133 protein-coding genes and 3 tRNA genes (1 of these 136 running past the window's edge) are annotated in these 115,343 nt (G+C 42.6%); 63 read left to right on the top strand and 73 right to left on the bottom strand.

What is annotated here, in order from left to right; all coding sequences use genetic code 11:
* The 3 genes from E5358_RS05905 to trpS form a co-directional block, all read left to right on the top strand.
* Window positions 1-767: the 3' portion of an efflux RND transporter permease subunit gene (locus E5358_RS05905; protein ID WP_135939313.1), read on the top strand. It extends 2,413 nt beyond the left edge of the window; 767 of the gene's 3,180 nt are visible here — the last part of the coding sequence; its start codon lies off the left edge, out of view; its stop codon occupies window positions 765-767.
* Window positions 768-823: 56 nt separating this feature from the next.
* Complete coding sequence (locus E5358_RS05900) at window positions 824-1,117, top strand: PG0541 family transporter-associated protein (protein WP_135939312.1); 294 nt, start codon at window positions 824-826, stop codon at window positions 1,115-1,117.
* Between the two features lie 105 nt (window positions 1,118-1,222).
* Window positions 1,223-2,320 carry a tryptophan--tRNA ligase gene (gene trpS / locus E5358_RS05895; protein ID WP_135939311.1) on the top strand — a complete coding sequence of 366 codons (1,098 nt, stop codon included), beginning with the start codon at window positions 1,223-1,225 and terminating at the stop codon, window positions 2,318-2,320.
* 96 nt (window positions 2,321-2,416) lie between these two features.
* On the opposite strand, the gene E5358_RS05890 is transcribed toward trpS, so the two are convergent.
* Together E5358_RS05890 and E5358_RS05885 are read right to left on the bottom strand one after the other, a co-directional pair.
* Entirely contained in the window at window positions 2,417-2,755 is a 339-nt protein-coding gene (locus E5358_RS05890; protein ID WP_135939310.1) for a hypothetical protein, read from the bottom strand.
* 235 nt (window positions 2,756-2,990) lie between these two features.
* A tRNA-Pro gene (locus E5358_RS05885) sits at window positions 2,991-3,063 on the bottom strand.
* Window positions 3,064-3,226: 163 nt separating this feature from the next.
* Between E5358_RS05885 and E5358_RS05880 the strand changes: the two genes are divergently transcribed.
* Both E5358_RS05880 and E5358_RS05875 read left to right on the top strand, forming a co-directional pair.
* Window positions 3,227-3,299: transfer RNA gene (locus E5358_RS05880), tRNA-Phe, on the top strand.
* Between the two features lie 254 nt (window positions 3,300-3,553).
* Window positions 3,554-4,831: a site-specific integrase gene (locus E5358_RS05875; protein ID WP_135939309.1), complete on the top strand. Its 1,278-nt coding sequence runs from the start codon at window positions 3,554-3,556 to the stop codon at window positions 4,829-4,831.
* Between the two features lie 57 nt (window positions 4,832-4,888).
* On the opposite strand, the gene E5358_RS05870 is transcribed toward E5358_RS05875, so the two are convergent.
* The 35 genes from E5358_RS05870 to E5358_RS05705 all read right to left on the bottom strand — a co-directional run bounded on the left by E5358_RS05870 (window position 4,889) and on the right by E5358_RS05705 (window position 22,228).
* Window positions 4,889-5,161 carry a hypothetical protein gene (locus E5358_RS05870; protein ID WP_135939308.1) on the bottom strand — a complete coding sequence of 91 codons (273 nt, stop codon included), beginning with the start codon at window positions 5,159-5,161 and terminating at the stop codon, window positions 4,889-4,891.
* A gap of 274 nt (window positions 5,162-5,435) precedes the next feature.
* Window positions 5,436-5,509, bottom strand: a tRNA-Met gene (locus tag E5358_RS05865).
* A 73-nt stretch (window positions 5,510-5,582) separates the two neighbouring features.
* Window positions 5,583-5,894 carry a hypothetical protein gene (locus tag E5358_RS05860; RefSeq protein ID WP_135939307.1) on the bottom strand — a complete coding sequence of 104 codons (312 nt, stop codon included), beginning with the start codon at window positions 5,892-5,894 and terminating at the stop codon, window positions 5,583-5,585.
* Window positions 5,895-5,896: 2 nt separating this feature from the next.
* The gene (locus E5358_RS05855; RefSeq protein WP_277821178.1) at window positions 5,897-6,193 is read right to left on the bottom strand and encodes a hypothetical protein; all 297 of its coding nucleotides are present in this window, start codon (window positions 6,191-6,193) and stop codon (window positions 5,897-5,899) included.
* 97 nt (window positions 6,194-6,290) lie between these two features.
* Window positions 6,291-6,785 carry a class I SAM-dependent methyltransferase gene (locus E5358_RS05850; RefSeq protein ID WP_223301211.1) on the bottom strand — a complete coding sequence of 165 codons (495 nt, stop codon included), beginning with the start codon at window positions 6,783-6,785 and terminating at the stop codon, window positions 6,291-6,293.
* Window positions 6,782-6,991: a hypothetical protein gene (locus E5358_RS05845; RefSeq protein ID WP_277821177.1), complete on the bottom strand. Its 210-nt coding sequence runs from the start codon at window positions 6,989-6,991 to the stop codon at window positions 6,782-6,784. Before E5358_RS05845 ends, E5358_RS05850 begins: the two co-directional genes overlap by 4 nt.
* 1 nt (window position 6,992) lies before the next feature.
* Window positions 6,993-7,184, bottom strand: a complete 192-nt coding sequence (locus E5358_RS15310) for a hypothetical protein (protein WP_277821176.1) — start codon at window positions 7,182-7,184, stop codon at window positions 6,993-6,995.
* 86 nt (window positions 7,185-7,270) lie between these two features.
* Complete coding sequence (locus E5358_RS05840) at window positions 7,271-8,095, bottom strand: SPFH domain-containing protein (protein ID WP_135939305.1); 825 nt, start codon at window positions 8,093-8,095, stop codon at window positions 7,271-7,273.
* A 135-nt stretch (window positions 8,096-8,230) separates the two neighbouring features.
* Entirely contained in the window at window positions 8,231-8,440 is a 210-nt protein-coding gene (locus E5358_RS05835; RefSeq protein ID WP_135939304.1) for a hypothetical protein, read from the bottom strand.
* A gap of 180 nt (window positions 8,441-8,620) precedes the next feature.
* Window positions 8,621-9,016, bottom strand: coding sequence for an RNase H family protein (locus E5358_RS05830; RefSeq protein ID WP_104405231.1), 396 nt, complete (start codon window positions 9,014-9,016; stop codon window positions 8,621-8,623).
* A complete protein-coding gene (locus E5358_RS05825) occupies window positions 8,985-9,605 on the bottom strand; it encodes a hypothetical protein (RefSeq protein ID WP_104405230.1) in 621 nt (206 codons plus the stop codon). Before E5358_RS05825 ends, E5358_RS05830 begins: the two co-directional genes overlap by 32 nt.
* A 244-nt stretch (window positions 9,606-9,849) precedes the next feature.
* Window positions 9,850-10,155, bottom strand: a complete 306-nt coding sequence (locus tag E5358_RS05820; protein WP_135939303.1) for a hypothetical protein — start codon at window positions 10,153-10,155, stop codon at window positions 9,850-9,852.
* 11 nt (window positions 10,156-10,166) lie between these two features.
* Window positions 10,167-10,529: a hypothetical protein gene (locus E5358_RS05815; protein WP_135939302.1), complete on the bottom strand. Its 363-nt coding sequence runs from the start codon at window positions 10,527-10,529 to the stop codon at window positions 10,167-10,169.
* Entirely contained in the window at window positions 10,526-10,786 is a 261-nt protein-coding gene (locus E5358_RS05810; protein WP_104405227.1) for a hypothetical protein, read from the bottom strand. Before E5358_RS05810 ends, E5358_RS05815 begins: the two co-directional genes overlap by 4 nt.
* Window positions 10,787-10,789: 3 nt before the next feature.
* Window positions 10,790-11,200, bottom strand: coding sequence for a helix-turn-helix domain-containing protein (locus tag E5358_RS05805; RefSeq protein ID WP_135939301.1), 411 nt, complete (start codon window positions 11,198-11,200; stop codon window positions 10,790-10,792).
* A 1-nt stretch (window position 11,201) separates the two neighbouring features.
* The gene (locus E5358_RS05800; RefSeq protein WP_135939300.1) at window positions 11,202-11,636 is read right to left on the bottom strand and encodes a hypothetical protein; all 435 of its coding nucleotides are present in this window, start codon (window positions 11,634-11,636) and stop codon (window positions 11,202-11,204) included.
* Window positions 11,637-11,649: 13 nt separating this feature from the next.
* Window positions 11,650-11,991, bottom strand: coding sequence for a hypothetical protein (locus tag E5358_RS05795; protein ID WP_135939299.1), 342 nt, complete (start codon window positions 11,989-11,991; stop codon window positions 11,650-11,652).
* Window positions 11,992-12,506: 515 nt separating this feature from the next.
* Window positions 12,507-12,695 carry a hypothetical protein gene (locus E5358_RS05790; RefSeq protein ID WP_104405223.1) on the bottom strand — a complete coding sequence of 63 codons (189 nt, stop codon included), beginning with the start codon at window positions 12,693-12,695 and terminating at the stop codon, window positions 12,507-12,509.
* Between the two features lie 113 nt (window positions 12,696-12,808).
* The gene (locus E5358_RS05785; protein ID WP_277821175.1) at window positions 12,809-12,979 is read right to left on the bottom strand and encodes a hypothetical protein; all 171 of its coding nucleotides are present in this window, start codon (window positions 12,977-12,979) and stop codon (window positions 12,809-12,811) included.
* 47 nt (window positions 12,980-13,026) lie between these two features.
* Complete coding sequence (locus tag E5358_RS05780; protein WP_135939298.1) at window positions 13,027-13,287, bottom strand: hypothetical protein; 261 nt, start codon at window positions 13,285-13,287, stop codon at window positions 13,027-13,029.
* Between the two features lie 75 nt (window positions 13,288-13,362).
* A complete protein-coding gene (locus E5358_RS05775; protein ID WP_135939297.1) occupies window positions 13,363-13,566 on the bottom strand; it encodes an ATP-dependent Clp protease adaptor ClpS in 204 nt (67 codons plus the stop codon).
* A 3-nt stretch (window positions 13,567-13,569) separates the two neighbouring features.
* Complete coding sequence (locus tag E5358_RS05770; RefSeq protein ID WP_135939296.1) at window positions 13,570-13,938, bottom strand: hypothetical protein; 369 nt, start codon at window positions 13,936-13,938, stop codon at window positions 13,570-13,572.
* 219 nt (window positions 13,939-14,157) lie between these two features.
* Window positions 14,158-14,415, bottom strand: a complete 258-nt coding sequence (locus E5358_RS05765) for a hypothetical protein (RefSeq protein ID WP_135939295.1) — start codon at window positions 14,413-14,415, stop codon at window positions 14,158-14,160.
* Window positions 14,382-14,702, bottom strand: coding sequence for a hypothetical protein (locus E5358_RS05760; protein WP_135939294.1), 321 nt, complete (start codon window positions 14,700-14,702; stop codon window positions 14,382-14,384). Before E5358_RS05760 ends, E5358_RS05765 begins: the two co-directional genes overlap by 34 nt.
* A 1-nt stretch (window position 14,703) precedes the next feature.
* Window positions 14,704-15,099 carry a hypothetical protein gene (locus E5358_RS05755; protein WP_135939293.1) on the bottom strand — a complete coding sequence of 132 codons (396 nt, stop codon included), beginning with the start codon at window positions 15,097-15,099 and terminating at the stop codon, window positions 14,704-14,706.
* A gap of 9 nt (window positions 15,100-15,108) precedes the next feature.
* A complete protein-coding gene (locus tag E5358_RS05750) occupies window positions 15,109-15,828 on the bottom strand; it encodes a TIGR02757 family protein (protein WP_135939292.1) in 720 nt (239 codons plus the stop codon).
* On the bottom strand, window positions 15,812-16,045 hold the full coding sequence (locus tag E5358_RS05745; RefSeq protein ID WP_104405213.1) for a hypothetical protein: 234 nt from the start codon (window positions 16,043-16,045) through the stop codon (window positions 15,812-15,814). The genes E5358_RS05750 and E5358_RS05745 overlap by 17 nt, the downstream gene beginning before the upstream one ends.
* Window positions 16,042-16,881 carry a radical SAM protein gene (locus E5358_RS05740; RefSeq protein WP_135939291.1) on the bottom strand — a complete coding sequence of 280 codons (840 nt, stop codon included), beginning with the start codon at window positions 16,879-16,881 and terminating at the stop codon, window positions 16,042-16,044. The genes E5358_RS05745 and E5358_RS05740 overlap by 4 nt, the downstream gene beginning before the upstream one ends.
* Before the next feature lie 47 nt (window positions 16,882-16,928).
* Window positions 16,929-17,600 (bottom strand): RtcB family protein, encoded by a 672-nt coding sequence (locus tag E5358_RS15305; protein ID WP_277821174.1) that lies wholly within the window; start codon window positions 17,598-17,600, stop codon window positions 16,929-16,931.
* Entirely contained in the window at window positions 17,581-17,970 is a 390-nt protein-coding gene (locus tag E5358_RS15300) for an RtcB family protein (protein WP_277821173.1), read from the bottom strand. The genes E5358_RS15305 and E5358_RS15300 overlap by 20 nt, the downstream gene beginning before the upstream one ends.
* Window positions 17,967-18,608: a hypothetical protein gene (locus E5358_RS05730; RefSeq protein WP_135939290.1), complete on the bottom strand. Its 642-nt coding sequence runs from the start codon at window positions 18,606-18,608 to the stop codon at window positions 17,967-17,969. The genes E5358_RS15300 and E5358_RS05730 overlap by 4 nt, the downstream gene beginning before the upstream one ends.
* 52 nt (window positions 18,609-18,660) lie before the next feature.
* A complete protein-coding gene (locus E5358_RS15295; protein WP_277821172.1) occupies window positions 18,661-19,710 on the bottom strand; it encodes a DUF2829 domain-containing protein in 1,050 nt (349 codons plus the stop codon).
* A gap of 16 nt (window positions 19,711-19,726) precedes the next feature.
* The gene (locus E5358_RS05720) at window positions 19,727-19,999 is read right to left on the bottom strand and encodes a hypothetical protein (RefSeq protein ID WP_135939328.1); all 273 of its coding nucleotides are present in this window, start codon (window positions 19,997-19,999) and stop codon (window positions 19,727-19,729) included.
* Between the two features lie 655 nt (window positions 20,000-20,654).
* Window positions 20,655-21,752, bottom strand: coding sequence for a ubiquitin carboxyl-hydrolase (locus E5358_RS05710; protein WP_135939289.1), 1,098 nt, complete (start codon window positions 21,750-21,752; stop codon window positions 20,655-20,657).
* Between the two features lie 14 nt (window positions 21,753-21,766).
* A complete protein-coding gene (locus E5358_RS05705) occupies window positions 21,767-22,228 on the bottom strand; it encodes a hypothetical protein (RefSeq protein ID WP_135939288.1) in 462 nt (153 codons plus the stop codon).
* Window positions 22,229-22,732: 504 nt separating this feature from the next.
* Between E5358_RS05705 and E5358_RS15290 the strand changes: the two genes are divergently transcribed.
* Window positions 22,733-22,867, top strand: coding sequence for a hypothetical protein (locus E5358_RS15290; protein ID WP_277821171.1), 135 nt, complete (start codon window positions 22,733-22,735; stop codon window positions 22,865-22,867).
* Between the two features lie 718 nt (window positions 22,868-23,585).
* On the opposite strand, the gene E5358_RS05700 is transcribed toward E5358_RS15290, so the two are convergent.
* The 27 genes from E5358_RS05700 to E5358_RS05580 form a co-directional block, all read right to left on the bottom strand.
* Window positions 23,586-24,848 carry an RNA-directed DNA polymerase gene (locus E5358_RS05700; RefSeq protein ID WP_135939287.1) on the bottom strand — a complete coding sequence of 421 codons (1,263 nt, stop codon included), beginning with the start codon at window positions 24,846-24,848 and terminating at the stop codon, window positions 23,586-23,588.
* Between the two features lie 250 nt (window positions 24,849-25,098).
* Window positions 25,099-25,443: a hypothetical protein gene (locus tag E5358_RS05695; RefSeq protein WP_135939286.1), complete on the bottom strand. Its 345-nt coding sequence runs from the start codon at window positions 25,441-25,443 to the stop codon at window positions 25,099-25,101.
* A 12-nt stretch (window positions 25,444-25,455) separates the two neighbouring features.
* Window positions 25,456-25,632 carry a hypothetical protein gene (locus E5358_RS15070; protein ID WP_168354592.1) on the bottom strand — a complete coding sequence of 59 codons (177 nt, stop codon included), beginning with the start codon at window positions 25,630-25,632 and terminating at the stop codon, window positions 25,456-25,458.
* A 55-nt stretch (window positions 25,633-25,687) separates the two neighbouring features.
* Window positions 25,688-26,353, bottom strand: coding sequence for a DUF1566 domain-containing protein (locus tag E5358_RS05690; protein WP_135939285.1), 666 nt, complete (start codon window positions 26,351-26,353; stop codon window positions 25,688-25,690).
* A 30-nt stretch (window positions 26,354-26,383) separates the two neighbouring features.
* Window positions 26,384-26,953, bottom strand: a complete 570-nt coding sequence (locus tag E5358_RS05685; RefSeq protein WP_135939284.1) for a hypothetical protein — start codon at window positions 26,951-26,953, stop codon at window positions 26,384-26,386.
* Window positions 26,950-27,315, bottom strand: a complete 366-nt coding sequence (locus E5358_RS05680; protein ID WP_135939283.1) for a hypothetical protein — start codon at window positions 27,313-27,315, stop codon at window positions 26,950-26,952. Before E5358_RS05680 ends, E5358_RS05685 begins: the two co-directional genes overlap by 4 nt.
* Before the next feature lie 4 nt (window positions 27,316-27,319).
* A complete protein-coding gene (locus E5358_RS05675) occupies window positions 27,320-27,793 on the bottom strand; it encodes a hypothetical protein (protein ID WP_135939282.1) in 474 nt (157 codons plus the stop codon).
* 1 nt (window position 27,794) lies between these two features.
* Window positions 27,795-28,361 (bottom strand): hypothetical protein, encoded by a 567-nt coding sequence (locus E5358_RS05670; RefSeq protein ID WP_135939281.1) that lies wholly within the window; start codon window positions 28,359-28,361, stop codon window positions 27,795-27,797.
* Window positions 28,358-28,663, bottom strand: a complete 306-nt coding sequence (locus tag E5358_RS05665) for a hypothetical protein (RefSeq protein ID WP_135939280.1) — start codon at window positions 28,661-28,663, stop codon at window positions 28,358-28,360. Before E5358_RS05665 ends, E5358_RS05670 begins: the two co-directional genes overlap by 4 nt.
* Entirely contained in the window at window positions 28,663-29,517 is an 855-nt protein-coding gene (locus tag E5358_RS05660; protein WP_135939279.1) for a hypothetical protein, read from the bottom strand. Before E5358_RS05660 ends, E5358_RS05665 begins: the two co-directional genes overlap by 1 nt.
* 3 nt (window positions 29,518-29,520) lie before the next feature.
* Window positions 29,521-30,138: a DUF7222 domain-containing protein gene (locus E5358_RS05655; RefSeq protein WP_135939278.1), complete on the bottom strand. Its 618-nt coding sequence runs from the start codon at window positions 30,136-30,138 to the stop codon at window positions 29,521-29,523.
* 4 nt (window positions 30,139-30,142) lie between these two features.
* Window positions 30,143-30,532, bottom strand: a complete 390-nt coding sequence (locus E5358_RS05650; RefSeq protein ID WP_135939277.1) for a hypothetical protein — start codon at window positions 30,530-30,532, stop codon at window positions 30,143-30,145.
* A gap of 2 nt (window positions 30,533-30,534) precedes the next feature.
* The gene (locus E5358_RS05645; protein WP_135939276.1) at window positions 30,535-30,990 is read right to left on the bottom strand and encodes a hypothetical protein; all 456 of its coding nucleotides are present in this window, start codon (window positions 30,988-30,990) and stop codon (window positions 30,535-30,537) included.
* A complete protein-coding gene (locus E5358_RS05640) occupies window positions 30,987-31,295 on the bottom strand; it encodes a DUF4406 domain-containing protein (RefSeq protein WP_135939275.1) in 309 nt (102 codons plus the stop codon). The genes E5358_RS05645 and E5358_RS05640 overlap by 4 nt, the downstream gene beginning before the upstream one ends.
* 180 nt (window positions 31,296-31,475) lie before the next feature.
* Complete coding sequence (locus tag E5358_RS05635; protein ID WP_135939274.1) at window positions 31,476-32,327, bottom strand: hypothetical protein; 852 nt, start codon at window positions 32,325-32,327, stop codon at window positions 31,476-31,478.
* A 93-nt stretch (window positions 32,328-32,420) separates the two neighbouring features.
* Window positions 32,421-32,666 (bottom strand): hypothetical protein, encoded by a 246-nt coding sequence (locus E5358_RS05630; protein WP_135939273.1) that lies wholly within the window; start codon window positions 32,664-32,666, stop codon window positions 32,421-32,423.
* Window positions 32,656-33,147, bottom strand: a complete 492-nt coding sequence (locus E5358_RS05625) for a hypothetical protein (RefSeq protein WP_135939272.1) — start codon at window positions 33,145-33,147, stop codon at window positions 32,656-32,658. The genes E5358_RS05630 and E5358_RS05625 overlap by 11 nt, the downstream gene beginning before the upstream one ends.
* The gene (locus E5358_RS05620) at window positions 33,144-33,413 is read right to left on the bottom strand and encodes a hypothetical protein (RefSeq protein WP_135939271.1); all 270 of its coding nucleotides are present in this window, start codon (window positions 33,411-33,413) and stop codon (window positions 33,144-33,146) included. The genes E5358_RS05625 and E5358_RS05620 overlap by 4 nt, the downstream gene beginning before the upstream one ends.
* 12 nt (window positions 33,414-33,425) lie before the next feature.
* Window positions 33,426-34,124, bottom strand: coding sequence for a DUF4120 family protein (locus E5358_RS05615; RefSeq protein WP_277821170.1), 699 nt, complete (start codon window positions 34,122-34,124; stop codon window positions 33,426-33,428).
* Window positions 34,125-34,149: 25 nt separating this feature from the next.
* Entirely contained in the window at window positions 34,150-34,542 is a 393-nt protein-coding gene (locus E5358_RS05610) for a hypothetical protein (protein ID WP_135939269.1), read from the bottom strand.
* Window positions 34,526-34,708 (bottom strand): hypothetical protein, encoded by a 183-nt coding sequence (locus tag E5358_RS05605; protein WP_135939268.1) that lies wholly within the window; start codon window positions 34,706-34,708, stop codon window positions 34,526-34,528. The genes E5358_RS05610 and E5358_RS05605 overlap by 17 nt, the downstream gene beginning before the upstream one ends.
* A 17-nt stretch (window positions 34,709-34,725) precedes the next feature.
* Complete coding sequence (locus E5358_RS05600; protein WP_135939267.1) at window positions 34,726-34,932, bottom strand: hypothetical protein; 207 nt, start codon at window positions 34,930-34,932, stop codon at window positions 34,726-34,728.
* Window positions 34,933-35,166: 234 nt separating this feature from the next.
* Window positions 35,167-35,562 carry a hypothetical protein gene (locus tag E5358_RS05595; protein WP_135939266.1) on the bottom strand — a complete coding sequence of 132 codons (396 nt, stop codon included), beginning with the start codon at window positions 35,560-35,562 and terminating at the stop codon, window positions 35,167-35,169.
* A 179-nt stretch (window positions 35,563-35,741) separates the two neighbouring features.
* Window positions 35,742-36,362, bottom strand: coding sequence for a hypothetical protein (locus E5358_RS05590; RefSeq protein WP_135939265.1), 621 nt, complete (start codon window positions 36,360-36,362; stop codon window positions 35,742-35,744).
* Between the two features lie 259 nt (window positions 36,363-36,621).
* On the bottom strand, window positions 36,622-37,263 hold the full coding sequence (locus E5358_RS05585; protein WP_135939264.1) for a hypothetical protein: 642 nt from the start codon (window positions 37,261-37,263) through the stop codon (window positions 36,622-36,624).
* Window positions 37,264-37,554: 291 nt separating this feature from the next.
* The gene (locus E5358_RS15285; protein WP_277821169.1) at window positions 37,555-37,677 is read right to left on the bottom strand and encodes a hypothetical protein; all 123 of its coding nucleotides are present in this window, start codon (window positions 37,675-37,677) and stop codon (window positions 37,555-37,557) included.
* 1,220 nt (window positions 37,678-38,897) lie between these two features.
* A complete protein-coding gene (locus tag E5358_RS05580; RefSeq protein ID WP_104405184.1) occupies window positions 38,898-39,386 on the bottom strand; it encodes a hypothetical protein in 489 nt (162 codons plus the stop codon).
* A gap of 224 nt (window positions 39,387-39,610) precedes the next feature.
* Here E5358_RS05580 and E5358_RS05575 point away from each other — a divergent pair, with 224 nt between their 5' ends.
* A complete protein-coding gene (locus E5358_RS05575; protein WP_135939263.1) occupies window positions 39,611-39,880 on the top strand; it encodes a hypothetical protein in 270 nt (89 codons plus the stop codon).
* A gap of 706 nt (window positions 39,881-40,586) precedes the next feature.
* On the top strand, window positions 40,587-41,573 hold the full coding sequence (locus E5358_RS05570; RefSeq protein WP_135939262.1) for a hypothetical protein: 987 nt from the start codon (window positions 40,587-40,589) through the stop codon (window positions 41,571-41,573).
* A 63-nt stretch (window positions 41,574-41,636) separates the two neighbouring features.
* Here the strand turns inward: E5358_RS05570 and E5358_RS05565 are convergent, their stop codons facing one another.
* The 9 genes from E5358_RS05565 to E5358_RS05525 all read right to left on the bottom strand — a co-directional run bounded on the left by E5358_RS05565 (window position 41,637) and on the right by E5358_RS05525 (window position 49,428).
* Entirely contained in the window at window positions 41,637-43,607 is a 1,971-nt protein-coding gene (locus E5358_RS05565) for a hypothetical protein (RefSeq protein ID WP_135939261.1), read from the bottom strand.
* Window positions 43,594-43,773 (bottom strand): hypothetical protein, encoded by a 180-nt coding sequence (locus E5358_RS05560; RefSeq protein WP_104405181.1) that lies wholly within the window; start codon window positions 43,771-43,773, stop codon window positions 43,594-43,596. The genes E5358_RS05565 and E5358_RS05560 overlap by 14 nt, the downstream gene beginning before the upstream one ends.
* 108 nt (window positions 43,774-43,881) lie before the next feature.
* Window positions 43,882-44,211, bottom strand: a complete 330-nt coding sequence (locus E5358_RS05555) for a hypothetical protein (RefSeq protein ID WP_135939260.1) — start codon at window positions 44,209-44,211, stop codon at window positions 43,882-43,884.
* Entirely contained in the window at window positions 44,183-44,824 is a 642-nt protein-coding gene (locus E5358_RS05550; RefSeq protein WP_135939259.1) for a hypothetical protein, read from the bottom strand. Before E5358_RS05550 ends, E5358_RS05555 begins: the two co-directional genes overlap by 29 nt.
* 86 nt (window positions 44,825-44,910) lie before the next feature.
* Window positions 44,911-45,498 (bottom strand): tyrosine-type recombinase/integrase, encoded by a 588-nt coding sequence (locus E5358_RS05545; protein ID WP_135939258.1) that lies wholly within the window; start codon window positions 45,496-45,498, stop codon window positions 44,911-44,913.
* Window positions 45,499-45,664: 166 nt separating this feature from the next.
* Window positions 45,665-47,611, bottom strand: a complete 1,947-nt coding sequence (locus E5358_RS05540) for a BRCT domain-containing protein (protein WP_135939257.1) — start codon at window positions 47,609-47,611, stop codon at window positions 45,665-45,667.
* A gap of 54 nt (window positions 47,612-47,665) precedes the next feature.
* A complete protein-coding gene (dut, locus tag E5358_RS05535) occupies window positions 47,666-48,100 on the bottom strand; it encodes a dUTP diphosphatase (RefSeq protein ID WP_135939327.1) in 435 nt (144 codons plus the stop codon).
* Between the two features lie 5 nt (window positions 48,101-48,105).
* Window positions 48,106-48,447 carry a hypothetical protein gene (locus E5358_RS05530; protein ID WP_104405176.1) on the bottom strand — a complete coding sequence of 114 codons (342 nt, stop codon included), beginning with the start codon at window positions 48,445-48,447 and terminating at the stop codon, window positions 48,106-48,108.
* Window positions 48,448-48,882: 435 nt separating this feature from the next.
* Window positions 48,883-49,428 (bottom strand): DUF4494 family protein, encoded by a 546-nt coding sequence (locus E5358_RS05525; protein ID WP_168354590.1) that lies wholly within the window; start codon window positions 49,426-49,428, stop codon window positions 48,883-48,885.
* A 248-nt stretch (window positions 49,429-49,676) separates the two neighbouring features.
* On the opposite strand from E5358_RS05525, the gene E5358_RS05520 reads away from it, so the two are divergent.
* The 55 genes from E5358_RS05520 (at window position 49,677) to E5358_RS05245 (ending at window position 114,458) form a co-directional block, all read left to right on the top strand.
* Window positions 49,677-51,008, top strand: coding sequence for a phage portal protein family protein (locus E5358_RS05520; RefSeq protein ID WP_135939255.1), 1,332 nt, complete (start codon window positions 49,677-49,679; stop codon window positions 51,006-51,008).
* Between the two features lie 155 nt (window positions 51,009-51,163).
* Window positions 51,164-51,898, top strand: a complete 735-nt coding sequence (locus tag E5358_RS05515; protein ID WP_135939254.1) for a hypothetical protein — start codon at window positions 51,164-51,166, stop codon at window positions 51,896-51,898.
* Window positions 51,882-52,415 carry a phage virion morphogenesis protein gene (locus E5358_RS05510; protein WP_135939253.1) on the top strand — a complete coding sequence of 178 codons (534 nt, stop codon included), beginning with the start codon at window positions 51,882-51,884 and terminating at the stop codon, window positions 52,413-52,415. Before E5358_RS05515 ends, E5358_RS05510 begins: the two co-directional genes overlap by 17 nt.
* Window positions 52,412-53,140, top strand: coding sequence for a hypothetical protein (locus E5358_RS05505; protein WP_135939252.1), 729 nt, complete (start codon window positions 52,412-52,414; stop codon window positions 53,138-53,140). The genes E5358_RS05510 and E5358_RS05505 overlap by 4 nt, the downstream gene beginning before the upstream one ends.
* A 53-nt stretch (window positions 53,141-53,193) precedes the next feature.
* Window positions 53,194-54,459 carry a Clp protease ClpP gene (locus E5358_RS05500; protein ID WP_135939251.1) on the top strand — a complete coding sequence of 422 codons (1,266 nt, stop codon included), beginning with the start codon at window positions 53,194-53,196 and terminating at the stop codon, window positions 54,457-54,459.
* 18 nt (window positions 54,460-54,477) lie between these two features.
* On the top strand, window positions 54,478-55,575 hold the full coding sequence (locus E5358_RS05495; protein ID WP_135939250.1) for a hypothetical protein: 1,098 nt from the start codon (window positions 54,478-54,480) through the stop codon (window positions 55,573-55,575).
* 100 nt (window positions 55,576-55,675) lie between these two features.
* Window positions 55,676-56,017, top strand: a complete 342-nt coding sequence (locus E5358_RS05490; protein ID WP_135939249.1) for a hypothetical protein — start codon at window positions 55,676-55,678, stop codon at window positions 56,015-56,017.
* Between the two features lie 12 nt (window positions 56,018-56,029).
* On the top strand, window positions 56,030-57,364 hold the full coding sequence (locus E5358_RS05485; protein WP_135939248.1) for a DUF2586 family protein: 1,335 nt from the start codon (window positions 56,030-56,032) through the stop codon (window positions 57,362-57,364).
* 18 nt (window positions 57,365-57,382) lie between these two features.
* Window positions 57,383-57,832 carry a hypothetical protein gene (locus tag E5358_RS05480; protein ID WP_104405166.1) on the top strand — a complete coding sequence of 150 codons (450 nt, stop codon included), beginning with the start codon at window positions 57,383-57,385 and terminating at the stop codon, window positions 57,830-57,832.
* A 144-nt stretch (window positions 57,833-57,976) separates the two neighbouring features.
* Complete coding sequence (locus tag E5358_RS05475) at window positions 57,977-58,372, top strand: hypothetical protein (RefSeq protein WP_104405165.1); 396 nt, start codon at window positions 57,977-57,979, stop codon at window positions 58,370-58,372.
* Window positions 58,373-58,646: 274 nt separating this feature from the next.
* Entirely contained in the window at window positions 58,647-62,801 is a 4,155-nt protein-coding gene (locus E5358_RS05465; RefSeq protein ID WP_135939247.1) for a phage tail tape measure protein, read from the top strand.
* Window positions 62,802-62,804: 3 nt separating this feature from the next.
* Window positions 62,805-63,920, top strand: a complete 1,116-nt coding sequence (locus E5358_RS05460) for a DUF6046 domain-containing protein (RefSeq protein ID WP_135939246.1) — start codon at window positions 62,805-62,807, stop codon at window positions 63,918-63,920.
* Window positions 63,921-63,924: 4 nt separating this feature from the next.
* Window positions 63,925-65,415: a hypothetical protein gene (locus E5358_RS05455; RefSeq protein ID WP_135939245.1), complete on the top strand. Its 1,491-nt coding sequence runs from the start codon at window positions 63,925-63,927 to the stop codon at window positions 65,413-65,415.
* Between the two features lie 5 nt (window positions 65,416-65,420).
* Window positions 65,421-66,413, top strand: coding sequence for a hypothetical protein (locus tag E5358_RS05450; RefSeq protein WP_135939244.1), 993 nt, complete (start codon window positions 65,421-65,423; stop codon window positions 66,411-66,413).
* A gap of 2 nt (window positions 66,414-66,415) precedes the next feature.
* A complete protein-coding gene (locus E5358_RS05445) occupies window positions 66,416-68,251 on the top strand; it encodes a hypothetical protein (RefSeq protein WP_135939243.1) in 1,836 nt (611 codons plus the stop codon).
* Window positions 68,251-70,779 carry a hypothetical protein gene (locus E5358_RS05440; RefSeq protein WP_135939242.1) on the top strand — a complete coding sequence of 843 codons (2,529 nt, stop codon included), beginning with the start codon at window positions 68,251-68,253 and terminating at the stop codon, window positions 70,777-70,779. Before E5358_RS05445 ends, E5358_RS05440 begins: the two co-directional genes overlap by 1 nt.
* A gap of 4 nt (window positions 70,780-70,783) precedes the next feature.
* Complete coding sequence (locus tag E5358_RS05435) at window positions 70,784-71,005, top strand: hypothetical protein (RefSeq protein WP_104405157.1); 222 nt, start codon at window positions 70,784-70,786, stop codon at window positions 71,003-71,005.
* 197 nt (window positions 71,006-71,202) lie between these two features.
* On the top strand, window positions 71,203-77,763 hold the full coding sequence (locus tag E5358_RS05425) for a hypothetical protein (RefSeq protein ID WP_135939241.1): 6,561 nt from the start codon (window positions 71,203-71,205) through the stop codon (window positions 77,761-77,763).
* A 59-nt stretch (window positions 77,764-77,822) separates the two neighbouring features.
* A complete protein-coding gene (locus E5358_RS05420; RefSeq protein ID WP_104405154.1) occupies window positions 77,823-78,338 on the top strand; it encodes a hypothetical protein in 516 nt (171 codons plus the stop codon).
* A gap of 166 nt (window positions 78,339-78,504) precedes the next feature.
* A complete protein-coding gene (locus tag E5358_RS05415; RefSeq protein WP_135939240.1) occupies window positions 78,505-79,806 on the top strand; it encodes an RNA-directed DNA polymerase in 1,302 nt (433 codons plus the stop codon).
* A gap of 11 nt (window positions 79,807-79,817) precedes the next feature.
* Window positions 79,818-80,471, top strand: coding sequence for a DUF4376 domain-containing protein (locus E5358_RS05410; protein WP_135939239.1), 654 nt, complete (start codon window positions 79,818-79,820; stop codon window positions 80,469-80,471).
* 62 nt (window positions 80,472-80,533) lie between these two features.
* Window positions 80,534-83,149, top strand: coding sequence for a hypothetical protein (locus E5358_RS15280; RefSeq protein WP_277821168.1), 2,616 nt, complete (start codon window positions 80,534-80,536; stop codon window positions 83,147-83,149).
* A complete protein-coding gene (locus E5358_RS05400; protein WP_135939238.1) occupies window positions 83,149-83,829 on the top strand; it encodes a hypothetical protein in 681 nt (226 codons plus the stop codon). The genes E5358_RS15280 and E5358_RS05400 overlap by 1 nt, the downstream gene beginning before the upstream one ends.
* Before the next feature lie 3 nt (window positions 83,830-83,832).
* The gene (locus E5358_RS05395) at window positions 83,833-84,735 is read left to right on the top strand and encodes a hypothetical protein (RefSeq protein ID WP_135939237.1); all 903 of its coding nucleotides are present in this window, start codon (window positions 83,833-83,835) and stop codon (window positions 84,733-84,735) included.
* Window positions 84,716-85,624 carry a hypothetical protein gene (locus E5358_RS05390; protein ID WP_135939236.1) on the top strand — a complete coding sequence of 303 codons (909 nt, stop codon included), beginning with the start codon at window positions 84,716-84,718 and terminating at the stop codon, window positions 85,622-85,624. The genes E5358_RS05395 and E5358_RS05390 overlap by 20 nt, the downstream gene beginning before the upstream one ends.
* Entirely contained in the window at window positions 85,621-86,148 is a 528-nt protein-coding gene (locus tag E5358_RS05385) for a hypothetical protein (RefSeq protein ID WP_135939235.1), read from the top strand. The genes E5358_RS05390 and E5358_RS05385 overlap by 4 nt, the downstream gene beginning before the upstream one ends.
* 1 nt (window position 86,149) lies before the next feature.
* Window positions 86,150-87,910 (top strand): hypothetical protein, encoded by a 1,761-nt coding sequence (locus E5358_RS05380; protein ID WP_135939234.1) that lies wholly within the window; start codon window positions 86,150-86,152, stop codon window positions 87,908-87,910.
* Between the two features lie 96 nt (window positions 87,911-88,006).
* Window positions 88,007-88,396 (top strand): hypothetical protein, encoded by a 390-nt coding sequence (locus tag E5358_RS05375; protein WP_135939233.1) that lies wholly within the window; start codon window positions 88,007-88,009, stop codon window positions 88,394-88,396.
* A 147-nt stretch (window positions 88,397-88,543) separates the two neighbouring features.
* Window positions 88,544-89,266: a hypothetical protein gene (locus E5358_RS05370; RefSeq protein ID WP_135939232.1), complete on the top strand. Its 723-nt coding sequence runs from the start codon at window positions 88,544-88,546 to the stop codon at window positions 89,264-89,266.
* Window positions 89,250-91,451, top strand: coding sequence for an anaerobic ribonucleoside triphosphate reductase (locus E5358_RS05365; protein WP_135939231.1), 2,202 nt, complete (start codon window positions 89,250-89,252; stop codon window positions 91,449-91,451). Before E5358_RS05370 ends, E5358_RS05365 begins: the two co-directional genes overlap by 17 nt.
* Window positions 91,444-91,938: an anaerobic ribonucleoside-triphosphate reductase activating protein gene (gene nrdG, locus E5358_RS05360; protein WP_104405143.1), complete on the top strand. Its 495-nt coding sequence runs from the start codon at window positions 91,444-91,446 to the stop codon at window positions 91,936-91,938. Before E5358_RS05365 ends, nrdG begins: the two co-directional genes overlap by 8 nt.
* A 184-nt stretch (window positions 91,939-92,122) precedes the next feature.
* Complete coding sequence (locus E5358_RS05355; RefSeq protein WP_104405255.1) at window positions 92,123-92,596, top strand: hypothetical protein; 474 nt, start codon at window positions 92,123-92,125, stop codon at window positions 92,594-92,596.
* 176 nt (window positions 92,597-92,772) lie between these two features.
* On the top strand, window positions 92,773-94,020 hold the full coding sequence (locus E5358_RS05350; RefSeq protein ID WP_135939230.1) for a hypothetical protein: 1,248 nt from the start codon (window positions 92,773-92,775) through the stop codon (window positions 94,018-94,020).
* A 72-nt stretch (window positions 94,021-94,092) separates the two neighbouring features.
* Window positions 94,093-95,142 (top strand): metallophosphoesterase family protein, encoded by a 1,050-nt coding sequence (locus E5358_RS05345; RefSeq protein ID WP_135939229.1) that lies wholly within the window; start codon window positions 94,093-94,095, stop codon window positions 95,140-95,142.
* A 2-nt stretch (window positions 95,143-95,144) separates the two neighbouring features.
* Window positions 95,145-97,487 (top strand): AAA family ATPase, encoded by a 2,343-nt coding sequence (locus E5358_RS05340; RefSeq protein WP_135939228.1) that lies wholly within the window; start codon window positions 95,145-95,147, stop codon window positions 97,485-97,487.
* On the top strand, window positions 97,459-97,947 hold the full coding sequence (locus tag E5358_RS05335) for a crossover junction endodeoxyribonuclease RuvC (RefSeq protein ID WP_135939227.1): 489 nt from the start codon (window positions 97,459-97,461) through the stop codon (window positions 97,945-97,947). Before E5358_RS05340 ends, E5358_RS05335 begins: the two co-directional genes overlap by 29 nt.
* 229 nt (window positions 97,948-98,176) lie before the next feature.
* Complete coding sequence (locus tag E5358_RS05330) at window positions 98,177-98,827, top strand: RNA polymerase sigma factor (protein WP_135939226.1); 651 nt, start codon at window positions 98,177-98,179, stop codon at window positions 98,825-98,827.
* Window positions 98,781-99,371, top strand: coding sequence for a hypothetical protein (locus E5358_RS05325; RefSeq protein ID WP_135939225.1), 591 nt, complete (start codon window positions 98,781-98,783; stop codon window positions 99,369-99,371). Before E5358_RS05330 ends, E5358_RS05325 begins: the two co-directional genes overlap by 47 nt.
* Window positions 99,355-100,701: a DnaB-like helicase C-terminal domain-containing protein gene (locus tag E5358_RS05320; protein ID WP_135939224.1), complete on the top strand. Its 1,347-nt coding sequence runs from the start codon at window positions 99,355-99,357 to the stop codon at window positions 100,699-100,701. Before E5358_RS05325 ends, E5358_RS05320 begins: the two co-directional genes overlap by 17 nt.
* Before the next feature lie 14 nt (window positions 100,702-100,715).
* Window positions 100,716-101,762 carry a toprim domain-containing protein gene (locus tag E5358_RS05315; protein WP_135939223.1) on the top strand — a complete coding sequence of 349 codons (1,047 nt, stop codon included), beginning with the start codon at window positions 100,716-100,718 and terminating at the stop codon, window positions 101,760-101,762.
* A complete protein-coding gene (locus E5358_RS05310) occupies window positions 101,746-103,479 on the top strand; it encodes a PHP domain-containing protein (protein WP_135939222.1) in 1,734 nt (577 codons plus the stop codon). Before E5358_RS05315 ends, E5358_RS05310 begins: the two co-directional genes overlap by 17 nt.
* A 2-nt stretch (window positions 103,480-103,481) precedes the next feature.
* Window positions 103,482-104,807 carry an ATP-dependent DNA helicase gene (locus tag E5358_RS05305; RefSeq protein ID WP_135939221.1) on the top strand — a complete coding sequence of 442 codons (1,326 nt, stop codon included), beginning with the start codon at window positions 103,482-103,484 and terminating at the stop codon, window positions 104,805-104,807.
* Window positions 104,794-106,971, top strand: a complete 2,178-nt coding sequence (locus E5358_RS05300; protein ID WP_135939220.1) for a helix-hairpin-helix domain-containing protein — start codon at window positions 104,794-104,796, stop codon at window positions 106,969-106,971. Before E5358_RS05305 ends, E5358_RS05300 begins: the two co-directional genes overlap by 14 nt.
* Window positions 106,968-107,489, top strand: a complete 522-nt coding sequence (locus E5358_RS05295) for a guanylate kinase (RefSeq protein ID WP_135939219.1) — start codon at window positions 106,968-106,970, stop codon at window positions 107,487-107,489. The genes E5358_RS05300 and E5358_RS05295 overlap by 4 nt, the downstream gene beginning before the upstream one ends.
* Before the next feature lies 1 nt (window position 107,490).
* A complete protein-coding gene (locus E5358_RS05290) occupies window positions 107,491-108,270 on the top strand; it encodes a 3'-5' exonuclease (protein ID WP_135939218.1) in 780 nt (259 codons plus the stop codon).
* 6 nt (window positions 108,271-108,276) lie between these two features.
* On the top strand, window positions 108,277-108,549 hold the full coding sequence (locus tag E5358_RS05285) for a hypothetical protein (protein ID WP_135939217.1): 273 nt from the start codon (window positions 108,277-108,279) through the stop codon (window positions 108,547-108,549).
* A gap of 70 nt (window positions 108,550-108,619) precedes the next feature.
* Window positions 108,620-109,096: a hypothetical protein gene (locus E5358_RS05280; protein WP_135939216.1), complete on the top strand. Its 477-nt coding sequence runs from the start codon at window positions 108,620-108,622 to the stop codon at window positions 109,094-109,096.
* A 2-nt stretch (window positions 109,097-109,098) separates the two neighbouring features.
* Window positions 109,099-109,704 (top strand): RNA-binding protein, encoded by a 606-nt coding sequence (locus E5358_RS05275; RefSeq protein WP_135939215.1) that lies wholly within the window; start codon window positions 109,099-109,101, stop codon window positions 109,702-109,704.
* Between the two features lie 12 nt (window positions 109,705-109,716).
* The gene (locus E5358_RS05270; RefSeq protein WP_135939214.1) at window positions 109,717-109,917 is read left to right on the top strand and encodes a hypothetical protein; all 201 of its coding nucleotides are present in this window, start codon (window positions 109,717-109,719) and stop codon (window positions 109,915-109,917) included.
* Entirely contained in the window at window positions 109,914-110,435 is a 522-nt protein-coding gene (locus E5358_RS15555) for a DUF6808 domain-containing protein (protein WP_422121063.1), read from the top strand. The genes E5358_RS05270 and E5358_RS15555 overlap by 4 nt, the downstream gene beginning before the upstream one ends.
* Window positions 110,436-110,490: 55 nt before the next feature.
* Window positions 110,491-111,090 (top strand): N-acetylmuramoyl-L-alanine amidase, encoded by a 600-nt coding sequence (locus E5358_RS05265; RefSeq protein WP_135939213.1) that lies wholly within the window; start codon window positions 110,491-110,493, stop codon window positions 111,088-111,090.
* A gap of 12 nt (window positions 111,091-111,102) precedes the next feature.
* Window positions 111,103-111,435 carry an RNA-binding protein gene (locus E5358_RS05260; RefSeq protein ID WP_135939212.1) on the top strand — a complete coding sequence of 111 codons (333 nt, stop codon included), beginning with the start codon at window positions 111,103-111,105 and terminating at the stop codon, window positions 111,433-111,435.
* A 134-nt stretch (window positions 111,436-111,569) separates the two neighbouring features.
* Window positions 111,570-111,881, top strand: coding sequence for a hypothetical protein (locus tag E5358_RS05255; RefSeq protein WP_135939211.1), 312 nt, complete (start codon window positions 111,570-111,572; stop codon window positions 111,879-111,881).
* Window positions 111,841-113,424 (top strand): phage terminase large subunit, encoded by a 1,584-nt coding sequence (locus E5358_RS05250; protein ID WP_135939210.1) that lies wholly within the window; start codon window positions 111,841-111,843, stop codon window positions 113,422-113,424. The genes E5358_RS05255 and E5358_RS05250 overlap by 41 nt, the downstream gene beginning before the upstream one ends.
* Before the next feature lie 11 nt (window positions 113,425-113,435).
* Window positions 113,436-114,458 carry a hypothetical protein gene (locus E5358_RS05245; RefSeq protein ID WP_135939209.1) on the top strand — a complete coding sequence of 341 codons (1,023 nt, stop codon included), beginning with the start codon at window positions 113,436-113,438 and terminating at the stop codon, window positions 114,456-114,458.
* The last annotated feature ends 885 nt before the right edge of the window (window positions 114,459-115,343 follow it).

Below are 115,343 nucleotides of genomic sequence, written 5' to 3'. Positions count from 1 at the left end.
CCATCCCGCCTACAATCGAGCGTAAGGACCGACAGCGTTATGTCACTGTCAGTGCGGTGCTTGCCGACGGCCATGCCTTGTCGGAAGGTGTAGAACTCGGTCAGTCTATCTACAAGAAGATGGACCTCCCGGCAGGCGTTACTGTCCAGGTTGCCGGCTCTTACGAGGACCAGCAGGACTCCAACCGCGACCTTGGCACACTGGGCATCCTCATCATCATCCTTGTGTTCATCGTCATGGCAGCACAGTTTGAGTCAATGACCTATCCGTTCATCATCATGCTCTCAGTGCCTTTCGCCCTCTCGGGTATAATCCTTGCACTTGTGATAACACAGACAACGCTCAGTGTCATGTCAATGCTCGGTGGCATCATGCTTATCGGTATTGTGGTGAAGAACGGTATTGTACTCATCGATTATACCAACCTCATGCGTGAACGTGGCAACGGGCTCATACGTTCCGCTACAATCGCAGCACGAAGCCGTCTGCGTCCTATCCTCATGACCACACTCACCACTATCCTCGGTATGGTTCCTATGGCTGTGGGACAAGGTGTCGGTGCTGAGATGTGGCGTCCGATGGGTGTCAGCATCATTGGTGGCCTCTGTGTCTCCACTGTGCTTACGCTGATTTATGTCCCTGCGATGTTCTGTATCTTTGGCGGTGTCGGCACCAAGAACAAGCGCCGCCGGATGCGTGAGGAGCGCGAACTTGACGCTTACTGGGCAGAACATAAGGAAGAAGAGCAACTCAATAGGGCAAAATAGTCTGTAAAACAACAATGGTGGGGCGTAACTGCCCCACCACAATACACAAGAACATTATGAAAAGTATCTTTATAACATACGACCAGGCTCACCACGAAGGAGTGGCTGAGGCTCTCAAATCATCACTCTGCCGTGGCTATACGCTCTTCCCGACGGTGGGAGGCTGCGGCACAAAGACCGGCGAACCGCACCTCGGTTCACACGCATGGCCGGCAATGAACGAGGCTGTTATCACCATCTGCGATGACGACCGTGTGGAACATCTCTTGGCGCGTCTGCGCAAACTTGATGTGGATAATCCTCTCCTCGGTCTGCGCGCATTCGTCTGGAACATAGAGCAGACACTCTGATTTCCTTTGTATGGAAATACTGAAATATTTGGTTATTCCGGCAAAAAGTGTTACCTTTGCACCGGAATAACCATTTTTCATATATACATTAATAATATAAAGACAATGGAAAAAGTGATACTTACCGGTGACCGTCCTACCGGAAAACTGCATATCGGCCATTATGTAGGCTCTCTCCGCCGCCGTGTGGAACTCCAGAACTCAGGGGAATATGACAAGATTTTCATCATGATTGCTGACGCACAGGCACTCACCGACAATGCCGACAATCCGGAGAAGATACGCCAGAACGTCATAGAGGTGGCTCTTGACTATCTTTCAGCAGGTCTTGACCCGTCAAAGTGCAACATCTTTGTGCAGTCTGCCGTGCCTGAACTGACAGAGCTGGCTTTCTACTACATGAACCTTGTCTCCGTGGCACGTGTGCAGCGCAACCCTACAGTGAAGACGGAAATCGAGATGCGCAACTTCGAAGGCGGCTCTATCCCTACCGGATTCTTCTGCTATCCTATCTCACAGGCAGCGGACATCACGCTCTTCCATGGCACGACAATTCCTGTCGGAGAAGACCAGAAGCCGATGATTGAATTGACAAACGAGATTGTGCGCCGCTTCAACCATATCTATGGCGAGGTGCTGAACGAATGCCAGGTGCTGCTCCCTGAGAACAAGGCGTGCATGCGTCTGCCGGGAACGGACGGCAAGGCAAAGATGTCAAAGTCACTCGGCAACTGCATATATCTTTCCGATACTGCAAAGGAACTGAAGAAAAAGGTCAACTCCATGTTCACCGACCCACAGCACCTGAACATCGAAGACCCGGGACACATCGAGGGAAACACGGTATTTACATATCTTGACGCTTTCTGCAGGGACGAGGATTTCGAGCGTTTCCTCCCTGATTACAAGAACCTTGACGAGATGAAGGCTCATTACACCCGCGGCGGTCTTGGTGACGGCACATGCAAGAAATTCCTCTACAACGTCCTCAATGACCGTCTTGAACCTATCCGCACACGCCGCAAGGAACTGGAAAGCAATATCGCTGAGGTCTACGAAGTGCTGCGTCGCGGAACGGAGGAGGCACGCAAGGTGGGTGCAAAGACTCTTGCAGAGGTGCGCCATGCCATGCGTATCGACTACTTTGATGACAAGGAACTTGTTGCAGAGCAGCAGAAACGCTTTAACGAACAGAACAAATAGATTCTTTCAGGCATACAAATGATTACCGCCGATAGCTCTTTTATGGAGAACTGTCGGCGGTAATTGCGTATAGGGAGGGTAAAAGATTACGAGTCGTTATGAGAGTTTCGGCTTGGATGTGATAACCTCAAAGAGGGTGAATGCTGTTAGCATGGTCCAAAAGATTGTGACCTTTGTCGAACCGATCAGCAAGCCATTGAAGGTTCCAATGCATCTAATCAGGACATCAAACCAATTCAGTCTGTAACCATAGAGGTTTGTAAGGAATCCGGTTCCCGTCTTGCGTGAGTTGATAATGGCAGCTATGAGAAGAATCAGCAATGGGAGAAAAATGAGCACGCATATTACAGCACACCACAAATCATAGTTGTATGCTATGGGTAGCATAGCAAACGAAAGTAAGGAAATTCTTGGTAAAATGAAAAGATGTTTCATGTCAGACATGTGTTTGGTAATAATAATGAAATGGGCTCATAATGCAAGGCGAAATCAAAGGTAACCTTTTGCCATGTGAAGTGTAACCTTTTGCATGGTCAACTGTGACACTTTACCTGATGAAAGGTAACACTTTGTTTGAGCATCTTTCACGCCTTGTTGCGGCAGTGGTGAAGGGTGGGGTGTGAAAAAGAAAGAACCGGCATCGAAAGAAACGATGCCGGCTTCTTGCTTGTCGGGATGACCAGACTCGAACTGGCGACCCCTGCGTCCCGAACGCAGTACGCTACCAACTGCGCTACATCCCGAATTGCATCTGCAAAATTACAACTTATTTTGGAAATATGCAATAAAAATAGGAAAAAATACACTTTTTTGAAAAAAAACACGAAAAAGCTTGCACAGTTCAGAAAAAAGCAGTACCTTTGCACTCGCTTTTAGGAAATAACAATCCTAAGCACTGAAAGACGAGGTGCCATAGCTCAGTTGGTAGAGCATCGGACTGAAAATCCGTGTGTCACTGGTTCGAATCCCGTTGGCACCACTCGAAAAGGAAGTTGAGATAATCAACTTCCTTTTCTGTTATGTTGAATTTGTCGTTTTGTGGATTGTAAGTGATTGATTTCGCGCTGATTAGGCATACATCCAACTAACATCAATCCTGTTAGAACGAAAAATTCAAAAAAGGGAACGACCCGGTTGGTGTACATTGTGGTGTACATTGGAAAAGTTACATCCGGTTACAACTATTGGTTCATCATTCTTCTATTCTTAAATGCAAAACAAGAACAAAGAGTTATGGTGAAGCTAAAATTCATAATAAAGGATAGTTCCCTCGTCCTGAGAATAAGTGAGGGGAAAGAAAGATACTACAAATCGGTCAAACACCTTTTGACCGGCAGTCCCAATTTAGCGAGGCATTGGAACGCGGACAAAGAGCGTTTCTCAGCCAACGCCGTTTCATACTCGGAGAACAACAAGATTCTGGAGGAGTTCAAGAACCCCTATACAAAGTTGCTGCTTGAGCATCCTGAACTCACGGCGAGGCAGGTAGCGTCATACTTCCAGCCTATCAAGCAAGTCAAATGTGAAATCATTGAAAGACCGGTGGGAAATGCAGTACCGGCATCCGATTTCAACTTTGTTGAGAAATATCTGGAAGAGGTCATCTTGCGGGAAAAGGCAAAGTTGGGCTGCAATTTCGAGACCTATTCCAAACTGCTGAGCAAGTGCCGCAAAATCATCAGGGGTTTCTCATCCTTGACTTTCCAGTCGCTCGATTATAAGGCTTGTGTTCAACTGGCCCACACATTCGCAAAATATGATGGGTACAAGGGAACATCAAAATCTTTCAGGAACTTACTGGGCAAGGCCAGCAAGGATAAGGATGTCCCGTTCTCATTGGCCCAAATAGGGGACTTCAAGTTCGCGGAATATAATCCCAAAAGAAACTGCGCTGACAATAAAACTCCCGATATATTAACGCAAGAGCAACTGAGACGATTCATCAATGCGGATTTGTCCAAACTCACTCCGCAATACAAAAACCGTAAAGAAGTTGAACTGTATCGCGATTTCTGCATATTCATGTTCCACTCCTTTTTCGCTCCATGTGATGTCATTAAACTGAAATACTCGGAACTTACTCGCAATAACACAATCAGAACCAGACGCAAGAAAACACACCAACTGGTTGAAGTTCCGGTGTCTCCGGTAATGGGGAATATCATTTCCAAATACAGAGGAACAACTACAGATGGGTATGTCTTTCCAATCATGGACGATGAAAAAGAAAAGACATATCAGACCAAAGACTATACATTCAAAAAGTTTCGGGAAAAGCTCAATATCTGGCTTAAATCAGTCGGAAAAGAGCTGGGTATGGACTACGACCTGTATGCCTATGTGTTTCGCCATACGGCAATCACTGTGGCCTTGGATAGCGGCTTGCCCATTTCCTATATTGCAATGGCGGCAGGCACAAGCATAGAGATGATTCAAGAGCATTATTATAACGGGGATAGCGTCACGAATCAGCAGAGACTCCAGATGGCGTTTATGAAAGCTGCGACATAAATGTAAAAAGTCCCGGTAGCCTTGTTTTGCTACCGGGACTCAATTCTACACTTCACTTCAACAAATGGACGTACCCAAAACAAGATAACGGAACAAGGCTCCTGTAATTCCACCAATAATGGTAGCGATGAAATCGAGCCAATCAAAACCGTTACCTTTGATCCAACCGAAAGTACCGCCACGCTTGCCGTTCCAAAGCCAGTCTTTCATTTCAGCAGAAAAAGCGGCGGTAAAAGCTGCAACAACACCAAGAGTTAAGCCAATAAAGAAGCCGACAAGAATGTGTTTGGGACGGTTGCTTTCAGTAAGCCATTTGAAATACTTTTTCATATAAGATAAATTTATTCATTGTGCGGAAGGCATCCCAATCGAAGAGAATCCTATACAGGACAATCGGTTTTCAAGACCGTTGCAGCACCTTGCTGCTTTACCTTCCAAAATCCTCTGCGATTTTCACAAATGACAGAGGCAAAAGTGTTTCGTATGTAAAAAGAAAAAATAGCAAATTGCTTTGCGCTTTCAATGGGAGGGGCACCGCCGGAAGTGATCCAGCACCTTCAGATGAAACACCTGCTGTTCTTCATTAAACTACGCACCCATATTGTTACGGGGGCAGGACTCGAACCTGCGACCTCCAGCTTATGAGGCTGGCGAGCTACCCACTGCTACCACCCCGCGATATTATCGGTTACATTATAGATTAGTATGTAAACCGATAAAAGGTTTATTTTATCCCTTTTTATTGTGGAATTTACTGCCACATAGCCCATTTGGGACGTGTAGAGAGGTAATTCAAATCTCTTTCATGCTTGTATGCCTCACGCTCAAAAGAAATGTTTCGATAAGCGTTCCCTTTCTTAAAGAGACGCACAATCCACTCCAGCAGATATATTATGTAGAACAAGATATATCCAAGCTCTTTCATCTGGGCTGTATGGATTCTTTCGTGATTGAGCACAATATCGTTGATGTCACGCTCTGTACCTCTGACAAACAAAATACCGAAGAAATTGATTGCCAGGAATCCCTTAAATGGGATGATGTTATTGTAAATAATTTTCATATTTAATCTTTGAAATGTTCAACAACTTCTTCTATTGTGGCTTTACGCCATTTAAGGGAAACTTCCGATATATCATCATAGCCCTTATTATAGCACCAACAGCCTTCAGGTGAGATAAACCATTGGTATTTATCTGTATCATTTCTCAATCCAGCAATAGCAAGAAATTTTTCTTCATTAGTACCACAATCAATAGAGCACCCTATGTCAGGGTTGTTTTGTAAATCCCACTCTGGTGATGCAACATACCGCCATTCTTTTGTTGCCTTAATTCGGAATGTTGCAAGATATTTGCCCATCCATTTGCCATTATTCAGCCGATACCCCAGGCTTCCAATTTCTTGCGAAGCTCTGGGGTGTTTTTATGTATGAAACATGGTGTTGTGAATTTCGGTGTCATACCTTCCCTCCTTTCATAAAGCAAATCCAATGAGTGTTGGCGCGTTTGCCGGATATATGTCCAAAAATAGGTTTTTCTGATGTTAATTTAAGAATTTCAGACACTTTTATGTCTGTCTCATTCCATTTGAAAATTAGAAAACCACCGGGTTTTAGAACTCTGAAACATTCTTTGAAGCCCTTGGACAACATATCTTTCCAATCTCCTTCAAGACAGCCATACTTAATCATTTGGTAGCCTGATTTTTCTTTCTTGCTGCCTGTATATTTCAGATGTGGTGGGTCAAAGACAACCATCGAAAAGCTCTCATCAGAATATGGCATTGAAGTAAAATCAGCTTTTACATCAGGCTTCACCTCAAACTGACGTCCATCACATAGGGTTGTCTCAACATCACGTATATCTTGAAATAACACGCGATCATCCTGCTTGTCAAAATAGAACATCTTGCCGCCACAGCAAGCATCTAAAATGGGTTGTGTGATATTCATAACTTTTCATATTTAAGTCCGAAGCACCAACGAAGCATCAGTGCCTTGAAACGTGATATAGGCTTATAGACAGTTATAGAAGTGTCGGTTGGTTCATGCCTCAAATAACCGACCGGCTTCATAATTTTGATCTTGCAACTGCAACCATTGCGCATCATGTCTTCAAAGCCCTTACCAAGAGCCTGGAATTTTTCCACTGCATCCATATCATTTATGTTCTTTTTCAATATTCAACAATACGTCCTTTATCAATTGAAGAAAATACTCATCATCGTGAGATAACCTCCATCTAAAATATGGGGCGGTTTGCCATTCCGGATCATCTGGCGCATCCTCAAATGTGAAGAGGGCGAATTTATCAGCCCACAGTATTCGCCAAATCGCAAATAGTTTTCTCATTCAATAAATTACTTATAAATAATACCCCCATAAAGCATATCGTAAGTTCTGCTTTATGGGGGTATTTTTAACTTGTTTGGATAAGGCTATCTTTTGATATTCCACATTGTACTGGATGCTCCACCATCAAAAAGAACGTCAATATTCGCGCCCTTTTTCGATGCGATTATGTCCCACGCTTTAAGGTTGATGAATTGTTCGGCTGTTAAACCCATTTCACGCTGATATGCCTTGTCTGATGTCGCTCGCTGGCGTTCTGCGCGTTCTCGTGCAACCTCCATTTCATATCTGCGTTCCTGGGTCTGTCTTGCCTGAATTTGGGCTGCGGTATTGTTCATTTCTGCTAACTGTGCGGTATTGGGTATCGCTCGTCCTGTAATAACATTTATGACGGTAACAGGAAAATCTTTCTTCTCAGACAACTTTGCGATGTATTGTATCATGTCTGCCTTTACACATGAGTCTATATGCGCTATAACCTCTCTGTTACTTGTTAAATCAAATGGCGAATACTGAGAAACATAATGTCTGGTAAGATTGTTGTATATTTCCTTAATGTTATTGTTGTACCAATCAACACCGTAATTTTCAAGGAGCAATGGCGATTTACCTTTCTGAATCTGTAATGTAATCATTGTGTTGAAGTCCAGCGGAGTATTCTCGTTAGAAATTATATCATCCAATTTTTCCGTGTATTTCACAGGAATAATCTTGAATGTCTCCGAACTGGTACTCCACCAACACCAGGTACTTCCGGTTGTGACTGCATCCTTGTCAACACCGCCATGACCGAAAAACCAAGGCTTATGAACAAGAACGGATTCTTCGCCAGCTCCAGGTGCCACCCGGTGACAACTGGAGAATACTGTACATGCGATTAACGCAATCAATAGATACAAAAACTTTTTCATAATTTTTTGAATTAAAATGGTTATTGAATTTGATACTTGCTTACAAAGTGTTTGCACCCCAGATATGACTCGAACATTATCAAGCACCAGATTATAAACCTGGCATGTCTCCTTTCATAGCGGGAAGTGTCCATGTTACCTAAAAAATTTGGCAAATGTCTTGATTGACGATTCATTACTTACCTTCAATGCAGACAACTCCGCATTTTGATTGGTCAATGCGATAATTTGAGCTTGATTTGCCTCAATCTGATTTTGTATATCCCCATTGAGGCATTCCAAATCTTCTTTTGCTTTGTTAAAAACTTCCAAAATAGATTCTCTTCTTTCTTTGAAATTCGTCATAAGTTGTAATTTTTAGAGTGATTGTAAGATATGTGAACGAGTCATTGACTCCCATAACATAAGCCTGGTGAACTGTCATCTGCTCTATTTCACGATATATTCTTTTTAATGAATAGAACCATAATAGACATAATGTTTAGCAAATTACTGGCTTTTTGTCTATTCATGCTTAGTTGGGCATTATTTACGACCAAAATCTGCCGGAGTTTCACCCCAGCGTTTGTTGTCCCAGTGATAAATTTCAATTGTGTCCACGTCCGATGACAGTGCCCGCAGGAACATTTCTGCACGGGTCAGGTCTTTGCACGGTTTTGTAGATGACGTTTTCTTCGCTTTGAACCATGCGATTGCAGTCATGGAGTCGGTATAAATGATTCGAGGCTGGAAGTCATTCTCAATGATGAACTTCACAGCCTCGACAACCGCAAGAAATTCTCCTATATTAGTGGTTTGGTTCCCCAAATCCTTATAAAATATCTGTTCTTTGGTCGCTAAGTTTATACCTTGATACTCTGTCTTTCCATTCTTCATGGAATGGGCCGCATCAGTGGCGATTCCTTCGACCGGTCTTCTCATTTTTGCCTCTCTTGTTATGGATTTCACGCATATCCTGCTTCATCTGCTCTACCAGTTCGATAGCTGCGGTATTGAAGCTCTCTACGATATACATCAGATCCTTGACGTCACATCGCTTTTCCAGAACTGCCAGACAAGCCGGCAGGGATTTCACGCTTTCCTTCTGCCCGTGAAATGGGTCAAACCTTATGATTTTGTTGCCGAAAGCGACTTCTACCTGATACATGGAACCGCGAACATATTTGGTAGTCACAGTAGCCTTAAATTGGACAGCATTTGCTTCGATTGCAATATAGCCTGGAATGTGCTCCTCGCCAGTCTTTTTATTGATGGTCTTTGTCATCGGAATGAGGGTGCAGTCATACAGCACATTAGGCAGTATGTTGTTTGACATTTCCCGGTCGATGATGACAATCTTTTTAGGGTACGGGGAATCCTGACGAACTCCGCATACTACGCCATTTACAGGATTCTGGGAAACGAAACTGATAAATGCTCCGTTCTTCTCAGATTTGATGAATTTGAGCTTCGTGTGAACCTTTTCTACACCAGCTCCGGTTGTCTCGATTTTATTGATGTCTTGTTCCATTGCGGTTGTTATGATTATTCAAAATAAAAAACCACCGAGCCGCAAATGATGCAACCCAGTGGTACAAAGTTAGCTTATAAAAGTTGGATTTAAGCTATTTTTAACGACAAAATGTTTTCGTAAAACACTGATATTCAGTCGTTTTGTGTTATAAATAAGTTGCCGTTTGAATTTGATTTATTTGCTTTAATTCAACTTGTTAGACAGATAACAGCAATCTCAATTCCTGTTATGATGAAAAAATTTAATAATCCATTTCTTTTTCTGCTTTTATGCGTTCTATATCTGGCAAATCAAGTGCCCCGTTCTCGTTTCGGCAATCAATGATACATATCTCAGTACCGTCTCTCCCGAAAAGGGACAGGACAGATAAGCCATCAGGCATAACGCCTACACCAGATTCTAACACGCGGATAGTTGACAATGATTTTAACGCTCGATCAACGTCATTCCCCAGAACCATATATTGCCCCGGAATATGATAAAGAATGAGCGCTTTAGGGTGCAATGCTTTATAATAGTCATGCACTTCAATTTGCTTTACGTTCATATCGATAAGAATTATAGTTTAATACTATCTATTGCGCAGTTCTCGCAGAGACCATCAAATTTTTTATGCTCACTGCGAGAAATCTCTTTACGGCATTTTGAGCAATAATAAACCGGCTGCTTTCTATGAAACAAAAATCCCCTCACTTTTTGAGGGGATAAGCCGTATTTATTTGCTATAGCCTGAAGGACGAGTTTTGGTAACGCTTTCGTCATTTTTCGCTGAGTTTGATATTCATATTCCAGCACCATGCGAACTGCCACATCATTCGCCAGCAGACCCAAGGCGTCGAGTTTCTGAAGGTCAATTGCAGGGAATCCGGTTACAGTAGAAAGCTTATTGTATTCGTCGTCGGTAAATTGAAAACGTCTCATGGCTTTTTGTTTTTCTGCTTTTTCTTAGGACGTGCAAATTCTTCTATTTGGCATTGTATTTTGTCTATTGAATCAGTAAATCCATCGAGAGTGTCCATAGCGTCTTGCATCGCAAATCCTCTGGAAGATTCTTGAAGTCCCTCTGGAAGGGAATACAAGGCATCTTCTTCTTCCTCTCGGATTTCGCCAATCCTATCTTTTGCCTCTTCCAGCAAATCGATTACGTCCAATAGTTCTTCTCTTCTTTCTTTATTCATATATTATTCAAATTGTATTTCTATATCCAAAGCATTGATAATGTCCAAGAAGCTTTCAATTCTCAAACCGCCATTACGATTTTCAAAAGCGTCTATTACTGTCATGGGCACCTTGACATTCTTTGCTAATTGTCTGGACGATATTCCGGCAAACTCACGCTCTCGCTTAATGCACTCACGCAAATCGTCAACGGTGCTGATTATCCAGTATTCCTGACCGGTTAATATAAAAGATGTCTTACACATAAGAATGTAAAGCATCATATCATTAACATTGAAACTGCCAAAGCCACGTTCAATGGCTTCTATTTTCTTGTTGGATAACTGTAAGATATATGGTAAACTGTCTTTTAGACGTACATGCGCTTCATCTTTCTGTTTTACCAATTGTTCGCATAATTCTGTACAATTCATATCAATTTGTTTTATCTTTGCTGTTTTTGTAATAAGGTATAGCCACCTCACATATAAGACCTATAGCAATTCCTGCAAACGTCGTAACCAGCAAAGTGGCTTCAAATTCATGCTTTAGGCAATAAAAGAACAGAACAATAGACGCTGCTATTATGTGAAATGCAACAGCAACAATCAAGATCCATTTTATAGTTTTGAAGTACCATATTATTGGAAAGCGTTTTGGGTGATCATCTTCAGGCTCTCTCTCAGAGAAGTTTTTATTCGCTATGATACATTGAAAACAACCTATCAATATGAGCGCCAAAGCGAACAATACGATACATGGGTTGTTTTCCACCCAGTATGATAATACTGGTAAGCACAATAGCAACAAGCACAATATTCCTCCATTTATCAGGATTTTGGCCATAATTAACAATTTCTTTCGATTCATACCCTTCTTTTGGTTACATGATAAATTGATAAGCCAGCCCTATAGTCAAAGCCATGCCTGGCACCACAGAAGCAAAAGCAAGCAGTAACTTAAATCCGTTTAATCTGGGGAACAATACGCCTGTTTTAGATGCAATAAGTTTCCAATATAGCAAGGTGATTATTCCGATGATGACACTGATACACATGCTCATCAGGCCCGACCATACGGCTTGCAATGACCATGTTTCATTTTCACCAGCCTCGATAAATACGCCTAAGAAAAGAAAGAATACCGTAGATAGCAATGCTCCGGCTCCAAAGCCTATAAGCATCAACATCGTAGTGTCTATATCATCTCGTTTTTCTTGTTTCATAATTGTAACATTATATTTGCATGGACACAAGAAAAGTGGGCTGCCATCCGTACTAATTCGCAGGTATCGCCAAACACCTATATACACGCACGGATAGGCAGCCCACTGTGTATGAGCTGTCTCCGTGCCTCGTGTATATTTGTTTAATTTGGCGATTTAACGAATATGAGGCACTTTTCTAATATGTCTTATTCGGCAATTAAAGCCACTGCAAAATTACAAAATATCATTGGATTTCTTGTAAACTTTGTACAACTATTAACTCAATTCTACCATTATAGCTCAAATTGTTACGGTTATAGCCTTACGAAGTTCACCTGTATAGCCATGAGCACGCAACGCTTTCAGCAAAAGGTCCACTGGAACCAATTGAGCTGTGGTGTCATCTTCCAGCACCAGAGAAGCTTTGAAAGCAGCATAGTCCGGGCACATGTGCTTTTGTTCAAACGGACACCTGTTTCTGCCAACGACTTTCTTGTTATGGCAGTTGCTACAAAATTGTTTAAGCCTGTCATTCATACATTGATCACTTTAACGAGTCTGAGTTCTCCGTTATAACCACGACGACGGAGTTCGCCAAATAGATTGTCGTCACTAAAATCTGCCAAACTGAGGATGGCCTTATTCCCAGGCTGAGGTTGATAATCTGTTGGACGAACCTCACGTACTTCATTTTTAGATGTGTTCTTACTTGTTTTTGCCATTGTTGTAATGTTTTTATTGATTATTTTTGTAAATTTGCGGTGTAAAAAAGATGAGGGTCAGAATATGCCAGTACCCCAACCCTCATCAACCGGTGAGTTGACTTACGCCTATCTTATGCCGGCTGTAAGTCTGAATCGCAAGCAATTCCTTTTAGAACGGTGTTGTCAACTTCAACGCGATAGAAGAACTCGCGTTCCTCCGCATCGTTATCGCTGAAAGAGGCATAGACCTTCTTGATTTTACCAACCTTCCCCTTGTACTGGGGTTGAAGGCTGTTGCTCACGATTGTTACTCGGTCGTTTGTTTTGAATTTTGCTGTTGCCATTGCTGTTATGCGTTAAATTTTGCTCTCCATGCCAAATAGTCTTCACGAGCTTGAGCCAAAACATCGGGCGCTTTGGCTTTAAGATCATCTACTCTTACGATAGGCACCCCATCGTGAGCAATATATAGACAACCGTTAAACTCGGTGACGTTGATACTTTCGCAGCTTATCTTCTCTAACTGCTTGGTATGACGTTCTTGACGTGCGGCCTGAGAGCGTTCTTTAATACGCTTCAGCCAATTGCAAATAGCATTAAAAAATTTCATTTACATAACTGTTAAATGATTTAGATGAATTATTGTGGTCGGAGCCACCATATCAATTTGGTTTATTCGTATGATTTACTGCGTTTGCTTGTTTAGGAAATTAACAAATTGTTCTGCTTCTTTCTCAGATTTACCAAAGCAATTCATAAGAACTTGAATTTTCGCTTCATTTAGGCATTTCCGGCAATAAGGTTCAGCCGGAATGTCAGGGTCAATCATGGGCCAAAAAGCTACGGCCTGTTTGCCGCAGATGCAGCATTTACATTCAGAGGCTTTCATTCCTTACTCTTGTTTTGCCCATTCTTCTACAACCTTACATGCCTCTCCTCGAATAAAGAGCATATCCCCACTTCCATCTCCCCACCAGTCGTTACATTGACTGAGGAAACGTCCAGTGTGATTGTCTGGGCAAAGTTTCTTGTAGATTGACTTAAACATCGAGGCAACTTTACGACCGCTAAAATGACCAGCGTCCTTGGCATCGTTAGTACAATAACCCCATGCGTAGGCGGTTTCCACCTCTCCAACTTCATTGCGAAATTCCATATCGCAATCTCCCCAGGAGCCATAGTTAATAGTATCTTTCAATAACTGTTGCTCATCTGTTGTAAGCTGGGATTCAATAATTTTGATTATTTCTATAGTTTCCATTTTGATTTACTTTAGAGAATCCTAAAATTTTTACATCGTCTGAATATGCTGTGTGCCATATCCAATTTTTCGATTGAAACATTGTACACCCTTTCTTGCGGAATTTTGTATTGGCCGGGAATCTAAAAACTGCCGTAACCAATTCGATGGAGCCATCGGATAACTGTACAAACATTCCACGCTTTAGGCGTTTTGGTGATGACTTATTATTATGAGTTTTCATCGCTGTTCATTTTGCACCCCTGCTGGATGCCTTACTACATATAAACTGGCAATCAGAGTATTATCTTCTTGCTCGAAACCGAGTATTCCCTGGTCAAAAAGATATTGACCTATTTCAATAGCAATATTTCGCTTTACTATGTCAATAGGCATCATATCAATCTCTTCTTGCGAGAGCATATATTTTCGCTGCACCAAACCAAAATCTGAACAACGAATTTTTATATAATCCTCTTGGTTGTTCCTTGTCTCCATTCCTTATATTTTTTAATCCACTCATCATAGCTTTTCAACATGATGTTATTAGGTATATCTGTAATACACAAGCATCTATCACACACTATATTGCCGTTTAGGTTATCAAGCTCATACCACCCATGATGTTTGATATATTGTTTGACAAATGCTGTCCAAGCGAAAATTCCCCATTGTTTTTGTAACTCTTCCGGTGGTATTGGTATGTATATTTCTTTGCCACACCGCTTGCACTTGGGGTGCTCTCCATCGTAACGAAGCTTTTGACGTAATTCTGTTATATTCATATCACGACTTTTTAAGTTCTTCGATGAGAGCATTAGCAATCAGCACGGAATGACGTGCCACACATTCAACGCTTGGATTAGGATCAACGCCTGGAATGATTGGCGAGGCCAAAATACCAACTATTGCATTTTTGGCAATTTCGTACTTACGCTGCTCCCAATCAATACTTTCTTGCGCTATTGCAATAGTGGTAGGGCGTTGTAATGCTTTTATCAATTGTTCCTTTCGATCGGTTTCAATAGCTCGTTCAATTTGTTCCCGAACTTCTTCGTCCGTATAACCTAATATGTCAAATTCATTTCTGTTCAACCAGGCTTTGGGTTCAGTGTCCTTGATCCACCCGTCGTTCCAGTGGACATCAATTATTTCTCCTGTATTTTTGAGTATTGCTTTCATATTTAATTATTATTTATGTTCTATTCCATACCCAAACAAGGCAAAGTCGCCTTTTGCTGGGTCATTCGGAAAAACTTCTTTCATTGCACCGGTAATCTCCAGAGCGGTTTGCATGTCAGCTCGCTTCCGGCTGGTCAAATCCAGTTCCAATGCCATACGATGTACATGAGTGTCCAATGGAATCATCAAGTCGTCGGCCTTCAACTTGTGCCACAATCCCATATCAACTGGACTATCAGACCTCACCATCCAGCGCAAAAACATACAGAGTCGCTTACATGCAGAGCCCTTACTATAATCCGGGATTCCATTGATACCCTTAAAATAGTTACACAGGGCTTCTACAGGCGTTTTATTTGGTTGGGAGATAATCATATCCTCCATACGTTCAAAATCGCTGTAGAGCCTTCGCAAACGGTCTCCAAGCTTGTACAAATCATCATAAGACAAGAAACGATAAAACTTCCTGTGGTCGTTATAATAAAAGTTATACTGCTTCGTCATCACCCAGCAATAAGGGTCGTCACAAAAGTCCTTGTCCAGCCAATCCGCTGCTTTAATGATAGCCTTACGATTACCGAAAGCGAGCCAAGACGTGATAAAGCCACTAATCTCAGCTCGCTTTCCAATATGCTTTCTGGGGAATTGCACCGGGTCGTCAATGATAAAGGCTGGAGATTCATACCGTCCAGCCCAATCAATCAGCCGTTGCTTAATTCTGTTGTCCATTTTTGAGTTTGTTGCTTATGATTTCATAAAGCATGACCGCCAAACAAAATCCATTGCTAACTATGAGTGGGGTGTTCCGGGTCATAATGCCATTGACCATCCAGAAGAGATTGCCGGCACTCACCAAATATTTGATAGTGTTAGCGCTTTTCGCTAACATCCCGGCACCGCGAAACAATGTCGCCACCCAAGCTATAATTTCTGCAATTATTGTCATACTGCCTCCTCTTTGTTTGATTGATTAGTAACACCGTACAATATGTTGCAGACTTGCTTTTCCTGCTCAGTAGAAGGGTTCTGAAGATGCCACTTATACGAATCGCAGCCGCCACACGGACGGAAGCTGAATAATTTCTGGGTAATATGAGATACCGGCTCCGATATGTTAGCGATGACTTTGCACTGTTCAGACTCTCCTAAACGAATATTGCCGTCCCAACTTACAATGGGGAGGCAGAAACGCTGATGATGCTCCATCAGTGCACCTATACCGATTTTGCACAGAACCTTTGTCTGTGCCAATATCAATGATGAGTTGATACAGGAAGGGAATCCGTTTACGCATTTAGCCTCATCGTACCACTTACCACTGCAAGCACGACCCAACGGTTTCATCCGAATGTCGCTGTCTTTATCACACAACGCGACCTTTTCACCAAACAGACGCAAGGCTTTCAAATTGGGTTTATGCAGTTCATCATAGTTGGCATATAATCCTTTGAATGAAGAAATCTGCAAGAAAAACCCTTGCCGCTTTGACACCATTTGAGCAAATTTCTCAGTGAAAGTGTGGTCTCTGATGAACGTGCCATTGGATAGCACCGAAACTGATATGAAATCACTGTTGATGAGGAGTTCCATAAAATCAAAGAACTCTGGATGAGATGTCGGCTCACCTCCAGAAAGCATGACAACCTTTGACCCTATGTTCTTTGCAAATCGCAAAGCCTGGATAAATGTGTCCTTGCTCATCATTTCGTTGCGTTCAGGCCCAGCGTTTTGCATACAATGCGGACAACGCAATGTACAGTGTTGTGTTATGTTGATAATCATAAAGCGTAATTTTTCTTTTATTTGATCTCATAATAGTTTACCACATATTACTCCTTTGCCTTGAAATTATAGATAGGACGAATGATTTTCTTAACCTCAACGGTGTCCTGAATGGCATCAATGATAGCCTTCATAGGCTTGTAAGCCATCGGTGCCTCGTCAAGAGTTGCTTCGCACACCGAAGAAGAGTACACTTGATTCATCTCTTCGGCAAATTGTTCTACCGAGAGCGTTTCCTTTGCCTTCTTGCGAGACATCAACCTCCCGGCTCCATGTGGAGCAGAATAGTTCCAGTCCGGATTCCCCTTACCAACACAAATCAGTGAACCATCTCGCATATTCATTGGAATGATAAGGTGTTCATCTTGATTTGCCCGAACTGCGCCTTTACGGAGGATAATCCCTGAAGTGGAAAAGTCGATGTAATTGTGAACAGTATGAAATGGCTGAATAGCCCTACTTATCTTTAATCCGAGCTTCGCAAGTATGATATATGCCATTGTTTCACGGTTCATTTGCGCGTACATTTGGACAATCTGCATATCATGGAAATAGTGTTCTTGGACTTCTCCTGTTATGTATGCAAGTCCGTCAGGCACCGAAATAGGCTTTAGCTTTGACAATTCAGTTTGAATTTCATTAGCACGGCCTTCAGCCTTCAAATGCTGAATAATTTCGTTTCTATCGGCAAAACCACGACTACATAACGATTCGGTCATCTTTTGATAATACTGACATACACGAACACCGAGGAATCGGAGTATTATGAATGTTATGGCCGGATGGGATATACTGATGTACAACTTCATCAAACTTAGCGAGGTCTATATCAACCTGACCCAGCGGAACGACAAACATACCGCACCCTATGTCAACGCCTACCAGATTAGGGGTCACAGCATCGGTTATATACATTGTGGTACCAATAGTACATCCCTTCCCAGCATGAACATCCGGCATAATTCGGATATGGGAATCCTGATATGGCTTGAAATCGGCCAATCGCTGTATTTGAGCCAAAGCCTCATCTTCCAGAATATCTCCGAAGATCTTCACGTCTTGGCCTATTAAATTTTGAAATATCTTCATTGTGTTATACTTTTCGGTACATAAAGCACCGTTGGATTATTCTTGTGAACGTCAATCTCCGGAAACTTTTCTTTGAACTTCTGAAGATTAAATGGTTTAGTGATAAGATGGCATCCATTCATTGTCGGAATCTCAGCAAAAAGATACACGATGTCACGGCAACACTCATCCAAATACTCTTTCGATTCTGGATGAGTTTCCAGCCAGATGCCATCCAATTCTTCCAGTACTTCGTATTTGGTGTCGAGGTCTCGTGTATCAATGTCAATTATCCAGCTCTTACGACGGCTTGTTAATTCGCCACAAGCACTGTTGTAAATATGCCAGGGGTTGATGACATTGCCTGTATGAACATTATCCGCGAGTTTTTTGAGTATGAGGGTATTTAACTTCTCAAAATCTTTCCCAGCAACATTGATATATGCCCGCGCTTTGTAATGTTCGCACAGGAATACAACCTCATCCTTCAAGTTATCAAGTTGTTCCCGACTTCTAACGAGCCATGACTGAATGAGTTTGTTTGCCGCTGGTAGTTCCGGATGATCCTTACCACGCCTCAGTATCTGAAGATGAAAAAACATATTGTTCACTTCATTGAAGTAGAACAAAGGTTTGATTATGTCGAAATTGTCAATCATTTGTAAATGAATTTAGGGAGGTCAACGAATTGGCCTCCCAGTAAACATTTAGTTACTCCACTACAATCTCCCAATCATCAGCAAACACATCACTGATAGACGGAACCCACGAATCAGCACGACCAGTGTTCTCATTATAGATAAGGCACTGGGAGGTGTAATCTATGGTTCCTTTACCTTTTAGAATAAGGTCTTTTGCGGATTGAGGCAGAGATTGCATCTTGGGAACGATTTCCTCTGTAATATGAGCCGGCACTTGTTTGATGACCCACAAGCCTTTGCCATTCCAGCCGCTTCTACGGATTGGATAACCCGCTTTGAGAGCCATGATAGCCATGCCAAAATTCATCTTCCGCACTTCTGCGCTATGAGAGCCTTGCATACGTTGTATGCGAGCGTCAAGAAGACGTATATAGTCGAACATGGTACAACACTGCATTTCCAGCAAACACTTGTTGTACGTGTCATCCACAACTTCATTCATTTTACCAGAGTCTATGAAAGCAGCCAACTTTATATATCTGTCATTGACTTCGCTGGCTTCTATCTGCATACGGTCAACAGGTGTTTCTGCAATCTTATATGCCTTTTCAAACACATCTTTCGGAGACCAACTTTCATAGCCATCTTCATAAACGACTTTGTAGCCGTCTTCACGATTCATCGAGCGAGGCACCTCTCCATCTTTAGGATATACCTTACCATCTACTCGCCACGCAGGGGTGGCGCTAATTGTTTTTGTTCCAATATACTTTTTCATATCATTATTTGATTTTTTAATTTCTATAGCATTAGCTAATATGTTTTGCGCAAAGCTTTGGCCGTCAGTTAAAAAATCCAAACTCTCATTGTGAAACATCTTTCGATATTCTTTTTCTGATGTTGGATAACACATGCGACCAGCTAAATGTGATGTAGGGCCAGCGCCAATCAATCTAACACAGCCGCTATCTAATAAGAAAGCACCAATCCCCCAACAACCATGTTGCTTAGGATAAAAATAATAGGCTTCTTTTCGGCTATTATCAACGCTTTGAAGATATAACCCATTATTCAAGAAAATGGGGAACCCTTGATAAAACAAAATGCGTTCATCTATCATTATTATTCAATATGTTTTAGTCAAACCACTCTCCATTATCTTCTTTCAATACTTCCACCAGTTGTTCGTCAGAAAGCTGAAGGTTAGTATCATCAGTGAAATAAAATATCTCATCATAGATATTTCCCGCTTCTTTACTCGCAAATCCGTCATTTTCATCTTCAAAACTTCCGGGTTGTAGCGCATCTAAAAACTTGGTGCTGGCAATAACGAGGTCACCCCCGTCTTTGTCTGTTACGATACGGCATCTATATGTCGTACCGTTAAATTCATAATCTTGAAATCTCATACTGCTTGGTGTAATCAAATCAGGATAGACTGGAGTCAACTCGCGAACATAGACTTCGGCCTCGCTGTCAGAAGATGCAATACATACAATTGCGTCCAAGAAGAAATCATCACGGTCGCCGGTTAGCTCGCCTTGCTCGTTAAAGCTAAAAGGAACCTTGAAAACCTCATATTCACCAGACGTTTCTCCAACAGGATCATTCCACCAAACTTTGGCACCGGGTTTAATAAAGCGATAAAAATAAGATGTGTCTGTATCATCCTCTTCTTCAATCCTTGTTTCAGGATAGCACCAATCAATATCATTGAACAGGGCATCGCACCACTCTCGATTACCACAGCAAAGCTCAAGAAGGTCATTGTGGGTGTAATAATCACAGTTTTCGCCGCCACATTCATACTCTATGCCATCAACCACTACCGCTGCATCTTCCGCTGCATACTCCGGTACATAGCAAGGAGCATCCCAGTCATCCTTATAGGCTTCCTCATCTTTGAATATGAAGCCATTGTCACTTTGCCCGAATAGAAAATATGGCAGACCGTCATACCAATGCACTTCTCCTATGTCGGCTATTCTTTTATTGTCCATATTTTGAGAGTTTAATAATGGGACCCACCAGCTATTAAAGCACTTGGTGAGCCCCTGTTTCATTTTATTTGCTTCGCCATTCGTTCATTTTGGCTTCGATGTCAATGCCATTGTTGACAATCAGCTCTTTCATGGCGCCAAACATACGCCAACCTTCTCCATTTTTATAGACTTCAGCAAGTTTATCAAGCTCACGGAGAGATGACGACTCTACCAGCGGATTCCCCTTACTGCTAAGCATTTTGCATCCGTGGAACATGATAAGGTTACGCATAGTGAAGTAGCCACCAGCACCCTTGTACGCATCCTTAAACGCCGGGCTCATCACGAGACTGTAAGGTGAATACATCTCTTTCACAATCTGGTAGAATCCGACGGCAGCACGGTAGAGGTCTGTCATGTTTTTTGCATCTTTAATCAGTCGGGCGCATCTTTCCAGCGGATTGAACACTTTCTTGCGCAAATCATCAACAAAGATGTTGTTGCCGTTGAGCGTAATATAAGGAGTGCCCTTACAACGCTTACATTTTTTCTTTCTCTGCTCAACATGCTCGTTAAGCTGCTTGAGATAGTCTGCTGCCATTGCACCGGCTACATTCTTATTGAACCAACGATTGCGCTGGATAAAATTTTCCTGGTCGAGCATTTCCAACTTAGCCTGTATGCGGATTTCCTCAATTAGCATTTCCCAGCTATAACAGAAGCCCTTTGCCTGAAGCGCATTAAGAAATCCTACAGGCTTACCGGTTTTCCAATCCTTCTGAGTCAGCATGTGGAATACCTGCGCCATAACCCATCTGCGGAACAGACGGCGGTTAGGCACAGTGCCACCCTTGAAGATGGCGATAATGATAGGGTCGTTGTCTGCCAAAATAGTCAGACCTCCGTTTTCAAGACGTGCGATAGATTCTACGCCCTCTGCATTTGTTACTGCGAAAAGGTTTGTTACGTCAATACCGGCGGCTTTCATCGCCTCAATTTTCTTTGATGCTTTCATTGCTGTTCTGTTTTTAGAAATTGAATTGTTTTCTGATTCAAGTGGGAGCGTAACAGTTCCCAGACCGCTATCCTTACCGATAGCGATACCTGCTGTGAATGACTCATGTTCAGGAATTGCGATACTTGCGCCGCATTTAGGGCATACTACTTTTGTTTCTTTCATTGTTGTATATTTTATTAGTTATTGATTTCTATCCATTGTTTAAGCAACACAAGAGACGGGTGCTTCTTTGATTGCCAAAACCATTTACCTTTGGCAAACTCATCCCAAATCAATGTGTTCTGTATAATTGCTATCAGGATAAACAGTTCCAAACGTAACTGGGTTATATCCCGGTGCTGACCGTATAGCATATCTTCTTCAGAAAGTTCATGCTCCGGCAGGGCACGGAAATAACGCCTATACTTTGCTTCACTACGGGCAGACGGAACACTATGAAGATATTCCCAGTAGTATTCCTCTACCATAGCGAGTAAGGCATTAACTGGGAATTTAGTATCATATCCCAGTTTTCCTTCATATTTACCATCCTTGATGATGTATTTGCCATCAATTACAAGGTCACGCTTCTCCAAATTGATTCTGAAGGTGGAACCATTATGGACTTTTTCTTGCGCTTCATTCCAAATATTTTCCATTGAATGTCAATTAAAAAGGACGTATTCAAAATTTGTGACGTAGTTCTTTAATCGAATCGATACATAACAGGTATTGAATCCGGGTGAGGTCAGGATATAATCCTGAGAGAACCCGGATGATTGTGACCTGTTACTTAAAGCCAAATCCCTTATACATCCGATGTTACGTTACATTGTTTTAATTATGCTCAGGCTAATTGACACATTGCTATATTAGAGCCGATGCGAAGAGCGGGTTTGGCACGCGTAGGTCATCTCATATTTGAGATGAACCACGCGTGTGTGTACCCGCCGCGCTGAATTAAAGCCGCTTGCATAATTGATACTGTGCTGTATTGATAGCCAGTCTCATCAGTCTGGCACATTTCTATATTTGCTTCGATGAGAGAGCTGGATGCTGAAGGCGAGTAATCCAGGTTTCAAACCTGGATGGATAGCCTTCATTCAAATCCAGTCTCTTATAAAGGTGCTGCCTTGACTGGCCGAAGTTGTGCTGAAAGAATTTTGGTTCTCAAAACTGCGATACATTACTTCAATCGTTTCGATGTGTGCGGCCAGATGAACGGAGTGCGCCGGCGGCGAAACAGTGGAAACACTGTTGGCGCCGGCTCACGCGGTGGATTCTGGCCGCAAAGCTGAACATTAGTTTCTTAAACCGGACCAGCTGTATTGCCGAGATTACCAAGATATAATTGCACATAACTATATTGGCGTCAATATGAAGAAGATTCGCCAGAATCGACGGGCTGGCTGGAGATGGCAGTCGCTGCTCCAAAAGCCCGTCGATTCTGGTTTGAGTCTTCAGAATTAAATTTTATATCTCATAATCTATCTTGTGCAGATGCCCAAATGTTTTATGATTGTCAAGCGTTTTTGTATGGTTCTGTAATCTTTTCAATGTACGTGATCTGCTTCATCGATAACGGTCCAGGATGTATAACAGACTCGGACCTTATCGAGTGTTAAGGAGATCACGCTGAAGTATTCGCTATTCAATCATATTCTGCATACTCAGAAGAGAAGTCAGGTTTTACTGTGTAATACTTTAATGGTGTCGATATTAGGATCATCTTGTCTTGATTCTGACAGTCTTGGTGGTACACTCAAGACGAAACGAATCAAGAGTTAAAGATGATCTTAATTGAATTTTGAAGCCATTCCTCTCAAACCGTACACTCGGTTGCTGAAAGTCAGCACTTATGGTGCATTTCTGTAATCATTTCGATATTGGGACGCCATTCTGTCCGCTGGAAGCTCCGGCGCAGGAGTCGGGTACGACTACAAGTCTGAGCTGGAACTGGACAACATTATGGCGTCTAAATTGAAAGAAGTGCTCTTCTTCCAGCGTATTGCACTATCAAAGATTCTCAACCAATGTCGCATAAGCTTCACGGCTCGTCAGAAGAGCGTTTCTCATGCAGCCAATGGTTAAATAGCCGGGAATTTCTTGCTCCGTCTTGTTTCGGTTGCTTTTGACATTTCTGCCCTGTCCGCGTTGTATGCAACCTTCAGACTTTGTTTTGACATAGCCAAGACCACCGACCTTCTTCTTGCCAGTTTGCACAGCCCTCAGACAATCCATAACAAACTTATTCAGTTCGTTAATGTCTTTGATGACATTGCAAATAGGGAGAACTTGTGTGGCCCAACTGAACTCGCCATTACCCTTGTAAAGATAACGATTGACAGAATTGACAGCCTTTGTCAATGTAATTCCTCGTTGTTTGATTGTACGGTGCTCAATTTCCTTCTGGAAAGTTTTGATTCGAGACCCGCTTAATGAAATGTCGGCACCTTTAATAGAGAAGCCAAGGAACTTGAACCAATTCGTATGAGTCAAGTATTCTACTTTCTTCGGATTGAGCTTCATATCCATTAACGCAAGGTCGTCTGTCAAAATAGCCATTGCCTTTTCATATTCGGGACCGACAAAAAGCATATCATCGGAGTAGCGAGCATAATAGCCATCCAGCTGACTCAACTTAAAATCGATGTGATACAAAAGAACATCTGCCAGCCATGAAGCAACAGCGCAACCCTGCTTTAATGATTGATATTGCTGCAACAAATTGCCATCTGGGTCGAAGTAATAATCACTGTGATAATACTTCCTCAGTACATCAATAAGAGCGGAATGGCCATATTTGGCTTCAACCATATCAAACGCCTTATCGATAAATCCGATAAGCACACTATCGAAATATTTACTGAGGTCGGACTTCCAGCCAGTCACATCACCTTTAGTCTCGCATATCATCCTTGAAACTTCTTGAACGACCTTACCACAGCCGATTCCTTTCTGATAAGACTTACAGCTCTTATGAACCATGTCTGGGGTCAATTCAAAAAGGAGATCGTTGGCAATGCTGAGAAGTATGCGGTCCATCGGCTCGTTAATGTAAACTGTCCTGAACTCACCGTTGTCCTTGGGTATCTGGGCTGTATGAGGAGGTGCGATCTCATATTTGCCATCCTTGATAGCCTGATACATTCGAGCTCTCGTTTCGGGCTTAGTCAATTTACAAAGGTCTCGCCGGCTTATGTCCTTGCCAACGCCTTTGTCAATGGCATATTCCCACCGAGGCATCTCGAAAAATTTTTCTAATATAATATCTGCCATGTTGTTTGAAATTTTGATTAAAACCACCGTAACAGATGAGGCGTTTCCCAGTAGTAATGTTTCTCCGGGCAAACTCTCCTAAGAGCAGCGATTACTGTATTTTTCTTTGCGGCGTCTTTCAGGTATATTTGACCATTACTAACTGTATAATCACGGCCTTTCTTTAATCCATGAAGGGAAAGAATTGACGGAGCGCACTGTTCGATTGTTGGGATAAGATTATCTTTTGCTTTCAACATTGGTCGTAATGTTATTCTGCGTTTTCTCCCATCAAGTCCACCGCAAGACCATTGGGACAACGCTCATCAAACCAATGCCAGACATCAAAACGGTATGTTCCGGCGGGAAAACACATAAAATCCCGTTCAATCTCGTCATCGTTGTTGATTGGAATTTCAGAAAATCTCTCCCACAATTCAGAAAGAGTCGCAAGTCCGGTGTGGTCTTCGCAATCTTCGCACCATGTATCTTCCGTCTCAGCCGGAGTGTTTACATCAGAACAGTATTTGTTCGTATTTGCATCCACCCATGCCATTATTTGAACATTAGTACCGCCACATTCAGGACAATACAAAGTATCTAATGTATGTTTCATATAATCTGATTGTTAATAATTTCTACCACAGACTTCCACATTATCCACAAAGTATGGACAATCTTGCGAAAGTTGCATTTCTACTTGTGCGCCTTCAAGTTCTTCTGCGATTTCTCCGTCTGATAACTCATAGTTGTCAGGCACAGACAAATCTACACGCACTGTTAGATAAATAGCTCTACTTTCCATATTGAATTTTATTATAGCCGGGCCAGAAAAACTGGCCCGGAAGAAAGAATAAAGATTAAACTGATAGGGCTACAGCAGGGCGAACCACGCCAGTGTTGCACTTGTTGCCGTAGCCGCCACCACTGTAGAAGCCCACGTACCACGAGTAGCCGGCACTGTGCTCAGTGGATGACCAGTACCACTCTTTTCTCATCGGAGAACCACCAACAGCCTCCAGCGCCTTGTTGACTTCCTTTATATTCAGCAGAATTAGATGCAACTGGGCGAGAGATGGGATATACTGTCCTTCTTTCAGGTCAATCTTCGGATTCAATGCCTCACCATAGTCTTTGGTATTGGCTTCACCATCCCAGTCTGTGATTGCATCGAAGAAGTCTGAGTGATAAAACTCCGAAGTGCCACTTCTTTCATCTGCGGTAAGAGCAACCTCTTCACCATCAGCTGCGTCGTGAAGCGCAACAGTCGCGATTTTATCACCCATTTTGACAGCCACGCCAATTACCTTGTCGGCGATTGACTTCGGGTCGTCAGTAGATGTGAGGTGTCCACCCTCCAAGACGTAATACACGCTGTCTGACCAGAACTGTTGCTGGGATGAAACCGAAGCCTGTTCATCACCAGTTACGAAATTGTACACTTTCTTTGCTTTCTCAACATCGAAGTTGAGGTTGGCTACGATAGCCATTCTAAGCTTTTGAATCTCTGTAAGATTTGCTGCCATTGTAATTTGAATTTAATTGTAAATAATAAATTATTCGTTCTCTTCTTTCAGAGTAGGAATTTCTAAATAAGCACAAGCCTCTCTAACATTCTCAAGGAACTGAGGAAAGAAGTCTTGCCATTCCAGGTATTTTTCAATTCTACTTGCAACCTGTTGGAAATCGTCATCAGGAATTTCCGGATCATAGCCGGCATCGGAAATGTCTTCTCGACACAGGCTTACTACTGGCACCTCACAAACGGGCGGTTCCGTAGTAACATCTTTCACATCGTTGGTCTCTGGAATCTCATCTATGATATAGCTAAGATGTCCAAACTCTACATCATCAAGACGCATTTCTTCATTGCCATATTCTTTATCATATCCGTAAATCTCAAGGGTGCCATCTACTACCGCTACACGAGTGATGTAGCAATCACAGTTAGACTCCCAATGACTATCTCCGGCCATCACGATTGGCATTTGAACTCCTTTTACGTTTTCTCCGTCTTCTGTCTGAAAGCGAAATTCGTCACCGTGAGCAAGAACAGCCTTTTTAAGTTCCTCTCGTTCTAAGGCTTCAAGCTTTCTGTACTGTTGATAAAAATTTGAATGTCTCATTTTATATTTGGGTCTGGTAAATTTTCAAGTATATCAAGAATACCTCCCAACGAAACATGGTCAAGCTGGATGGCATCTTTGAGGTCTATGCAATCATATTCATCTATGCCGTAAAACTCGATGCCATGATTGCCAAGGATAACTGATGTCACATAGAAAGAACCCTGCCGGCCTTTGTAGTAAGTATAAGCATCAACAAGAGGAAGTTCCAACTCACTCAGGTCATCAATCTCTGCAAGGCTTTCATCGTTTTCATCGACAAAATAATATGCACCGCCGTGAGCCCTGATAGCATCCAGCAATGCTTTGTTGGCATCGTCTTTTAATGAGAGCCAACGCTTGTTCAAATGGTCTATGTTCATAATCTCAATCGTTTATAGGATAATGCCATTGGGACCAATAAACTTCGTCCCACATAGAATTTTGAGGGTCGTCACCATCTTTCAGGTCTTGCTCAAATTGCTTTTTATCTCCATCGTAGCCGCCTTTAATTGTACATTGTTCACAGCAAAAGAAGCTTCCAGCGATGTAGTAACCATCAAAAACTGGAAAACCACAATGCTCACAGATGCGTAGATCGTCCAAAGCATCGTCTTGTTCGTAAGAATAAAGAGTTTCAACAACGGTCTGGCTATACAACTCACCCCATTTACTAAGGGAATCATAATTGACCTTCGGGCCTTTTGGCGCAAATGGATAGTACCGGAGTTTCAAAGTTTCTTCCCACGCTTTATCAAATGCAACGGCAACAGAACACCCTTCACGTTTCCAGTACATAAAACAGTCGTGGCAGAACTTCGTAAAGATGTCCTGCCACTGCTCATCAGTAAGTTGACTCATTTCACAATATTGATTCGGGTTGCCAATTTGTATCAAGTTCATAGTCACCGGTCGGTTCAAATGTGCTTCGAGGAATTTCTTCTTTTCGCATCATCTCATCTACGATGTCGTATGCTTCATCCTCAGAAGCCGCTATAACTCGAATTGACCGAGCAAAATCCCAATGAATATCTACATTTACATAGGTCGGAGGCAATGGACATTCGCCATCAAAACAACCGTACCATTGTAGAAGGGTGTCTTCATTGTCGTATTTCTTACATTGCAATTCAAGGTAGGCATCCTGCTGATAGTTACTAACTTTAGATTCAGAAGCGTCCGGTTCGTTGATAAGACGTTCTTTAGCCAATACTACAGCCTGTTCCCATAGACCATCTTCTTTAGCGAGTTCTTGACAATAACTATCCCAAAAGGAAGTGAAGAAATCACAAACCTTTTTAGATTGGATGCCAAAGCTGTTCTCATAATCAGAAACATAAATGCTTCCGAGTGTTATTTGTTGACGGAGGGGCCACAGGTATTCGTCCTTCAACCATCCGTTTTCATCGAAACAATCATTCGTTCTCATACTTTTGCAAATGTTATAAGAGCCTGATACATTTGTTCCCCGAGGTCATCCCAGCTAATCATTTGCTGAAGGTCTTCGTCATAGTTAGCCGTTTCACCAGCAAAATAATATGCTTGGTCACGAATCTCATCGGCTATAGCCTGACGTCGGAGATTGTTGGGCTCAAATTTATAATCTTCAAGGAGCTCAGATATGGGAGTTTCAAACTCGCCACACACCAGACACACATATTCCATGTCGTCCGGCCCATCACCCAACAAGTCGAGCTCTTCTCCGTTGGGCAAGGGAAATAAAAGTTTCATTAGTCAAATAATCCTGGAATTACAGGCATCGCAGCAAGCGCAGCCTTACGTTTTTGTTCTTTTTCATGCTTCTCGACATAATCGAGGAACTGTTCTTTGTAATCATCCCAATCAATTACAATCCAGTAAGGCCATTTGCCTTTATCGGGATTTTCATATCGCATAGGATGTGCTGTAGCATAATCGGTGTAGAGCGAACCATATTTCAGATAAATCTCCCATTCCTCTTTTGCCTCGTCCGTTTCTGGTTCTACACAATGATAGTCAGTGTTTTCTTCAACATACATATAGATAGACTCATTCAAGCCTTCAATTTCTTCTGGAGCCATCAGGCTGAGCAAATAACCAAGAAAATAACTGGTGTAATGATCGTTTGACGGGTCTTGCATCAGTTCAAACCATTCTTCAATATCATTGCTCATAAAGGAGATGAAACCACTGCAACTCGTATGATACTTCTTAATTAGAGCAGCAAGTTCAGTGCGATACTCCGGCAAACTTCCTAATTCTTTCAGGCGTTTAACGAGTGCATCGTAATCAGGAACCTCGAAGGTTGCGAAAATTCGGTCAGTAGTGAAATTGTACTCTTTTGGAGAACTGACATAGCAACCAACATATTCCATCGGAACACCAAGACAATTTTTAATTATCTCAGCATAATCATCAGCAAATAGTTTTGCAACTTTATCTCTATAATCGGGACCAAAGCCCCAATCATCAATGAGATTCAGACTTTCAAAATCTTCATACTCACCATACTTCATTTCATGGATTTCCGTCCATTCATTTTCGCCCTGCTCCCAGATACCTTGATAAAAACCGGTAAAGTTGGGTACTTCTAAATCCAGTCTCATAATTCAAAAACTTTCAGGATAAAGGGTTCTGGCGACGTTATATGCAAGTTCCTCATAACAGAACCAGCATATAAATACATAGTGAGGCAGATGCTTATCGTTGCGAACAGGTTCACCAATCTCTTCTTCAAAGTCTTCTACAAACGCTTCTAAATCATCAATATGCTGGATATAGAATCGCTTGCAATCAGAATTATAAACAAACATTCCAATCATGCCGGAGGAGCAGCCGCCATAAGAAAAGTCATGGAAAAATCCATACGGTGTATCATATCCTTCAGCATGGCCGGCCATATCTTCGATAAGCTCATCCACAAAATCATACTTTTCTGTGTATGCTTGCTTGAACATCTCAGTCAGGAATGTTTCAGTGTCTGGAAGGTCGTCTGCAAGAATGGAGCGGTCTGCGCAATAGCCAAAGAAATGCTCATAAATCTCCTCCGCATCCTCCTCACCCTTAGTCATCAGCCAATCGTAAGGTGTTTCTCCTTCATCGAGATAATCCTCAATGGTTTCTTCCTCGCCGATAAATAACTCCATCAGGCGTTTTGAGTCGTCTTGGTGGTTTTCAATATATTCTGTCCACCAGCTAAGTACATATTGTTCAAATGTCTGTTCCATGTTTTTAAGAATTTGGTTGTTCCCAAAGTATTTCTTTATTATTCGCTTCAGACAAGGCATCGGACAAATTCTTTATCATTTGTTCGCACTGCTCCATATCTTTCACGACATCAGTAAGGCGATACGGTGCTCCGTTTTTGCCATGTCCATCAGGGCCGACCCAAAGCATAGCTTCCTCGTCCGGGTCATACCCTTCATAGTAGTTATCAACTTCCTCAATCAGGGTATAGATGTCATAATTTTGCATCGTAGCCCAGAAACAAAAGTCTTGTCCGAAATCGGTGTACTGGGAGAATGTAAACTCAACATCATCACCATTGATTTCAGTGCTCACGGAAAATCCTTGACTTTCCGCGATTTCTATAATGCGGTCAATAAACTCTTGCCGATTCATAGTTACTGGTATTTACGATATTCTTCAACTTGGTCAATGTCGTCCATGCCGTTCCACCAATCCATGAAATCTTCAGTGGCCTGATCCCAATCACAGTCTTCTTCACCATCCTCGTTGGTACAAGCATAGTCATTGATATTCAAGTGAGCGATGGCGAACAACGCATTATAGTCTGTGGAAGTATCTTCTGCCCATTCTTGAGCTTCTTCCATTTCGTTCTGAGTAATGTCCTTTTCCAAATGCTCTTCATCAGCATAGCCGAGCCATTGAGCAATGGTATCAAACTCGAACCAGAACAAATCATTGATGGCAGTATCAGACCAACCATCAGCCGGTTCTATCTCTTCCAGCATTTGTTCTACCGTGTCCAGTTGCTCAGCAGAGAGCAATTCAGCGCGGTCTTTGCCTCCACTCCAAAACTGGAAGTTAGAGAGGCTTTCTTCTACATAGTATTTCATATTGAGTAGATAAATTCGTTGATAAACACAGGTTTATGATACAGGCTGGCAGCGTACTTTTCAAGCCGACAGCCCTTGCTGTTCTCCCAGCCATCCAAAAGTATGATTGCATCACATTCCAGTAATGCTTTGATGTCATTACCCATCAGCTCTGAATAAGGAGCGTTAAGGTCAGTTTGTACTTCAAGAGGCGAAACAGGAATATATCCTTTCGCCTTCAGCAATTCCGAAGTCTCTTGGATGCGCTTTCGCACATCATCAAGATTTTGACCAGAAATTGGAAGGCTTATATATACTTTCTTCATAATTCCAACTATTTAATTTGATTAGCATAATCAATGGCTAATTGGCATGCTTTCCGTGTTTTATACTTGCCATGACACAAATATGTACTCCAGCAATGACGCTGGGTGTCATAAACGCACCACCATTGCTTTCCATCAATAGCAGTGCGTTTTTCAGGGGTAAAACGAGGAGTGTCCATTTTATGCTACTTCTTTTAATCCGTGCTCAGAAATCACTTCGTTAATGAGCTCTTCTGTTTCCATAAAGAACCCCCAACATGAATGAACCTCTTCCCAGTCAAAATCATCTTCGTCTTCACGGTTGGGGTCTTGGAAATGCTTCGTGTATGACACTTTCTCTTCCAGAACATAGCCTTTGACATCTCCCCACATCCACATGCCAATACATTCGACTTCACCATCAATCAATGCGTCAATTTTGGTTTTCCAATCGGTAGTGTCAGTGCTGACCATTTTTGAGTATCGTTCCTTTGTACAAAAAGCGATACCTTCAACATAATCCCCTTGACCGTACCCTGTTGTGGACCATTCTTTGACAAATATATCTTTACCTAAGTCAGAAAGAATCTGAACCAGTTCGTCACACTCCAAATCTTCTATAAACTGGTCCGTATAATCATACGTGTAAAGGTCTGAAGGAGAAACGCTGAAAATTTCTTGATAGCCTTTATGTTCAGCGTATCGTGAATCGTTGTACCATTCCAAATACCATGTTTTATCATGCTTATCATATCTCATTCGATAGCCGTCCACCTTGCCTTTCTTAAAATAATTCAGCAAATCTTTCCATTCAACATGCTCGCCAATAAGTTGATGTAGCGCATCTGCAAGTGAATATCGGCTATCTCCGTATTTACCAAACACTTCTCTCCAATTGCACGCATCAGACAGTCGGGCTGAACGGTCATATTCCCACAGGAAACATGCAGCCATATCCCAGTCTGTACAAGGGCACATTGCATCTGTATCATAATAAATCTTGATACGATGGTTGCCAATTTCTTTTGTTTCTATCAATAAATTGTTGCTCATAATCATGTCTGTTTTATTGTATTGAGGGAATAAAAAACACCGCAGCCCAAATAATCAGACTGCGGTGCCAATCAAAACTCTCAAAACACATTCTTAATCTTCGTCAAGTTCCTCTGGGAAAGTAAACCTGAATTGGGCGCTTTCCTGCTGTGCCTTATCAAAGGTAGCCATCATAGCAGTTCGACCGTCCATATATCTTATCTCTATAAATTTTGCTCCTCGCTCCGCAAGGATTACCATTGCCACCGCCCTCATTTGTAAAGGGTTGGCCGTGAAAGTGAACTCGTCATTTTCTGTCCGGCCAAAGAACTTCTGCTTGAACATATTCTTACTCTTCAAAAGGTTCACCGGTAATCATGGACATCACTAATTTGTGAGCCCGTATCATTCCTTCACGATAGCCACGAGCGTAGCCTTCACGATAGCTCAGGTAATACGGGATATGCTCAGCCCACTCACGAATTTTAGCCAAGATTTGCGCTTCAGAACATTCCTCAGAATCATCTTCGCAAATTGTACGCTCATCGTTGTAGTTGTCTATAACCCACTTCAAAAGTAACCGGCGGTTTTCGTTTCCAAGCTCAGCATAAAACTCTACCAGATAAGCATTAGAGTTCTTGGTTCGAGTTGCAATATGCCATTTAGAAAGAATGTGATCAAAATTGCATGTCCATTTAATTTCTGTGAGAAACACAGGAACAACCTCAAACTTCTTTTCTCCATGAATGTTAGTCCACTCGTGTTCAATACTGGGATAGTTCCAACCAAAGAATATCCACTTATTTATGGCTTTTATAGCCGTTTTTATTGATTCTGTCATAAATCCACCTCCTTAATAAAATACTTTACGCCATGACCACGCTCTGAATCGCAGTTGTAATACCGAAAGGCGTTTACCGGTTTGTCAAAATCTTTTTCGCTGGATTCTTCTATGTTAATTGGACAGGGGCTTTGCCAAGCGTTGTTCAATCGCATCATGTCCTGAATCAAGTAAATGGTGTTTCCTGTGTTGAACTTGATTCGTGCTTTCTTCTTGTCAATGCGAACATAGTTCACCCCACCATTATTATACTCTTCGTGCATCATATCTGTTATATTTTAAGTGTGTGATGCCCACCCATATTTAGGATCGAGCTGAACGGAATTGCTTTCCTGATACCCGCTTTCAGGCCAGCCATGAAAAACAATGGCACCATTCAACTGGCATTTTCCATTCACCATTTCTGCAAAGGAGAACTCATTGCAACGCTCATTATACCAAATAGAAACCTTGTGGTCTTTAGCTTGCTGGCGATGATTGTGAAAACGCTTCAGGCATTTCAACAAACTATCATCATTATGACTACGGCAATCCAGGATAAGCTCCTTTAATTTACAGAGAGAGATGTCTCCTATTTCCACCCGTACTTTGAATTTAGTAGGCATTTTTTCATTTTCTTGCTCCCATGTCGCAATTGCCAATTCAATAGCGTCTCTGGCGATATTGCGAGCTTGTTCTAAACTGATTTTTGTCACATGGTCTTTGGTGACAAAATAAATATCCTCAGTTACTTTCATGCCTGTGGGCCACAAATAAGCATGAATCCAGCTGCAACTCTGTGCAATATCGTACCGAAATGCTTCATTATCAAAGTAATCCTTTCTGATTTCCGACAAGCGAATAAGATAAGTATGTGACCGATGTATCATCCACAAAAAAGGGAAAGCGTTCACGCCTTCCTTGATGATATATTCTTTGTCGTACTTCTCAAAATCAGACTGGAATGAGGTCATAGTGTTTGCTACAATCTCAGCCATTTTGTTTAATATATCTACTATCATATTACTTTTGCTTTACTATTTTGGTTATATTCAACATATTGATTATATCGCCTAAGATGTACAAATCAGTGATGTCAACCTCATCACTCTCTTCTAATTGCTGATAGATGTTTTGAAGAGAATCGGTTGCGTTCTTTAGCCAAGCATTGTATTTTGCTGACGTGAACCCTGTTTCGGTCTGCCATACAGCTTTGTCAAATTGCTGAGGTTTGATTGATAAAGATGCAATAGTTGAGCTGCCTTTCTTACTAAATACACCTTTCACATACCCTCGAACAAACGCTTCATGGCAAATCTCTACATAAGCACACGCTTTCTCGCCAAACTTACATTTACAGCAATGCCTTTCACGTCCAGATGCTTCTCTGGCACGTTGTTCAATCGTTGTCCTCATATTCAAACTCTTCATCTATAAGTTCAACGGCATGTTGTATGTTTTCCTCTAAAGACAACGTGCCGTCATACATTACTTTATCCAAGAAAGAGTCTTTGGTCACTCCGACATATATCCAGCCGTTCTCAATTTCGACACGACCGTATTTACAAGTTGCTACTATCATAACCTACCGATTTTATATTACATGTTTACCGTTTTGAATTGTTTCTCAAGCCGCAAAGCTGTTTCATTGATTTCAATACTGATTTTAAGATTGTCACGCAATTCTTGAAATTTTCTCAGCAAATACTGCGCTTTCGGGCGTTTGTCAGCCAATAATGACGCAATCGCCTCATTGACCTGCTTTAATTTGGCACGGTTTTGAATTATAATGTCTTCAGTGAACATGCGCTTAATAATTTTGGTGAATTGAATCTAATTTCTTTTGCATTATTCTGGCGTGTGATGACCACCATAGCTTGTACACCGGGGTTTCAATGTTGAAGTAACGCTTCCAGAAATGTTTTGCAATCCATAACAACGACCTAACAATCACACGGCAAATAACCATGAGAATGTCGCCAGTGAGGGGTAATATGCGAGACTTGAGTGTTTCTGAGTTTTGATTGTTGTTCGCCATAATTAGAAATTTTCTGAGTTTTGAACGAATGTGAATACTTGTTGCCAGTGGCCAGAAAGACTGTCGTTTAATACAAGCGCCCCGACCATTTCCTTGCCGGATTTTATTGAGTCAATCACGCTTTGGTATGTCGCAGAGTCCACTACAATTTCAACGTCAAACAGATTGGCGTCAGCGTCGTCATAGCGGATGCAATATGCGTCATCGCGCTCATACTCCTCCAGAACATACTCGGAGCTGAAGAACATACCCGACACAGGCTCATTTTCCTCCAGATATGTTTCTTCCGTTTCGGGCTTATTAAGCGTTACCTTGTTCTCAATGTGGGCAAAAATAAGTTGTGCTCCCACGACTATCGCCAAGAGAGCGCAGAAAATTGTTGAGGCTTTCATCTTCATTTGTGCCGGGTGTTTGCATAGTTTGTGTACACGCCATTGCTTGTGCAAGTGGCAACCAATATCGCTTTGTGAGGCTTACCCCACAGGGAATATCTTACTTTTTTCATTGTTTTTGGGGTATAAAAATAGCCGCAACCAGATTGCTCCGATTGCGGCTATTGACATGATTATGAACTATTTTATAACGCTTCTAAAATTTTTCTCGCTCTTGCTTCCACACGACACTCAAACATAAGTTTCTCAGATTTAATGCGCTGGGCATTGGCTTCCTCAAAACTGATACGACACCGACCAGCTTTCTTGCTTCGGATAGGGCGGGCAAGGTCGTAAAATTCCTGCTCTTTCCGTCTTGCGGTTTTGATACGGCGATATTCGGCATCAGACATGGGCGTGTCGTATGCTTGTGAGCAAAGTGGGGCTGTGAGTGTGCTATATATGCGCTTCCAGTTGTCCCAAGTTACCATAGTCGCTCCTTTGCCAACCCAAGCAATAGAATATCCGCTTTTGAGCATCTGACCGAGGTGCTTTGCGTAACAAACCTGACGCATCACAGGCTCTATGCGCACTTCCTTTTTGCCCTTCATGCACACCATGACTTCTTGGCTTGTCTGTATGTTTGCATCCAGCGTTTGCCAGAATTTTTGTGACAATTTTTGTCCAAGTCCTGCCGCCATATCATAGAGCATTTCCCACGCTTTTTCGCTTACATGGGACGTGTATTTTTCCGCATCTGTCGGGGCGGTTGCAATGCTTTTGAGCGCAGATATTTGCGCATCTGAAAATATATTTCCGAGTTTCATGTTGCTTTTGAATTGACCGGCTCCTTGGACCGGGGGAAAATCTGAAAAGTTACGCGTTTAGGGCTTTGTCACCACGTTGCGACACACAACAAGTGGACGCGAATGTAACGCACGATGAACATATATGTGCGAGTGGGCACGTTGCCTATGTGGACGCAATTTGCAAGTGGGCGCACAACGCATTGTGGGCGTGCGTGCTTGCATAAGAAAGCCACCCAACCCCGAAGGGCTGGGTGGCAGTCGTATTGCGGTCGGTAAGTTATGCGGCTTGTTCGTCGGTTGCACTTTCAGGGACTTGTACGGGTGCCGGCTCGGTTGTAGTGCCCACAGCGGCGTTGTACATGCTCTCAGCCTTGGCGAGGATAGCACTGCGGAGGTTGGTTTGCTTTGCAATAGCCTTTGCCGTTGTCTTGAGCAGTTCGGAGAGTGCTTCACCCTCAGCCGTGAGCAGGGGCGAGGTTTTCTTGACGTTGAGGTTGGTGTGTCGGAGCAAAAGCCCGTCGTCGAGTGTGAGTGCGTTCTTGAGTTTGCCGTCACTGTCGGTCTTGTACACCACGTTACCTGCAAGCCAACGTGTGAACGCGCTCTTGGCGGTCAGCTTGGTTTCGATTTGCTCACCGTTCACAACCACGATTTTGAAAGCCGTGGCGAAGCCGTTACGCTCTTGTGCGTCTGCCACCATGAGAGCGAGCAGGGGGAGCAGGATGCCGTCACCAGATGCACGGCGTACACCTTCAACTGCCATGAACTCGGTCACTTCTTGCATCTCGCCATCGATGCGCTTCTTTGCGTTACGCAGGAGCACCGCTGCATTTGCGGGCATTGTGTTCACGTTGAGTTCGCCGAAAGTTACGTTGAACTTGATGTTGTTTGCGCTGTTTGACTTGTTCGTTTTAGCCATAATCATGTCGCTTGGTCCTTGTACCTGTGTGTAGCCCACACACCGCTTCCGTGTGTCGGGTGATTGAAAAATTACGCTTGACTCTGCCTGTCGCATTGCTACAAAATGCAATTTTCGCCTTGTCACGAGCGTACACAATTAGGACAGAAGTCCGTATGTACGGGGGCATTAAGCGTGTCAGCATGACTATGCAGTTTAGACCCTGTTACCCTATGCGTACTCAATGCGTCAGACGTAAATTTCCGCTACTCTCCGAGGGCTATCTTGTGCTCACGTTATGCGCCATAAGGCTCACACAACGCTTGTCGCATAATCAATCATGTCAAAGAACTTGTTGCCGTACTTTCGGACACCTGCCGATGTCGATTTCGGACGTTGCAAATATAGGGTCGTAAGTTGTTGATTTCCAAACATTTTTGCGAGAAATTTTTGAAAAACTTGGCGCGTGAGGCAAAGCCGGCGCGTGAAAAGTTTCGTGGGCAGAGGGCGCGTCAAAATGGGCTCGTCCACGTGACCTGGGCATGGACGCCTCATAGTGGGCGCACCCATTTTGCGCATCCACCTCCACGTATCATGGACACCCACAAAACACTCACGAAAATGTGGCCACATAAGCACGTGCGCAACCATAAATTCACGCAATTTTGGTCGTCCATTTGCACCCATATTTGGACGCACGTGGTAGCCCACAAATTGCGTCCACACGTAACCACTCGTCCACACGATTTTTGGCATCCAGACATATCCACTCACTCCCACATTTGTCCACTCTCGCCCATAAAGTTTTGGGCACCCAAACAACGGATGAACTCCCACGTTTCAGGCAATATTGGGGCGACCACGAATTGTTATGGACGGTCATCCGAAATTTTGGGCATCCATAATCGTCCACGAAATTGGATAGCCACATGCGTTATTGGGCGTCCAAGAATTGTCGGCTATTGGTAGCCCACGTTATGTTAATGGGCTCCCACGAGTAATTTATTGGTAGCCACACTATATATCTGGGCATCCAACACGTATGAGGTGAGTGTCCACATATTGTTTGTGGGCTCACACATATTATTCCTGGGTGTCCATGTGTCGTATGTGGTTGCACACGTGTTATATATGGGCGGTCACACGTTATTTGTGGATGTGCATTACACGTCGTATGGTCGCCCAAACATGGGGCAAACTTCACGCACTTTTGGGCTACCAAGCATTTCAGATGGGCGACCACTAAACTTTGTGGACTCCCACGAATATGGCTGGAAGGTCACACATTTAAGTGGTCGTCCATGATATTGTCGTTGGTATCCACGTTGTCTGTCGTGGGCGCCCACGAAAAAATTGGAGCCTCATGCGTTTTGTTGGGCTACCACGTGAACTCTCTTGGGCTCCCACGTGTTGCGTCGTGGATGCGTATGTCACGCACGTTGGCACCCATGCACATACACGATACGCATTGTGGGCGTGCATGACTGCGTATGGGCACGAGTGAGCGCACACTTGCACGGATGGGCGCGTATATGCACACGCACACACGAATGTGGGCACGCATATACGCTATATGGGCGCACACGCGTGAGGAACGGCAACAACCCCCTACCCAAAGGGTAGAGGGCGATGCAGCAACCGGCTTTGCGATGGTTTTATAGCTTTGCTATGACGGCTTCGATGAGGGTCTTTGCCTGTTTGGGTTCGGCTTTACCCACGAGTTTGTCGAAGTCACCCGAAGGGTGAAGGTTGAGGAACACTGTCTTTGCGACCTCTTCGAGGTCGAGGTTTGCGAGGTCGGTGCCTTTGGCGTGTTTGTAGCCCTTGCGACTGGCAAAGCCAGCAAGCAGCGAGTACGAGTAGGGACGGATGTTCGGTTGCAACTTTGTTGCAAGTTTCTGGGGTTTGCCGTTCTTGTCGGTCGTTTTGCCAAAGGCAAAGCCTTCGTTTTCATCCTTCCCAAAGGCTTCGCCTTTGACTGCCATTGCAAGCAGGGTTGCCGTGTGGTCAAAGACCACAGCCCACATTTCGCGAGTTTCCACTACACGAAGTGTAGTGCCCTTTTGGGCATTAGCGGTTTCGGACTTGGTAACAACTACGTTGTTAGCGACTACGTTTGCGGTGTTTTTTGCAGAATTTGCCATGATTTGAAAATTTTGATTTTTGCCGAAACCCGTCGGCGGCGGTTTGTCGAGATTGACGGTGCAAAGTTACGGCATCCAACATGCGCGGTGGAGGCAAGAATTTTACTCCCTAAAGGGAGTAACGAAAAAATTTTTATCCCCTTTGGGGATAAACCTGCCGAAGTTCCACTCCGTGCGTTGGCCCTGTGTATGCACACCCAGGTCATGCACAAGTGGGCAGGCACATGCACTTGCGTGTACGCCCACACACTCGTCATGTGCGTTGCGTATGGGTGTGCATGGGCGCATTATGGGCATACACATACCAGCGTGATGTGGGTGCAATGGGCACGCATACACAAGCATGTGGGCATACTTGGGCGCATCTGGGTGTGCATGGGCGTGCATTATGGGCGCACATGTCTGCACTTGGGCACGCACACGTAATGTGCCTGGACGCACAGATGCACCTCCACACACGCCTTGCAACTGGGCGTGCATACGCAACACGTTGACGCTCAGGCACTACCACGCACACATAATGGGCGCACAGTAGCCGTGACCGCACACACTTAGGCACAACGGGTGGGCGCAGGAGGGAGTCCGTGTGTGAGTGGCAATTTCTTTCAGAAATTGGGGTGCTGGGAGGGGTCGCACAACCGCCCATGCGCTTGCCTGAGTGCCCACGTGAGCGTGCATGGGCGTAAACCCGAAGGGTTTCACTTTTGCACAAAGTGAAAGTCATAAAGTGTTGGTTTTCAAGTGTTTGCGGTCTATCATGTGGGCGCACCCACGCAGGATTGCTACCACGTGCCCACTCGCGGTTGTTAATCGCGCATGCACGCAAAAATACGCGGGTGGGTGTGCCCGATGGTGGGGATTCCATACATATACTCCGGCCCAATTTTTCAAATTCGTTTTTCATAACAGAATTACTGGGTGTCTAAGCAATGTCCCACTACCACTCATTCCTGTTAGAACGAAATCCTTCCAGTAACACATTATTATATATAGGCTTTTCATCTCTAAACCTGTTGTTTCCAATTTTTCACCTTTGTCATATACAATCTCCTAATATGTTAATCTCAAAATTTTCCCCAAAACCCATTTTTCAAATCGTTTTTTGGGAATATAACGCTTATTTTCCGATTGCTATTTGCACACTTTCCAAAATTATGAGTACCTTTGCACAAAAATTGATATATTCATAATCCCACAACAATGAAATCACAGTTTCAGACCCTATCTTTTCTCTCTAATTATGCCCCGAAAACATCATTAGACGCTGAATTTATAAATTCGTTCTTAGTACAACGCTTCCAGATTACCCCTAAAACCCCCGTATTCGCCCCAAATTCCGACACAAACCTTATAGACGTGCAATCTTTCGTCTCATGGTTTGAAAGTGGCTTAAACGCGCTTAAAATCGCTCGTTTCAAAAATGAGACCGTTTTACTGGGTGTGTGCACTCTCGAAACGTGTGAAATCATTGGCACTCTTCTCGAAGACGGTACTCTTAACACCGAAGTCCATACCGTTTCCAAAGAGGAAATAACCGATGCCACTGAAGAAGACATCCAGAAATTCTATGATGCCCTCTTTGAAAACAATCTTCAGCCTGACCCTAACAAGCTACGACTTGTTCCCAAGTATATTCCTAACCCCGGTGACCGTGTAATTTTCTATAACTATTCGCTGGAAGTTCAAGGCGTTGGAGTGGTTCGTCACATTGACTCTGAGCATGACGTGATGTTCTACTGCTACTTTACCTACCCAACCCCTGACCACCCCAAACAAATCGGCTACTCTCTTGCTGAGACTCCAGGGTATGATGTCAGAACAATGGTATTCGAGAACATTGACCAAGACAACATATCAACTACACTTGGAAACTCTACCAGTTGTTTTCGACGTCTTGGAAAAGAGTTGGAGAAAGTTGGAAAGGTCTGGAAAAATAAAACGCTAAGAATCGAACCGCTGGAAGTAAAAGTACCAATTGGAGAAACGTATTTTTATATCACGGATAAAATGGAAGTGAGACAAGAAAAAGAAAAGGGAACCCCAACGTCACACTTCCGTTATCTGTCCGGCAACTATTTCACCACTCACAAAGCCGCCATGACAATGCTGAACAGATTTAACGAAATGCTGAGGGATTATCTCGCTTCTGATAAATGGCCTGAACTGGACGATAAAGACAACGACTGAAAAACAACAATGCCCGACAAGACTGGAAACAATCATGCCGGGCATTGTTATATGCTTCATGTATTATTGGAGTGCCTGATGTGCAATAGTGTCTGTATAACCGTTTCGCTCATTCCATTCCACCACATTCTCTGCTGAAAAGATGTATGCTTTCTTGTGTACTCCATCACAAGGTTTGTATTTGCTGCATAGAACGCCTGTGAACTCATTATACCCCACGGATGATAAATTATAGCACCAAGGCTTCAAAAGATGGTCTGGAAGCCCGCCACCGCTTTCTAAGGCCGTTCCTCTGCCGTCAGTAAACTCATCAATCACATTTTCTTCACCTGAGATAACGAAGTCACGATAGAAAGTCTTGATTGCAATTTCCATTGGAGAAAGGCTGGAATCATTGGCAGACAAGATAAGGCTTATGAGTTTTTTATTCTGGGAGTTCTTTGTTTTCTTATCTCCTCTGCTGGCAGTGAACACATAGTTTGCCTCAATATCATAGAAGCGGTCAATTGCAACCCTCAATGCCGGTACCGACTTATCTTGCATGGTACATGGAGTCCACTGGAAGATTTCGTATGGATTAAAGTCCTGGAAGGATTTGAACCCAAACTTGACCTCCCATTCGTTGTTGTCTCCATAAACATACTTGCCTTGTTCGACGGCCCCAACCATATCTTCATAGATATTTTGAGCAAGAGAATATATTTCATCTTGTGGAAGTGCAGCCCCGATCATCTCTTTCCAATCTGTTGACTGAGGTTCTTCTTCCACTTCACCTTCCTCATCGATTCTGCTGGAAGGATGATAGTGGTCACAATATAAATCAAAGATACCCCACCAGAATTGATACAAAAAGAAATCTACTGGGGATTTGACAACCTCATCAAGACAGTCAACAATCTCTTTAACCCTTTCAACCTTTATGAAGGGTTTGTTACGATAAGGGTTCCTTGTCCTCATTGACTTTTCTGCCCTTTTTAAGTTTTGCTGGGAAAGTTCTTCTATCTCCTCCGAATCTTCTTTTATATCTTCTGAAGGTTTATCAAAGTCTATAACCTCAACCTTTCCAAAACCTTCAAAACCTTTTTGAATATCTCTGGAATAATCTTCATCGGAATCTTCTATGACCTCGTTTTTTTGTTGCTCGTCCCGTTTATTATATATTTTATTATTATATATTATTACTGTGCTGCAAAAGTGCAACATTTTTGAGGCTAAAAGTTGCAAAAGTGCAACACTCAATGTTGCAGAAGTGCAACACTTTTCTGGACCAAAAATAGAGTCTTTGGGGAAGAAACCAGTTTCAAAAGCAATTTTTATAGCGTCAATTGCCTCATGTTGCAAAAGTGCAGCAGGAAAGTCCTTTATAAGTTCTGCAAAAGTGCAGTAAGTATTGCACAAGTGCAGCGTTTCTGCTATCGCTTCTGCAAAATGTTGCACTTCTGCAACATTGAAGGCTTCCATAGGGATGTTGCACTTCTGCAACATTTTATGGTCTTCATTCTGAAAATGCTGCACTTCTGCAACATTTTTCGCTTCTGATTCTGAAAATGCTGCACTTCTGCAACATTGAGAAACAAGGATAGAACTTCCAGAAACGCCTAATAATTCAGAACGGCATTGCACTTTTGCAACAATACCATTTTTCTCTAATACTCGAATACCAATTTTGGTGAAATCTTCAGCGAATTTTTCCCTTTCTGCATTATTGAGCGATTCGTAATATTGCAGAAGTGCAACATATTGGTCGCACATTATTGATATGCCGTTTTTATGCTTCTTGATTAGTCCAAGAGCTTCCAATCTTTCAAGTGAAGATGGAATTGTACGGTATATGTTCAAGCCGGCCATGCGTCCGAGTTGCCGTTGAGACAAAATGATTGTTTGGTTATCAAGTGAACTCGCCAACTGTTTTCTGACAATATCAAGAAGACATTGAAACAGCATCCGGTCTGATACATTCGGGAATAGTTGGTTGTTCGCATGGTAGTGCAAGCCATACCCAGCATACATAGCTTTTTGATTAGGCTTTGACATATTTCATTACGATTACTTTGTTGATCATTTGTTTGATTTTCATGTACCCATGTTTCTTTGCATATCGGCCAACATTGGCGTTGTTGGGAATGAACCACGGATTATCTTCAGCAAAAGCTGCGGCCATTTCATCGAATGTCATTTGAGGTTTGAACTTATTTTCCATATTATTTGAATTTACTGTTTGTTTACGAATAGGGTTTTATTGATTTGAATAGGTGAATTATCCCAATTTTTCAGATAATTGTTTTAGAACGATTTGTCTGGTTTTATCTTATTTTCGTTTTACAATCTCTGTCAGATTCTTGATTATATTGGCACATTCCTGCGCTTTTTCATATTCTTCATTTGCTACAGCTCGTTGCTTGATGTCATCAATGAAAGGAATCATACAGACGACAATGTTATGAAGGGCGTATGAAGTATGATTCATAAATGCGCCGGTCGTGCTGAACGATTGATTGAGGGCATTACACATTTCATTGAGTGCCCGGATTGTGTTTGCTTCTTTTTCGTTACTGTGGTCAACGTATTGCGCAACCTCTTTTAGAGTTTCTGTTACGATATTGAGGGCATTATTCGTTGCTCGCTGTTCGCGTTTCATGTCCAATACATTCCAAAGTATTGCCACGATAAGGGTATAAATGATGATGTTGGCCATTGTTATTGAATCCATATTTGTTTATGAAACTTGGGCAGTTTTCACCGCCAATTTGATAATCTTTTGGTATTATATTCCACGGTTCATCTGGTTCTGCGATGTCGGCCCGGTACCACAAGCAATGATATCGGTCGAAGCATCCCTTTGATAGGCACATTTCAGCATTAAATCCGATAACCCTGCGGTATTCATCTCGTGTGATGAATTTGTATTGATCTGGAACCAACTGTGAGAGTCTTGAAGGAATTGCACCGCGAAGAACCATGCCGGTTGTTGCATATACCTCTTTGGTTCCGGTTTTCACGACGAATTGCAATGTCTTCGCTCTGGTTTTGCTGAGTGGCAGCAGATTTAATGAAGAGGTCAGTTTATACAGTTTACCACTGACAACAATTGTGTCTGGCTCCGGGGCGTTGAGCCAATTTATCCAGTAGGCACAATCAAAGCACATCTGCTCGTTTCTCATTTTAGAAACCAGCGGATTTTTGATTGAGCGGAAGGCTTCAAGGTCTTCTCGCTTGCCGCAATATGAACAAGTGATAAATGTATGCGCCATGCCCTTGTGGATAATGACCGGTATGTGTGGAGTATAAAATTATGCAAGGGCACAACTGGGTGTGTGCTTCAATTTTGGCGCCTTGATTAAAGGCTGATAGAGGCGAAGATTCCGGCCACCTCTTCTTGTGTGATTCCAATATAAGTCTTTGTAACCTGAATAGAACTGTGATTGAGAATCTTGTTGAGAAGAATCAAACTTTCGGCACTATGTTCGCTTTTGTCATAAACATATCTACCGAAGGTCTTACGGAAAGTGTGAGTGGAAAAATTGTCAATGCGCAGTTTGTACTTATACTTGAACTCTTTGAGTTTCATATTTACATACTGAATGGTCATTGGTTTATCGCCTTGCGGAGATGCCATGATGTAGTCTTTCTTGTCTGGGCGTCCCAATAGTTCCCATAATTCATGGAAGTTTTTTTGAACCGAGGGGTTAAATGGAATCTGGCGCGTCTTTTTTGTCTTTTGCTCAACAATAGTTACTGATGAAACACCCAGAATATCTTTCCATCGAAAGCGAAGTGTATCTGATGCTCGACAGGCTGTACAAAACGACAGTCGGGCATACATTTCCCAGCGATAGTCTCCATCTTTATGAAGGCAATCCAGGAATCTTGTGAACTCATCATAAGGAAGATGGTCACTGGTTGTAATTTGATTTTTCTGTCCCATATTATTTGTACTTTCATTTTTGTGCTGCAAAGTTACATAATGAAAATGAAACCACAAAAAGATTTATTGAAAATCTATCTTTTTACAGCAAATTATTTTTAAGATAAGAAAAAACCACTGACTAAAATGTGATATAATAGTCAGTGGCCCGATGAACAACAGCTCTTTATAACTGTTTGAATGTTTCGATTGTGAAAATTGGGATGTCGAGTGATTTTGCTTTTACAGCCTTGCTCGAAGACGAATTGATGTCTGCCATAATTAAATGGGTGGTATTTTTGGACACACTATTAACTATCTCTCCTCCCTGTGCCGCAATTTCTGCTTCCAGCTCTTTGTCACGGACACCGGTAAAACAAATTTTCATTCCTGCGTATTTATTGCCTGTTGCTTTCTTCGGCTCTTCCATAGGGAGAATCTTTAGTTTGTTGCGGGCCACAAAATCATAGAATGGTACAATGCCTTTAAGGAAGGATTGCATGGTTTTGTTTAGGGCAAGAAACTGAGGTGTCTGATCAAACCCTTCTTCAGTGAAGACATAGCCATGTGTAAATGCAAATCTGTCATTTTCTGATAGATTTGAAACGATACTTTTTGCTTTGACTTGTCCTATGCCCAAGAAACAATCACTGGCGTGCATGAGCTTGATGATGTCAACGCCGTCACGTATTTTCTTGTTTGCTGCCAATATAACATTAGCTATAGACTCTCCGAAGCCGTCAATAAGCATGAGTTCATCGAATGTAATGTCAAGGATTCGCTGGAGAGTGTTATATCCCACCTTGAACATTTTCAATATTGTCTCTTCGCCTATTTGCTCAGCTTCTAATGTTGTATAGAAGTGAACGATTTTGGCAAGACGTATGCCGGGACATTCTGGGTTGGTGCAGATAAGTTCAACCTTTGAATCATTCCATTTAGTTGGCTGTCCGCAATCAGGGCAATACAGAAGGCTGTCGCGTTGCTTTATCATCGTTTCAGCTGTCGCTTCTTCCATAACATTGAGAATCTTGGGAATGACGCCACCGGAACGAGTTACTGCAATGCGTGCGCCTGACCCAATGCTGTTCTCAAAGATGTATTTAGCGTTGTAGCCAGTTGGGTTTTCCATTGTACAGTCGCCAGTATCAACTGCATCTATACTGACCACTGGTTTTAATGCGCCAGCCTTGCTAATTTTCCAGTCAATACCCTTCACGGTTGTCTCAAATACGTCAGTAAAATCTGGGTGTTTGTAGGCAATTGCGTACAGGGGGTTGCCGGTGGTTTGCTGTCGTCCGATCGTTTTCCAAAGCAGGATGTCATCCAAATAAATAACAAGTCCATCGATGTAAAAATCCTTGCGCCATTCTTTGAATAATTCAGCAAGTTTCGCTTCGTCAAGTTCTGCAACAGTTACTACTGTACCATAGATGTGCTGATGATATTTCTCGCAAAGAGTTTGGAATAGTTGAGTGTAGGTTTGGAAATTGTCAAGATCTTGTTCGCTTACACCGTATCGGTAGAATGTAGTATGCCGCAAGAGTTCTGACGGCTCGTCACGATTGATGAAGCCGGCTACGGTATTACGAGGCGATTTGAATTTTTCTCCTGTAGAATCTGAAGTCCTTCCGGCTAATTCTTGCTCCCATGTTTTACAATCAAAGACCAATTCTCCGAAAGTGTAGTGAAGGTCGCTGGCCCCATCCTCTTTGTGTAGTGCCAACAAATCATAGTGCGGAGAACAGTCTTGACCTTCGTTGTCGGCGCCACCTCTTGAATACACCTTTTTGGATATTTCATCTCGGAGCCAAGACACTCCATCAAATTTGGGAGTGATTACCAATTTGGCTGTTTTCGGAATAGCCATTGAGCTAAGCCATTGTTTGATGTCGGCTGCTGATTTTACTTTGTTCAGCGATTTCATAGGAATTGGCAGCTTCACTTTACGGTCTTTATTAACTATGGCCGGCTCTATGTGCTGAAACCATTTGTTGCCTGGGTCAAACTCCTTCAGTTCATCAATCAATTTGTCGTATTCGGCATCCGATATTTGCGGTGTACCTTTGCGATATTCCTCATTGTATTTGGCTATTTTTTTAACGAGGTCGGCAATATATTTTTGAGTATTCATCTTGTATATAGTTAAGGGAGGATCAACAGACCCTCCCTGATTTACTGTAAGTGTTTATTTAATACCGGTAGAGTTAAAACCGCCTTCACCACGTTCTGTTGAATCAAGGGAGTCAGTTTCCTCCCATTCAATTTTCACGTATTCTTTAGCAACGATTTGACAAATGCGGTCGCCATTATTGACAACGAAAGGTTCTGTACCGAGATTGTGGACTATAGCCCCCACATCGCCACGATAATCTGCGTCCACCGTACCAGGTGCATTTGTCAGGGTGATTCCATGTTTGAGCGCAAGTCCTGAACGAGGTCTGACCTGAAGTTCGTAGCCTTCAGGAAGCTGGATGTTGATACAGGAGTGAATCAGTTTGCGCTCACCAGGCATGATGGTTATCGGCTCATCAGTGAACGCACGAAGATCCATGCCAGCTGACATCGGGGTTGCATACTGAGGTAACTCATTATTTGAGTGATTGATGACTTTTACCTTGATAGTTTTCATTTCTTATTACTTTTAGAATATTGTTTATATTTCATTCCTTTACGTGACATACTGGCCGTAGGATAGTATGTTCGAGTGACCCCGCACATTTTGTCATATTCTTCCAATTTCAAAGTACCGTAATCGCTTGCCTCTATTTCAATGTCTTGAGCCAGAAATCGAAAATAAAGTCCGCAACTGGATATGCTGCGACCAGTGCAAGCCGAATAGATAACAGAGTTGGCTGTCTTAAAGGCTATGCCCGCAGCGGTCAATGAATGAAAGTAGCCAATAAATCTTTTAAGAGGGCTAAAGACCAGAACTGGATTGCTGGTTTTATTGCTTAGATTTTTCTTCATAGCTACTTATCTCAGTAAGGACCTTACTGGATAAGCGGGAGCGTGCTGCCGATACAAGGTATGTATCTGAAACAGCGACCCCGTGCGCAAATAGCTCAAAAACTCTATCGCACATATATGCCAGAAAGTCAGGTTCGATAAATGCTATGAACAGAAACAGAAATGTTCCATCAATTAGAAAATGCCCTTCTTCGTTGATGAGACATATTTGATCGTCTCCAATTTCGTATGTATCGCAAAGTGATTTGATTTGATAGCGATACTGATTAAAGAATGGCTGTATGGGCTTGGGCTCTGTCATTTGAGACAGATAGTGTGTGGCATCAAAATACGAGCGCCCTGATTCGCTTTGACCAAAGAGCAAGTTAGGAAATTCAGGAAAGGACTGCTCTTTACACTGGAGGTTGATTTCGCCTTTCCCAGTCTGACCCAACATCAGCTAAGGGAGAAATTCTCAACCTTACTTTTATGTACGTCAAGCGGCCAATAAATAGCTTCCGTCTTGTCAAATTTGGTGTCTCGGATTACGAAGTCTGACATAGTTTTACCCAGATGTTTGTTGATTTTCTCGTTTGCGTCTGCATTGGAAAGTGCCGGCACATAAAAATCTTCGATTGTTTTCTTTTCCTTGCCACTTTTTTCGTCAAGAGTTAGGAACATTACCTTGACCATATAAAGGCCAACTCCAGATGTTTCGTCCTCTTCAAAGAAGTTGCAACAAAAATCTTTTACTGTTTGCTCTTGGGCAAGAGTGTCGTTGAATAGAACATCGGAAATCTTGGTTTTGATGATTTCATAGTGAACGCTTCCGAATTGGGTGCGGTTCAGAGAAGATATGATTTCGTGTACCAGCATTTCAGCTTCGGTATAGCTCGTTGCCAGTATCAGTTCCTCAATCTTCTTTTTACCCAAAGCACCGTTTGGAAGCTCGACTGTACATTCCGTTTTTACGCGGAAATAGCTACGCTCTTTTTCTTCCATAATGTTTTGAATTTGAAGTGAAACTTGATTTGTCGCTGCAAAGGTACATAAAAAATTCAATATAACAATAACAAAATTAGTCTTTTTGGTATAATATATTTCTATTATCATTGATTTATAGGGATTTATAGTAAAGACAACAAATAAGATTTTTATATTCGACTATTTTCATTGGATAATTGTGTGTTTGGTCTTAAAACAAAATCATCTTGAATTTTCTATTCTTCAGAAAGTAAACATTGTAACAAATGGCTAACGCAGAATTATCAGATAAAGAGCTCGTCACGCAAAAGCTGGAAAGCATATTTATGACCAGCAAAAAAAGCGTGCAGGAGTATGTTAGGGAAATCGAGCGCAGATGTCGATTCCAATCTTCATATCGTCACCTACAGAACGGTACGGTGTTGGATGACCGTGGCCGTTTGATAGACATTTATGATGCTTGTGTTCAGCAAGACGCTCATCTGCGGGGTGTTATGGAAACTTTGTTCTCTCAGATTGTTGGAGAGCGGTTTATGATGGCAAGTCAAAATGAGAAAGGGAAATATACCAAAGACATAGCCGCTACCAGAAAGATCCAGAATACTGAATTTTTGAAGATTATACGTGGTATAGCAGAATCAAAACTGTATGGCTATACAGGATTAGAGTTTTTGGTTAATCCAGAAGCAGAACGTGGTGGTCTTCAGGTCAACTATGTGGAGCGTCGTAATATCTTGGCAGACCAAAGAAAAATTGTGCAGCGTCAAGGTATTTGGATGCCACAGTGGAGTTTTGATGACCCTAAATATTCTGACCACTATGTACTTATTAACAGTGGTGAATTGGGGCTGTTCTCGGCTGTCGCTCCTTTGATTTTGGCTAAAAAATTCACTTTTGCCAATTATGTCAATTTTTCTCACACATACGGTCAGCCTATTATTCATGGCAAAACTGAGTCTGAAAACACTGTTGACCGCAAACGAATGGCGAATGATATTGCGAGTGCGGCTCAAAATAAGGTAATTGTCACCGGTCTTAATGATGAGGTTGACATAAAAACATTCACCATGTCGAACTCTGAGCATGTGTTCACTGGGCTTATTTCAATTGTGGATAAAGATGTCTCCAACCTTATTCTTGGATCAGAGTCTATGGCGGGAGCAACCCAATCGTATGTAGGCGCAACCAGAGCGCATGAGAATATCTTCAGAGACCGCATAGAGGTGTATCGCGATTACATAGAACTTGTAATGAACGAGACCGTAATACCTCGTTTGGTTCGTTTGGGCTATTTACCGGATGGACTGGAGTTCAAGTATTCTAAGCGCATTGAGATGTCCGATGAAGACCGCATACGCCTCTTCCAGAACCTCACTACATCATGGGAAATGGATCCAGAAACAATTGAGCAAGAGTTTGGTGTGAAGGTTAAACGACAACTCAACGTGATGGACGGCATGACTGGTAGTCCGACTGGAGGTGGGGGTGGCGCGGGGTATAGCCATACAGCTACCAGACATTTAACCGATGAAGAATATTTCCGCAGATACGGTCATGCCCGTGAAACGCAAAATTTTCTTCGGGAGAGGGGGAAATAGGTCCGGTCCCTCTCTCCAATGTAGTAGCCTTACGACACCCTGATGACAATAAGGACCGGCATGAAGAAGAGGTTGCGACACTTCTTCCTCTATTCCATGATTTTGTCATTAGTGTTGTTCAGCATGAGGGTGAATGGGGGTCTTTAGAGGCGTTAATGGAAGCTCGTGCTGATATTGCCATCAGAAGAGCTTGTGCCGGTTTTGGAGTTGACTTTGAGGAAGCGTTACGTCTCATACGCAATGCTGACGGGCTTGACAATGAACAAATAGCTCAGCGGAATATCATTTTGTCCGCAGTTGATAATCTGGTTGACTTTGCGGTTGTGGAAGAATATCACATGGCTGATGATATGGCAGAGTTAGAAGAAGCACTAACGGAAGAGGAAGCAGAAGATATGGAAGATGAAGATTGGTTCAATTTCTATCTGCCAGTCTTTTCTAAATTCCATAACCAATACATGCGTACAGAAAACATGGACATAGAATATGCCATGATTGTCGCTGCCTATTTATCGACGATTAAAAACGACACGACTCTGATGTACATGACACAAGGTGATGAGCGAGTACGTCCGTGGCATCTTCAGTATGAAGGATTTACTGCTCCTAAGTCAATGTTTCCAGCATGGCTTATTCCTCCTATTGAGCATAATTGTCGCTGTTATTTGGTAGAAGATACGTCAACAGTTATAGCTTCTATTCATGCATCTGCGATACCAGAGATGCCTGATTGGTTTAATCGTACATTCAAAGAAAGCGTGGCTCTCGGTGGTCGCATTTTCTCTGATGAACACCCATATTTTCAAGTTGATGAGCGGCATGTTGGCCGTCTCAATGCCATAGCAAATCGTATCAAAGCAAAGTATTTGAAAGATGGCGAAGGTAAATAAAGGCATACCATTGATGCCACAGCAATTTCGTGAGCAATGGGAACCGCTGCCTCACTTGTTTGACTTGAACCTTTGGAACTTTCAAGTGTCGGTAGGACAATCTGCCGTTGATATTTTCCAAAAGTCCTTTGATATGAAACGGTTCAATACAAGAGGCAGCGTGGTTTGGAGGCATAGCCCTAAACGTAACAAAGGTGGCTTCACTGTTGGTGGACTGGTGGAATCTCGGTCATTGCGAAATTCTATCACCTATGAAACAGAATCCTACAATCGCTCCAGAGGAAAAGTTAAAGTTTTCACTGACCCGAAGGCGTTTAACGGGACTTACAATCATAAAGGGTTTTGTTTTGCAGCAGTGCACAACTCTGACGACCCATCTGTACGCACTGGTCGGGTAGCCAATATGCCTCAACGACAATTCATGCCAACAGAGAAGCGTGACTCGTCTGTGATGAACGACAAATTGAGAGAGTTAGAAAGAATCATTTTTAGAACATTCCCAGGTGTAAGACGATGATAATTGATAAGCATAAACCAACACACCCTACAGAGCCAGAAGAGGTACCTGTGGTGCCGGAGCCTGAAATTGACGAAGTTCAGGAAGTCGTGGAGACCAACCCGATGATTGAAGCGTACAAGGCTGTAAGAAAAATTTTAGAGTCTATTCCAAAGGATCCTAAAAACCCTAAAAGTCCTCGATTGTTCAAAACTATCAAATTGGGCAATGGCCAGTTGAATCGAATTAAATATAATACGCATAATAAGGAATACGGGCTCGTGTTCCCGGCGGTGTTTATACATTTTATCAATATTTATTACAATGTTGGTACCTCCAGCATTGCTGAGGGTAAAGGCACTATGCGTATTCATTATGTGTTGAATCGTCTCAACAACAGTGATGATGAAGTGGAGTGTGAAGGCATGGAAGTTTATAAGCGTATAGTGTCTGCTATAGAAGCGCAGAAAGCCAATTTCCCGGCACTTGTGTCAAGGTTTCAGTTGGAGTATTGGGATCAGCCATTGACTTTCGATGATGCTTTACAGCCCTATTGGATTGATTATCAAATCTGGTTTCAAGACTTTACTTCATACGCTTATAAGAATTACCAGGATGTGTATGTCACGGTGCCGCCGTTCACTCAGCCAAGCGACCAAAATGAGATTGCCAACCCCGATCATCTTCCAAATCACGAATATCCGAAGTTTGAAGACATTGCAGGATTCAAAGATAAAAAAGAGTGATTTCACCCTACTCAAATTGCAATCCTCTATTCTTGGAAAAAGAGTAATCAATTATGGATGCAGAAAATTTGAAATATGTAGTTGGAAAGGCTGAGGAAGGCCAACCGGCTATCATTCGCTTTTTTTCAGCCGTAGATGAGTACAGTGTTCGCTGCTTCAATGATGAGTTCTTGTGGTTGCAAGACTATGTGAAACCTTCAAAGATTATTGTGATGATCAATTCTGAAGGAGGCTCAGTGTTGTACGGAATGAGCACGTTCTCGGTTATTCGCTCTTGTCCTATTGAAGTCGATTGTGTAATAGAAGGCATTGCAGCTTCGATGGCCAGCGTTATCTGGGCTGCTGGTGATAACCTTTATATGCACGATTATTCATTGTTGATGATTCACAATCCTTTCAATTCAAAGGTTGAGGATGATGACCCATCGGTAAAGCAAACCGTTGAAGCTTTCCGCTCACAATTGGAAACTATTTATACTAAACGGTTTGGACTTTCCAAAGACAAGGTTGCGGAAATTATGAACGGCGAGGGAGATGCGGACGGTACTTTCTTCAGTGCTAAAGATGCTGTGAAAGCTGGATTCCTGCCGTCAGAGAATGTCATCAAGACCTCTAAAAAGGTGCGTGACAAAGTGAAAAACGAGATGATAGGCATTGATAGCGCAGCTGAAATGCGCAATATCATGTCTGCCGTATCTGCTGAAGTGGACGAAAATAAACTTATCGAGGCAATTACTGCTATTCGTAATCAGAAAGATAATTATTCACCAATCCAAGAAAACAAAATGGAAAACAACGAAAAAAACAATTTCGACGCCATTTCAGCACAACTTGGACTCGCTAAGGACACTCAGGCCGCAGCGATTGAAGCTCGCATTGCTGAGTTGATCAATGCAGAAGCAACACTCAAGGAAACTCAGGGTGAGCTTACTGCCACGAATATCAAACTCGAAGGCAAGGAAGCCGACCTCGCTAACGTCAAAAGCGAACTGGCCGAGACTAAGGCAGCGCTTCAGGCGTACAAGGATGCAGAACAAGCTGCTCTCAAAGCCGAGATTGCAACGGTTATCGATGATGCAATCAAGGCAGGTAAAATTGAGGCTTCTGCAAAAGATGCTTGGACAAAGATGGCTGAGTCTGACTTTGCCACTGTCAAGAGCACTCTTGCATCAATCCAGGCTCGTGAAGTAATCACAGAGGTAATCGCTAAAGACCCTGCGAATGAAGGCAAAATCGAGGAGACGTTGAAAGACGTTGACGCTCAGATGCAAGCTAAAATCAAGGAGAAGCTTGGCGAGGTAAAATTTGAAACATTTTAATCTCCTTACGTTATAACAATGGCTACAATCAATTTTGCCGGTAACACTTATGCGGGCGAGGTACTTGAAGACCTCCTTGTTTACACCGCGAAGGGGAATGAGACCTATGAGGCCGGTCTTATTCATGTGAAGCCCGGTATTCAGAAACGCTACGTTTTGCCTCACATTCAGTTGGGCTCCATCATTCAGGACAACAAGCCTACGCCTACTTCTACAGAAGGTGCTGCGAATGATACAACCGGCTTCAATCAGTATAAACTGTCTGAGCGTTACCTTGATCCGCAGGACTTCATGGTTTACCTTGAGTTCAATCCTCGCGATTTTGAAGAGTATTGGCGCTTTGCTCAGCCTGAAGGACCTCTCGTTTTCCGCGAACTTGACCCTGCTGTCCAGAAGACGATGCTTCGTCTGTTGCTTGACAAGAAAGACCAGTACATCAATGATTGTATTTGGTGTGGCAAAAAAGGTGGCATAGACGCGAATATCACAGCTCCTGCTGGGGCTACCACCCTCGGTGGTGCTTCTGCTGCTGGACCGATGAAGTACTTTGACGGCGCACTTGCTCGCATACTCGCCAACCTCAAAGCTCAGGCTGCAACCGCTCCTACTGATGCAGACAAGAACGAACTGGCTTCCGGTAAGGTCGTATTGGCTGGTTCTACTGCCTTCAGCACTGGTAAAGACGTAGAAGATGCTCTTTATGCGATTTGGAAGAAGACTCCTTCCAATATTCGTAAGTCCAAGAAGCTCAAGTTCGTCATGGGCTGGGACACTTGGGATCTGTACGACCAGTACCTTACCACTCAGAAGGATTACAAGTATGTAGAGAACCCCGACGTCAACAAGCGTACCTTCAAGGGTAAGGAAATCGTTGTCATTGACGGTATTCCGGAATCAACCATCTTCTTCGGTAAGTTCTCTACCGACCAGGATTCTTGTCTTTGGATGGCCATCGACTACAGTACTGATGAAGAGTCCGTGAAGGTTGAACGCCTTCAGGCTAACTCTGAGATGTACTTCTTCCAGATGCGTCTCAAGATGGACGTCAACCTTGTTCGTCCGGGCGAGATTATCGTTTGGACTCCGTACAAGAACGGGACAACTACAGGCGGTTAAAGAGATGCTGAATCACGAAGTGTAATTGTATCATCAAAAGAGGAGTGGAGATACCGAAACTCCATTCCTCTTTTTAATTGTAATTCAATAAAATAATCTTATGGCTAAAATAAAGAAGGCCGAAGACAATGCACCTGTTGCTGAACAGGCAATTGCACAAGAAGTCGAGGCCACCAAAGAAAATACAGAGGTCGAAAAGACTGAAGTTGTTGAGCCTGAAACAGAGGCTACAAAAGTTGAAGATTCTGCTAAGGAAGAGAAAGATGAAGCCAGTGCTAAATCACAGGACGATATTCCCGAATACGTGCTCGCCTATCTGAAGAATCATACAGAAGAGAAGGCGGTGTATTTTGACAAACTGGGCGGTGTATTTTCAGCAGATACTCCGAAAGTTTTCCTGAAGGATGCAGTCCTCTACCAAAATCCATTTTGCAAACAATAAAACTATCATACAATGGCATTAGGAAATGTTTTTATGAGAGACACGGACGGCAATATTCCGGTATTGCGCTCCAACACCATTGAAAATGTGTGTGGTCTCATTTTTGACATCTCTGGTCAGACTAACTTTTGGACTACCGGCGGTGGGGCAAACATCGCAGATACTTGGAAGGACAAGGTGATAGAGTTGAACAGCCTTAATGATGCAATAGAGGCTGGTATTACCGCTTATACTGGAGAAGTTGATAGCGAAACCAATGCCAGCACCGATGTATTGGCAGGTATTCCTTACTATCATATTCGCCAGTTCTTCAACATGGCCGGTGGAAGCGGTCGTCTGTTCGTGATGTTTGCAGATTGTTCTAATGACTGGAACGCCATCATTGAGATGCAGCGTGCAGCCAGTGGTGCAATCTTCCAGATTGGCGTATGGACAGAGCAACAGCTTTGGACTAAGCCTGATGAGAGTGCAAACGCTTACTCTATCGGTCTTGTGGCCGACATCAACCGTGTAGCTGTTGAGCTTGCTGATGAGTATTTCGCCCCTGCTTCAATTTTGCTTTGCGCAAACACATCAAAGGTCAAGATTGGCACTACCACTTCCAATAAGATTGCTGTCAGTCAGATTCCTTCTTGTGTAGTTGACGCTCGTTACGTGACTGTGCTTTTATCTCAGTCAATGGAAGAAGATGTTCGCCGTATGCAAGCATCGCTTGAATCTACGACTCCTGTCGGCGTTATAGGACTTGCGTTGGGTACTCTGACTCAGGCTGGCGTTGGTGAGTCTATCGGCTGGGTTCGTCAGTTTGACCTTGTAAACTATGTTCCGGCAATCGAAATGGGATTTGGCGACTCCACTGTTGTTGATGGACTCATCACCAATGGCTTGAGTTATTCGGCACTGAGCAAGTCTCAGCTCAATGCACTGGAAGAGGCTGGTTATGTGTTTGTACGCTCTTTCGAGGGGCTGGAAGGACACACATACTTTGCTAACGACCACACTTGTTCTGCTGGTGATTTCTGTACCATTTCACGTAACAGAACTATCAACAAATCTCGTCGCCTTATTCGTATCGCCTTGCTGCCTTACGTGAACTCACCTATCAAAGTTGACCCCTCTAATGGCAATCTGTCTTCCGCTCAGGTTACTGTTTTCGAGAACCTTCTCAAAGACATTCTGAATGAGATGGAGAGTGCAGAGGAAATCAGTGGAACTGCTTTCGTAACCGTTCCTGCTGAACAGAATATTCTTGTCACCAAAAAGCTGACCCTCTCGTATGGTATCGTGCCGATGGGCTGTGCAGAGTCTATCGAGGTTACGGAAGGTCTTTACGTTAGTCAGCAGTAATAAAAATTACATACGACAATGATTATCAATAACGTAGCCTATTCGTGGGCAATGGTTCAGCTGACATCCTTGGCACTTACGGGGTCAGCAAACCCTAATCCAATCATCCTTCAGGGTGTGACCGCTATCAAGTGGAACAAAAAGAAGAAGGTTGAGACCAATTATGGTCTTGGAGGTGAGCCGGTAAATCGTGGTTTTGGTAACACTGAGTACACCGCTCAGATTACGATGGACTACAATACTCAGGTTCAGCTGCGAGCACTCAAAGGCTCTTTGATGGCTCTGGGCGAATTTGATCTTGTGTTGTCTTTCGCAAACGAGTTCAATTCTCAGGATTTCTCTACGGAGACTGTGACTCTGAAGGGCTGTCTTTTCAACGAGGATGGCATGGAGGTATCACAGGATGACACCAACATCACTAAAGAGTTCGAGCTTAACCCCTTCAAGATTGAACTGAGCACTAAATAATTTTCTTCCATAGGATTTATTAGAGTGAACGGATGCGGCACCAGTAATGATTCTGGTGCCGCATTTTTCTTGAAGATTTTCACTCCTTTGAATAAGTGACGCCCTATTCTATATTGAGTATCAACTTTAATTTATAAACGAATCATGGAAGAAAAAGAAACTCTTGAGCTTCAGACCATCGAAGAACTCGATCCCAAGCTCCGTGCAGCCGTTGAAAAGAAGGTTGCAGACCTGAAAGCAAACAACCCCAAAGCAAAGATTTTTCCGCTTATGGTGGACGGTGATCCGGACGATGAAAAGGACGTCTATATCGGCTACTTCTGCCAGCCTTCGTTCATCACGTTCTCCAAGTACATGACTTTCGCACAGAAAGATCAGGCTTCGGCTATGCGTCAGCTTGCGCGTGACTGCTTCTTGGATGGCGACAAGGAACTCATTGATGACGACTCTCTGTTCCTCTTCGGTCTTATGGGACAGCTGAACAACATCATTCAGATGCGCGGCGGTCGTGTCATAAATTTATCGAAACCTGGGAAGTAAGAGAGGATGACTATTTCCGTCAAAAGATAATTCTTTTGCGACATTATTTTCCAGGTGTTAATATCGATGACCTTGATGAAGAAGATTTTGCCAGGCTGGTGTGCGATGCGGAGTGGATGCACAGTCAAATGGTCATCACCAGACACGCAAATGCTTTAGGATTGTAATTCGATAACTCGTTGAAAGGCCCCGTTACAAATATCGTGTAACGGGGCTAATCTTTTCCCCATGCCTCATCTCCTATCTCTATTCTTTGTAAAAGACTGATTCGATTATGACCGGACAAACATATCAAGTCAATTATATTGTAAATGTTGATGCAGCCAACGCTCAATCCGCAATCAATTCGTTTAAGCGGGCCGTTGCATCAATGGATAAGGCTACGAAACCAATAACGGATTTACAGCGTAAAGTCCGTGGTCTCGTGGAGACTATGAGTGCGCTTAATCGGGGTAAATACTCGGTTAAGATTGATACTCGTCCAGCTACTCAGAAGATTGGCAAGCTGATTCGCGCTTTGCAAATGGCTAAAGTCGAAGTGCAACAGCTTAATGCAATGGGTGTGACTTTAGGAGGTGTTGGCAATAAGAAAAAAACAGCATCTCGTACTGCCGCTACCGCCGCACCTATTGGCGGTTCCAGTTCGCGTACAAGGACAGCGCCTTCACGCTCATCCAGTACGACCACAGCAGCTACAAGGCGTTATGCAACCTCAGTAATGCGACACCCAACTAATCTTGGATATAAGCTTTGGGGTCCTACTCCGCTTCCTAATAATGGCGGTATGGCTATTGATATGCTCAAGGGTATGGGCATTGCTTATGGTATTGCTGGAGCCGGTATGCTGGTTTCCGAAGTCGTTAATCAGGCCGCAGAGTATGACAATGCGATGAAAACCGTTGAGAACATTTTGAAATCTCACGACACCGCTGAAAATTTTGCCGGCAGATTTGCACAAATGACTCAGGTAGTCCGCAATGTCGGTATGAAGACTAAGTTCAAGGTAACGGAAGTTGCCGATGCAGCTAAGTTCCTGGCAATGGCCGGCTTTAATGTAAATGCCATCCAGCAAGCAATTAGTCCTATTGCAGACATTGCGCTGGTTGGCGACACCGAGCTTGGTAAAACTGCTGATTTGGTCACAAACATTATGACCGCTTACAACATTGAGCCAAATAAGATGCGTAATGCTGCGGATATTATGACCAATACATTCACCATGTCAAACACGACATTGACAGAAATTGCAGAAGCTTATAAATATGCTGCTTCACTGCTGTCTGCTGGTGAGGTTTCATTTGAAGAAGCCACAGCTGCTATTGGCGTATTGGGCGATGCCGGCATTAAGGGCTCTCAGGCTGGTACTACAATGCGTACTATTATGGCCAACCTTGCGAATCCAACTAAAAAACAACGAGCCGGTTGGGAGGATATAGGAATAAGCCTTACAGACAAGAACGGACAAAGAAAAGATATACTTCAGATATTCCAAGAACTTCACGATAAGAATCTGGATGTTGATGCCTATTATCGTATATTCCATAAGACAGCGGCTTCTGGAGCAGTAGCTCTCGCAACCCATGCAGATAAATGGGAAAAAGTCTATCTGGAAAACTTCTTAGCCGGAGGTATGACCCGCCGTTTGGCAGAAGAAAAACAAAATACATTCCAAGGTCTATGGGCACAGCTTGTTTCAGTGTTCACAGATCAGGGTGTAACTGCATTTAATGGAGTGCAGGGGGCTTTGCGTGGTTGGATGAAGATGGCAATCAATTGGATGGATCCGAACAAGAACCCTGATGCACAGAAGGTGTTTAAGGAAGTGGCTAATAGTCTGATGGAGTTTATTCAGATTTTGATAGATGCTTCTAAATGGTTTGTTTGGTTCTTTGATAAATTTGGTGGTCTCGTCAAGACATGGGCTAAGTTTCAGTTGATGATTTGGCCCGTCGTCAAAGCTGTAACGGCTCTTAGAAGTGTATTTCTTGGGCTTTTAGGGTTGAGGAAGGTTGGAGCTGTAATGGTTGGCTTAGCAGGTTCCTTTACCAAACTTGGCAGGGCAGCAACCGTTGCAACTGCTGTGATGCCTTATGGAGCTGGTGCTGCGGCAGGTTCTGCTCCAATGTCTCCATTTGGATTTGCTGCGGGTATGGCAGGGTTTGCGCCATTGTCTTATAAGCAATATATAAAAGCGTCTAAGGGATTGAATTTATCCAGACCTCATGCTTCAACCAGTGGTTATTATCTTAATAGAATAGATAATCTTGGCAGAGAGGCAGAAGTAGCTGCATGGAACTCTGGAGTGTATCAGGCTCGCCAAGCAGAAGATGCAGCCGCGCTAAAGCGATATAAGCAGAATCAAAAGACATTCAATAAGCGTGTTCGGAACATGCAAATAAGGAATGGTCTTAAAGGGTTTGGCAAAATGGGCGTAGGTGCCGCCGGTATGATGCTGGGTATGCACCAGATGACCAAAGAAAATGCAAATGGCTGGGATGTTGCTTCTGGAGGACTCTTTGCTGCGGCAGGAATGGCTGCAATGGTTGGAGGCCCTATTGGGTGGATAGCCGCCGCAGGTTTGGCTCTTGGTGGATTAGGTGCATCTTTAGCCAGTTTCAATCAGAACCTTAATGCTCTTTCTGGATTTGTTAATGATTTCTCTAATAGCCATCAACTTCTTGACGGCGCTTTATTGAATGGCAATACTCGTACTGAGCGTTATCTTGAATTTGTGTGGCGTAAGAATTACGATATAAACGACCTAATTCAGCGTCGTATTGAATTGATGAAAGAGTTGCTGGGCATTGAGACACCAAATGCGACTACTACAAAAGATGTTGGCAATGAAACGTATAAAACTATGTATGAGAAGTTTTATGCAGCTGACTCTATGTGGGGTAGCCGTGGCGCTGCTTCTCGTGCAGCCGATCTCTTTAATAAGTACGGTCAGGAATTTGGGTTATCAGTTCGTAATTACGGTGGCGATTGGTATTATCAAGATGCTAATGGAAAGTATATTAGGTTTGCTAACCCTAAAGGTTCATCCGACACCAATGATGCTGTTATGTATGATGTGGCTGCGGCAATGGAACTGCTACATGGACAGTACCGTTCAAAAATTATGGACGAGAATCAGCATCGTTTGGCTCAGATTCTTTATGGAAAAGCTACTGTTGAAGACGCGAAGAATTGGCGTGATACGTTTGCCGCCACATACGGTCCCGCTTCATGGGCAACTCTGATTCGCCCGGATCAGTGGAATGAAGATACTGATGTCGCTAAATATTGGTCTGGAGAAGACATTGCTAAGTCATATATGGGTGCTCAGCTTCTTTGGAAATCAATGTACCAAATGGTTGAGGCTCAAAATGCTATTGCCGATTTCAAAGAGAAATTAGCCGCTGGTAATTTGACAGAAAATGATGTAGTTCGGGCATTGCGATGGGGTGACTATGATGTTCTCGGTCAGACATTGGCTGACTATAATCCAAATGATGTTACCAGTTGGTTCCGTAATATGGGCTATGCTGGCGATGGTATATGGCGTGACCCTTCAGGCCGTGAAACGCCAGAAGTTATGGCTCAAACCGCTGCCGGTCAGATGCAACGTCTTTTGGAATCTATCCAGAAGCTTGGGCTTGAAGCAGATCCATCCACTCAGGCACTCCAGACATACGCCAATACATTGCTTACATTAGCTCAATCGTTTATGGGCTCTAATGAGGCACTGTCTGGTTCACATGATGGAGAAATAAAAGAACTGAATGGTCAGAAATGGCGTTGGAACGCGACTACTAAACAATGGGAACTTATCGATGACAATAATCAACCAGCTCAGATTTCACAGGGATTGGTGGATATGTCTAACAATATGAATACGTTGTTGACAACCGTTCAAAACGTCAACTCACAATGGCCTACTTTATTCCCTACTGTATATCCAATTAACTTCGGCTGGGGTTATAATAGCGCCAGCCCGTACAATTGGGGGACGGATAATAATAATTTGACCACTAATGGCTTGTTATGGAATCCATTGACAAATACGAACAATGGACAACCATTTAGCTGGTGGCCATCGTGGAATAACGGTAACAATTTATTTACGCCTCAGCAGATGGGTAATGCTGTTGCTAAGCCTAATGCACCTGGTGTGCATACTCCTACTGGAAATAACCATAATGAAGGTACAAACAACGGTGGACGTACCGGCACCCGGACATCTGACTATAAATCTCATCAGAAGGAGCGTGCCATTCCGAAACAGATCAACATCAATATCCAGAATTTGATGAAGGTGGATTCAATTGATATGACCAACGAAAACAATGTTGCAATAATTGAGAAATTAAAAGAAAAAGTTGCCTACGCACTCTATGAAGCCGCCGCTGACGGAACAATGATGCTAAATGGCCTTTCAAACACATAATGTATGGGGTACTTTAATAGTGTATGGTCTAACCTTGTGTTTAACGCAGGAAATGCGACCTCTGAATTAGTAAGCAGCCTTAACTGGCGCTATCAAAAAACTCAGGGCGGTATTCAATATGTTTCCAGATCCGCGTATAAAAGTGCTTTGGTTCATATAGCCAAGCAACTTGCCATGTCAACCTTGGAAGGAGAATTAAATAGCCTCCTTCCAAGGTATGAAAGATATGCTCGTGATAAGATGAGAGACGCAATGCGTGTTCAACAAGAGGCTAATCGTAAAGTGCTTATCAATAATGGCAAGAAGTCCACTGAGGACTTTGGCTTTATTGTATGCGAGGGCGGGCATAAACTTATTGCCAAGACTAAGTATGGTACTCCAGTCCCCGAAGCTCTGATATTGTCTTTTGATGACCAAGAAAAGGTACATTATGATGATGTGCTTTGGGATGAAAATACCGTGGAGTCTTATACAATCAAGAAGAAGAGTACGCTGGAAAAACTTTGGAATCCTGGAAATGAGATTGAACACAATCTCCAGTCTTCTAAGGCCGATCCTTTTGACACAAAGACGGTCTTTCATATCGATCTGGCTCCCAAAGTGTCGATGAATAGCAGTAAAAACGTAATCTTGACTCAAGTACAAGGCCGAGATTTCACTCGTAAAGAGTTGGTTTCTGGTGGTGATTTGACATATAACATAAGTGGCTCTATTGTATCAAATGATGAAGGTGTGTACCCGACCGAAGCAGTGAAACGCTTTGTGAAAATTATGCAATACAATGGAATTGTGAACGTGAATTTTATCACATTCGGATTGCTTGGCGTTACTCGTATCATCATCAAGGATTTTTCACTGGATGCAATCGAATACAAAAACATCCAGCCTTACAGTTTTACGTGTGTTGCGGTTGAGCCTGACGATGCAATTACTATCCAGGCTGACACAATTGCTGCAATCAACAAAGACCTTGCAGAATCTCAATGGGACACTTGGTACAAGGCTATTCTTGATAACAAATTAGCTCAAATGGCTGTTAAGACAACTTTGAATGTAGCTACAAGTGCAGCGACTTCTTCTGCTGGAGCCGGACTTGATGAATTACTTCCTAATATATAGTGACATGGCAGATTTTGATACAAACAAACAGCCTGGTTATCATATCCTCATTTCTTTAATTGAAGTGTGGACACCAACAGATAAGAAAAAGCCCAATGGAGAGATTAGTGGGGACGTGATGCGTATCTGTGAAGTTGAAGAAGTGCAAATTGAAGAATCATTTAAGAAACTGATTGGCACTGCTTCAGTACGTTTTCCTCGTGGCACTATTATTCGCAAGACCATTACAGCCAGAACTGCCGAAGAAGAAAAAGATTTTCAGAAAATTAGTGTTAATCTATCAAATAGCGGCGTGGTTGAAGAAACTCGTACTGAAACCTCCGTGGTATCTGTTGATACATTCAAAATAGGCCAGCGTATTAAAATTTATCTGGGTTACACTACAGACCCACTGGTTGCAGAAATGGCCAAAACGGGGAATACTGGCAAAACAATTTATAATGATAATGACACGTATCAAGAGTATCTGTCGAATTTCAAAAATACTGGCCCGGACTCAAAAAAATATATGAGTTTGATGTTTGATGGGTACATCACCAAGGTTAGTTTGGACACCCCTATTGAACTGGAGTGCGAGAACCTTGCCAGTTATCTAAAGACAATTACTTGCCCGAAGGTTAAACTGAAGAAATGTGAGGTGAAAGATTTTCTTGGCGACAAGGGGCGATACAAGATGCTTCAGGACACAGGATTGATTTTACACCCAGACACCGCAGGAATGGATTTTGACTTGGGGGCAGTAGAACTGAGCACCGAGCTAACTGTTGCGGATGTATTGACAGAATGGGCTAAGTATGGTATGTTCTGTTATGTTAGTGATTACAATGGTCAGCCAGCTATTCAAATAGGACGGGCGTATTTTTCAAATCCAGGGAGAGATTCATTATTGAACGCAACAACGGTTCCCGGTATTGTACCTATCCATTTCGACTATCATGTTGCGGACAATGGACTGACCTTGACTTCCTCTGATAAGGATTTCTTAGCTGTTAAGGCAAAGGGCATATCATCCGATGATAAGTTTATTAACATTACAATATTGAGAAATACCAAGCACGACCCAGGAAAACCAGAGTCTAAGAGTAATTCTCGTTATCGCTATGTTAATGAAACAAAATTGAGCAAGAAGGCTTTGAAGGCAGGAAAACGGTATTTGACAGATGCCCCTAACGATAAGGTTGATATGAAGCTCTATACTCAGATTGCTTTCGTGTCAAAAAAAATTCCGACAACCGTTGAGAAATTGGCAGAAGAGGCAATTAAGTATTTTGAAGGTTACAATATGACTGGAATAGAGGGGGCGCTCACGTTATTTGGTGACTTGCATATTCGGACCGCCCAACAAGTTCAGTTAATTGACAACAGATACCCTGGAAAGAATGGTGTCTATTTAGTTGAGGAAGTTACTACAACTTTCGGTACAAAGGATGGATTCCGTCAAAAAATCACATTGCCGTATTGCATTAAGAGAGAAGGCAACAACGACAAGAAATAATAATTATGAGTAACAATACCAAAAAACATTTGACAGACCATTCATCTAATGAGATGATACGCGAGGCTATACGCGCTATAGCTTTGAAAGGTGTTGTCAATAGTCAAACAGGCGCTGTCCGAGGCACATCTAAAGTTACTGGTTATGTTGCTAAGATACATTCCGATGAAAGTGATGAGTTATTTGGAACAATAGACGTACAGGAATATGCAGACTGGTCAATTGCAGAGTCTGATGACGCTAAAATAGGCTACCATGAAGGTGTTTTACTGACCGCCATTCAGAAGGATAGTCAAGGCTATATCATTATTCCTAAACTGTATTCAGATGTCCTTGTCAGCAAAGACCCTGAAACCAATAATGAGTATGTCACGATGTTCTCTCACGTGGACCTCATCCAGCTCGATTCCCATGAAAAAATCATGGTGGGTGTGCGTGAGCGTGAGGAATATAAACCGGATGACGAAGATGCCCCAGATATACATGAGCTGGAGCTTACAGGCATACAGACAACCACCGAATACACCAAAGATTTAGCTAAGACTATTGCTGTTACCGATGAAAATGCAGAACATGTGGCAACGCAAGTCATAGGAAATGACCCTGATGATGGCTTGGAAATCAAGCATGATGTTTCAGGAAAATCGACATCTACTATGACCGAAGATGACATAGTGTTGGAGCACGATAAAGCTAATGTCACTCTGGACGGCTCTCAGGCAAAAATGGAGATGGGTAAGTCTGCTGTGATAGCTGAAGACGGTACTGTGTATGTCGGCAGCAAAAGTGGTACTGATGATGCCGTTTTGGGTCAACAGCTTGCTACAATCCTATCAGATTTGGTCGGCTATCTTGGCCAAATGATGACTCCGACAATGATGGGGCCGCAACCGCCGGCCAACGTCCTTGCGAGTTTTATTGCATTGAAGGCAAAAATTCAATCATTTGCTTCCAGTCATAGTGGATTCTTAACAAAGAAAGTTCAAATTCAGAAATAGTTATGGCAGACGCACAACTTAATTTTAACGAGGAAGAACTTGATAAAAAAAGTGACCTGTATCATTTATATGATAGGCTTTATCAGGGGATGGTGAAAGCAAATGAGATTGATCCTCCGGCTTTCCCATCTTCTGAAGATTTGCTCGTATTAGACGGAGAAGGCAATCCTGTTTTTGATTCCAATGGAGAGCCGGTGCTTGACCAAGAGAAAAAGGCAGAAGTAGATAAAGTCGCATCCGGCTATTCTACAATTCTGATGAAAAATTCGGCATACCTCTTTGCCAATTCTATTTTGTCCGTTTTGAGCGGAGGTGGAAGTGGTGGCGAAGGCGGCGATACCACAGGTTTTGTATCTCGTGGAGGCGACTCTATGAAGGGCGCATTGTCTGCATGGTACGGGTTCGATGCTGGTGTCAATGGCCAGAAAATCTTTGAGGTATCTATTGATGCGGATGAGAAGAAATGGGCTATTGTACATGGTGGGTTGCAAGTTAAGGGCGATGTCAGCATTACAGGAACATTAGACTTTGGCGATGGGATTTCATTTGGTGGTAATAAGTCCATTTATTTGGATAACAATGCTCTTGTCATAGAACGGCAAAGTATATCAATGAAAGGCGACATCGAAATTGACGGCACCTTCAAATTGGGCGATGTCCTTATCAATAAGGATGGCATTTTCTGGGACAAGTATGAGTTCTATCATTCGGGAAACTCGAATAAATCCGATGTGGACTGGACTATGAAAGATGCCAATGTGTATGGCAATCTGTCAGTCAAAGGTAATGCTTCAGTAGAGGGCGCTCTTGCCGTAAATGATGGCTTTTCTTTGGGGGCATTAAAGAAACAACTCCTTTATTCTGAAAAGATAGACCAAATAGCAGAGGATGGCAGCGTTACTTCGATAGCCCGTACCGTACTTGATTCCGATTTGCGTATCATCAACGGGCATGGAATTAAATTCGACGAAGATTATATTATCAATGTACGCAATAACCAAGTGGTATCGTTTTCAGCTCCCGGAATGATAATGAACTTGGGTGATAGTGATAATGGTAAACAAACCAGTAAAATATCCCTACAGGCTGATATTTGGGATTATTCCAACAATTTTAAGCTTGTTTCAAAAGAAGGTGCTGGAAACTTTGTGAATGGGTTGAGGGCGCAGTGCGCTGTGAATGGGTCTTCTGTACTGGAAACATTTCGCACAGACGCAGATAATTTAGGCGTTTTGTTTCCCAAGCAGATTCGCTTTGGCACTACCGAGGGTCCGGCGATTTATCAAGACCCCGTTACTGGCAAACTGAACATCCAGATACCCTATGTTAATGGTGAAGTAGAAGGACATCCGACTGAACAATTAAAGTTTGATACATTCTTTGCTCAGACCACTTCTCCTTTTAGAAACAAGGCATTAGACTGGTCTGCTACACTCCATTTTAATACTGATGGGGAATTTTTCGCCTTCGACAAACCGGTGGAAGCGGATTATTTTGCAATAAAAAGCGAGCAATATCACACCAGACTGATTGAAGATGCTCTATTCTTTGATGACGGAAAGTTCATAGAAGGTGTAGTTGACGGTCTTCGATATTCTGGCAACGGCTACTTTGACGGCAGTGTTTCATCACCCAGTTTTGCGAGTGGCTTTGCGGGTTATGGATGGGCAGTCAAAGATGAAGTAACAAATGGAGGCTTTCACGCCACCTTCGATTCTCTCACGGTTCGTAAGAAAATGAGAGTTTATGAGCTTGAAGTCCAAAAAACATCATGTACCAACGGGTCTTTTTGGGTCAGTGATTCTTGCTCAGGAGACGAAGTAATAGCGTTAGAGTAATGGCAGCACCGGTCAAACTGGGAAAATACCAAATACTGATAGCCCCGGATTCAAAGAAGGTTCAGGGTTTACGAACAGGTGATATTGTACGTCGTCAATATTTTGATGGTGCCAATATCATCTATTCGCTTATGTGCGTATTGTCGTATGGCACGACAAAGCGGTTCTCCACTGAGGCGCAATACGATTCTAATGGAGAGCCCATATTCAATGCAGATGGCACTATACTCACTCAAAATGTTGAACGCGACGTGCCTTATTTTATTGGGGCCCTGTTGGAAGGAGATGCGCCTAAAACCAACGAGCTGCTTGATTTTGCCAGAATTACTAATCTTTTCGACTCAGACCGGTCCGGTGCCTTGTATCTTACAGCATCGGATGATAAAGCCCCGTTCATGGATGTCATTGATGGTCTTGGCCGAAACAAGAGTATATGCTGGCCGGAAAATATTGCCAGTGAAGCGTTTGAAGACCCACGCTCGCAATACATTGTAAAAGGAAGTGGTCTAACTGCACTTTTCAAAGGGAACGATAGCGACCAAAATCGTATCGTGCGTTTAACTCGTAGTGCAGCAACGACAGGATTCTGTGGGTTAAGCCAAGAATTTTATGAACTGGTTGCAGCCCAGAAGCGAGTGCTTGTTTCCTATAAGGCCAGAGCCAATAAAGCAGTAACTGTTAATGCTGAGATTGGGTATTCGGTTGCTAATGTAAAGGATGCAGAATGGACTGAAGATTTTGCCGAAGATTGGCATTATCACTTTCAGGCTATCAATGTTCTTAATTCAGGACGACACCTTCGTACATTCAGGCTGGATTTTCAGAGTTTGGGGGTAAATGATTGGGTAGAGATTGCTGATTTCAACATTATATTATTGGATAGCATCTCTAATTTTGGCAGCGCCACTGCTATGCGTATCGGTAAACTTGAAGGAGTGAACGATCCGGTGTTTGGCACTCTTACTGGGTATGGTGCGTATATCCAAAAATTGTATGCTTCTCAGACCGCTCATATTTCAGGTACATTGACTGCCGGAGATGAAAATGGCTTTGCTTCCACATTCTATGCGGGCAAAATACACCGTAACTGTTTCAGAAATTCATGTGATGTCAATTTTCTGAGCAGTATTACTATTGACAACGACACGCTTTTGAACCCAACTGGTATGGGTAACGTGTACAAAACGATGAACTCCAGTGAACTGATAATGTTTGCTCAAAGCAGAGAGTGGCTGAATACCCATGCTAAGGAGCGATATTGTTTTTCATTCTGGGGATATGCTGGAAAACCGTGTCAGGTTGGCATCAAACAAAACGGGAAAGTCATTGGCACACTTCAAATAGCATCAGACCAATGCCATGAGTGGCGTAGGCTTCATGTGTTCTTTGATTTACTGATTCCTGAAAAAGATACGGACGACTTGTTGCTTAGTCTGATTCCTACATTCACCAGCTCAATATATCAGTCTGTTGCCGGTAGTCTCAATCCTGATGAGCAAGTGTTGTACGTTACTGCACCTCAATTAGAAACTGGAGAGTATTGCACGCAATACCAGCCGACTGATGATATTTTGGATGAAACCAATGACTATGGCGCATGGTTTTCGCGTGGTGGTATTGGAGGTACTATCCAAAATCCATTACTTCGATTGAATTATGATGGAACCGGTGCTATTGACACTCGTACCAATTCATTCAGACTGAATCAGGATGGCTCTGGTCATTTGGCTAATGAGAATATCAAATGGGACCATAATGGAAAAGTCACGTTTGGTAAAGATGTAACACTTAATTGGGATAATTTATCTGATGATGCGCAGGATGAGATGGCGAATCGTTATATGCGTATTCTCGGACAAGACACCTTTACTATCATCGGACAAGAGGATTCTACAAACGGTAAAACGTGTAGCCCATCATCCATTGTGATGTCATTGGAGGAGGTTGGCTTTGCTTCATCGTCCAGCCAGCGTCAATGGTATCTGTTGATCGGAGACGAATGGATTGCAATACCTGGTGCAAACGGCAATACACTGGAGGTATTTCCTGATTCTTGCTATTGGTATGGTTATGTTACTACACCGCCGGCCACTGATGAGAATGGTGCCCCTATCACATATCATGGTGAGAGTCGTGTGTCATTCAAATGCGAAATTAAATTGAATGATTCCAGAACATACACTGATACATTCAATATCATTAAGCAGTATGTTCAAGGATATACGGTTCAAATTACTTCATCTAAGGGTAACGCCTTTCAGAATGGGGTATGCGCAACCGTATTAACTGCTACTGTATATTATCAAGGTCAGCCGGTCAATTTGGAATATGCGTTGGAGCATTTTACGTTTACTTGGCACCGTTATAATGTCAATGACTTAAATACAGACCTTGGCTTTGAAGATTTGGATGTTACGGATGGCAACAATGTACTAACATTAAATTACGAAATGGACGGTTCTGATCTTTTTGTATGCGAGATTGGACTGGCAGATCATTTCGATTATTCATTCCCTATAATTTTCTGATAATATGGCTATAGAGAAACTGACAATAGGAACTAAGACTGCCAATCAAGGAGTTAATGCCAGTGGAAAACTTACAGCTGCTGAGTTTAATAAATTGGTTGAGAAAGTAAACGAAATGATTGCATCGGTAAATTCCACTGTGTACATCACGCAAGAAGAATATGATGCTCTGTTGGAAAACAACCAGATTATTGATACTGTCGAATATAACATTTTTGAAGAATGATTATCAGAAACAAGTTAGAATTATCAGCCCGGTATTATGGTCGTCGTGCTATATCTGCAACTTATAAAGGCACTCGCCTGATATGGGAAGCCGTTAGCAACTGCTTAGCCGGTGGATGGTGGCAACATGGGCATGGCTGGGATTATGGAACCGGCTGGGGTGCAAATCGCAAATAGTATATTTTAATAATAATTTCTATGGCAAAGAATACTGTAATTCGCAAAACTTTGACCTCGCTAAAGGAACCTTGGTGCAATAAAGAACTGAGAGAAAGCGTGGACATTGAAGACATTGAAACCTTTCTGAAGAGCCAGCTCGGTTCTAAGATAGGCTATCCAGTCATTCCACAAACTAAAGATACCGATGGCTATTACCATCTTTGGGGGTTTGCGGACAAGGCAGCTTATGATGATTATATGACCGATCCTGATTCTAATGCGGATTTGAGATTGGCTAATATAGCGATTCCGCTACTTGAAGAACAAGGTGGAATCAGCAATATCGTTAAGCTAACCAGAATCTCTTCAGGCTCGATTGTGACCAGTAAGCCAATTGCAAGTGTAGAAGTATCTTATCTGTGGCAGCAGTACAATCCTATTACTCAGGAAACAACGGACCAGGATGAAGATGCAACCATTGTTGTGTCTTGCCGTACACAAAATTCAAATGGAGCATGGGGTTCATGGGATTCCAGCAAGGAGTTTACTGTGAATATTCAATCCGGTCAAGCCAAAGTGATTGACCTGAGTAAACTCTTGACATCTGATGCTACATATCAGGTGCGCTTGGTTGCGACTGGCGAAACCAGTGGCATTTCTGCCAGTCCTGTTACAATGACAATCGTATATTCTAATGTAGTCGCAAACTACGAAGGTTCTATTGCAACTGCTTATCAAGGCGCGAGTGTACAGTTACCCTTCCGTATTTCCGGTAGTGTACAGAAGCAGCTTCGTATCAAAATTAACGGTTACACGAAAAACTATACACTGGGCACCGCCACTTATATCGATAACACTTATGGTGCGGTGCTTAGTCAGGCTGAGTTTACGTTAGTGCGTGGGGCGGTAAAGGCAGAGGCATGGATTGCTTTTGGTGAGGGCTACACCGCAGAGACAGAACATCAAGAGTTCCAATTTATCTATATTCCAGAAGGAGATACTTCGACAACACCTATTCTGGCAGTTACGGATATTATGGAAGAGTTCCAGAACTGGACTCGTGCTACCATATTCCGCTATGCTATTTACAATCCGGTTCAAAGTGAAACCCAACTGAATATAACTCTACAAGATAGAGATACAGGTCAAGCATATATCCAAAAGAGCCAGGTGTGTGTTAATGGTGAGGAATACGCCTTTGATGAGAACTTCTCTATGGAGTATGAAGGCGAGGAACAACCGAATATAATTCATGCTCAGGCTGTGTTTACCAATGCAGCAGGCGTAACATTTGGTAACAATATCAATTTTACTGTTGACAATTCAGAAAACTTTGCACCTACCAAGGGGGCAAATGTCGTAATTTCAGCAGAAAAGCAAAGCATTGTTATTGATGAGGTCGAGTATGAGTTGAGTGACTTGTTGTCTAATCCGAAAGACACTAATACAGGTTGGCTTAGTAATCTGGAATCAGATTCTACCGGAGCGCAAGTTAATGCCCCGGTTCTTAGTATTGGCGCCGGCAATCGTTTGACTGTACCGTATGAATTGTTTAATGAGAATACTGGTCAGAATATTAACGGTGTAGAGGGATCCATTACTATTGAGTTTGACCTTAAAGCCAAGAATATTGTGGGTGACGCGCCTATTATTGACGCCTCAGCCCCTTTCAGTCAGGCTTATACAGGATTGAAATTTTATCCTACGCGTGTAGTTTGCTTGAGTCGTAATAATTTTACGGAAGATATTTGCGATGCTCACTACCAAGAGGAAGTCCGTGAACATATTGCAATTAACATTATTCGTAATTTGCGTGGTGAGGGCATGAACCTTGTTCGTATCTATGTCAACGGTAAGTCCAATCGTTCATTCATCTATACTGATGAGGACAGATTCACGCCAATTGGCGTGGCTGGCGCACAGAACATTGTGATTGGCTCAGATGAAGCTGACGTTGATATTTATGGTGTTCGCATTTACAAAGGACAGCAGCTTGGTTCTACTCAGATTCAGAATGACTACATGGCTGGGATGCCAACCATTGAAGATAAAAAGTTGTTCAAGCGTTTCAACTCAATTTTTAATGGTACGGAGATTGGTTATGACTTGTGTAATGCTATGGGGCTTAACACAATTCTTCGCCGTATTCCAGAGGGCGGTCATTACCCTTCTCGCGAAAATCAAAGCAAGCAGAAAAATGTGGCTGTTGATGTTCGCATTTACACCGAGCGTGGCAATGCCGAAAGTCTTGATACTAAGCACTCTGGCACGTTTACTGGCATGACTGATAAGGGACAGGGAACTTCTGCTAAAGGTTATTATTGGTGGAACATTTCTGATGGTTTTGAAGACGATGAAGAAATCTCTGCTGATGAATATAATGCTAATGATCCAACTCACTATACAGAAGATGGGAAATACTATAAGAAAATATCGTATTTCAACTCACTGGATGGGGTAAGCCAGGTGTATGCTTCCAAGTATGAGTTGGAAGAGGGTCGTGGCGGTATCACGAAATTGGTTGGTAAGTGCAACTATGCTTCTCCGATGCAGAGCCATAAGCTTGGTGCGATTTGGGCTTATGATGAGCTTTGGCAGTCGCTCGTCAATAATGGAAGCGATGGTCGTCCGGTGCTTCAGGACACCCATGCTTGTTGTTACGAAAAGCCGTTCCTTGCTTTTTATCAAATAGGCAATGGCAATCCTGTGTTTTGTGGTTTCCAGACTTGGGGTAGCGGTAAAGGCGATAAGAAAACATTTGGTTACGATAAAAAGAAAAGCCCGGACTATCTCTGTGTTTCTGGAGCCGATAATGGTGCTATTGCAGCACTTTTCCAAATGCCTTGGATTGTCAATAAAAACACACAGGGCGCATGGGAAGGGAATATCTATGCTAAGAGCGTAACTATCAATACTGGCGATATTAAAAACGGCTACTGTTATAAGAGTGGTAATAGTGATACACTTGCTTTTGAAGTTGAAATTGGTTCCAAGTATGATGGTGGAGAAACAGATAAGGGCGTACTACGCATTGAGGATGAGGCAAAGGGTGGTACAGAAAACACCCTCTATACTCATTTTGCAGACTTTGCTAATTTTGTTTTTGCATGTTCGCCTTTGTTGAAGCCTTATGCCGGCACTGAAGCTCAATTGATTGCGGATAGTGACAATTTGGTCCGTGACCATCAGTATTGGATTTTCAATTCTGGTTCAGACCGCTTTAATGTGTATTACTTTAACCCCGCAACCGCTAAGTTCGAGAAAATTGTCAAGGTCCCTACTGCGTGGGGAAGCGATGGCCGTGCTTATACTTATGGTAGTCCTAAACTTACTGAACAACTTGCCGGAATTGTTATCAGTGTTGATACGGTTGATGGCAAGCAAAATATGACACTTGAAGAGGCAATGAATACTTTGGGGACATCAAATATGGATGTGCTTAATGACATTTTCTCTAAGGCTCGTGTTGCATATTTTGCTGCTCACGCTTCTGCGTACCTCGACATTACTGATATTGTATTTCATCAGTCATTTGTCAAACTGGAGGCTTGCACGGATAACCGTACCAAGAACGTATATCCGTGGATTGATCCGGCGATTGACAAATTGGTTCGTTGGAAGCAGGACGACCTTGACACTATCAAGAAGACCGATAACCAAGGTCGTCAAACTAAGCCGTATTATGCGTTGGAACATACTAAAGATGCTAATGGCAGCAACTATTGGAATGGTGAGAACAATATTCTCTTTACTCTTATTGAGCGTGCCTATCCTGATCGTATGCGTAATATGATGCGTGACATCTTCACCCTGATGGCTCAAATTGCTGGAAGTGTAGAAGAATATATGCAGAAGCGTTATTATTGGGTTCAAGAGTATTTCCCGGCTGTGGCATATAATGAAACGAGCCGAGTGCTTTATGAAGTTGCTCAGGTGAAGTTGATGAGTGGGCTTATCGATGTGAGTCAAGACCCTATCACACAGGCTGTAGGAGACCAGTTGGAGTGTGAGAAGCAGTTTATGAATCAGCGTTTGCCGATGCTAATGTCATGGTGTGAGTATGAGACCGGTGGTGATGGCACCCTCAGTTTCCGTTCCGTGAATAACCAACAGGGACAGTCACCCACATACGACATAGAATACACCGCTTACCAATATATTTATCCGAAGTTGGCGATTGGTGGTAGCATGGCAGCATTGTATGCCAAAAAAGATGGAGAGTGGGTTAATCAAGGTAGCGAGCCTTACCTCTGTGCCCCTGGAGAGACTGTACGCTTCATTGTCAATACTGACTCCAATACTCAGTTTACACTGCGTTGGATGCACTATGCTAAGAGTATTGGCAATCTTGGTGCGCTTCCATGCGGAGAAGATGGTAATGTAAATATAACCGGAAGACGACTGAGAAAATTAGAGTGTTGGTCAGCAAACGGGGCTCCAATAGAATTTCATCCACGAGGAATCGTCATATCAAATTGTCGTAATCTTGAAGAAATAGACTTCACTAATGCGTCAGCGTTCTCTGGTACGTTCTCTGCGGATTTGCCACGCCTACAATCGTTGTTACTGAGCGGTTCGTCATACACCAGTGTAACACTCCCCAAAACATCAACACTGACCGAAGTGGAGTTGCCGGGTACTGTTAATGCTATCACTGTTGATGGTCAGCCGAATCTTGTAAGTATGCTGGTTGAGGGAATGGAAAACCTGCGGACTCTGCGTATTATCGGGGAGCATCAGATTCAGCAACAGACACAATCACTTATACAACTTGCTTATACACAAGCTAAAAATCTCAATCTTGTTGAGATTGATAATGTATTATGGACAGGGTTTGCCGTAGATGCTATGATGTGGTTGCAGCAATTAGAAGCCAATTTGACTGGTAGTATTAGCTTGAGTGGTAATTTGTCATTCGACAATAAATTGGCATTGGCTAACACTTATGGGAACATTGATGATGCTGCTAATAAGTTGTTTATCAATTATACAAAGCGTGCAATTAACAGTATTTCTGTTAATGGTCCAACATACATAGCTGAAACTGGAATATACCAGTATAAACTGGTTTGCTCTCCTTCTACCGGTAATGATGTCGCTCTCAAAGATGGGAAATTGGCTATCAAATGGGGTATTGATGATAGTGCCAAAACTTATGGCACTTTTATTGATTCTGCAAATGGTATTTTACAAGTTACCAAATTGGATGAAAGTGGCACTGATATGCGTTATTTGGCTCAGTGTGAGCTTACGAAAACCACAGGTACTATTTTAACCGCAGAGTTTCAGGTAGGATTTTATCGGCGAGTGCCTAAAATTGGAGACTTTGCTTATGCAGACGGTACATTCGATGATCAATACATGAAAGATAAGACATTGGTTGGTATTGTTTATAAACTTGACGAAATGTGGCAAGGTGACAATGAAGCAGAGCCTACTATTTTTACTGGTTATAATAAGCCGACAGAATCTTTTAAGGAAACAAGGAAACTTGTGGGTTATCAAATTAGTGTTGACGCTAAAGAGAATATCCCATTCAAAAGCGAAAGTGGCTTTATCAATGCTGGAAGTTCCGTTTGGGGGCTTTATCCAAGTAGTGATACAAATGGACATGGTAGCATACAAAGTGAAATTAGTGCGGCAACTGGTATCTCCAGTATTTTCGACTTGCCCGGTATTGTCAATATTACAACCCGTGGCTTGACAGGTGGACCTAATAATGACTATCAGACAATCGGCAATTATCTTGACATTAACGAAGATGATGGATTCAAAGATTATTCTGAAGCATCAGGCTGTGTAGTTGATTGGCAAGGAAAGCAAAAAACACAAGCGATTGTACGCCATGCGAATCAAATCATTAACGCATATTTGCTTTCAGATGATAATGAGTCGGTGGGCATTTATTTTACCGATGATGATGGTAATGAGCATCAGTTATCTGGTATTCCAACTACAGTGAAGGAGTTAGCAAACGCAATGGAAATACTTCATAAAGCCAATAATAACTTAACGAAATACCAGCAGTTTCTCTATCCAGCAGGATATGGATGTTATCTCTATCAGCCTACAGTAAAGGAAGGTGAGCAACTTGACCCTCAGTATGCTTCTGGGAACTGGTATTTACCGGCTTGTGGCGAATTGTATCGCCAGTATAGTTTTTTTGCTAAATCCAGAACTGGGGGCATGAATGAGACCTATCAAGAAGGCCAAGGTACCAGCCCGGCTAAGAGTGTAATTGACGATATGATTTTAGCGGCAATCAATTCTTCGGAGCCCAATGAAATAAAATCTAATGTCAATCCATCACACGTGGAATATGGCAATTATACTGGGCTTGAGATAGCTGCTATCAATCGATATTTCCATTCATTAGTGGAAGCCGAGAAGCCAATCTACTCAATGATTCTATGGAGAGCTTTGATTGCTAACGGTGCATCTCCGTTCACCCAGCACAGCGCAGGCTACCACTGGTCATCCACTGAGCGCAGTGCCAACGGCTCGTGGTACGTGAGCTTCGGCAGTGGTGGCAGCGGCTACTACGGCAAGTGCTACACTTACGTGGTTCGCCCTGCTGTAGCCTATCAGTTTTTTCTTTAATCTTCCTGGCGAGCTGCTTTAAGCAGCTCGCCTATAACCGTTAAATAAAACTAAAAAACATGGATATAAATGGAAAATCTATGACTTATGAGGAAGTGTGTGACTTGTTTGATAGTTCGCCTTTTAGCGAGCCTGATGACTCTGTTGTGCTTTCCAATGATGAAATAAATCGTGCCCGTCGCAATAAAAGAGAAGCCCGTAAGAAGGCTACTGGATTTCAGAATACGCCTATTTACAGGTCATTGCACGCTTCTATGAGGCTTATCATTGAGATTGTGCAATTGATGCCCAAGAAAACTGTAAAAGTATCTGACATCTTACTCCAAAATTTTACGGATATGATTCGCTGGACTGCGGCAGCATATAATCATCAAGATGATTTTCTTAAACAAAATGCACTTGAAGAAGCTATTTCTTTAATGAGTGTGATTAAAATTACGCTCAATTGTATGTCCGGTCTCGTTAGCGCTACGAAGCACAAGCAGCTTATTGCGTCCTTTGACGCAGTGATACGTCAACTTGTAGCATGGCGTGGCTCACTAATACAAAGCCAGGGTTCCGATGACGAAGCCTAATAGCTGTAACATCGGAAGAGAGCTTAGAGCTTTGCTCGGATATGGGCGGCTGACTCCGTTTCATGGTATAAACTATGTTCGGAGTTACGAAGCTGCACAGCCGCATATAAACAGCACAGGCAACCACTGGTCATCCACTGAGAACAGTGCCAACAACTCGTGGAACGTGAACTTCAACAGTGGTAACAGCAACAACAACAACAAGTACAACACTAACGTGGTTCGCCCTGCTGTAGCTCATCCGACAAAGGCTTGGCTTCGATTAAGGGAATCTTTACAGGAAGCGTATGAAGACTGTTGCCGAGGCAAGACTTCCAGTCAACAATTCCAGGATTACATTCCCATCGCTAACGAAGACTTGGACTTACTTACAACGGAACTGATAGAGAGAACCTACAAACCAGGGACCTCTACCTGTTTCCTTGTAAGATTTCCTAAACTTCGAGAAGTATTTGCAGCAGCCTTCAGAGACCGTATCATTCATCATTGGATTTGTGTGCAGTTGGTGCCTCATTTTGAAGAACTCAATGAAAATATCGGTAATGTAACTCATAACTGTCGAGTTGGGTTTGGGACTAAATCGGCAGTTGATGGGGTGTTTGAAGCCATCAAAGAAGTCACCTTCGATTATGGCATGGAAGCCTACTTATTCAGAGGAGACCTGGTAGGCTTCTTCATGTCATTGCCCCAGCGCCGTATGTGCGATAATCTGATTGATTTTGCACAAGCCGAATATCATGGTGATTTCAAGAATCTGCTGATATGGCTACTGGATGTGGTTGTGATGCACCGTCCTGAATCGAACTGTGTGTTTAATTCAGACCCAAAAGATTGGGCAGGATTGGCTCACAACAAATCACTGTTCAGGACTGGAGAAGGACGTGGCGCCCCAATCGGGAACCTTACCACCCAGTTATTTGCCAATTTCTATATGGCCGATTTCGATGTCTTTATGGTGGATTGCGTGAAAAAACTGAGAGCAAGAGGCATCAGGGCTGCTTATCATCGTTTTGTGGATGACTTTATATTGGCGTGCAATGATAAAGAAGCATTGAAGTGGTTGATACATGCTGCTGAAATTAAGATAAAATCTATGGACTTGGTAATCCATAAGGACAAACGATACTTCCAACCGGCCAGTCATGGAGTGCTATTCGTTGGCACATACATTAAGAATGGTCGATTGTATTTGAGCAATAGAACTATCGGACGATTCACTGATAAAGCTAAGGAAATCGCAGAATTTATGAAACAGCCAGCAAAAGAAATTACTTCAGCCGACCTTGATCGTATTCTTGCGACTCTCAACTCATATCTGGGTTTCTGTAAATATCGGCAAACTTATCGAATCCGTCGCAAAGCCATGCAACCGCTTATTTACTCCCAGGAGTTTAAGAGGTATTTCAAAATCAACAGAAATGTCTCTAAAGTTACCTTGAGGAAACAATGGAAGACTATTATTAGATAGAAGAATATATTATGAAACAGATTTGCAAATTCAATACACGACCGGCCACTATCAATAATGGCGGGCATAAAAAGGGACACTGGATAGTGTGGCTTAATCTTCAGGTATCAGAAATTGAGCAACTGTCAGAAAATCAGGATGAGCACTTTCAGGCTACCACGGAACGATTGGTGTTGGCCGACCGTTCTATATCTGCATTTCTTGATGCCGTAGATTCAGCTCATATCGCAGAGGCGACCACTGAAGAACTGGAATCGATTTTGCGATTCTTCCAGTCCGAAAATGACGTTGAGGCATGGAAAGCGATTCGGAAAATGCAGATACAAGGTTATGACAATAGCGAAAAGGTCAATCTCTTTTATTTTGACGGCCTTGCCCTTTGGCTTGATAAGGCAACCAGAGTGGGATTGGTTAATTCTATAACCATTGAGCAGAAGGCTAAGCGTAACACAACTTGTTTATGGTTTGGAAGCCATAGCGTCAATGTCAATGTTGATGTCGCTCTGGAAATCTTGTCGCAGCTTGAATTGTATGCACATGAATGTTATAATGTTACCGCACAGCATTTGGCTCAAATAGATAAATGCAGCACAGTTGAAACTCTTAGGACATTTGATATTTGTGCCGACTACCCTGAAATACTTCAGCTTAAAAATGCAGAATAAAGCTTGGTTTTGACACCATGCCATGAGAGTTTTGACTATTCTTCATAAAGACTTAAAGTACAATGGGCACAATAGCAAAAGGAGAAATCACACTTAGTCCGGTGAACGATGCTTATACAGTATTGCTCACCCCGTCTTCGTGTTCGATTTCTGCTGATTTTGATGGCTCAAATCCCAATTTGACTAATGCAAAAGGCACAATCACAGTTAAGCGTGGAACCAAAATAGTGCCATTCAAAGTACGTCAAGTTGTATATTCTTCTGCTGGAATTTCCGTAAGTTGGCCATTTCAAGAGGTTACAACGCTGTCCTTTGCGATGACTAAACTTGCTAATACTATTTTAGACGGTTATGTGAAATTCCAAATTACCACACAAGACGGTTTCAATTATACAACCGAAGTTCAATTCTCTTTCAATGTAGTACGTGAATCGACCATGCTTGATTGGATTCAGGATTGGGATGGCAGTAAAACCAAAGTTGGTGGCACCTATATAATGACCCCCAAGCTGTTCGTTGGTAAGAAAGAGGCCGTCCTTGACACTTCTGGCACTCAGCCAACATGGAAAGAAGGAGCATTGACAGGCGTGTACATCGGCCCTGATTTGCTTGCTTCAGGTGAGAGCAGCAATGGTATTTACGGTTATCTAAAAAGCCAAGAAATTTTTCATCTAAATGGAGATGGGGGAATGATTGGTGGATGGAGTATTGACTCTTATGGTATCTCCAGCAAAGAAGGTAGGCTTCAAATTCTCAGCAATGGTGTAATTCGCGCTGTCAATGCAGAAGGAGACGCTATATGGAGTATCGGAGAAAACGGTGAAGCCAGTTTTGCGATGGAGAATGTGAGGTTTTATGCAAACGGTGACGCCGAGTTCAAAGGGAAAATCACATCTCAGGAAGGCTCTATCGGTGGATGGACCATTGAGGAAGGGCGTATGTATAATATACCTATTGGAATATCTGCTGCCCGAAAATATATTGCCATCGCAAACGTAAGTAAACTTGAGCCCGACAGTGAATGGGGAGATGACCATTGGGGGTGGATGCGTGGATATGGCGGTGCCGCATTATATTATAGCGCCAGCAATAATTTTGGCTTTGTAGCGTATGGAACAGGTGGGGATAATTTAGTTTTTTCCGCTGGTTCTACCAATTGTATTGCCGGCTGGAACTTCGATACAGAAGCAATTTGGTCTGGTGATAAGAATAATACAGTTAAGGGATATGCTACAAATGGCATAACAATTGGCTCTAATGGTTTGCGTGGTATCAAATGGTATATTGACGCAAATGGAGACGTGTCGTTTATGGGAGGCAAAATCACATTCTCTGCTGCTGACAATGGCGGTGAGATTGTGGGGTGGAAACTTAATGCAAGCCGTTTCTCTACGGATAAGATAACTCTTGTGTCAGATGACGCAAACACTGGGCTATATATGTCTGCTGCGGCAAATTCCCAGTTCAATTCCAGGTCTGCTGCATCATTGGAAAACTTTATAGATTCCTATGGTGGCATTTACTTGAAGGTTAAAGCTGATAGTGCGGACCTTGCTGCATACGATTTGAATGGCAAACGCATTTTCAAGATTAAAAGCAATGGTGTCAGTCGTATTGCCGGCTGGAACTTTGATAACGCGACCCTCTACACTGGCACTCCTGTAACTTCTGGATATACAAACACTGGAGAAATCACTCTTGGTCCTACAGGATTGCGTGGCTATAAATGGAAATTTGAAAACGATGGCTCCGGCGCATTGGCTGGTGGTAAGATCAATTGGGATGCGGACGGCAATCTCAATGTTGATGCTAAGATTAGCGCAAACAATATTACTGCTGGCACTATATCTACTGCATCTATTCAATGTGAAGGAAAATGGGCTTTACTTACAGATGGCTCAGGATATTTAGCATCCAACCATCTATTTTGGGATGATAATGGTAATCTAACCGTAGAAGGAAAGATTGTTGCTACATCTGGTAGTATTGCGGGGTTCAAAATTTCATCAGGGTGCATCGGGGTTGAAAGTTCAAGTAATTCCGAACCAGGGTCAAATTCGCAAGCGAATTGGGCTGCTTTAACAATTTATAAAGATTTCTTTAAGGTTGGAGGAGCTAAAGGATATGTCATGTTTGGCAATGATGTCATTCCGAGCTCCGCAGGTGGCGCTTTCACGGCAGTTGGTCGTATTGTCAATAATGCTCCTAATACTTTTGGGTATTATGGATTTGATCAAGCAAATTACGGTTTGCTAATCAATGTTACCGGTGGTACGAAAAACTATGGTATAGAATCAAACGCTGCTTTGAAGGCTCCTGCATTTATTAACACAAAAGCTAAAATGCTTACTTTTGGGAGTGGATCCTATACTGTTGATTTCTCGCAATATAATATTATTTTAATGTATTACAATCAGCCGGATTATAGCGGTACAGAAGTAACTCTCCCAACGGAATCATCCGTGGCTAAACAATTTGGCCTAAGCACTCTTCCAGATGACTTTGCTACTATAGTGACTTTTAGAGTAAGACCTGGTTCAAAGAAGATCATATTGAAAGGAATTTATAATCACAATGAAGGAGTGCAAGATTACGAAATGGCTTCTGGAGATTCTATAACAGTGTTAATTAGCAAAATTGACGGTTTTAGATACCAAATACTAAATCATTCAAGTTAATGCGTAGAGATATAGAAATACATATTATAACTGGTGATGTTGCCATCAGCCCCCGGAATAAAATCAAATTGAGAGAGTTTCGGTGGGTTGATGAGCCGACATTATTATCTCGTTATATTTATGGTGAGATAGATGTGCCATATACACTTAGCGAGCGCACCATACTTAATCAAGGGGTGTGCTTCGTAATTCCTTATACACCGAAATACAAAGAGTTCATGCTCCGAATCCGGCGTGTAAATGAAGATGGAACATTTGTCTATGTCAACAACGATGTAGATGGTTCCCAGTGGTTTCTTGTTAAGTCACAAGTGTATGGCGCCACATTAAGAAATGTATTTGCATCAGAGTTGCCTTCTATATCGGAGAATGGATTCTTCGTCATACTCAAAAATGGTATTGCTCAATTATATGCCAGCAGTCAATCCGATTTTAATATCATCAAGGCTGGACGACAGAACGCAAACTGCCTTCTTGCTTGTTTCCCTGGTGGCAACTATCGTTACCCATTGACGGGCGTTGGTCTTGCTCGATGGATTAACTCAAACAATGTAACATCAACCAGTCTGACCAAAGTACTTCAGGATGAATTTGGTGCAGACGGCGTAACGATTCGTAATGCCGCCTACAATTATGAGACCAAGCAAATGGAGTTGGACGCAAAAGATTTGGAGGGCTAAACTATGGGCGTATATACAGTAAAACCGAATCAGAATTTGTTTGATGTAGCCCTGCATTTGTATGGCAGCATCGAAGGACTATTTGACCTTCTCATTAGTAACCCGGAACTCAATATGACTTCAGACCTTGTGTATGGTCAAGAACTCATATACCATGAAGATTTTGTATTGAATGAATCAGTTGTGAGCGAGTTCAAAAAACAAAATATCACCCCCTCATCTGGAGCACGTAAAGTCTATTTCAAACGTCCTGGTGAAGATTTGATATTCCTTGTAGGAGTCAATGCGGATATGGCCTTCACTTCCTTCAAGGTTGCGGGAGAAGGCATAATGATTATTGATTGGGGAGACAATACGGAATTGGAACGTGTACAATTAACCGTAGCTGTACAATCTATTGAACATTATTTTGATAATGAGACAGAAAAGAGACGCATCCGCATTTATGGAGACACCCAAGCGCTAAAATTCACTCAGCTCGATACAACAGGGTTAGCTGGAGCTTTAATTCTTTGCAGGCCTGTTGTTGTCGATGAATATGCTTGCACTAATCATGGGTATTCATTGGTAGGGTTATCTATGTTTGAGGGCACATATAAGATAGACCTTCATTCGACTACTATTGACAGTCTGCTACCGATAGGCGATATGAGCCTTCAAGAACTTGACTTGACAGATGTTCGTTTCCTGCATGATAACACTGTGGACGATTATCTTGAATATATTGTGGCTCATCATGCCGATCGTCGGCCTTGCACTATATGGCTGACAACAGAGCCTTCAGAAAGAGGATATGCAGCTATCAATATAATTCTAAATGAGCCGGAGTGGAACATTTCAGATACATGGAAATTTTATATTAACCATCAATTATATCAACCTGACAATGGCACGAACATTAAGTGAAATATATGCTGAGGCAAAAGATAGTCGCAACCAGTATCTTGAGCTCACAGAGTTCGAGAACAGCTCTAAGATGTCTATAATTGACGCATTTACATGGGTTACATCGGCGTGCATCTGGACGTTTGAAAATGTCTTGGATGTATTTAAGATTGATCTGGCGAAAGACCTTCAGAATCGAATCAATGGCACTCCGGCATACTTTGCCAATGCTCTATTGAAATATCAATCTGGCGATGAACTGGTGATGAATGAAGATGGAACAGCTTTTTCTTACCCTAATATTGACGCCTCTAAGCGTGTTATTACGAAAGTGGCGTATTTTGAGGAGGAAGAGGTTGGGTTCCATGATAAACTGGTTCGTTTCAAGATAGCGACAGGAAAGCCCGGTGCCTATGCTCGTATTGAGGAGGACGAGTTGATTTCAATCCGGGCCTATCTCAATCAAATATTGTTTGCCGGCCAACATGCTAAAGTGGTTAGTCGCATTGGTGATGTATTGATACCACGGGTAGTTGTGTATTACGATGGTGCTGTGACCGAAGATGAGATATATCAAGCAATTGAAGATGCCCTCAATGAATATATCGCTAATATCGAGTTTAATGGTTTAGTGTATGCTCAGAAAGTAATTGACAGCATCCAGAGTGTTGAACACGTTACTGATGTGTCTGTTTCTTCAGACGATACTGACCATCAAGGCATATTTGTTGCCAAGTATGACGATGATAATCATCTTATCAAAGATGAAAATGGCAATGTCCAGACTAAAATTGGACGCTACTACATCCCTAATTCTGGCTATATCAAGCAGAGCTCTTGCGCCGATGAGGAAGTGGATATTCCTTTGTGGCGTGATACAATAATTCTTAAACTGGAAGATAACGTATGAGGTACTTTATCAACTTCGACAAAACGATAAATCAGCTTGTGCCTTACTATATAGGAGGACGCAAACTGATTCTGTATCTGCAAGCATTGATGTCCCCGTTACGGCGTGTCAATGATGGCTTTGTAGAATATGCCAAAGAAACGAGAATCGAAGCTGCTATGACCTCTCAGATTTTTAAGTTTGAATGGTACCTCAATCGTAAATTCAAAAAGTATTTTGCGAATGGTGGGCGAATTGCGATTAAAAACTCTGAAGCATTAGGCACTCCGATTTATCACGAATCAGCCAACATTGATGTGGAGCAAAATATATTAGTGTACCACGACAAAGAGGCTGGTGTTACTCGCCAATTGATTCTATATCGTAGTGATGAGCAGACAGAAGAAAGCTCTGTTAGTTTTATCGTTACGACACCCCAAATTGATACGAAGCTTATTACAGAGCAAAAATATGTCGCAATGCTGAAATATGTCATAGACAGGTATCGGCTTGCAAATAAAACTTATATCATCAAATACGATTGAAATGAAAGAATTTAGCGCACAAACCGGTGGACGTTACACCTATGCCGACGACCTGGAAAACCTTCAGGATTTGGCGTTAGCTTTTGCTCAGATTTTTGATGACTGTGACAATTTCATTGTAAGCGGTTGTGAAATTACAGGCAGTGCTATCAGTGCTGGCTATGTGTTCTTGAATGGAAAATTCCGCTATTTCTCAGGTGCTACAGGTATCACGTCATGGCCCCAGTACATTTATGAAGCCAATTTTACCGAAAATATGCCTTATGAAAGCGGTGGCTCAAAGGTTGGCCGTAATATTTATGGATGTGCCATAGGTAAGTCTGTCCCCGTAAAGCAAGACGAGCTCACTGGTAAAGCCCTTCAGTCTATTGCAATGCCTTCAACAGGCGGGCTACGCATGAAGGACGCCTTTATCGGTAAATACGCTCTTTTGCTCAATCCTGCAAGCAGTTCGCAAACTGTCAACAGTGTTGTAAATTTTGCCAAGACAATCAATGCTAATGGCGATGTTACGGTCAACAAGAGTGTCACTATTAAATCTGGTGCGATCAAGACAGAAATAAACTATAGCGGCAGTACGCTTAATGTCAAATACACCGGCAATGCGAATAATTATCAATTGTCGTTAGAAGACGGCGTGGGTCTTCGCTTTTATGCAAATGGTACTTTGATTGCCACCATTGGAGCATCTGCTATAACTTTCAGCAAACCAGTATCAGCAAATGAGGGCATGTTTGGTGGGCTCGTACTGACTGCTAATAACTTGTATCAAGGAACGGCCAATGCTACCAGTGAGTTGGCTATCAATGTATGCGGTTATAACGGCGGTATCACCCAGTTCAGAACCACCCATATCGGAAATGGTAAGGGAAAAATTCTGTTTAGCATTGTCGGTTCTGAAGGAAGCGCCAATATATATGGCGTGACAAAAATAGAAGCTGGCGTTACTGATGGGTTAATCCTGAAAGCAAATGCTCAGAAAGAAAACAATAGTCTGACTAATGCTATTTCTTGGCGTGACTCACTCAATAATGTTATGGCCCGCATTGGCTTTTTGAGCACCACAGATCAAGTATTCTCTATTTCGGTACCATCATACAATCTCAGTATCATGGGCCACGCCAGCGTAAACATTGGTCCGGCTATTATGGAAGATGGTATATTGCTTTCTGAGAAATATGTGCTGGCTACCAATTTCACTAAGGAATTGAATAAGAAAGCTAACACAGCAGATGTTTACACAACCACTCAGGCAAATGAGAAATTTGCGATAAAAGCCAGTGGGTTATCGCAGTTTGTATCAACAACCGTTACTGCGGCCGATTGCCGTTCTCATATAGGCGCTATTGGCAAAAGCGACTTGAGCTCGTATGCAAAATTGTCCAATTGCCTTTCTGATATGGCAACAAGTGATGCACAGAAACAGAAGATCCGCAACAACATCGGAGCTGCTGGCGTAGGCGATTTCCAGCCTAAATTAACAGATTCTGGTTGGAAATGGATTAAAGATTCACTGTATGTACGTCAAATTGGCAATATCGTTTGCATACAGGGTTCTACTAAAACAGTACATTCAGGTACAGTGTTTACTATACCAAACACTATAGCAGCCCCAAGTCATGCAGTTAAACATAGCATTGCTCTCTCCAATAAAAAATCCTGGGTATGCAAAATTGCAGCCGGCCAAAGGGCTTGCACAGTTGTCTATTGTGATGGCAGTTGTGGAAAATCAACAGAATTTTCAATCACTTATATGGTATAACAATGAAAACGTACAATTCACCCGCACAGGCTCGCAACTTGCGAGAAATTGAGGCCGCAGCCGCCTCTTCAGTAATTAACATTATTCCTACAATCAATGGCGACATTCAACCCGTACAAGCCGCAGAAGAAGGGGAAGAAAAGAGGACGGAAACCGAAACCGAAGCCCCAGGCAAAAAAACGCGGTCGAAAAAGAATACTAAGGAGGTTTGATGAAGTCCCTCTTGGCTATAATTTGCGATTGAACGCTCCATTAGAGTTCGACCTTATTATGCAAGTAGTCGGCTCTAATGGAGTCCCAGATGCAGATTTGGTGGAAGCCATTAGCTATTCATCCAAAAATCCATATTTCAGGACTGTGGATTTCAGACGAGTTCTGATTTTATATAGAAATGAAGGCTGTTATGCAGAACACCCCAAGAGACCGCCAAAGCCTCAAACGATTGTGGCTGCGATAAATAAGCGAAAAAATATGATGAAAGGATAATTTCAAGAATAGTCTGAAAATTGGTGCGAATGAGAAAATTGTTCGCACTTTTTTTCACGCTCTTGAAAATTTTTGATTAACTTTGCACCGCATTTCAAATTGACTTCGTACAGAATTTATTTATTAAAACTATGCAAACTCCTATAAATGAAGGATTTTACTGTGTCTGTACGAAAGCTTACAGACTTAGAACTTTTACAAGAGGCGTGTGCTACGACGTTTTTGGGAACCAGTCATGCGACACTAAGTTCTCTTTACAAGTCTGAGCACTCTCCAGTACGCACTCAGCTATTTTGGATTAGTCTCAAGAACATTCCTCTTTACATTAGTACACACTTAATCCGTCACCATGTTGGTTCTGTTCCTTTTCAACTAACTTGTCGAGATGACAGAAACGGGGGCAACCCTGGTCTGCCCGGTAAAGTGGATTTAATTATTGAACGTATCAGGGAACTGATTGATTCTTGGCATAATGGTGGTGCATTTATTGGCGACCATCAGCATGAAGTAGATGCAATCTATGAAGAGCTGGAGTGGCTTAAAAACAATGCTGACAGAGAAACGCCAGTAAACCTTAGTCTATGTATCAATGCTCAATCATTGATTGATATGTCGAAGTTGAGATTGTGTACTGGATGTGCGTCTCCCGGTACTGTAACCGTGTTTCAGGCGATAAAAGAAGAGATTGTAAAAATTGACCCGGATTTGGCTTCAGTAATGGTTCGTAAATGCGTATATCGAGGTGGCATTTGCGGAGAGCCAAGATGCTGTGGATTTAACGGAACTCAGAAATTCCGTGAAGAATTGTCTCGATATTTGTCAAATTTCAATCAAAAGCAAAAAGGGTTATTCCATGAAAACTGTAATTAAACGCGATGGCCGTAAGGTGCCGTTTGACCAGATGCTTATCACTAAGGCGATTCTCGCCGCGATGAAAGAAGTTGGTACAACGGATGAAGACTATGCAATCAAAATCGCTAACAAGATTGCAACCAAGTGCCCCAATGAAATTTCCGTTGAGGAAATTCAGAATCTGGTGGAAGAGAGCTTGATGGCTTCCAAATATAAAGATGTAGCGCGTGCGTACATTTGCTATCGTAATGAACGTAGTAAGGCCCGTCATCGTGAAAGCGACCAAACCATCCTCAGCATTATCGCTGCTGAAAAGAACGACATCACTCGTGAAAACGCCAACATGAACGCCGATACTCCTGCCGGCATGGTAATGAAAATCGCCAGTGAACGAAGCAAGGAACTGGTAGATGATTATCTTTTGTCCGAAGAAACAAAGCAAGTTGTTGCTGACAACATCCTTCATATTCACGACAAGGATTATCTGCCTACCAGAAGTTTGACTTGCATCCAGCATCCCGTAGATAAAATTCTGAGCGGAGGTTTTCAGGCTGGACATGGAGAATCACGTCCGGCTAAACGTATTGAAACCGCAAGCATTTTGAGCTGTATATCTATGGAGTCGGTTCAAAATGTCATGCACGGAGGCCAGGCTATTCCAGCATTTGATTTCTACATGGCACCTTATGTGCGTGTTACTTTTAAGGAAGAACTCAAGAAGTTGGAAACGGTTAATGAGGTTGACTTGTCCGAAGCCTATGATGCACCTTATGATGATTTCCTTATCAGACCTTTGGATGGTATGAAATCGTGGGAACGTATGGTACAGCACGCTATGAATGAAACTGTACGCCGTGTACATCAGTCTATGGAGGCTTTCGTACATAACCTGAACACCATTCATTCCCGTGGCGGTAATCAAGTAGTCTTCAGTTCTGTCAATTACGGTACTGACACATCGGCAGAAGGCCGTTGCGTAATCCGTGAACTGCTGCTGACTACAGAAAAGGGAATTGGTAACGGCTCTACTGCTATATTCCCTATCCAAATTTGGAAAAAGAAACGGGGTGTAAGCTATCTGCCTGGTGATCCAAACTATGACCTTTATAAATTGGCGTGTCGCGTAACGGCCAAACGCTTTTTCCCGAACTTTGTTAATCTTGATGCGCCGTTCAACCAGCATGACAAATGGCGTGCAGACGACCCCAAACGCTACATGTATGAAGTAGCCACGATGGGATGCCGCACCCGTGTATTTGAAGACCGTCATGGCGAGAAGACTTCTGTGGGGCGTGGCAATCTCAGTTTTTCGACTATTAACCTTCCAGGCATCGCTTTGAGTGTTCGAGATATAGAAGATGAGAATGAACGTATCATCGCCTTCTTCGATAAGCTTAATAAAGCGATGACGGTAACGGCACGGCAGCTACTCGACCGATACGAGTTCCAGTGCACCGCTAAAGCCAAACAATTCCCATTGTTGATGCAGGGTTTATGGGTCGGTTCTGAAACTCTTGGTCCCAATGATGAGGTAAGACCAGTACTTAAACATGGTACCTTGGGAATCGGTTTTATTGGCCTTGCAGAATGTCTTGTAGCACTCACGGGTAAGCATCACGGAGAAAGTGACGAGGCTCAGGAACTTGGCCTGAGAATTATAGGCGCTATGCGTAATTGCGTCCAAGCATTTTCCGACCATTACGATATGAATTTTTCTGTTCTTGCAACACCGGCAGAAGGTCTTTCCGGCAAGTTTACAAAGAAAGACAAGCAGAAGTATGGCCTTATTCCTGGTGTAACAGACAGAGAATATTACACCAATTCAAATCATGTTCCAGTGTACTACAAATGTAGCGCTGCACATAAAGCGCAGATAGAAGCGCCCTACCACGAATTAACTCGTGGTGGACATATCTTCTATGTCGAGCTGGATGGTGATGCGACACACAATGTAGAAGCCGTAATGAATGTGGTGGATTTGATGGACAAGTTCAATATTGGTTACTGTTCAATCAATCATACCCGCAACCGTTGCCTTGATTGTGGATATGAAGATGCGCAAAAGGAACTTCATACATGCCCAAATTGCGGAGGCGATAACATAGATACCCTTCAGCGTATTACCGGTTATCTTGTAGGTACAACAGATCGTTGGAACTCTGCAAAACTTGCAGAACTAAAAGACCGGGAGACACATGAGTAATATACTATATGTAGCTAAGATTGTCAGCTCAACCTCAGTTGATGGGGTTGGGCTGCGCAATTCCCTGTATGTGTCTGGGTGTAATTTTCATTGTCCCGGATGTCATAACAAGGAATGGTGGCCATTGGAGTCTGGGCAGGAAATGACAATTGAGGAAGTTTATGCAGCTCTTAATGTTGACGACTTCAATATTTCCATTCTTGGCGGCGAACCTCTTGTGCAGTACCCAGCAATTCTTGAACTGTGCCGATCCATCAAAGAACGCACTGATAAAACCATTTGGATATGGACCGGATATGAAATGGCACAAGTTAAAAGCTTGTTTAACGACCTGATAAAATATGTAGATGTCATAGTTGATGGGGTTTTCAAAGAAAACTTGCGAGATGCGACACTACCATTTAGGGGATCGAAAAATCAGCGGATTTATGAGATTGTGCATAATCCGGAAATCCGCATTACTGATATATCTGACAGGTTTGATTAGTGTAATAAGCAAACACTTTCAAAAATAATCTTTTTAATATAAATGAAAATGTTAAATACTTGATTTACAGCAATAATGCAAAACATATTTTCAAGCCCTTGAAAAATTTTCGCCCAAAAATTTTGTTAGGTTGAAAAAATGTCTTAACTTTGCAGCGCAATCAATAATAACGAATGAATATGACATGATTAGAAGTAAGGGCATAGTCGAAGTCCATGAGGGCTATGCCGACACCAGCGAGCTTGAAGAGGCTGTGGACATTCTGCCAGATGGAGAATATGGTTATCTCCTGTTTGACAAGAACAAGAACCGCTCGCTACCTCAGTTGAAGTTTCTTTTTGGGTATTTACTGAAAACTCTAAGTGAAGAGTTAGAAGGCAACCCAGATCCGGAAGCACTATACAGTTATTTTGAAGAGCTTTATGCTCCGATTCATCGCTGCAAAATCCCAGGAGAGGCAAATGTATTTGAATACTTTGACCTTAAAAACGAACCAGCAACTGAGATGGATTATGTTATTGAAAAAATTATCCATCATGCCAAGACAGAATGGGGTATTGACCTGCTTTCCCGCGAAGGGATTAAAGCTGCTGAAGCAGCAGAACTTTATGCAGGTGCCTATGCTGATACTTGGAAGAATTATCAAAGGAAAGTCTAAAAGACAATTCTCCCATGATGGAACAAGAAAAAAAAGCACGTACACTCCATGACGTGTTTGCGGCATCCCAAGAAACATTTGATGACGCAAAGAAAAAGAGTGCAGAAGAGAGCAGCAAACGCGCCTCGTTTTTCCGTTTTGCCAAAGATGGCACTTATGCTATTCGTATTCTTCCTTTGGCACCAGTTCAAGACCAGGATGGTAACTTCTTACCGTTGGAACGTAAGGGCTATGAATATCCGCTTCGTTCCTTGATGCTCAAAATTGAGAACGACAAGAAGCTGGTGAAGGGTAAGCCGTCTATTACCTATGTTACAGTTTGTAACGCCAAGTATGCCTTTAAGGAAATCAACGCAGACCTTATTGACACCTATGTTTCCGTGGCATGTGAAAAGTACGCAGACGATGACAAGCTCTGTAAGAAGTTGCGTGAAGGCAGTTTTTCCGGTGGCTTGAAGTGGGATTCGCGTCGTTGCATGTATATCATCGACCTTGACAATCCCGGCGATGGCATCCAAATCCTCCAGCTTTCTTATTCACAGTACAAAGACCTTGAAGAGCGCAAGTTGAACTTGTGGGGCAAACTGAACAAAAACGGAAAGATGGTGCCATGCCCTATTTCTTCTATTGACTCAGCTTATCCTGTTGAAATCACTCGTAAGACTGAGAATAACAAGCCGGCATACAGTTTCAACATCGACACCGTATCTGATAAGGATGTTCTGGACGAAGCTATCCTCCAGCAACTGATTGACATGCCTCGTCTCCCAGAGCAAATTTACCGTTACACTCGTTATCATTTGGAGGCTACTGTTGCTTATCTCAGTCAGCTCGATGAGAAGTTTGACATCGATGTGATGAGCGAAGACAAGGTTCAGAACTGTATTGACCAGATCAAGACCTTGCTGCTGGCAGACGATCAGTCTCACTTTACTCTTGGTGAGGGTAAAGAGGATGAATCTGATAGTGGCTCTGCTAATGACATTGATTCTCTGTGGGCTCGTTACGATGCTCTTTGCAATGATGACCTCGATGACCAGACTGCTGAAGGACAGGAACTTCGCACTGACATTATGGCTTATATTGAAGCGCATAACCTTGATGTAAAAGTAACTCGTAAGAAATCCAATGAAGATATTCTGAATGAAATCGAGGATGAACTTGCCACAGTTGCCAACAATAGAGGTAATGAAGAAGAGGAAGAGGATGAGGAGGAAAAGCCCGATTCTACTCCTAAACGCCGTCAGGCCCCTGTTGAAGAAGAGGAAGAGGATGCAGAACCCGCTCAGCCAGCCGATGAGGAAGAGGACGATATACCAGAGCCTGAACGTCCCCGTTCACGTCGTGAGCGCAATGATGACACCAACGAACCGGCCGCACGTGCAAGTCGCCGTGGAGCCCGTCCACCCCGTCGTCGTGATTAAATAACAACGCACTTTAATCGAAATGTTCACCCAGTTAAGTCTGGGTGAGCATTTCTTAAAACACAATTGATTATGTCAAAGAAATCTCCCTGTGCGTTGTTGATAAACGATATTCACGCCAGCAAAGATAATATAGCTGAGTTTCGCAAGAACTGGAATGAGGCTTTACAACTCTGCAAGCAGAACGAAATACAGTATCTGATTGTAGGAGGTGATATGTGGCTTTCACGCAGCGCTCAAACTTTGGATGTCCTTATGGCAGTCCGTTGGGCCATCTTGGAAGCCACTAAGCAATATGGGCTTTATGTTATTATCGCAGAAGGTAATCATTGCAAGGTTAATCTTGAAAACATGGAGGGTTACAGCCATGTGTTCTCTGACTATGAGAATGTGGAGGTAATCAATGACTTTACCGAGATTGATTTATCTGATGAACTCTCTCTGTATGTGATGAGCTATTTCCCAGAAAGCGGCTCATTCATTGAAAGATTGGACTCCCTTCAGCAAGAATATAACATTGACAGCCAGAAAAAGAATGTACTATATATCCATGAGGGAATACGCGGAGGCTTAGCTACTCCAAGTGATGATGAACTCCCGGCTAATATCTTTAAGGGTTTTGATTCTGTATTAGTGGGTCATTATCATAATCGTAAACACATCCCCGGCACACAAATCGAATATATTGGCTCTTCTCGTCAACACAACTTCGGTGAAGATGAAGAGAAAGGCTATACTATACTTTACACAGATGGCTCTACTAAGTTTGTCAAGAACGAAGCGAACCAGCGATATAGGGTTATCGAAGTAGATGTAGCAGATATGGACGATGATTTTATGGAAATGCTGGCTAAAGTTAAGGCCGATAGCCGCTATAAAGTCAAAGTTCGCGTAAAATGTAATTCTGCCCAGTCGTCCTCAGTCAACAAGCAACAGCTTGCTGAAGCCGGCGCCAACAAAATTGAGCTTGTCACAGAGCAAACAGAGGTAATGCGTACTGACCACCAGAGCATTACACAGAAGTTTGACAAGTCAGGCATTAAGGAAGAGTACACGAATTTCTGTACTCAAAAATCCATCGATAATCAGCTCGGTCTTCACTATCTTGATAAACTGAAATAAGTATGTGGCATCTGAAATCCATTCACGCTAAAAGCCTTTGCTCATTCTTGGAATTGGATTATTCTCCAAAGCAAGGAGCAGCAACCCTTATATTTGGCAATAACCTCGACAGTGATTCCCAGAACTCTAATGGCTCCGGGAAATCGGCATTGATAGAAGCCATTGCCATCGGCCTTACAGGAGAACCACTCCGTAAAGTGAACGCTGATGAAATTATCAATGACACGAAAGATGAGGCTACGATTGGCATTGTGCTGACCAATGATGTATTGGGTGAGCAGATGACAGTTAATCGTCGTCTTTCTCGTAAACAGCCCCAGCAGATTCAAATCATCAAGCAATCCGGTCCGTATGACACCGATACAGAAGAAATCAGTCAAGCCACGGTAGCGGATTACAATAAGTACATCCTTGACCAAATTGGCTTATCAAAGGATGATATTTTCGGCAATTTCATTCTGACCGCTCGTAAGTACAAGTCTTTCCTTGCCAGTTCTGACAAGGAGAAAAAAGAACTTATCAACCGCTTTAGCAATGGCGTTATGGTAGATCAGTCTATCGAAGAACTTCATGCTGACATGGAACCCGTTGAAGTGGAACTTAAAGAAGCAGAAAAACAGGTAGCCACTTGTACCGGTCGTGTCGAGGCATTGGGCACAGAGATTGAAAAAGCCATCAATGAATCAGCAGAACGTAAGGCTACCAATGAGTCCCGTATCAAGAACTGGACGGATTTGATTGCTCAGAAACGCGCAGACATTCGTACCACCAATGACAACATCAGCAAGATAGATGAAAGCCTTGGAGATTTGGATGATCTGGACACGGAAATGCAAGAGCTCGAAAAAAGTGACAAGGATGTTAAGGATTCCTTGAATATAATCATTGAACGGTTCAAGGCAAATAACATTGCTTTGACTACTGACTATTTCCGTGAAATGACAGTTCTTGACACCCAGTTAGCCACAGCTTCACAGAACGCTAAAGAATTAGCAGCTAAAGCTAAAGAATTGAGCGATACATTAGGGCAACAAGAAAGTCAATATGAAGACACTTGTGCGGAACTTAAAACCAAATTAGATAAAAATAGTATCAATCGTGCAGAATGTGCAGGACACTTAGACAAACTGGGTAAAGCAGTAAAACGCCTTCAGAATAAAGCCGATTCGCTGAACGATGATGAACGCTCTAAAAAACGTGAAGCAGCCTCTCTCGAAAACCAACTTGCCGGTGTTATTCAATGCCCTAAATGTAAACATGAGTTTGTGCTCAATGCCCAGCTGGATATTGAGGCTGCACGTAAAGATTTGAAGTCCTTACAAACAGCTATTGCTCAAATTGGTAAAGACCTTGCAGAAAATAGTAAGGAGTACGATAAAACTGTTGCGAATGGCAAGAATCAACGAGAGATTGAAACCGCTTTGGAAAACGAGCGTAAACGACTTGTGCAAGAAGTTGAAAATGCAGAAAAAGCAATCAAGGAAGCCCGACAAGCTTGCACTCGATATGAAGGCGAAGTAGAGGGTGCCAATGCCCAGCTCTCTGATATTCAAGACAAGATTTCCAAAATTAGGAAGCACATCTTTGATGAGGTGTTTGAAATTATCGACGGTGCCTATAAGCGTCGTGAAAATCAGATCAAATCACTGGAAGAAGATGTGAATACGATGAAGGGGTCTATTGCATCTTATGAAGAGGCGATAGAAGAAGCCAGAACCGCATCTGAAGAAGATACGTTGGCTTCTTTGAAGAAGAGTCAGGCTGAATATCAGAAATCTCTCCAGAAAGCCATAGAAGCAAAGAATGAGATTGAAGAACGACTGAATGAGTTGAAAGCTCAAGAGTCATATTTCATTGAGTTCAAAACTTATCTGGCTAATACGAAAATCAACGCCATCTCCCAGATTACTAATGAGTTTTTGGAGACGATTGGTAGCGATATACGAGTTGCACTATCTGGATATACCATTTTGAAATCCGGAAAAGTACGCGACAAAATTTCAGTCTCACTTCTTAGAGACGGGGTTGATTGTGGTTCTTTCGAGAAATTCTCTGCCGGAGAACGTGTTCGAGTAGAACTTGCAAGCATCCTGAGCATGAATCAATTGACGAATCTGAATTGCGAAGATGGGAAAGGATTAGACCTTCTTATCGCGGATGAGGTTCTTGACAGCGCAGATGAGCAGGGGCTCGCCAGCGTTTTTAAGGCACTCAACCAAACGCAAATCACTTCATTAGTGGTTAGTCATGGTTTGACCAATGAGGGCTATCCCAACAAAATTACTATAACAAAAAGTAATGGGATTTCCTCAATTTATGAAACGACAAACAACGACCACAACTGAGAAACTTACTCGTAATGAAGTGGCCGCACTCGACATCGCAACGCACACCGGCTTTTTCTGTTTGAATGAACGTGGTACATGGGATTTCACCGAATCTATGCGCCGTAACAACAATAAACAGCACAAGGCTTTCCGCGACACACTGATTGATTTCATCCAGCGTAACGGAATTAAGCAGATTGTGGCTGAAGATGTCAGTGTAAACAACCACTTCACTGATACACGCAAACTTTCAGAGTTTCGTGGAATTTTGTTTGAGGTGTGTGACACCCTCGACCTGCCTGAGCCCCATTTCATCAATCCGGCATCCCTTAAAAAGTTTGCCACTGGAGATGGAAAGGCTACAAAGGCAAAAATGATTGAGTTTTGCAAACTCAGATGGCAAATTGAGCCCGGCGATGATAATGAGGCCGACGCAATTCACATATTCTTCTGTTATATCAAGCGTTTTAACCTCTAATCATGCAGCCAGTTAATAATGTATTTCCAAAGGAAGTTAAGAAGCATAAGAAGGTTTTGAACAAGCATCTGAAAGAGTTCTATCAATTATTGGACTCCCAGCCCAAACCTTCAAATGAGACAGTACGAGCTGAGTTCATAAGACATGAATCAGAGTGGCGTGTACACTGTGTCACCCACCGTCTTGGGACACGTATAGCAGATTTGTTTAATGCTAATGTGTCGCTCGCATGGGAACAAAAGTACACTCTACCGAACAAAAAGTAGATGTCGATTGCCTTCCAGAAGTAATAGCCCGCAGAACAGCTCTCTTCAATCAATACGTTCTGCCCTTCTCCAATATGATATACAAATTATGTAAGGATTATAGTTGGAGCTCGCAAAACGTAGAAGAGAACTATTCTGAGGTTATGGTAAACTTCTATAGAAGAATAGAGACATACGATCCGAACCGACCAATAAGAACGTGGATTCACATTTGTGTCAAGCGTCAGGTCTGGGCTTGTGAACGACAAAGAAATGCCCACAATAATAAGAGCGACGACAATGATATTGATGATTATAGGGACGAACTGTTGAATGATGATCATGTCAGTGAAAATGTTTTGGGTGTAGATAATTGGCGTGAGCATTATAGTCCTGATATAGTTGAAGTCATTGACGAACTAAAGCCAAGATACCGAGACGCATTGATACTCCAGGAAGCTGGGTATTCACTGAAAGAAATTGCAGAGATTGAATATACTAAAGGTTCATTGAAAACTCTCAACATTGATACTATTAAAAGCCGGCTTAGGTTGGCAAGACAATATTTAAGAAACAACCTTACTAAAGATGGTCAACGAATACCTCATCAAACAGACCCTGAAGATGTTCCATGAGATTGTAGTTAAGCTCATACATCCAGGTTGTCGGCTTCCACAAGGCGGGGAACCGACAAGAGTTATGCGTACAGCTCTCCAACGGGTTGAAAAGAAATATGGTGCCCTTACAGCTCAAAGAATAGTTGATTATGTGGTGTGCTCATCCTATGCTTTCAAGGATAGGGGTGCAAATTGGAAATTGAACCAAGTATTTGGACCGAAGTCTCTTGAACGATTTAACTCCGATAAAGGCCGTATGTTCTTTGAAAACAAATGGCTGGAATCTGAAGATTTGAGTCGGTCGTTACTGCTAAATATGATTGTTGACCGTAGCGAACACCCCAAGGCAAAATTCATTTTTGTCCCCAGTGAGGAAGGCACTAAGCAAAGGCTACTTAATAGAGAAGTCGGTTTTGCTATCTGTCAAACCTCTACATTGGGGTGGTCGCCATTGTCAACAGCATGTTCGGAGTGCCACTTTGTTGCAAAATGTAAAACAGAAACTCAAAAAAAATATCCGGAAATCTTCCGATTAAGAATAGAATATGTCAGCAAACAATAAAACAAACGTCCTTTCGGAAGCTTTCATCGAAGATTTGTTTATCACATGTATAGAGGACAGTTATATACTTTCGATGGTATGCGAGCATTTGGAAGAAGAACATCTCCCAGATCGCAATACAGCAGCTGTTCTCAAAGCTTTTAAGGACTATTATAGAGAATATCGACGAGTGCCGAATTACTCAATTATTCAGCAAAAGCTCGCTGGCAAGAATGGTGCTCTCAGATTTTGGAAGGAAGCCTATGATAACGGTGAAGCATTTGCTACTGATGAATGTCTTGGCTTGCTCGAAGAATATCTAAAACGTGTTGAATTTCAGAAAACATATAAGAAAGCCGGTGAGGTGTATAATCGAGAAGGGTTAGAAAGTGCCCAGCAACTGCTTGCAAAGCACGTGGATTGGATGCGTACATTCTCATTGACCGAATCAACTTATACCGATGTGATTGATACTTTTACAACACGGCATATTCAAAATCGTGCTAAAAACAATTCCCGTGGTACTATACGTGCTATCACACGCTTTTATATTGATGAGCTGGACAACCTTAACCAAGATAGGGATTTGCGTGGTCAACTTTCTTGCATCTTGGCTCCAACTGGTGTTGGTAAAAGTCATGCGGCTCGTTGGATAGGCTCCCAGGCTTGTATTGACGGTTTTAACGTACTCCATTTCCAGTTAGAAGGTAGCCGAGAGGAAGTTGAAAATGCTTACTCTGCGGCACTTGTTGCTTGTAATGCCTATAGTTATGAAAAGGGCTTTATCAAGGATAAGGACATGGATGCTTTTGCTAAAGAATTGGAAAGCATAGCCGGCAAATTGTACGTCAGAAGTTATCCAAAATTCAATCAGCATGTTTCCACTATCAATATCAAGGAAGCTATTGCTGAGTTTCGCAAGAACTATGGCGTTAAACCGGATATTATCCTCATTGATTCTATGGACTTATTGAACGATTCATCTGGTCGTAAGTATGGAGATAGCGGAGAGCGCCTGAAACGCATCGCTGTGGCAAATGACTTAAAGGATATTGCCAGTGAAGAAGAAGTCTGGGTGGTGACGACTTATCAGGCACGCATAGAAAACCCTGATTGGGTGAATGACGAAAAGAACGTATTAACGGAATACTCGTCATCGGAGGCTAAAGGAATCGCCCAGCCACTTACTCACTTGATTACTCTCAATCAATCCGCAAATGAGCGTCGTGAAAAGACAATGAGAATCCATGTTGCTAAGAGTCGTTTCTTCCCCAAGGGAGATACATTCAAAATAGCTACAGATTATGACCATGAAAGGTTCTTCGACCGGCAAAGAACAGCCAATCTTTAATATACGGAGGTGTTATGTATATAAGCAAGGAAGATAAAGAATACTTGATTCGTGAGCTTCAGGCAGAGCTTCACGCAAGGCTGGACGGCGGTCGTAAAAACCTAATAGTCCCCGAATGTATTTGGTGCGGTAAGACCGGTGGCAAACTTGGAATTTATGTTGGCCCTGAAAAGAATGGCAAAGTATTCGGTATGGCACATTGCTTTTCTTGTGGTAGAACTTGTAAAGACATTAACCGATTTGTAGAAGAAATTGGTCGATCTGATTTACAGGTTAAGGACACAGCCAAATTTACTCCAGTAGAAGTACCGGAGTTCTTCAATCTGGAAGAGGATGAGATTGATGATGAGCTTGTGGTCGTAGAAATGCCGGAATCTTGGAAACGGTGTTTCAAAAACCCATATTTGAAATCTCGCGGCTTTACCACCGATGATTATGCCTATTTTCCTGTTGGGACAACTCGCGGCCTAAACTTTAAGTTTGACGATTATGTGGTTTTCCCGATATATGATGATGGCGACATTGTAGGATATGTCTCCAGACATGTATGGAGCAAACAGGATATTGACGAATACAACGACAAAGCAAAACGTAACAACAAATATCAGATTCGTCGATACAACAATAGTATTGAAAACGATTTTGTCAAGCTCCTATACAATTATGATTCAATAATTGAGGATGAGACTGACACCGTAATATTGGTTGAGGGTATATTTGATGTCATTGCCCTTACCCGCAAACTGGATTTGTATGACAACCATCGTATAGTGGCTGTCTGCACATTTGGAAAGAAAATCAGCGATGCCCAGATTTATAAACTGCAAAGTAAGGGCGTCCATGACATCATCATAGGTTACGATACGGATGCGTCAGACGCAATCAACGTGGCCGCAGACAAATTGAACGAATACTTTGACAACGTAATGATTGCCAAACTCGTAGGTGAAGGTAAAGACTGGGATGACGCAAACTTTTGGGACATCTATGATACTTTCTCAGAATCTCTATTTACTCCAATCGAATATAAATTGAGCAACGTAGATGGCAAAATCAGATAAAATAATCGAATTGTATGAGTGGCTGGAGAAGAACAAAATTCAGTACACACAAGTAGATGCGGAAGTTATTGATATTCCTGAGTTTGGTAAGGCGTATTTTCAAGACACCCAGCGATCAACCTACAATTCAATCTTCCGCAAAGATACGGACGGTAACTTTATCTTTAATAGTTTAGTGCGTCCAGAAGAATTGTTGAATGATGGCATTGAGAATATCATTTTCAAATTCGGCGACAACTTTTACTATCACAACCTAAATCAAGATTTCAAATTGAATATCTTGAAGTACGTTGGTGAGCGAGCCAAGTTACAACATGACATCCCATTTGTAAATCTTGGGGTACACACCCCCTTTGAACTCTTAAATGGCAGTTTTATGCCGGAGGAATGGATTCGTAAGGCGAAGTATTTAGGTCATACCGCATTGGGGGTATGTGACTATAATACTATGGCCGCTTGCTTTGTATTTCAAAAAGGTTGTGACGCTGCCGGAATCAAGCCAGTGTTTGGTTATTCCCTTACTGTTGAGGCTGATGGATTTAACTTCGGAGCAAAGGTCTATGTTCAGACGCAACAAGGTTTTCGTAACCTGCTGAGAATCCAAAAAGCGATTATGGTAGATAATGTAGAAAACAAGACCATAGATATTTCAGAACTGCTTAATCGAGCAAAAGGCAATGCACTTGTGCTCGATAAATATGCACCCGCTTCTTTCGTGGGTAACAAGCAAGTGGTTGATACATTAACACAGGCGTTTGACCGCATTTTCTATCAAGTTGATTTATCAGAATACAAAGCCGAGCGTATTGACATCAAGGTTTTAGAAGCCACTAAGAAATACTTCCATGAATGGTATGACGACAGCAAAATGCCACGCCCTGTACTGCTTAGCGATGCGTATTATCTTGACTCAGACGACGCCAAGAATAAAATAATTCTCAACAAGGTAGCAGAAGGTGCCGCACACGAACAAAGCAACGACCAGTATTTCAAAGATATTGATGAGCATTATGCTTTGTTTGAGGCCCTATTTGGAGAAGACTGGGATATAGAAGGATTGTTTCGTGAATGTGCAGAGAACACGTTCATCATTGCAGACCATGCAGAAGGGCGTATGGACACTACCAGAAACTATATGCCGAAATACGATATGACTCTGGAAGAACTGGAGAAATATGGCACCACCCACAATATGTTCAATCAACTTTTGGAGGAAGGACTTCAGCGTTTGGCTCCTAAAGATAAAATGGATCAGTATCGGAAGCAGATGGAGTATGAGAAATACATCATTGAATCTACTGATAATGTGGACTATTTGCTTGTGCAGTATGATACTTGCAACTGGGCTCGTAAGAACAACATTTTTGTGGGTTGTGGACGTGGTTCTGCTGCCGGCTCTCTGCTTCTTTATTTGCTGGGAATTACACTAATAGACCCTATTAAATACAATCTCATCTTCGAGCGTTTCCTTCTTCCTGAACGTGCCGGACTGTCTCCAGCAGATACAACCATTATTGGTAACGACATGGATTCTAATCGTTATTTTGAGCTCACATTAGACGATGGCAAAATCATCAAAGTCGATTATGATGCTGAGTTCATGGTTAAGCGGACGGGAACAGAAGAGCCTATCAGAATATATGCTGATGAACTCCAAGAGGGTGATGAAATCATCTTTGATAACAAAGACATTCTTTTTACAATCAACGAGTTATAATTATGGAATTGACAGATGAAATGAGTCGTGCGTTTCAAATCATAGAAGAAACGACAGACAGCCTCTTCATTACAGGCAAGGCTGGAACCGGGAAGACTACATTCCTGAAGTACATAGTTGAGAACACTCATAAAAATATCATTGTGGCTGCATCAACCGGGATTGCTGCCATCAATGCAGGGGGTGTGACATTGCATAGTTTGTTTGGAATCCCGTTTGATTTACAAGGCCCAAATTCGCCTATCAAAGGAAAACTGTATCAAGATAAGTTTGAATTATTCGGTAAACTTGATACGCTTATTATCGATGAAGCGAGTATGGTCCGGCCAGATGTGCTGGATTATGTGGATCGAAAACTGAGGCTCTACAGAATGAATGAACTTCCATTTGGCGGTATTCAAATCGTGCTGTTTGGAGACTTGTTCCAGTTACCTCCGGTTATAAAGAAAAACGAGGAAATCATTCTTCGACAGTGGTATCGTGGAAACTACTTCTTCTATTCTCATGCACTTAGAGAAGTAGGTTTTCAAATTGTTGAACTCACTAAAGTATTTCGTCAGAAAGATGAACGATTTGTTAATATGCTGAATCGCATACGAGAATATCAACTTCTTCCGATGGATATTGATGATTTGAGCGAACTGCGGGACAATCGAGAGAGCAAAGACTTCAATACGCAAGCTATTCATATTTGTTCATTGCGCCGCGATGCCGATAAAATCAATAGTCAAATGATAGGAGAAACGACACATTCATTTACAGCAGAGTTCAAGGATGCTTTCAATCCTAAAAATGCGCCTTGTGATTTGGATTTGAAGCTACGTGTTGGTGCTCGCGTAATGACTTTAGTAAACGATAACAGACAGGGGTTCTATAATGGTTCTATGGGCACAGTAACTGATATTAGTGCCACTAAAATTGGAGTAATGTTGGATGCCGGCCATCAAGTAATCATTGAGCCTTTCACGTGGGTTGACCGAGAATATAAAGTTAATGGCAATGAGATTGAAACAATTGAGAAAGGAAGTTGCAGACAATTCCCACTTACTTTGGGATGGGCAATCACAATTCATAAAAGTCAAGGACTGACCTTTGACAACGTGGTTATACATTGCCCCTATGCGTTTGCGCCTGGAATGTTATATGTTGCATTGAGCCGATGTACTTCGATGAAAGGAATCGTAACGGATTTTTTCATTAACAAAAGAGCCATTATTAAGGATAAAGAGCTCATCGCTTTTAACCACATCTGCCGGAATAACGGTAATAAGTTTAATCTTGACGTGTATCGCGCCATTTGCAAAAGTTTGAGCTATGAGGGTAACTAAAATACAAGAACATCATACGAAACATCCAGTCAAAGTGCTGGATTGTTTCGTTGGCTCCGGCTATGTAAAAACAGAGCACGGATCACTTCCTGACGTGGACAACGATTTCCAGTCAGACAAGCGTCAAGAAGTTAAGGAATACATAGAACGCCGTTACAATCACGATGGTAAGCAGCGCGTGTTTTCTGCCGGTACATTTACCACTCTGAAAGCCAAGGCGGTTATTAAGGATGTGGCTCGTACAATGCGTATCAGCCCTTCATTGGTAAATTATCTAACGGCTATTATAGAGGATGATGGTGCCGATTATACAGAAATCTTCAAACTTGCAGCTTCTAACCGAAAGATTGCCAAATTTATCCATGACTATCCACAACTGTTTGAAGACATACGCACTCTCATGTTTCAACCTCGCTCCAGTTCGGTCCATGCTTCAGCATTACTTGTAACTCCGGACGATATGGACGGCGAAGATGTGGAGTGTTTTGACTTTGTGCCTATTAAAAAGGTTGACGACATCCTTGTAAGTGAGAATAGTGGTTACGACCTCGATGAACTGGGCTTGCTCAAAAACGACTGTCTGGCAACTAAGGAGCTTTCCAAACTTCACCAGACTTTTGATCTAATCAATGAGCATTATGGTGCCGGCCTTACAATGGAGGGTGTAGTGGAAAGTGATTTGGCTAATGAACGTGCATACGAATTGTTACGCCAAGGTTGCACGCAGAATGTATTCCAGCTTTCATCACGAGGCATGACGAAATTTTTGGTTGAGATGCAACCCACTTGTATTCACGATTTAATTGCGGCCAACGCTTTGTTTCGTCCGGCAACATTGGAAAATGGTTCAACAGAGGCTTATGTTGACAGAAAAAAAGGACTGGTTGCGCCAACGTATCTTTGGGGTACTTATAACGCCCTGAATGACACATTCGGGTTGATTACTTACCAAGAACAAGTTGCCCAAATTGCTCGTGAAGTCGGCGGCTTCTCGTTAGGCGAAGGTGTGAAACTCGTAAAATTCATCTCAAAGAAGAAGGCTGAGAAGATTCAAGCCATGCGCGAAAAATTCTTGAAAGGAGCAAAAGAGAACGGCTGTCCGATAGAAGATGCCATTGCTATTTGGCAACAGATTGAAGCGTGCGGTTCTTACCTCTTTAATAAATCCCACGCAACTGCCTATGCTGTTACCTCATATATCGGTGCTTTTCTAAAAGCACAATATCCAACAGCGTTTTATACGGTCGCACTGGAATGGGCTGATGACAAAGAACTTATTCCTATCATGTCTGAAATGGAGGCTTGCAGCAACGCTAAGGTAGTGTCACCGGACATCAACAAGAGTGCGATGAGTTTCTATACGGACTATGAAACCAATCAGATATTCTGGTCGCTTTCTCGTATTAAAATGGTCGGCACAAAAGCGGTTGATTGGATTATCAACGAGCGCAACAAAAATGGTGAGTTTACCAGTATTAACAACTTCATTGAGCGCATATTCAAGTATAAACTCAAAAAATATCAATACTGGGATGATCCAGACAATGAAGATGAGGTACAACGATGCCCGGTCAATGCCCGTCATGTCCTCAACCTTATCCTTGCTGGGTGCTTTGACAAGATAGAAAACGCACTATCAGTAGTTGAAAGATATGCAATTGTGGAGAAGGCTGCGGAAACCCTTGGGTTTGAAATCAAACAAAAAGATTTCCCAGATGACTTACGCAACAAGCACTATTTCTGGTCTCAGCAACAAATTAAAGTGTCCGGTCTCGGAGCCATTGATTATAAACGAATTTATGACAACAGCGCGATTAAAGAGCAAATTCGTGGTCGAGCAGCATACACTACGCTTAAAGACTCCTTGAGTGAGGATAAAGACGGTAGAAAAGCTGCTATTGCCGCTACCATAGTAGAAATGGAGGAAAAGAAATTCACCAGTAAGAAGACTGGAGAGCAAGAGGTGTTCTGCAAAGTCACCCTTCAGCAAAATAACGATATGGCAGAATTGGTGATATGGCCTGAAGAGTATCGTAATGCTCGTGCCTTACTCATTGGCGCCAAGAACAAATTGATAATCTGTATGGCTACCGTGAAATACAGTGACTACGTTGGCCATAATAATCTCCAACTCACTCGTAACAATTTTATTGAGATAATATGAAACCGTTAATTATTTGTATTGTAGGAGCATCTGGAAGTGGTAAAACAACTGCTTCCATGATTCTCCAACAGCAGTTGGGATGGACTGCTATTGTGTCTTATACGACACGCCCTATGCGTAAAGGAGAGATAAATGGAAGAGACCATTGGTTTGTTAAGCCAGACCAAGTACCTCCTCAAAGCCGAATGTGTGCTTACACAAAATTCGGAGGTTATGAATACTGGACGGAGTGGAACCAATTCCTTACGCTCTTTCCCAGTGTGTATGTAATTGATGAAAAGGGACTCGTAAATTTGCAAAGTAAAGAATCTACTCCTTTCCCATTCTCTCTGGTGACAATCAAGATTAAGCGAGATAATTTGAAAGACATTAACGATAAGCGTAAAGCGCGAGACAATGACCGTATCAACATCCCAGATGAACTATATGATTATGTCATCAATAACAATGGCTCGATTGAGAATCTTCGCGCCACTCTTTATTTAACAGCACAATGTATAATTCAAAAACATCAATAATATGGCAGCACCTAAAGAAGAATCCCCGGTATTGGTAGCGTTTACCCTGGACTTTGAGACCGGCGGTTTGAAATGTCAGACATCGGCTTGTACTCAGATAGCGGTACATGCCACTCGACTCGATACTTTTGAAAAGATTGGCACATATCAAAGCTACATTGCCCCTTATAACCGTAAGGAAATAGCCGGCGCCACAAAAAAACGCAAAACATTGAAGTCAAAATATGACAATGATGATGCGGTGTCAATGGACTATGAGGCAAGAGCGTTGGAATATTCGGCTATCACTATGGATATGCTGGAGTCCTATGGTAAGCCCATTGAAATAGTGGCACAGGAAGTCCTTCAGTTTATGATAGACAATACGCCTAAGTGTCCTAAAAACATGAAACCATTTTTGATAGGACAGCATATCGCATTTGACGAGGGGTTCCTTTGCCAAATGTTCGAGTACGCTGGCCTTATGAATGAACTGAAAAAGGTTCTCCGGGGAGACGAGGATTTCTACGGGAACTGGCATCCGCTCTATGTAGATACAATTGTACTTGGGCAGCTTGCGCTATGCCATTTACCTAATGTCAACTCATACAAATTGGAAATCATGTGTGAAAATCTGGGAATTGAGTTGGATGATGCCCATGATGCAGATGCAGATGTTTCGGCCACTACCAATGTCGCCGCCGTTCTCACTCAGCGTATGAGAAGTATAGGTGGCGAATACGAAGGTGAAGAACTTGCAATTTCAAAGGCCGAAAAATCACGCAAACACTTCAAAATATAATAAATTATGTCAGAACAGAAACAAGAAGGGACATATTCCCACGTTGATGAACCCGTAGTACAGTTCAAAGTTAATTCCGACCGCATTATTCGTGAAGTCATAAATGCAGATACCAAACAAGTGCTTGTTCATATCTCCGGTTATGACCTTCAGATTAACTTCAATATGCAGTATTTGAAGTCTATAGAAGATGTTGAAGCAGCTTGTAGCGGTATCTCGCAGTTGTTCAGAGACATCATCATGGAAAAATTGCTGGAAGGGAATAAACCGGCAGAGTAGAAAACGACTATTCGTTAATGAGTATGGGTTATCACAACGATTAGCCCAGCATTAACGAATTAGTGTAAACATGAAAAATAAAAATACCCTTACAGACCAAGAGATACTTTTCTGTGACCTCTATGCAAATGGAGAAGCACCTTATGGTGGTAATGCGGCAAAGTGCTATCAGGAAGTATTTGGCGATAGAACACATCGTGCAAAAGGTCTTGCCATTCGTATGTTAGCTCGTCCTGAGATTCAAGAATACTTGAAGTCTCTTGACGAGCTTCCGTATGAAGAGGCTAAATATATGAAAACATTCTTGCGTGAGAACCTTGTAAGCATCATCAAAGAATGTGCAAGTGCTGAATATAGAGACCGAAAAGGTACATTGCAATCCCCAGCCGCCCTTCGTAGCGTAGCGGTCAATGCCTCCAAAGCATTGATGGATTTGTACCCTGTCAAAGAAGCTCATGTTAGTAAAATCAATATCGATGGTGCTGGAGAAGGTGGCATCACTTTCAACGTAATCATGCCAGAGCAATCTGAAACAAAACAACAATAACTATGGTGGAATACATACCTTCAATTATTAGTGCAATAGGCACAATTATCGCGGCATGGTTCGCTTATAATCAGTACAGTAAAAACAAACTGACGGACTTAAAGATTGAGAAGTTCAAGAAAGACGAAGAAGAAAGAAGCCATAGACGTGCCGATAATTCATCAATCGTTTTTGGTGAATTGTGGACCGTGCTTCACGAACTGAACGCCGACAGAGTGTACATCGTCCAGCCGCATCCTCTCGGAAACGAAAGTCTGCTATCGATATATTATGAGGTCAAGAGAAAAGGTATTGAGCCAATGAAGCCTCATGTTCAGGACTTGCACATATCTGAGGTTGCAAAATTCAGTAGTGACCTGGTGAAAAACTTGTTCATGTATGTCACAGATATAGACAAGCAAATAAATGATAAATGCGCTCAGTCTATTCTCTCCAGCTACGGTTGCCAAGCAGCGATCATCAAACGTCTCAATGACAACCGTTATGATTGGATTGGAAGTATTTTCTGTGAGTTTACACACCCAATTGATGTGCCAGAAGAAGAGGCACGAAAGATAATGTACGAAGCGGCCAAGAACATCCAGTATCTTTTGCCTGAAATTAGATAATCAGTTATTAGTATGAAACCTGGGGATAAAATCATTATTCTTCCATCTTGTGCTTTGACAGAGATGAAACTGGAGCCTCTTGTAGGATTGACTGCGACAATTGTTGAGGTGAACGATATTTCCGGCAATATCCGTGGATGCTGGGTGAATCTTCCTGGTCAGTATCTTGGGGAGCGAGAATGGTACATCCCCTATAATTCGATAGGTATATGAAAATTAACTCGTTTTTGAGCGGTTGCCTAACTACCTTAGCAGTAGTTTTGGGCACCGCTTTGATTTATCACGGTTGCCAAAGAGACCGTATAGTAACAGATTCAAAGTCAGAAACTAAAGTCAAGTATGACACAATACCGGTGTTCATTGACGTACCTGTACCAAGAGACAGTCTTATAATTCGATACAAGACTGTTAAGGTACCCGTGTACGACACCATCAAAGCACCTCATGCTGACACGCTTTCTTCTGACAGTGTATCTGTCGTTTTACCGATTACCCAAAAACATTATAGCGATTCCACTTATGAGGCTTGGGTAAGCGGATATGAACCGGCTTTAGATAGCATTAGGGTATTTCAACCGGTAATGACTATCACTAATACTATCACTAATACAGAGATTAGATATAGACAGAAGCGTTGGGGGCTGGGTGTACAAGTCGGCATAGGGGTTACGCCCAGCAAAATCGAACCTTATATTGGGCTTGGAGTAAGCTATAATCTTTTTTCTTGGTAAATCTCACCCAAACGTAATTCTTAAAGGCTATTCTTAATAAACGAATTTCAAGCACATGAAAATTTTGATTGACAATGGGCACGGATCAGACACTTTAGGGAAGCAATCTCCAGATGGACTGTTGAAAGAGTATAAATGGACACGTGATATAGCACAGCGATTGGAAACTGCGCTCAAAGCTAAAGGTTACAATGTTCAACGCATCGTACCTGAAACCAATGATGTTCCAATTACCACACGCTGTAACCGTGTCAATGCAATCTGCAAGCAGGTTGGAGCCAAGAATGTTGTGTTGGTGTCAATCCACAATAATGCAGTCAGCAATGGTTCTTGGGGTACAGCAAAAGGCTTTAGCGTCTTCGTTTCCAAGAACGCATCATCCAACTCTAAGAAACTTGCATCAATCTTCACAGATGAAGCCATTGATCGTAAATTGACCGGCAACCGTTCAATTCCAGTCGAAAAATACTGGACATGGAGTTGGACAAAAGCCGACATTGGCATCCTTAAAGGCACCGCTTGCCCTGCTGTTCTTACTGAGAATGGCTTTATGGACAACAAAGAAGAGTGTGATTACCTTCTGTCTGAGAAGGGTAAACAGGACTTCGTTGACCTTCATGTTGTAGCAATAGAAAAATATATCAAATCACTTTAATAATTATAAGATATGGAATTGCATATTATTGACAGAATCGCCATCCCTTCTATTCTTCCGGCAGAGAACTCCTTCATGGACTACAACCTGAAGCGCTCCATCATCAAGAAGGTTGGCATCAGCAAAGAAGATGTTGAAAAGTATAACATCAAAGAGGACACCGAAAACAAGCGTACCACATGGGACATCAACGCAGATCGTGAAAACCCTCATGTGGTGGATTTCACGGAACAAGAGTTGGCTTACTTGAGGAGTGCATGTGAAAAACTCTCCGACACTCCAGCCCCAGACTATCTTTGGGACACTGTAGAAAAAATCTACGCGGCTGCTCAGGCTACTGCATAATTTTTCTTGATTCCTTTATATCCATAACACCCCGGAGCGCATCTGATGAGAATCAGGTGCGCTCCATTTATAAACGATAATTTTTAACTCCTTGAAGATTGTCTATGCCTATTCTTTATAAATGATAATTGTTTATGAAGAAAGAAATTGACAACACGACCCGTGGAAAGGCTATCGGGTTCCTGATTTGGTTCAGAAACCAATACAAACTATGGACCAATGACACCTATTATAAAATCGCAGAGAAATACGGCCAATGCAATTATGGCACATGCCGTAATCTTTTGATGGAACTGGTACAGGCCGGTTATCTCACTGTTTGGAATGATGGAATCCACAAACGCCGTTTCTATATAGACCAGAAGAAATACAATGAATTAGTGTCACCTTTCATCTACCAGAAGAATGATTCCAGGACTGAAAGCACCCAGCAATCTGAAGATTGATTTTGCTCCTTCGGCAAGACAGTATGAAGTCTGGAAGAATCTTCAGCCGGAGTGTCCCTTGTGCGGCGGTAATGTCGTACAGGTGCAGAATGGCGTGGACCGTAATGGCAACCCGACTTACACTTCAGTTTGCGAGCACTGCGGAAATGACAATATCCCTCAGATAATTCTTGGTGGAGGTGCCGCTGGTGGTGGTAAATCGTATCTTGGAAGTTGCTGGCTCATTTCCAGTTGTCTTAGATGGCCGGATATGCGCATGGTCGTTGCCCGTAAAACGCTTAAAAGCCTACGTGAATCAACATGGAACACCATTCAGAGTGTAGCTAAATCTTGGGGGCTTGAAGAGCAGGTACACTTCAAAATAAACAATCTTTCAGGAGAAATGATATTTTGGAACGGCTCCAAAATCATTATGAAAGAAATGGCTTACAGCCCCAGTGACCCTGACTATCTCCGCTTTGGTTCCAGTGAGTTTTCTGGTGGGTTTATAGACGAGGTGGGTGAAGTGGATCAACGGGGTGTCGATGTCCTATTCTCTCGTCTTCGTTGGAAAGTTGCAGAAACGACAAAGGTTCCCAAACTTTTCATGTCCACCAACCCGTGCTTAGGGTGGGTGCGCGACCGCTTTGTCCTTGACGAGAACTTAGAGCCTGTTGTATGCCGTCCAAATGAAATGTATATACCTTTCAGCGTTTATGACAATCCTGACAAGAACTTCGTGAACGCTTATGTATCGGCGCTGTACAAGATTTCAGACCCCAGTGTACGTGAACGCCTTCTTTTCGGTAACTGGCTGTATGTGGACATAAATGACGCTGCTTGCTATTGGAAATTTGACGGAGCCAAGCATCTCGTCGATGGGTTGAAAGATTCCAAGTATGACCCACTGAAGCCGTTGGTTCTCAGTTTTGACTTCAACGTGGCTCCATATATGAGTTGCTTGATGGCTCAGATCGATTATGAGAACAAGATTGTATATATATTGGAGGAGGTTCTTGGGAAACCGGAAAATAAAGAGAACAACACCCCTAAATTTGCTGAAAAGATAAAAAGACTGTTGCTGGGGATGGGACATACCGGTGGTGTAGTTGTTACCGGCGACCCTGCCGGATTGTCCAGAACCACAACTACCGAAGATGGCGTTAATAACTACACCATCCTGCTTTCAGTTCTTAAAAACCCACAACTCCGGCCAAGAAAGAAACTTCTCAGCAAGCAACCATCTCAAATCACCCGTTTGGAATTTGTCAACAATATCTTTGAAGGTTATGACGGTTGGACTATTCAGATTGACCTTAAATGTCGCAAGTTGATAGAGGACTTGATTAACCAACGCAAAGAGATGGATGGCTCAAAATCCAAGGCAAAAGTCATGGATGCCAAGCTCGGTATAAAAGTGGAGAAATACGGCCACTTTTCTGACACCTTTGACTACCTCCTGGTACTATTCTTAAATGAACCCTGGAAGAAGTTCAACGCCACGGGAAGTTCAGGAATTGTCACTTTCACCGGCACGCCAATCTACGGTTCCTTTGAATATTAAACGTATTGGTTATGTATCAGAGATTTCTCAATAACGAAGATTACATGAGCCAGATTTCGGACGAACTGTTCAACCAGCTTATCCGAGGTCAGCAGATTCGTGTAAACCAGGCAGAGGAAGCCGCAGAAGCCTCCATCGTGGAATACCTTACCGATAACTATGAAGTGGAGAAAGCGTTGGAGGTGGGCAAGAATCTGAGGGAATACAACCCCCGTATTACTTACCCGGTCGGCGTGCATTTTTACCATGAGGGTAAGATTGTAGAGGCCATGCGCTCCATCAACGGCATCAAGGCGCCGGCCACAGTAGAGTATTGGCGCGAGTGTGAGGATGTGGACAAGATAGACCGAGAAACAATTATGGCCTACTCACAGCTCCTCAACTACCACCCCGGCGACCTTGTGTATTTCTCAGGTTCGGTTTACGAGTGTTTGGAACACAATGGATTTGATTATGCGGACATTCGCATACCCGGCATTAACGCATGGGAACAGGTTCAGACTTCTCCCTGGGAGCCCAACGTGGAATATGAACCGTGGGCTGTCGTCGAATGGGACAGCCAGTTCTTCGCACTTCTCAATACGGATGAGATCGACCTGACCGTAAACCCGATGGAATCCGACAACTGGGGGCTCATCGGAGAATATGACCCGGAATATGCTTACGAGTTCAAGGACACTGAGTATGTGGTATTTGACAGCAAGGTTTGGATTCCTACCATGCTGCCGACTGCTGACACGCTTAAAGAGGGATATAACTTCCGTTATCACGACCCTCGCAATCCCAATATCAAGAAACACATGATTAAGATTGCGTTGTACGAACTGCACAAGCTAATATCGCCAAACAACGTCAGCACGGCCCGTATAACGGATTACGAGGCGACTATGCAGTGGCTGCATGATGCCAACCGATGCAAAATCAATCCTCAGATCCAACGCAAGCTGGACGAGGAGAAGAAACCGGTCAGTGAGATTGCGATGGCCACATTCCAGCGCGACTATGACCCATACAAAAATCCGTGGCAGATATAGTGCGACCGCCCGGAACAACCCCGACAAGGTGCGAACCCCAGCCATCACGGTTGGGGTTCGTTTTTATTATACCACCAGTTTCGGTGGTATATAAATTTGGCATAATTCTCTGAATAAATGACAGATATGTATATTGTCATGTACAGTACACTCTCTGAAAATTTCCTGTTAGGTTGAATTTTCTCATATTATTTGTGTAATGTGCTAATTAAAAACACATTGAAAATATTTTGTAGGTTCGGAAATATGTTATACCTTTACAGTCAGATAAACTGAGGTTGCAATCGGAACGATGTACTGAAAGTGTACATCCAACGTATCTCACTTTCTATACGATTCTGTATATCAGCAAGATAAAAGAATTAAACGTGGTTGCCTGGTGGCACCACTCCTCCTTTCACCTGACCTGTAATTCCTTCGGGAAGTGCAGGTCATCTTTTTTTTATGTCTCCATTGTTGTTCTTTTTGCATCTCTATTGTGTACGCAATGTCAGGATGCTCCCGGGCAGAGAACCGCGTTAGCGGTGACAAGAAAGTAGCCGTGGGTAGCCCCCACGGAATACAAGTAACGCTCTGTGCGCGACCGATTTATCGGTCGAATAAAGGAGGGTATTTCTGTGTTGTTCGACCGATAAACCGGTCGTTGTCCGGTGCTTGTATAAAAATCCGTGAGTTGCGCCCCATGGCTACTTTCTTGTTATCGCTAACGCGGTTATCAAGATAAGCCCATTTTGAAGAAAAACCTCATAAGATTGTGATATATAAGAACTTTGCTGCCTGTCGTTGTTTTTTTACGGACGACACCAATAATTAGGATATAATAAAAAGAGCGGCATCCTCAGTGAAGGATACCGCCCTTTATAGTTTCTTCCCGGCGTTTTTTGT

The organism is Palleniella muris (genome assembly GCF_004792655.1).
Lineage (GTDB): Bacteria > Bacteroidota > Bacteroidia > Bacteroidales > Bacteroidaceae > Prevotella > Prevotella muris_A.
This window is presented reverse-complemented; position numbering and strand designations above follow the sequence as displayed.

Coding starts and splice junctions, on each gene's coding strand:
- E5358_RS05595 (WP_135939266.1), bottom strand. CDS start 35,562: ATGAAGATGAAAGCCTCAACAATTTTCTGCGCTCTCTTGGCGATAGTC.
- trpS (WP_135939311.1), top strand. CDS start 1,223: ATGGAAAAAGTGATACTTACCGGTGACCGTCCTACCGGAAAACTGCAT.
- E5358_RS05790 (WP_104405223.1), bottom strand. CDS start 12,695: ATGGCAAAAACAAGTAAGAACACATCTAAAAATGAAGTACGTGAGGTT.
- E5358_RS05440 (WP_135939242.1), top strand. CDS start 68,251: ATGGCAGCACCGGTCAAACTGGGAAAATACCAAATACTGATAGCCCCG.
- E5358_RS05280 (WP_135939216.1), top strand. CDS start 108,620: ATGAAAAATAAAAATACCCTTACAGACCAAGAGATACTTTTCTGTGAC.
- E5358_RS15555 (WP_422121063.1), top strand. CDS start 109,914: ATGAAAATTAACTCGTTTTTGAGCGGTTGCCTAACTACCTTAGCAGTA.
- E5358_RS05800 (WP_135939300.1), bottom strand. CDS start 11,636: ATGAATCGAAAGAAATTGTTAATTATGGCCAAAATCCTGATAAATGGA.
- E5358_RS05370 (WP_135939232.1), top strand. CDS start 88,544: ATGAAGGATTTTACTGTGTCTGTACGAAAGCTTACAGACTTAGAACTT.
- E5358_RS05850 (WP_223301211.1), bottom strand. CDS start 6,785: ATGAATATCACACAACCCATTTTAGATGCTTGCTGTGGCGGCAAGATG.
- E5358_RS05525 (WP_168354590.1), bottom strand. CDS start 49,428: ATGGAAGAAAAAGAGCGTAGCTATTTCCGCGTAAAAACGGAATGTACA.
- E5358_RS05270 (WP_135939214.1), top strand. CDS start 109,717: ATGAAACCTGGGGATAAAATCATTATTCTTCCATCTTGTGCTTTGACA.
- E5358_RS05495 (WP_135939250.1), top strand. CDS start 54,478: ATGGCTACAATCAATTTTGCCGGTAACACTTATGCGGGCGAGGTACTT.
- E5358_RS05555 (WP_135939260.1), bottom strand. CDS start 44,211: ATGAAACGCGAACAGCGAGCAACGAATAATGCCCTCAATATCGTAACA.
- E5358_RS05845 (WP_277821177.1), bottom strand. CDS start 6,991: ATGGATGCAGTGGAAAAATTCCAGGCTCTTGGTAAGGGCTTTGAAGAC.
- E5358_RS05600 (WP_135939267.1), bottom strand. CDS start 34,932: ATGTTCACTGAAGACATTATAATTCAAAACCGTGCCAAATTAAAGCAG.
- E5358_RS05490 (WP_135939249.1), top strand. CDS start 55,676: ATGGCTAAAATAAAGAAGGCCGAAGACAATGCACCTGTTGCTGAACAG.
- E5358_RS05390 (WP_135939236.1), top strand. CDS start 84,716: ATGGCACGAACATTAAGTGAAATATATGCTGAGGCAAAAGATAGTCGC.
- E5358_RS05625 (WP_135939272.1), bottom strand. CDS start 33,147: ATGACAGAATCAATAAAAACGGCTATAAAAGCCATAAATAAGTGGATA.
- E5358_RS05675 (WP_135939282.1), bottom strand. CDS start 27,793: ATGAGTCAACTTACTGATGAGCAGTGGCAGGACATCTTTACGAAGTTC.
- E5358_RS05615 (WP_277821170.1), bottom strand. CDS start 34,124: ATGGCTGAGATTGTAGCAAACACTATGACCTCATTCCAGTCTGATTTT.
- E5358_RS15285 (WP_277821169.1), bottom strand. CDS start 37,677: ATGTTTGGAAATCAACAACTTACGACCCTATATTTGCAACGTCCGAAA.
- E5358_RS05635 (WP_135939274.1), bottom strand. CDS start 32,327: ATGAGCAACAATTTATTGATAGAAACAAAAGAAATTGGCAACCATCGT.
- E5358_RS05330 (WP_135939226.1), top strand. CDS start 98,177: ATGGGAACAAAAGTACACTCTACCGAACAAAAAGTAGATGTCGATTGC.
- E5358_RS05520 (WP_135939255.1), top strand. CDS start 49,677: ATGGCTAACGCAGAATTATCAGATAAAGAGCTCGTCACGCAAAAGCTG.
- E5358_RS05325 (WP_135939225.1), top strand. CDS start 98,781: ATGGTCAACGAATACCTCATCAAACAGACCCTGAAGATGTTCCATGAG.
- E5358_RS05320 (WP_135939224.1), top strand. CDS start 99,355: ATGTCAGCAAACAATAAAACAAACGTCCTTTCGGAAGCTTTCATCGAA.
- E5358_RS05645 (WP_135939276.1), bottom strand. CDS start 30,990: ATGAAATACTATGTAGAAGAAAGCCTCTCTAACTTCCAGTTTTGGAGT.
- E5358_RS05505 (WP_135939252.1), top strand. CDS start 52,412: ATGATAATTGATAAGCATAAACCAACACACCCTACAGAGCCAGAAGAG.
- E5358_RS05530 (WP_104405176.1), bottom strand. CDS start 48,447: ATGAAGAAAAATCTAAGCAATAAAACCAGCAATCCAGTTCTGGTCTTT.
- E5358_RS05710 (WP_135939289.1), bottom strand. CDS start 21,752: ATGAAAGAAACAAAAGTAGTATGCCCTAAATGCGGCGCAAGTATCGCA.
- E5358_RS05290 (WP_135939218.1), top strand. CDS start 107,491: ATGGCAGCACCTAAAGAAGAATCCCCGGTATTGGTAGCGTTTACCCTG.
- E5358_RS05695 (WP_135939286.1), bottom strand. CDS start 25,443: ATGAAACATACATTAGATACTTTGTATTGTCCTGAATGTGGCGGTACT.
- E5358_RS05410 (WP_135939239.1), top strand. CDS start 79,818: ATGAAACAGATTTGCAAATTCAATACACGACCGGCCACTATCAATAAT.
- E5358_RS05435 (WP_104405157.1), top strand. CDS start 70,784: ATGGCTATAGAGAAACTGACAATAGGAACTAAGACTGCCAATCAAGGA.
- E5358_RS05745 (WP_104405213.1), bottom strand. CDS start 16,045: ATGACAATAATTGCAGAAATTATAGCTTGGGTGGCGACATTGTTTCGC.
- E5358_RS05835 (WP_135939304.1), bottom strand. CDS start 8,440: ATGACGAATTTCAAAGAAAGAAGAGAATCTATTTTGGAAGTTTTTAAC.
- E5358_RS05690 (WP_135939285.1), bottom strand. CDS start 26,353: ATGGCAGCAAATCTTACAGAGATTCAAAAGCTTAGAATGGCTATCGTA.
- E5358_RS05275 (WP_135939215.1), top strand. CDS start 109,099: ATGGTGGAATACATACCTTCAATTATTAGTGCAATAGGCACAATTATC.
- E5358_RS05860 (WP_135939307.1), bottom strand. CDS start 5,894: ATGAAAATTATTTACAATAACATCATCCCATTTAAGGGATTCCTGGCA.
- E5358_RS05605 (WP_135939268.1), bottom strand. CDS start 34,708: ATGATAGTAGCAACTTGTAAATACGGTCGTGTCGAAATTGAGAACGGC.
- E5358_RS15070 (WP_168354592.1), bottom strand. CDS start 25,632: ATGGAAAGTAGAGCTATTTATCTAACAGTGCGTGTAGATTTGTCTGTG.
- E5358_RS05400 (WP_135939238.1), top strand. CDS start 83,149: ATGCGTAGAGATATAGAAATACATATTATAACTGGTGATGTTGCCATC.
- E5358_RS05245 (WP_135939209.1), top strand. CDS start 113,436: ATGTATCAGAGATTTCTCAATAACGAAGATTACATGAGCCAGATTTCG.
- E5358_RS05740 (WP_135939291.1), bottom strand. CDS start 16,881: ATGATTATCAACATAACACAACACTGTACATTGCGTTGTCCGCATTGT.
- E5358_RS05620 (WP_135939271.1), bottom strand. CDS start 33,413: ATGATGCACGAAGAGTATAATAATGGTGGGGTGAACTATGTTCGCATT.
- E5358_RS05335 (WP_135939227.1), top strand. CDS start 97,459: ATGAAACGACAAACAACGACCACAACTGAGAAACTTACTCGTAATGAA.
- E5358_RS05480 (WP_104405166.1), top strand. CDS start 57,383: ATGATTATCAATAACGTAGCCTATTCGTGGGCAATGGTTCAGCTGACA.
- E5358_RS05775 (WP_135939297.1), bottom strand. CDS start 13,566: ATGAAAGCCTCTGAATGTAAATGCTGCATCTGCGGCAAACAGGCCGTA.
- E5358_RS05250 (WP_135939210.1), top strand. CDS start 111,841: ATGATTCCAGGACTGAAAGCACCCAGCAATCTGAAGATTGATTTTGCT.
- E5358_RS05550 (WP_135939259.1), bottom strand. CDS start 44,824: ATGGCGCATACATTTATCACTTGTTCATATTGCGGCAAGCGAGAAGAC.
- E5358_RS15305 (WP_277821174.1), bottom strand. CDS start 17,600: ATGACCGAATCGTTATGTAGTCGTGGTTTTGCCGATAGAAACGAAATT.
- E5358_RS05660 (WP_135939279.1), bottom strand. CDS start 29,517: ATGAGACTGGATTTAGAAGTACCCAACTTTACCGGTTTTTATCAAGGT.
- E5358_RS05315 (WP_135939223.1), top strand. CDS start 100,716: ATGTATATAAGCAAGGAAGATAAAGAATACTTGATTCGTGAGCTTCAG.
- E5358_RS05365 (WP_135939231.1), top strand. CDS start 89,250: ATGAAAACTGTAATTAAACGCGATGGCCGTAAGGTGCCGTTTGACCAG.
- E5358_RS05640 (WP_135939275.1), bottom strand. CDS start 31,295: ATGAAGAAAGTATATATAAGCCTTCCAATTTCTGGTCAAAATCTTGAT.
- E5358_RS05700 (WP_135939287.1), bottom strand. CDS start 24,848: ATGGCAGATATTATATTAGAAAAATTTTTCGAGATGCCTCGGTGGGAA.
- E5358_RS05650 (WP_135939277.1), bottom strand. CDS start 30,532: ATGAATCGGCAAGAGTTTATTGACCGCATTATAGAAATCGCGGAAAGT.
- E5358_RS05780 (WP_135939298.1), bottom strand. CDS start 13,287: ATGAAATTTTTTAATGCTATTTGCAATTGGCTGAAGCGTATTAAAGAA.
- E5358_RS05795 (WP_135939299.1), bottom strand. CDS start 11,991: ATGAAACAAGAAAAACGAGATGATATAGACACTACGATGTTGATGCTT.
- E5358_RS05875 (WP_135939309.1), top strand. CDS start 3,554: ATGGTGAAGCTAAAATTCATAATAAAGGATAGTTCCCTCGTCCTGAGA.
- E5358_RS05815 (WP_135939302.1), bottom strand. CDS start 10,529: ATGAGACGTTTTCAATTTACCGACGACGAATACAATAAGCTTTCTACT.
- E5358_RS05295 (WP_135939219.1), top strand. CDS start 106,968: ATGAAACCGTTAATTATTTGTATTGTAGGAGCATCTGGAAGTGGTAAA.
- E5358_RS05355 (WP_104405255.1), top strand. CDS start 92,123: ATGATTAGAAGTAAGGGCATAGTCGAAGTCCATGAGGGCTATGCCGAC.
- E5358_RS05545 (WP_135939258.1), bottom strand. CDS start 45,498: ATGGGACAGAAAAATCAAATTACAACCAGTGACCATCTTCCTTATGAT.
- E5358_RS05730 (WP_135939290.1), bottom strand. CDS start 18,608: ATGATTGACAATTTCGACATAATCAAACCTTTGTTCTACTTCAATGAA.
- E5358_RS05900 (WP_135939312.1), top strand. CDS start 824: ATGAAAAGTATCTTTATAACATACGACCAGGCTCACCACGAAGGAGTG.
- nrdG (WP_104405143.1), top strand. CDS start 91,444: ATGAGTAATATACTATATGTAGCTAAGATTGTCAGCTCAACCTCAGTT.
- E5358_RS05720 (WP_135939328.1), bottom strand. CDS start 19,999: ATGAGATTTCAAGATTATGAATTTAACGGTACGACATATAGATGCCGT.
- E5358_RS05840 (WP_135939305.1), bottom strand. CDS start 8,095: ATGAAAAAGTTTTTGTATCTATTGATTGCGTTAATCGCATGTACAGTA.
- E5358_RS05345 (WP_135939229.1), top strand. CDS start 94,093: ATGTCAAAGAAATCTCCCTGTGCGTTGTTGATAAACGATATTCACGCC.
- E5358_RS05450 (WP_135939244.1), top strand. CDS start 65,421: ATGAGTAACAATACCAAAAAACATTTGACAGACCATTCATCTAATGAG.
- E5358_RS05300 (WP_135939220.1), top strand. CDS start 104,794: ATGAGGGTAACTAAAATACAAGAACATCATACGAAACATCCAGTCAAA.
- E5358_RS05870 (WP_135939308.1), bottom strand. CDS start 5,161: ATGAAAAAGTATTTCAAATGGCTTACTGAAAGCAACCGTCCCAAACAC.
- E5358_RS05705 (WP_135939288.1), bottom strand. CDS start 22,228: ATGGAAAATATTTGGAATGAAGCGCAAGAAAAAGTCCATAATGGTTCC.
- E5358_RS05305 (WP_135939221.1), top strand. CDS start 103,482: ATGGAATTGACAGATGAAATGAGTCGTGCGTTTCAAATCATAGAAGAA.
- E5358_RS05375 (WP_135939233.1), top strand. CDS start 88,007: ATGGCGACATTCAACCCGTACAAGCCGCAGAAGAAGGGGAAGAAAAGA.
- E5358_RS05515 (WP_135939254.1), top strand. CDS start 51,164: ATGGAAGCTCGTGCTGATATTGCCATCAGAAGAGCTTGTGCCGGTTTT.
- E5358_RS05265 (WP_135939213.1), top strand. CDS start 110,491: ATGAAAATTTTGATTGACAATGGGCACGGATCAGACACTTTAGGGAAG.
- E5358_RS15300 (WP_277821173.1), bottom strand. CDS start 17,970: ATGAAGATATTTCAAAATTTAATAGGCCAAGACGTGAAGATCTTCGGA.
- E5358_RS05395 (WP_135939237.1), top strand. CDS start 83,833: ATGGGCGTATATACAGTAAAACCGAATCAGAATTTGTTTGATGTAGCC.
- E5358_RS05510 (WP_135939253.1), top strand. CDS start 51,882: ATGGCGAAGGTAAATAAAGGCATACCATTGATGCCACAGCAATTTCGT.
- E5358_RS05805 (WP_135939301.1), bottom strand. CDS start 11,200: ATGAATTGTACAGAATTATGCGAACAATTGGTAAAACAGAAAGATGAA.
- E5358_RS15310 (WP_277821176.1), bottom strand. CDS start 7,184: ATGAGAAAACTATTTGCGATTTGGCGAATACTGTGGGCTGATAAATTC.
- E5358_RS05655 (WP_135939278.1), bottom strand. CDS start 30,138: ATGGAACAGACATTTGAACAATATGTACTTAGCTGGTGGACAGAATAT.
- E5358_RS05500 (WP_135939251.1), top strand. CDS start 53,194: ATGGATGCAGAAAATTTGAAATATGTAGTTGGAAAGGCTGAGGAAGGC.
- E5358_RS05465 (WP_135939247.1), top strand. CDS start 58,647: ATGACCGGACAAACATATCAAGTCAATTATATTGTAAATGTTGATGCA.
- E5358_RS05590 (WP_135939265.1), bottom strand. CDS start 36,362: ATGAAACTCGGAAATATATTTTCAGATGCGCAAATATCTGCGCTCAAA.
- E5358_RS05445 (WP_135939243.1), top strand. CDS start 66,416: ATGGCAGACGCACAACTTAATTTTAACGAGGAAGAACTTGATAAAAAA.
- E5358_RS05385 (WP_135939235.1), top strand. CDS start 85,621: ATGAGGTACTTTATCAACTTCGACAAAACGATAAATCAGCTTGTGCCT.
- E5358_RS05685 (WP_135939284.1), bottom strand. CDS start 26,953: ATGAGACATTCAAATTTTTATCAACAGTACAGAAAGCTTGAAGCCTTA.
- E5358_RS05755 (WP_135939293.1), bottom strand. CDS start 15,099: ATGAAAGCAATACTCAAAAATACAGGAGAAATAATTGATGTCCACTGG.
- E5358_RS05825 (WP_104405230.1), bottom strand. CDS start 9,605: ATGGAACAAGACATCAATAAAATCGAGACAACCGGAGCTGGTGTAGAA.
- E5358_RS05680 (WP_135939283.1), bottom strand. CDS start 27,315: ATGAACATAGACCATTTGAACAAGCGTTGGCTCTCATTAAAAGACGAT.
- E5358_RS05455 (WP_135939245.1), top strand. CDS start 63,925: ATGGCAGATTTTGATACAAACAAACAGCCTGGTTATCATATCCTCATT.
- E5358_RS05855 (WP_277821178.1), bottom strand. CDS start 6,193: ATGGGCAAATATCTTGCAACATTCCGAATTAAGGCAACAAAAGAATGG.
- E5358_RS05565 (WP_135939261.1), bottom strand. CDS start 43,607: ATGTCAAAGCCTAATCAAAAAGCTATGTATGCTGGGTATGGCTTGCAC.
- E5358_RS05380 (WP_135939234.1), top strand. CDS start 86,150: ATGAAAGAATTTAGCGCACAAACCGGTGGACGTTACACCTATGCCGAC.
- E5358_RS05575 (WP_135939263.1), top strand. CDS start 39,611: ATGCACTTGCGTGTACGCCCACACACTCGTCATGTGCGTTGCGTATGG.
- E5358_RS05425 (WP_135939241.1), top strand. CDS start 71,203: ATGGCAAAGAATACTGTAATTCGCAAAACTTTGACCTCGCTAAAGGAA.
- E5358_RS05255 (WP_135939211.1), top strand. CDS start 111,570: ATGAAGAAAGAAATTGACAACACGACCCGTGGAAAGGCTATCGGGTTC.
- E5358_RS05580 (WP_104405184.1), bottom strand. CDS start 39,386: ATGGCAAATTCTGCAAAAAACACCGCAAACGTAGTCGCTAACAACGTA.
- E5358_RS05810 (WP_104405227.1), bottom strand. CDS start 10,786: ATGAATAAAGAAAGAAGAGAAGAACTATTGGACGTAATCGATTTGCTG.
- E5358_RS05340 (WP_135939228.1), top strand. CDS start 95,145: ATGTGGCATCTGAAATCCATTCACGCTAAAAGCCTTTGCTCATTCTTG.
- E5358_RS05585 (WP_135939264.1), bottom strand. CDS start 37,263: ATGGCTAAAACGAACAAGTCAAACAGCGCAAACAACATCAAGTTCAAC.
- E5358_RS05670 (WP_135939281.1), bottom strand. CDS start 28,361: ATGAGAACGAATGATTGTTTCGATGAAAACGGATGGTTGAAGGACGAA.
- E5358_RS05890 (WP_135939310.1), bottom strand. CDS start 2,755: ATGAAACATCTTTTCATTTTACCAAGAATTTCCTTACTTTCGTTTGCT.
- E5358_RS05260 (WP_135939212.1), top strand. CDS start 111,103: ATGGAATTGCATATTATTGACAGAATCGCCATCCCTTCTATTCTTCCG.
- E5358_RS05560 (WP_104405181.1), bottom strand. CDS start 43,773: ATGGAAAATAAGTTCAAACCTCAAATGACATTCGATGAAATGGCCGCA.
- E5358_RS05310 (WP_135939222.1), top strand. CDS start 101,746: ATGGCAAAATCAGATAAAATAATCGAATTGTATGAGTGGCTGGAGAAG.
- E5358_RS05570 (WP_135939262.1), top strand. CDS start 40,587: ATGAAATCACAGTTTCAGACCCTATCTTTTCTCTCTAATTATGCCCCG.
- E5358_RS05770 (WP_135939296.1), bottom strand. CDS start 13,938: ATGGAAACTATAGAAATAATCAAAATTATTGAATCCCAGCTTACAACA.
- E5358_RS05665 (WP_135939280.1), bottom strand. CDS start 28,663: ATGAAACTTTTATTTCCCTTGCCCAACGGAGAAGAGCTCGACTTGTTG.
- E5358_RS15280 (WP_277821168.1), top strand. CDS start 80,534: ATGGGCACAATAGCAAAAGGAGAAATCACACTTAGTCCGGTGAACGAT.
- E5358_RS05750 (WP_135939292.1), bottom strand. CDS start 15,828: ATGGACAACAGAATTAAGCAACGGCTGATTGATTGGGCTGGACGGTAT.
- E5358_RS05540 (WP_135939257.1), bottom strand. CDS start 47,611: ATGAATACTCAAAAATATATTGCCGACCTCGTTAAAAAAATAGCCAAA.
- E5358_RS05760 (WP_135939294.1), bottom strand. CDS start 14,702: ATGAATATAACAGAATTACGTCAAAAGCTTCGTTACGATGGAGAGCAC.
- E5358_RS05610 (WP_135939269.1), bottom strand. CDS start 34,542: ATGAGGACAACGATTGAACAACGTGCCAGAGAAGCATCTGGACGTGAA.
- E5358_RS05460 (WP_135939246.1), top strand. CDS start 62,805: ATGGGGTACTTTAATAGTGTATGGTCTAACCTTGTGTTTAACGCAGGA.
- E5358_RS15295 (WP_277821172.1), bottom strand. CDS start 19,710: ATGATAGATGAACGCATTTTGTTTTATCAAGGGTTCCCCATTTTCTTG.
- E5358_RS05820 (WP_135939303.1), bottom strand. CDS start 10,155: ATGAACGTAAAGCAAATTGAAGTGCATGACTATTATAAAGCATTGCAC.
- E5358_RS05830 (WP_104405231.1), bottom strand. CDS start 9,016: ATGAGAAGACCGGTCGAAGGAATCGCCACTGATGCGGCCCATTCCATG.
- E5358_RS05475 (WP_104405165.1), top strand. CDS start 57,977: ATGGAAGAAAAAGAAACTCTTGAGCTTCAGACCATCGAAGAACTCGAT.
- E5358_RS05765 (WP_135939295.1), bottom strand. CDS start 14,415: ATGGAGACAAGGAACAACCAAGAGGATTATATAAAAATTCGTTGTTCA.
- E5358_RS05285 (WP_135939217.1), top strand. CDS start 108,277: ATGTCAGAACAGAAACAAGAAGGGACATATTCCCACGTTGATGAACCC.
- E5358_RS05420 (WP_104405154.1), top strand. CDS start 77,823: ATGGATATAAATGGAAAATCTATGACTTATGAGGAAGTGTGTGACTTG.
- E5358_RS05485 (WP_135939248.1), top strand. CDS start 56,030: ATGGCATTAGGAAATGTTTTTATGAGAGACACGGACGGCAATATTCCG.